This is a genomic window from Afifella sp. YEN Y35 (assembly GCF_047553465.1).
GTDB classification, from domain to species: domain Bacteria; phylum Pseudomonadota; class Alphaproteobacteria; order Rhizobiales; family Afifellaceae; genus Afifella; species Afifella aestuarii.
In genome coordinates this window covers 3,218,550-3,332,411 of record NZ_CP180203.1, presented here as the reverse complement: position 1 = coordinate 3,332,411, position 113,862 = coordinate 3,218,550, and the positions used below count along the sequence as shown (strand labels likewise).

Below are 113,862 nucleotides of genomic sequence, written 5' to 3'. Positions count from 1 at the left end.
CCTGGCGGAATACAAGGACTGGCTGGCGATCGTGGCAGGCGTCGTGATCATCGGCTTCGGCCTGCATTTTCTGGGGCTTCTCCGCTTCGGTTTCCTCTATCGCGAGGCGCGTTTCCAGGTGCGGGAGAAGCCACCGGGGCTCTTCGGCGCCTATCTGATCGGCCTCGCCTTCGCCTTTGGCTGGACGCCCTGCGTCGGCCCGGCTCTCGGCACCATCCTCGCCCTTGCCGGACGCGAGGGCTCCGCCCCCGAAGGGGCGCTCCTTCTCTTCATCTATGGCATGGGTATGGGCTTGCCGTTCCTGATTGCGGCGCTCTTCGCCGGCCCCTTCTTGCGCTGGGCCTCCGGCTTCCGCCGCCACATGGCGACGGTGGAAAAGGCGATGGGCGGTCTCCTCGTCCTGACCGGCATTCTCTTCCTGACCGGAGATATGGCGAGCCTGTCTTATTGGCTCCTGGAGACCTTCCCTTCCTTGCAGACGATCGGCTGAGGTCGCCTCCAGCCCCCTGACGGCGTCAGCCGTCAGGCCTCCTCTCGCGGAATGAGCGCCCCGCGCACCATGATGACGCGACGCGCCAGGGCCTGTCCCCGTACAACGGCAACTTGGGGTTCGGTCCCCTGCAGGCGGGCGGCGAGATAGGCCGCATTGAAGCTGTCGCCCGCCGCCGTCGTATCGACGGGAACGACCTTGTCGCCGATCGGAACCTCGACCTCACCACCGTCATGGCGCACGAGCACGCCCGCGTCGCCACGCTTCAGGACGATTTCCTCTGCCCCGAAATCCTGTAGGGCGGCCATGACGTCATCATCGGTATCGAGCTCCCACAACAGCCTTTCATCGTCGCACGACGGCAGAAGCAGCGTGGCAAGCGGCAGGAAGCGGCGGAAGACGGACCGAGCCCGCTCGATATCGCCTGCCCACAAGGCCGGACGATAATTGCTGTCGAAAGCGATTTTCGTCCCCGCCTGCCGCGCGCGTTTGAGCGCCGCTTCAAAACGTTCGAGCCCCGCGTCGGAATAGATGCCGAGCGTGATCCCGGAGAAATAGATCCATTCCGCCGCCTCCATTGCCGCTTCGATCCGCGAACTCTCCCCGAGCTCGAAGAGCTGACGGGCCGGCGCGTTCTGCCGCCAATAGAAGAACCGCCGCTCACCGGCCGAATCAGTTTCGATCGCGTAAAGGCCCGGAAGCCGCTCCGGCACACGCAGGACGGCATCTACGGAAAGACCTTCCACCTGAGCGAGAGAGACGATCGCCCCGCTGAACGGGTCATCCCCGCCAAGGGCCGTCGCATAGCCCGTTTTGACCCCCTCGCGTGCGAGATAAACGGCCGTATTGAAGGTATCGCCACCATATTGGATGGCGTAGGAACCCAAGCTAGTTTTGAATAGCTCGATCATGCACTCGCCGATCGACAGCACCCGCACACCCATTTCGATCCTCTCCTCCCCTCCGGCTCCTCATTTGGCGCCGTTCCCAGAGCTTCCTAAAATCGTTGTGGAATACCAAAGGATTGTCTGACAAGCCCGCCCCCGACTCCCTCGGCCCCTCTCCGGCGCAACCAGCGTCTCCCCGATACCGCCGCGCTCTCGCCTCCAGCCTTGGGCCGTTCAAGCGCGAGCGCTTCCCCTATCGCAAATTCATCACCGCGCTCGCTCTCGGTGGCGCGGGGGGCTCGCTGTTTTACTATTTCAGCCTGCCTCTCGCCTGGATGCTCGGGCCGATGACCTTCTGCACCATCGGTGCGCTTTTGAAGGCGCCGATCGCAGCACCCTCCATCGTGCGCCCTCCGATGATCATCATCATCGGCGTTCTGCTGGGATCTGGTTTCCGGCCGGATTTGATGGGACATCTGGCCGACTGGATCCCGACACTTCTCGGACTCGTCCTGTTCGTCGCCGTCTCTGCGGTCTTGTGCATCACCTATTTTCGTGTGGTGGCAGGCTTCGACTGGGTGACGGCCTATTTCTCCGGCATGCCGGGAGGTCTCGTCGTCATGACGGTGCTCGGAGAAGAGCGCGGCGGTGACGGCGGCATGATCGCGCTCGTCCATGCCGCGCGCATCCTTCTCGTCGTCATGACGCTGCCGTTCCTGGTCGAATGGCTTTCCGGCGAGACGATCACGAGCGGGACGGGCAGCGCCGGAGCCGGGACACCCTTCATCGAGGGAGCCTTCTGGTTCCTCGTCTCGGCCGTCTTGGGCGTCATCATCGGGCGCCTGTTTCGCTTTCCCTCGCCCGAGATGATCGGACCGATGACGGTCAGCGCCGCCATTCATCTCTCCGGCGTCACGCATTTCGTCCCGCCCTATGGGCTGGTGATCGCCGCACAGCTCGTTCTCGGCACGGTCATCGGCTGCCGCTTCCGCTCGACGCCGGCGGCAACAGTGCTGAAGGTGATGCTTCTGTCACTGGGCTCGACCGTCATCCTGCTCACCGTGACCTACGGCTTTGCCTACACGATCGGGCACTTTACGCGTTTCGACGCGCTCGCCTTGATGCTCGCTTATTCGCCCGGCGGCTTGACGGAGATGAGCCTCGTCGCGCTTTCGCTGCAGGTGGAAGTCGCCTTTGTGGCGACGCATCACATCGCCCGGATCCTGATCGTGCTCATCACGTCAAACGCCGCCTTCGGCCTCATCTCGCGGCTCCGCAAGCGCAAGACCTGAGCGTTGGCTCAGCGCGACGAGGCTTCGCGGATCGCCGGGCGCCGCGCCCAGGAACGCCCGGCTACGGCCGCCTCCGCGCCCTGACCGGGCTGGTAGAAGAGATCGACGCCAGGCAGCGCCCCGCGCTCTAGGGCGGCAATCGTTGGCTTGTTGCGCACCAGAAAACTGTCGAATCCACAGCGCAGCATCAGCGGGATCTGATCGATGAGGACGTCGCCGACGGCGCGGATCTCCCCGGAGAATCCATGACGGGAGCGCAAGATCTCGGCCTTCGAAAACGAGCGTCCATCGGTGAAGGCCGGGAAATCGAGCGCCACGAGCTCGAGGCCTGCCAGATGGGGCACGAGGAGATCGACCGGTTCACCGGCGCTCAGAAGCGCGCCCATCGGAGTGAGGCGCGCCTCCGCCACCACCTCGCCCAGGCGGGCGGCCGGCAGGATGACTTTGTCGTCTGCCGCGATAGCCTCGTCGTCCTGGAGGAGGCGCCATTCGTCGACGGCAAAACCGTCCTTGCGCCAGAGACGCGTCTCATCACTCATGGTTCATTCCCTGAGGGCCAATTCTTGAGATTGTCCGGCGAACCACCGGTCAGGCTTAAGGAGCGAGATGGATGCCGCATTCGGTCTTGTCGCGCCCGCGCCAGCGCCCTGCCCGTTCATCCTCGCCCGGCTTGATGCGCGACGTGCACGGCATGCAGCCGATCGACGGATAGCCTTCCGCCACCAGCGGATGGCGCGGCAGGTCGAAACGCTCGAAATAGGCGCGGATATCTTGAGGGCCCCAGCCGGCAAGCGGATTGACCTTGAGCCTGGGCCCGTCGACCTCGAAGGCAGGCATGCGCGCCCGGGTGGCGCTCTGGTGGCGCTTGCGGCCGTTCATCCAGGCCGAGAAGGGCTGAAGCGCACCGGCGAGCGGCAAGGTCTTGCGCAGATGGCAGCAGCGATCGGCATCCTGCGAAAACAGCATCCCCACCGGATCTTCCCGTTTGAGATCCTCCGGGTCCGGCTTGATCAGCCGCACATCCTTGAGACCGAGCGTCTCCGTCAGCGTCTCGCGGTAGCGGTGCGTGGCCGGGAAATGCTTGCCGGTGTCGATGAAAAGCACCGGCGTCGATGGCTCGATCTCCGACAGCATGTGCAGCCAGACGGCTGATTCGGCGCCGAAGCTCGTCACCGCCGCGATATCGTCGAGATCGAACTCGTCGAGTGCGATGCGCAGGATCTCCTGTGGTGTCGCATCGCCGTAGCGCGCCTCAAGGTCGGCGGCACGCGCGGCGACATCGCCATCGCACGCACGGCGCGGCCCCGCTGATCCTGTTGCAGGCTCAAACGGTCGCATAGAGCGCCTCCTTGAAGGGTTCCTGCCCCAGCCGCCGGTAAGCGGAGAGAAAACTCTCTGTCTCATCCAGCCGAAGATCGAGATACCGATCGACCAGGGTTTCAACTGCATCAACTACCTCCTCGGACGAGAAGCCCCGGCCAACGATCTCGCCGATGGTGGTGGTCTCATCGCCCGACCCCCCGAGCGTGATCTGGTAGAATTCCTGGCCCTTCTTCTCCACCCCCAAAATGCCGATATGGCCGACATGGTGGTGGCCGCAGGCGTTGATGCAGCCCGAAATCTTGATCTTCAATTCCCCGATTTGCCGCTGTCTATTTGGATCTCCGAAACGTTTGGAGAGGTTCTGCGCGACCGGAATGGAGCGTGCATTGGCGAGCGCGCAGTAATCGAGCCCCGGGCAGGCGATGATGTCGGTGATCAGCCCGGCATTGCCCTCCGCGAGGCCGATCGCGACAAGTTGATCGTAGACCGCTTTGAGATCGTCGAGCGCGACATACGGCAGGACGAGATTCTGCTCGTGGCTGACACGGATTTCGCTGTGGCCGTAACGTTCGGCGAGATCCGCGATCGCATCCATCTGATCGGCGGAAGCATCGCCCGGCACCGCTCCGATCGATTTCAGCGAGATCGTCACGATGGCATGGCCCGGCAGCTTGTGGGCTTCGACATTGCGGTCGACCCAAGCTGCAAAAGCGCGATCTCCCGCGCGCGCCCGCTCAAATGCCTCAGAACGCGCCGGACGTGGCTCGAGCGCGGGAGGCGCAAAATAGGCGTCGATCTTGCGAATATCCTCGGCCGGAAGCGTCAGGTCGCTGCCCTGAAGCTCGGCGAATTCGCGCTCGATCTCACCCTTCAGTTCCTCCGTTCCCGTCTCGTGAACGAGGATCTTGATGCGCGCCTTGTATTTGTTGTCGCGTCGCCCGTGCAGATTGTAGACGCGCAGGATCGCCGTCACATACGCGAGAAGGTCGGCCTCAGGCAGGAAGTCGCGCACCTTCTTGGCGATCATCGGCGTGCGCCCCTGGCCGCCGCCGACATAGACGGCGAAGCCGAGGGCGCCCGATTGGTCCCGCTTCAGCTGGAGGCCGATATCGTGCGTCTGGATGGCGGCGCGGTCGCGCTCCGACCCGATGAGGGCGATCTTGAACTTCCGTGGCAGGAAGGAAAACTCCGGGTGGATCGACGACCACTGCCGGAGGATTTCGGCATAGGGCCTTGGATCGGCGACCTCGTCGCCGGCCGCACCGGCAAAATGATCGGCCGTCACGTTGCGGATGCAATTGCCCGAGCTTTGGATGGCATGCATCTCCACGCTCGCGAGATCGTCGAGGATCGCAGGGATATCGACGAGCCGCGGCCAGTTGAACTGGAGGTTCTGGCGCGTGGTGAAATGCCCGTAGCCGCGATCATACGTGCGCGCGATATGGGCCAGCATGTGCATCTGCCGCGCCGAAAGGGTGCCGTAGGGAATGGAGATGCGCAGCATATAGGCGTGGAGCTGCAGATAGACGCCGTTCATCAGCCTGAGCGGCTTGAACTCGTCTTCCGAAAGCTCTCCGGACAGCCGCCGCTCCACCTGCCCGCGGAATTGCCGGATCCGCTCCTGCACGAAGCGGTGATCGAATTCATCGTAGCGATACATGAGACTTCCGTTCGCTGAAAAAGAGGAGAGAGCTGTTTAGGCCGCGTCTTCGAAAAGCTTTGTCGGGCGGTCGACCTCAGGCCGGCTTGTATCGAGGCGGCCGACGTCGGGCCGGATGCTCGGGCCCTGCGCCCGGATGCGCTCGCGCAACCTCACCGGCACGATCTCGCCCTCCGCCTGCGTGACCGCGATGGCGTCCGGACCGACGATCTCCTGGCGTGAGACAGCCGCATCCGCGTCCGCAAGGCCTTCCGCAACCTTCTCCGGCGCAAAGACTTTGGCCGCGTTGATATCTTCAAACCAATGGCCTCCGGCACCGAGCCAGACGACGGCCCCGTCTTCGAGCCGGTTGGCGGTGACGACCTGAAGGTCCTGACGCTTGCCGCTCATGCTGCGAGCCTTTCTGAAACGTGGAGGGGTTCGGCCCGATCGAGCCGGGCGGCCGCGACAGCCTCGCCGACGACCACGAGACTTGGGCCGGAGAGATCCTCGCGGTCCGCAAGGGCCGGCAGATCATTGAGCGTGCCGACCAGCATGCGCTTGTCGGGCCGGCTCGCATTCTCAACGACCGCAACCGGCGTATCCTCGCTGAGGCCGGCATCGGCGAGCCGCGCTGCGATATCGGCGGCGACGCTTCTGCCCATATAGATCGCGAGCGTCATCCCGCCGGCCGCAAGTCGCGCCCAATCCGGTAATGCCTCGCCATACATGTCGTGACCTGTGGTGAAGACGAGAGACGACGCGGTGCCCCGGAGCGTCAGCGGCAGCTCGAGATCCGCCGCTGCCGCAAGCCCCGCCGTCACCCCGGGGACCACGTCGTGGGCGATACCCGCAGCGCGGAGCGCCGCGAGTTCTTCGCCCGCGCGACCGAAGACCATCGGATCGCCAGCCTTGAGCCGCACCACACGACGCCCCTCGCGCGCGGCAGCGATCAGCAGGCGATTGATCTCTTCCTGCGATTTCGCGTGGCAGCCCTTCCGCTTTCCGACATTCACGCGCTCCGCATCACGGCGGCCCTGAGCAATCACAGCCTCCGGCACCAGCGCATCGTGAAAAATGATATCCGCTTCCTGCAACACACGTTGCGCCCGCAGCGTGAGAAGATCTTCCGCACCTGGCCCGGCACCGACGAGCGAGACGAAGCCACGGGCGGGCACAGCCGCATGATCGATCAAGCGCTCAGCTTCGCGGACCGCGCCGTCCCGGTCGCCCGCCGAAAACAGAGAGAGCGCCGCGCTGTCGAAGAAACCAGCCCAGAAGCGTCGGCGCGCCACCCCGTCGGACAGCCGCGAACGCACCCGTCCCCGCAGGGAATCGGCAAAGGCGATGAAGCGACCGTAATCGCGCGGCAGCATCGCCTCGAGACGCGCCCGCAGCCGCCGCGCCGCCACCGGGGCTGCGCCCGTGGTGGTGATGGCAACGGCGAGAGGCGCCCGGTTGACGAGAGCTGGCGTATAGAAATCGCAGAGTTCGGGCCGGTCGACGGCGTTCGCAGGAATGCCCCGCGCCCGAGCCGCCGCGACGACCCGGCGATCCTCCGCCTCTTCGCCCGAGGCGGCAAAGACGAGAACGGCGCCCTCGACATCGGACGCCTCAAAGTCGCGGGGAAGATGGCGGGCGCCCGTCGAGACGATGGCCTCCTTCAGTGCCGGCGACAGCTCGGCCGCAACGACGGAAATCTCCGCGAGGCTCTCCCCGAGAAGCCGGACCTTGGCGGCCGCCTCGTCGCCGCCGCCAACGACCAGGACACATCTCCCTGCCACCTTGTGGAAGGCCGGGAAGACATGCAGCTTTTCGGACCGGGAGACGACCATGGGATGCCCTTAGAACGAAACGTCGTTCTATAGGACCACGCAAATTGCATCTCTCAAAGCAACGTCTGAGCGAGAAATCAGGAAAACAAAGAAACTGGTTCTAACGCGAGGCAATGCAGAGGAAGCCTGTGCGGGTTTCCTCAATATTCGTGTTCGAGCGCGATACCGAGAGCGGAATCGCCCTCCGCCCCGAGCTCACCACGCACCTTCACGCCTTTGGTGACATCGAGATTGATCGTCACCTTGGTCGAATCGGCCCCGGTGCCGCTCTGCACGCCGAGATAGATGTTGTCGCTGATGTAGCGCCCGGCCTGGACGGCAGTGTTGCCCTCGCTGTCGGTGACGATGTCGAGATCGTCGAGCCCCGTCGCCTCACGCAGCCGACCGAACAGGCCCGGGCCTTCGGTCAGACCGCCGAGCTCTGCCGCCGCCGCCGCCAGGCGGGCAATCTGGAAAGGCGACAGATCGGCAAGCGAATGGCCAAAGAGAAGCTGAGCCAGGACTTCATCCTGGGGCAGCTGCGGCACGGACGAGAAGGTTACCGCCGGATCGGAGGCGCGCCCGGAAATCAAGATCGTCACCGTGATATCGCCGCTGTCGGTCGTGGCGGAGAAATCAAGATAGGGATCGAGATCGCCAATGAAATTGACCTCGCCGCTGTCGATGGTGATGCGCTTCGTCAGGATGTCGAGACGTCCGCGGATGAGTTCAAAGCCGCCGGTGGCGACGATATTGGACGTCGAGCCGCGCAACGTCACACGACCGCCGAGCTCGGCATCGAGGCCGCGGCCACGCACGAAGATGCGGTTTGGAGCGTTGATGAGGAGGTCGAGATTGACGCCACCGCCGGTGTCGGCCCCATCGGCCGGACGCGAACGCGGCATCGCCTGATGCACCGTCCGCAGGATCGCCGCCGTCGCATGGAGATGCTCCACATCGAGGGCGAGCGCCCCGCCCGGCAGGCTTTCGGGAACCGTGATATCGACGCGCTGAAGCCGCACTTCGCCACCGATCGTCGGCCCTGAGAGCGCCGCCCCACGGATCGAAAGATCGGCATCGAAGCGCGCCGTCGCGAGATCGCCATCGGAATAGCGCCCACTGCGCACAGCCAAGGTCAGATCAAGCGGGTAGCCGCCGGAAAGGCCGACGGAGCCCGAGCCCGAAAGCGTGCCGGAGGGCGCGTACTGGGCGTTGAGGCTTTCGACGACGACGCGGTCGCCGGTGAAATTCGCGCGCAGTTGGATGTTGCGCAGAACCGTCCCGGTTTCCGGATCGGCGAAAGTGGCTCCGCTTGTCGTCGCGCTGCCCGAGATCTGCGGCGAGGTGAGCGCGCCGCGCACGCCGACATCGATTTGCGCGCGTCCGCTGAGCGCCGCATCGCGGCTTGCCAGGAATGTATTGGCGAGTTCAAGCGGCGCGGTTCCGTTGACCCGGAGATCGAGGCTCTGGTTGCCTGTCACCGCGACGCTGCCGTTGATCGCGAGTTCGACGCCGCTGCCGGTGATGCGGCTGTTCTGCAAGCGGACAGCGCCGTTGTCGTAGGCGCCCGTGGCGGAAAGCGTCAAAGCGCCGAGACCGATGGAGCGCGTCTGCTGGAGCGAGGCGTTCTGCCAGGTGAGATCGAAGCGCGCCGCAGGTGCTTGAAGCGTACCCCGGGCGCTGGCCGTGCCCGTGATATTCCCTTCGGCGCCGAGATCGGGGCGGATGGCATTGATCGCCGCAGCCGGCAGACTGACGATACGGGCATTCACGTCCATACGGCCCGCACCGGAGACGGGCACGGTGCCTTTGACCTCCAGGCGCTCGCCACGCCGGCCATTGATCGCAGCATCGATATCGACGGAGCCGTCGACGTAATTTCCCTTCGCCGAAATATCGAACGGTCCGGCATTGGCCTGCCGAACCGGGGCGGCCGTCGCGCCGCGCCAGGTGACGTCGAAGGCGGGTTCCGGGCGAGTCGACGTTCCCTTGACCTTCGCCTGACCGGAGATGGTGCCGGCGAGATCGAGATCGGGCGCAAAAGCGTTGACGACCGCCGCATTGACCGCATCGAGCACGACCTGGAGATCGAGCTCGTTGCCGGCCGAGCCATTGACGGTCAATTGGCCGCCGCCCGCAGCAAGCGCCAGATCGTCGATGCCGACCGTACCGTTTTCGAGGACGATGCGCGACGGACGTTGCAGTTCGGCGGCCACGCCCTGATGCGAGAAGGAGAGAGTCTCGAGATTGACGGCGAAACCCTTTTCGATTGGCTGAAGTTGGCCGGCCAGCCGCCCTCCGCCATCCGCAGTGTCGGCAGTCACCCGGAAATCCGTGTTGCCTTCCGTCTGCTCAGCGGTTCCTTCCAGGGTGCGCACGTCGAAACCGCCGGCGCGGATACCGCGAAAATCGAACATGCCCTGGAGAGCGGGCGCCTGAAGCAGGTTTTCGCCCGACAGGTCGATGCGCCCCGAGGTGACCGAGGCCTGCTCCAGTTTCAGATTGTCGATGGTCCCGGAAACCCGCGCATCCTGCTGACCCTCGTCGGAGGAAAGCGCAATATCGAGATCGACGGCGCCTTCCGCTTCCATAAGGAAGAGTGGCGCGATCGCGGCGATGTTGGGCGCATCGAGGCTGAGATCACCGGAGACGAGGCCATCGGCACGCATCGCAGCATCGCCGGCGAGCTTTGCCGCCCCTGCGGTGACCAGAAGATCCTGCAGCTGCCGGACCCCGCCCTCGAGCGAGGCGATGCGCCCCGACCCGTCGATCGGCACGCCCCCGAGATTGCCGGCAAGCGAGAACTCACCGTCGACCTTGCTGCCTGCAACCGTGCCGTTGAAGCTCGCCTTGGCGCCGGTGAGTCGCTTGTCCATCATGACGAGGTTGTCGCCCGTCGCCGTCGCGGAAATCTGGGGCGCCGCCTGCGTGCCGGAAACATCGACGACGAGGCGTGCCGCCCCCTTCGCGCGATCTGTGGCGCGAGCGAGATCGTCGATCTCGGCGCGCAGCGCGAGATCGACGGTGTCCGCAGCGTAGCTGCCGTCCGCAGTCAGGGCGAGGGCGTCGGAATTCAGGTGAAGATCGCGGAAGGCGAAGCCGCCGGTCTCGTTGCGCGCCACACCACCTTCGAGGCGCACCGGGCCGATGAGAAGGGCATCGAGAGGGGCGATACCCACGCCGAGCCCGCGGCCGTTCGCGCCGACGGTCAGATCGAAGCCCATCGATTTGATGTCGACGCTGCCATTGGCGTCGACATCGACGGCACCGGCGAGATCCTGCCCGGCGAGGCCGGAGAAGCGAGAAAGATCCGCGGTCGATAAAGCGGCGCGGCCGAGGATCGAGCGCAGCGACGCCGCGCCGGTAAAGCTCGCTTCGGTGTTTCCGGCGACAACACGGCTTTCTTCCACGCGCACCGGCGAGCCCGCCTGCCAGCTGCCTTTGGCGTTCAGGCTGATCGCCTGCCCGACGGCCTGCGCAAGAGCGATGTCGCGGGGCTCGATCCCCTCCGCCTGCCCTTGGACATCGAAGGTCGCCTGGCGCCCCTGCGGATCGCCGAGCGACTGCGCCTGGCCGGAGCCGCGGAGGTTGAGGCTCGCGAGATTGCCTTGCGGATGCGTCACGTTCCTGGCAGCAATTTCGGCCTGCCAGCTCTTCTCGTCATCCCCGCTCAGCGAAGCCGTGAGGGTGAGCCCGCCGATCGACGCTTCGCCATTGTAACCCGGCAGCGCGAGGGGAGCCGACTGTCCCTCATTGACGCTGAGGTTGACCTCGCCCTGGCTCGGAAACCCATCGGCCGCAAGTTCAGCGGTGGCGGAAAGGTTGACCCTTTTGCTTTGAAGATCGACGCGGCGGATGCTGATCCGGCCATCGTCGCTGCGCAACACGTCGACCGCAAGCTGGCTCTCTCCCGAAAGAAGCTGGGCGCTGTCGCCGGTTGCAATCCCTGAAAGCGAGCCGGAGAGGTTGGCCGTGATGTGGTAGGCCGCGTCCTGACGTTGAACGGCAGCCTGACCTTTGATTTTCTCCTCGCCCTTGGCACTCAGCGCGATCTGGGCGGTGAAATCGTTGAGAGGGCCTTCGCCGTCGATCGCGAACGCAAGCGGCGGCGCGCCGGGGATCCCGGCTGCCGTGCTGACGAGACCGCCGGCCGGCTCATCGAAGCTCGCCTCGATGTCGAGAACGTTCTGGCCAGGGACAAGGCTGAAACGGGCATTGAAGCTGCCGCCCGGATCGTCTTGGCGCTCGACCTGGAGCGAGGCCGAGGTTTCGTCTGAGGTAACGGCCGCAGCCCCCTTCAGGCTGAGGTCGGCTTCCTGTCCGATGACGGGCGCCCCGAGATGAATCTGCGGGATGGCGATCTCATCGATTTTGACGTCGATCGGCAGAGAAAAACCCCCACCGCCGGAATCGGAGGAAGGCGCCGTTTCCGGCCCGGGATTGGGCTTACGGGCAACATTGAGGGAGGCGGCATTGAGGCTGTCGATGTCGAGGCGACCGCGCAGGAGTGCGCTCCGGTTCCAGGAGACGGAGACATCCTGCAGCGTCAGCCAGGGACCGGCATCGTCGGAGACGGTGAGCGAGGCGATCGACGGGTTCGAGGAGAGAGTTCCACTGATGGCGCCGATGGAGATCTGCCGCCCAGGAGCGGAGAGCTTGCTCTCCAGAAAATTCTGCAGCCAGGATTTGTCGTTCTCTTGCGCCAGAGCGAGGGGGACGCCGAGGCTCACGGCGCCGATCGTGCCCGCAAGGGCCAGAGAAGCAAGAAGGGTGGTCCGTTTCTTCATCAGAAGGCCTGCCCGATGCCGACATAGATGGCGTAATCGGAATCGTCCTTTCCGGCATCGAGCGGCATCGCCACGTCGACCCGGATCGGCCCGAGACCGGTGTAGTAGCGAAGGCCGAGGCCGACGCCGATCTTCAGATCTTCGGAGAAATCGGGAATGGCGTCCTCACTGACGGTTCCGATGTCGACGAAAGGCACGAGGCCGATCGAATCGGTGACGCGCGCACGAAATTCGAGCGAGCCTTCCAGGAGCGACTTGCCGCCCGTGGTCTCGCCGTTCGGCAGATCGACGCCGATCGTCTCGTAGCTGTAGCCGCGCACCGATCCGCCGCCACCAGCAAGGAACCGCCGGCTCGCCGGCAAATCGTCGATCGATGGGCCGACGACGTTGCCCGCTTTGGCACGGGCCGCCACCACGTAATAGCCGCGGCGGTCGAAGCTGTAATAGGCCGCGAGTTCCGCTTCAGACCGCAGCGCCGGATATTCCTCGTAGAACTCGTAAAACGGCTCGCCCGACAGCGTCGCGTGAATGCCTTCGGCCGGATCGAGCTTGTTGTCGCGGCTGTCGTATTCGAGCTTCGTCGGCAGGGAGGCGATCAGATAATGATTGATGCCGAGCGCATCCTCGATGCGCGAGCGCTCCAGCTTCACTGCCGTATCGAGGCTGAGATCTTCGGTAAAGCGGTGCGTGAGGCCGACCTGACCGGAGATGCTCTGCTCTTCGTAGGTGTCGTTGTCTTCCCGCTTGGCGGTGACATTGGTGACGAGATCGGTGTCCGGAGTGATGATGCCCGGCCGGGTGAAGGTCGTGGCGAGCATGTAATCGAAATTCTCGTAATCGGCGCCGTCGATCCCCGAGACGCTGCCTTCGATGCGAAGCCGCTCGGCGTGACCGAAGAGATTCCGGTGGACCCAATAGGCGCCGAGCGTCGCACCATCGATGGTGGAGTATTTCGCCTCTCCGCCGATCAGCCGGCGCTTGCGTTCCGCCACCTGGACGGAGAGAGGCAGGAAACCGTCGGACCCGACGGCCTCGGCCTCCTGAATGGTGATCGAGCGGAATACCTCGAGCCGACGCAAGCGCTCGCGCGCCCGGTTGATCCGGTCAGGGTTGTACTCTTCTCCGCCCTTGATGCCGGTCATGTAGCCGACGAAGCCGGGATCCATGCGCTCCGTGCCGCTGACGCTCACGTGACCGAGGCGGGCGTAGGGTCCGGTATCGACAGCCAGGCGGACATCGACGGTGCGCGTCGCGTGATCGGCAACGATCTCACGCTCGACCTTCACCTTGGGATATCCGAACTGCTTCCAGGCGTTGGTCAGGCTCGTTTCCGACTTCAGAATGGCGCCGGATTCCGCCGCCGCGCCCTGGGTCAGGCCGAGCTCCTGAGGCGTATCGATCCGGTGCGTCTTGCGCGTATTGAAATCTGGCGGATTGACGATGTCGATCGCGGCGAAGTGATAGACCGGGCCTGGATCGACGATCACTGTCACCGGGACATCGGCCGGCAGCGTCACGTCCGGCGTGATCTGCTCGACGGGCCGTCCGCCGATCGTGATGGTGATGACGCCGCCATAACGGCCACGCGCATAGAGAGCTGTCAGAATGCGGGCATAATCGCCGCGCGCACGCGACACGAGACCGGCGGTGCCAGCTGCCGGCTCCTCGCGCTTCCCATAGAGCTGCGAGGCGTTCTCGATCCGATCGCCGATGTCATCGTCGTCCGGGCTGACGTTGAGCGTGAGTGTATAGGTTTGCGGCTCGAGAACCGTCTCGTCCGGCTCCTTGTCACCCCAAAGATGATAGCCGAACAGCTCGAAGGCCTGTGCCGCAGGAGCCTGAAAGACAAGAAACGCGCATCCCGCCATGAGGCCGACACGCGCGGCTCGCTTCAGAACGAAGCGGGACGGAAGGCCCAGCCGCAGGCACGACCTCAAATATGTATTCCCGACATGCACTTTGCGCTCGACCCCGAACTCGCCCCGCGCTCGCCACGCCGAAGAAAACTAGACGATCCAAGATGATGGCGACAGCTATCCTCGGAAGGCTTTCAAGAAGTGTGACCCATTCGCCGCACCCGCTGTGGGTGCAAGCCACCCCAATAGACCAACAAGATGATTAACTTTCTCACAATCACCAAGGTGAAAGGCTTAGCCGATGATACCAACACCAGCCTCAGCCCATCCCGGCATGCTTCTTGTGAGAGGCCTGACGCGTTCCCATATTCCGATTGCGTCCGGCACGCCGTTTCGGGTCCGGCCGCGAGGTCGCTTCAAAGAAGGACACGGCCGCACAGGCGGCCGTAAAGGAGTACGAGATGACGGATTGCGAACAGCACAAGGCAGACACTGCCGCATTCGCGCAGTTCGGAGGCGGCGAAATCGCCTATGTCCGGCCGGTGAAGTCGGATGATGTGGCGAGCCTCTTCCCCTCCGCCCCTGAGCTTGCGCCAGGGCTCGAGCTTTGGGCCCTTTTGACGGCCGATGGAACGCCAATCCTGTTGACGGATTCGCGCGCCGCGGCCCTCGCCAATGCCCGCAGCAACGATCTGGAGCCGCTCAGCGTCCACTGACGCTTTGCCCGACGCTTCGAGGCCTAATGCCCGAACAAGCCGCCCTCAGGCGGCGCTTTGGGACGACGTGCTGCGGTCGACCAGAAGCGAATAGATCGCGTCTGGGTCGGTGGTGGCACGGAGTTTCGCTGCCACCTGACCGTCCCGCAGCACGCGGGCGATACGAGCCAACGCCTTCAAATGGTCGGCCCCGGCACCTTCCGGGGCCAACAACAGGAACACGAGATCGACCGGCTGATCATCGAGCGATTCGAAATCGACCGGCTTCGACAGTCGCGCGAACACGCCTGTGATCTTGTCGATCTGCCGGGGCTTGCCATGCGGAATGGCAACCCCCTGCCCGACACCCGTCGAACCGAGCCGCTCGCGCTGCAGGATCGTGTCGAACAATTCGCGTTCCGACAGACCCGTCAGCCGCGCGGCCTTGGCGCAGAGATCCTGAATGACCTGCTTCTTGCTGACGGCCTTGAGGTTCGGCACCACTGCTTCAGGCTTCAGGAGGTCGCTTAGGTCCATGAGGATTCACCAAGATTGATCGCCGGGGTGCACCACGCCCCGATCAGCTTCCGCCGCTGTTCGGCTCGGAAGGCTCGTTCAAGACGGGATCGATCCAGCCGAAATGGCCATCGGGCCGACGATAAACGACGTTGAGACCGCCGTGGGAATGGTTGCGGAAGACGACGACCGGGGCGTCCGTCATATCGAGCTGCAACACCGCGGAGCTGACGGTCATGCGGCGGATCTCCGTCGTGGTCTCAGCAACGATCGCGGGCGCGTATTCCTCGCCGATCTCTTCCTCTTCATCCGGGGGTTCGATGATGAAGGCATTCGCAGCCGCGCCGGCAAGCTTGTGGCTCGGCTTGCCTTTGTGGTCCTTGATGCGCCGCTTGTAGCGCCGCAGACGCTTCTCCAGCCGCTCCGCCGCCGCATCGAAACCGTCATTGGCGTCAGCACTGGTGCTGCTCGCCTCGAAGACGGCACCGGAATCGAGATGCACGGAACAATCTGTGTGGAAGTTGCGGCCGTTCTTGGCCACCACGACGTGGCCGGCATAGCCGCCGTCGAAATACTTCTTCACCGCTGCCTCGACGGTCTCTTCGATCCGAGATCGCAGAGCCTCGCCGATATCGACGTTTTTGCCGGATATCTTCAATGCCATCGCTAAGAAAGGTCCAGTTGAAAGGGCTCAATGGCCCGGATGCATACAAGCGTCGGCAGAGGCGGTCACGCGGAGCGTTACGCGCCTCCCCCGAGCGTGTCAATCTTGTTGCGTGTGGCGGCGCAGCATCGCCGCGTAACCGCGCCTAGGCCGGGATGATCCAGCGGCGCACATCATGCAGATCGGAGACGCGCTTATGCGCCACCGGATACTTGCTCATGTCGCCGGCAGCCGCCTCCAGCTCCGCCTCGGCCTCACGGATATGCTCGTCGATGATATCGGCATTGAGCTCCGTCTCCGGCACCGCGAAATCGGCGAGGATGGTGAGGCTGTCGGGCGTCGCGTCAGCGAAGCCCCCGCGCACATAGATGCGCTGCGTCTCACCGCCGGTCTTCAGGACTTCCAGGAAGCCGGGCTTCAGCGTCGTCATCAACGGCGCATGCTGCCGCAGCATCGTGAAGAAGCCTTCCTGCCCCGGCACCACCACCTGCTGCACCTCCTCGGAAACGAGGAGGGCAGAGGGTGTCACGAGATCGAATTGAAATGGTTCGGCCATTTAAGGCTCCCCGGTTGAAAGCCGCTTTAGGCCGCCTCGGCCAGACGCTGGGCTTTCTCCTGCGCCTCTTCGATCGTACCGACCATGTAGAAGGCGCTTTCCGGCAGATCGTCGTAATCACCGGCGACCAGGCCCTTGAAGCCCTTGATGGTGTCGGCGAGGTCGACGAGCTTGCCCGGTGTGTTCGTGAACACTTCGGCCACGAAGAACGGCTGCGACAGGAAGCGCTCGATCTTGCGCGCCCGCGCCACGGTCAGCTTGTCCTCTTCGGAAAGCTCATCCATGCCGAGAATGGCGATAATGTCCTGCAGCGACTTGTAGCGCTGCAGCGTCTCCTGCACCGAACGGGCGACCTCGTAATGCTCCTCTCCGACGATGCGCGGATCGAGCATGCGCGAGGTGGAATCGAGCGGATCGACCGCCGGGTAGATGCCCTTTTCCGAAATGGCGCGGTTCAACACCGTCGTCGCATCGAGGTGGGCGAACGAAGTGGCCGGCGCCGGGTCGGTCAGATCGTCGGCCGGCACGTAAATGGCCTGCACCGAGGTGATCGAGCCCTTGGTCGTCGTGGTGATGCGCTCCTGCAAGGCACCCATATCGGTCGAGAGCGTCGGCTGATAACCCACGGCCGAAGGAATACGACCAAGAAGCGCCGACACTTCCGAGCCCGCCTGCGTGAAGCGGAAGATGTTGTCGACGAAGAACAGAACGTCCTGTCCCTGGTCGCGGAAATATTCGGCGACCGTCAGACCGGCAAGGCCGACACGCGCACGCGCTCCGGGAGGCTCGTTCATCTGGCCATAGACAAGGGCGCATTTGGATCCTTCGGTCGAACCGTTGTTCTCCTTCGGATCCTTGTTCACGCCAGATTCGATCATCTCGTGATAAAGATCGTTGCCTTCGCGGGTGCGCTCACCCACGCCGGCGAAGACCGAATAACCGCCATGCGCCTTGGCGACGTTGTTGATCAGCTCCTGAATGAGCACCGTCTTGCCGACGCCGGCGCCACCGAACAGGCCGATCTTACCGCCACGAGCGTAAGGTGCGAGCAGATCGATGACCTTGATGCCGGTGACGAGAATCTCCGATTCCGTCGACTGCTCCATATAGGACGGCGCTTCCTGGTGGATGCCGCGCGTCTCGGCCGTCTTGATCGGTCCGGCCTGGTCGATCGCCTCGCCGATGACGTTCATGATCCGGCCCAGGGTCTCGTCGCCGACCGGCACCGCGATGGCACGCCCGGTGTTCTTGACCTCCTGGCCGCGCGCCAGGCCTTCGGTCAGATCCATGGCGATGGTGCGCACCGTGTTTTCGCCGAGGTGCTGCGCCACTTCCAAAACCAGACGGTTGCCATGGTTGTCCACTTCGAGGGCGTTCAGGATCGCCGGCAGCTCGCCGTCGAATTCGACGTCCACCACGGCGCCCATCACCTGCGCGACGCGTCCCATGTTTGTCTCAGCCATGCCTTTATCCTTGTCCTCTCCCGGGGCGCCGCTCGCACGAACCCAGGACTGATCTCTTATATTCGCCGTTCATCGGCGCGTTAAAGCGATTCTGCACCGGAGATGATTTCGATCAACTCTGTCGTGATCTGGGCCTGCCGCTGACGATTGTACGACAGGGACAGCTTGTCGATCATTTCGCCGGCATTGCGCGTCGCGTTGTCCATCGCCGTCATCCGCGCGCCCTGTTCGGAGGCGGCATTCTCCAGAAGAGCCCGGAAGATCTGCACGGCGAGATTGCGCGGCAGAAGATCGGCGAGAATCGTCTCCTCGTCGGGCTCGTACTCGTAATGCAGCGAGGTGTCGGCCTCTTCCACATCACCGAGATCGACGGGGATGACCCGCTGGGCGACCGGCACCTGCGTGATCACCGATTCAAACCGCGAATAATAGATCGTCGCGACGTCGAACGCGCCCGCGTCGAACATAGCGAGAAGCTTGTCCGCAACGCCGAGCGCATCGCTGAAAGCGAACTGCCGCACGCCGCGGAAGTCTGTTCGATCCACGATTTCCTTGTCGAACTCGCGGCGCATCATGTCATTGCCCTTCTTGCCGACAAGAAAGAGCTTGACCGTCTTGCCCTCGCCCACGAGCCGGCGCGCATCCACACGCGCCTTGCGGACGATCGAGGCATTGAAAGCGCCGGCGAGGCCGCGCTCGGCGGTAAAGACGACGAGCAGATGCACGTCGTCCTTGCCCGTTCCGGCGATGAGCGCCGGCGCGCTCTCGCTGCCGGCGACCGAGGCCCCAATATTGGCGAGCACCTTTTCCATGCGCTCCGCATAGGGTCGGGCCGCGACAGCCGCCTCTTGGGCTTTACGCAGCTTCGCCGCGGCCACCATCTGCATGGCCTTGGTGATCTTCTGCGTCGCCTTAACCGAGGCGATACGGTTGCGTAGGTCCTTCAGGCTCGCCATGAGCCGCTTCTCCTCAGAGCTTTACGCCGCGAAATTCTTGGCGAATTTGTCGAGGATCGCCGTCAGCTTCTCACGGAGCTCGTCCGAAAGCTGCTGCTCGGTGCGGATCTGGTCGAGCACATCCTGGTGCTCGTTGCGCATCAGAACCAGAAGCCCGTCCTCGAAAGGACGCACGTCCGCAACCCTGATCTTGTCCAGATAGCCGTTGACGCCCGCATAGATGACGACGACCTGCTCCTCGGTTTTGAGCGGCGAGAACTGCGGCTGCTTCAAGAGCTCCGTCAGACGCGCACCGCGATCGAGAAGACGCTGCGTGGCACGGTCGAGGTCGGAGCCGAACTGCGCGAACGCCGCCATTTCGCGGTACTGCGCAAGCTCGCCCTTAATAGAACCGGCAACCTGCTTCATCGCCTTGATCTGAGCCGACGAACCGACACGCGACACCGACAGGCCGACATTCACCGCCGGACGGATACCCTGGTAGAAGAGATCCGTCTCCAGGAAGATCTGACCATCGGTAATGGAGATGACGTTGGTCGGAATATAGGCCGACACGTCATTCGCCTGCGTTTCGATGACCGGCAGAGCCGTCAAGGAACCCGCGCCGTAATCGTCGTTCATCTTCGCCGCGCGCTCCAGGAGCCGCGAATGCAGATAGAAGACGTCGCCCGGATAGGCCTCGCGTCCTGGCGGACGACGAAGGAGCAGCGACATCTGACGATACGACACGGCCTGCTTGGAGAGATCGTCATACGCGATCAGGCTATGCATGCCGTTGTCGCGGAAGAACTCGCCCATCGCGCAGCCGGTGAACGGCGCCAGATACTGCATCGGAGCAGGATCGGAGGCAGTCGCCGCGATGATAATGGAATATTCCAGCGCGCCGCGCTCTTCGAGCGTCTTGGCGAACTGCGCGACCGTCGAACGCTTCTGACCGACGGCGACGTAGATGCAATAAAGGATCCGGTCCTCGTCCTTGCGGTCCCAGGCGGGCTTCTGGTTGAGGATCGTATCGAGAATGATGGCCGACTTGCCGGTCTGACGGTCGCCGATGATGAGCTCGCGCTGGCCACGGCCGATCGGGATGAGCGCGTCGATGGCCTTCAGGCCGGTCGACATCGGCTCGTGCACCGATTTGCGCGGGATGATGCCCGGCGCCTTCACGTCGACGCGGCGCTTCTCTGTCGAATCGATCGGGCCCTTGCCGTCGATCGGATTGCCGAGACCATCGACGACGCGTCCAAGCAGGCCCTTGCCGACCGGAACTTCCACGATGGCGCCCGTCCGCTTGACGGTGGAGCCTTCCTTGATCTCCCGGTCGGAGCCGAAGATGACGACGCCGACATTGTCTTCTTCGAGGTTCAACGCCATGCCGCGGATGCCGCCGTCGAACTCGACCATCTCACCGGCCTGAACCTTGTCGAGGCCGTAGACGCGGGCGATGCCGTCACCGACGGACAGGACCTGGCCAACCTCGGTGACCTCGGCTTCCTTGCCGAAATTCTTGATCTGCTCCTTCAGGATCGAGGAGATCTCTGCGGCCCGAATATCCATCAGCTGGCCTCTTTAAGACGTGATTTCATCATGTTGAGCTTGGTCCTGAGCGAGGTGTCAATCATCTGCGAACCGAGCTTGACGACGAGGCCGCCAAGAATCGCAGGATCGACCTTGAGATCGAGATTGGCATCCTTGCCGAGGCGCTCTTTCAGCGCCGCTTTCAGGGTGCTTTTTTGCTCCTCGCTCAAGGCCTGCGCCGCGGTGACGTGTGCCGTCACCTCGCCGCGATGCTCCGCGGCACGCCGCTTGAACGACCGGATGACGCCGGGCAGCGTAAAAAGCCGCCGGTTCTGCGCCAGAACGCCGACGAAGTTCGCCGCAAGGCCAGTAATGCCTGCGCGTTCGTTCAGCACTTTCATCGCCCCGAGCTGATCCTCGGAGGAGAAAGCCGGACTTTCGACGAGCCTGCGGAAATCGGCACTCTCGTCGAGCATCTGCGAATAGCGATCGAGATCGGCTTCGACCTGTTCGAGAGCCGATTCCTCCAGCGCCAGCTCAAACAAAGCCGCCGCATACCGATCAGCCACGCCAGATACAGGGGAGGAGGAGTCCGCCACGCGTTTCCTATCTCTTGCTAGAGCTCCGGATCGTTGCTCCGGAAGCAGGTGGGTTTAGACAACCGTGGAGGGGCCGGGGCCCCCCTCATGCCAAGCCGGGGGCCCCTTAGCACAGCGTTTTGGGGGGTGCAACACGGCGAGCGGCCCGCAGGCCGACAAACGCCGCCACCCCCTACGAAAGGTTTGCCTCCGCGGAAGCCGCTGAAAGCGCTGCTCGCTTGCCGCCCCGGGGGCCGAGATACAGGGCGATTTTGGCGATTCCCGGCAGAGAGAAACGATTAACCATTTCTTTTAACCTTTCGCTGCATTGCTTGTCACCGCAACACGCAGTCTGGGGGCGGCAAATGCGTTTTGGAAGAACAACGACAACCTCGGTCGCTTGCGCTTTGGGATTGGGCCTTGCGGCCTTTCACGGGACGGCACTCGCCGCAGATTTCGGCGTTTCCGGAAAGCCCGGCGCGCTCGACCGTTCCTACAGCGCCACGCTCGGGACGAGATACTGGTACGCGACCGGCAAGACCGAAAAAAACGCTCTACGATTCGACCGGCGACATCAGGCTCTCCCGCCTCACCTATGACGATCTCGATACCCATGCCGGAGAAGTCTTCGGTGACATCACCAATGACGGGATTTTCGCCAAGGGCAATGCCGGCCTCGGCTGGAGCCTGCGCGGCTCGCTGCAGGACGAGGATTTTCCGCCGGCGCTTCCGGACTATTCGAGCACGAAAAGCGATCAGGACGACGGTCACGTCTATTACGTCACGATCGACGGCGGCAAATACCTCGTCGAACGGCCGAACATGCGTCTTGGTGTGTTTGCCGGCTACAATTGGCTGCGCCAGCAGGTGCACGCCTACGGATGCCAGCAGGAAGCCGCTTTTGAGATCTGCCTGCCGGGCGATGTCCCCGACGGCGCAAAAGTCATCTCGCAGGAAAACGACTGGCACTCGGCACGCATCGGCCTGAAAGCCGATGCGCTCATCGGCGACCGCATCCTGGTGAGCGCTGAGGGCGCAATCCTCCCCTATGTCTATCTCGACGGGGCTGACACGCATCACCTGCGCCCCGACCTCGCCGGTTCAGTCCCCGAAACCGGCACCGGCTGGGGCTACCAGCTTGAGGGAATGGTCAATTACCGGCTGACCGACAGCTTCACGATCGGCCTCGGCGGCCGCTACTGGCATATGGAGACCGACGGCAATTCGCATTTTGAGAACGTCGCTGCGGGCGGCACGGCTCAGGACGAAGACTGGTCGGTCGACATGTTCGGCGTGACTGCACAGGCCGCCATCACCTTCTGACGAACCGACACCCCTGAGGACCCACCGCCCGTCCTCACATCATCGTTATCGCCCCGAATGTTGCTCGGAAAACGGGGCGCGACCTCTCCTCGCGTGGATCACAAGAAGCTCTGCGGGTCGACATCGACGGCGACCCTGAGGTTGCCGCGGGCCTTCGGAGCCGCGGCGAGCCAGGCCCGCAGCCAGCGGTGCAACTGGTTGGACGAGCCCGCGCGTGCCAGAAGCCGAAAACGGTAGCGGCCTCGGATGAGCGCCAGCGGCGCTTCGGCCGGCCCCAGGAGCTCTACCCCCTCTCCGCGCGGCGCAGCCCGCGCCATCGCCCGCGCATGCTCCTGGGCCGCCGCGCGCTCCGGGCCGCTGACGATGATCCCGGCAAGGCGCGAAAACGGCGGCAGGGCGCCCCGGCGCCGGCTCTCCACTTCGGCCTCGAAGAATGCCTCCGGCTGGCCGCCCGCCAGCGCCGTCATGACCGGATGGCCGGGCTGCCAGGTCTGCAGGAACGCTCGGCTTGACTGGCCGGCCCGTCCGGCCCGGCCCGCGACCTGAGTCAAAAGCTGGAAGGTGCGCTCCGCCGCGCGCGGATCGCCCTGCGCCAGACCGAGATCGGCATCGACGACGCCGACAAGCGTAAGATTCGGGAAATTGTGGCCTTTGGCGACGAGTTGCGTGCCGATGATGATGTCGGCTTCGCCCTTTTCGACAGCGGCGAGCTCCAGCCGCAGCCGCTGCACGCCGCCGGCAAGGTCGCTCGACAAGACGAGGCTCCTCGCCTCCGGAAAGAGATCGAGCGCCTCTTCCTGCAGCCGCTCCACCCCGGGTCCGCAGGCGACGAGGCTGTCCTCGGCGCCGCAGGCGGGACAGGCTTCGGGGCGCCTTTCTTCATGGCCGCAATGATGGCAGGCGAGCACGCCGCGAAACCGATGTTCGACGAGCCAGGTCGAACAATTCGGGCAGGTGAAGCGGTGACCGCAATGGCGGCAGAGCGTCAGGGGCGCGTAACCGCGGCGGTTGAGGAAGAGAAGTGCCTGGTGGCCCTGCGCGAGAGTTTGGCGAACAGCTTCGACGAGCTTCGGCGACAAGGAGCGGCCGCGCTCCGGCGGCGCTTCGCGCAGATCGACGACGTCGACGTCGGGCAGGCCCGCGCCGCTGTAGCGCTGGTCGAGATGGATATGCCGGTAGCGCCCGCGCTGCGCGTTGACGCGGCTTTCGACGGACGGGGTCGCCGACGAAAGCACCACGGGGAAATGAGCGAGATGGCCATAAGCGACGGCCATGTCGCGGGCATGGTAGATGACGCCCTCTTCCTGTTTGTAGGCGCCGTCATGCTCTTCATCGACGACGATGAGGCCGAGTTCGCAAAACGGCAGGAAGAGGGCCGAGCGCGCGCCGACGACGGCGCGAACCGTCCCGTCGGCAACCCCGCGCCAGACGCGTTCGCGCAATTTCGGCGACATCTCCGAATGCCATTCGGCCGGTGGCGTGCCGAATCGGCCGGCAAAGCGCTCAAGCGCCTGCGAGGTCAGCGCAATTTCTGGCATCAGGATCAGAACCTGACGGCCTTTTTCGAACGCTTCCGCCGCGGCCTCGAAAAACACCTCCGTCTTTCCGGCGCCCGTTACGCCGTCGATGAGAGCGACCGAAAACGCCTCATCGCGCACCAGCGCACGCAATTGCGCGCCGGCCTCGGCCTGCGCACCGGAGAGCTCCGGCGGCGCGAAATCGGGAATCGGCGGGCGCGCGACCGGGCGCGGCGGCAGGAGCACCATCTCCAGCGCGCCCTGTTTGACGAGCCCGTCGACGACTGAGGCAGAAACGCCCGCCGCCGTGGCAAGGCCGCTTTTCGACCAGGCGAGACCATCGCCCGCCAGATCGAGAACGCGCTGACGGGCGGCGGTCGACCGGTCTGGCGCCATCCCCGTCACGCGCACGGCCGGAACCGGCTTTTCCGGGCTGAGTGCCGCCGTCACCCGCAGCGCCATGCGCAGCACCATACCTGGCGGCGACAAGGTGTAATCGGCGACGAAATTGATCAGGCGCATGAGTGGACGCGGCAGCGGCAAGGCCGGAAGAACCGCTGCGATCGGCTTCAGTCTCGCGGCGTTGAGCGTTTGCGGCGCCTCGTCGTCCCAGACGACACCCAAGACCTCGCGCGGGCCGAGCGGCACGACGACGATCGTTCCGGGCTCGAGCGGGCGGTCGGTGAGATAGGTGTAGCTGCGCTCCAGGGCATAAGGGAGAAGCACCTGGAGCGGAAACGTATCAGGCAAGCGAGCCTCGGCTTTCGTTAAATCCGCTTAACGAGCCTAAACGCTCGCCGAAGCGCCTTCCAAGCGCGCCCCGCCGCGATTCGCAAGCATGAAGCAAAATCGCAAGGTTCCGAACCGCAGCGCCGATGAGGAGCGTCCGGGAAAGTTGGAACCGCGCATGGCCTCTTCAGTTGGCTAGGCAAACCAAGCGGATCTTTCTTGCCGGAACTCTCTCTGACTTTCGCTGTCGGGCTCTTCACCGTAGCCGCGGCCACCATCGCCTATATCGGCACGAAGCTCACCTCGGTCGCCGACGTTCTGGCCGACCGAACGGGTCTCGGTGAGGCGATCGCGGGCGCGGTGCTTCTGGGCGCGACGACATCCGCTGCAGGCACGGTGACCTCCGTCACGGCCGCCGCGACCGGCAACATCGACCTCGCTTATGCCAATTCGCTCGGCGGCATCGCCGCGCAGACCGCCTTTCTCGCCCTTGCCGACATCGCCTATCGGAAGGCCAATCTGGAACATGCGGCCGCCGACCCGACCAACCTCTCGCAATCGGCTCTGCTCATCCTCCTTCTGAGCATTCCGATGATCGCGGGCGTGCTCCCGCCGGTCACCTTCTTCGGCGTGCACCCGGCGAGCATCATCCTGATCGCAATCTACATTTTTGGCCTGAGGCTCGGCCGTCAGGACCGGGATCAGCCGATGTGGAAACCCTTCGACACGGAGGATACCCGCCACGATATGCCGGAAGAAGACGAGAAAGGACGCTCGACGCCCTCTCTCGTACTATCCTTTGCGGGGATGGTGATCGTGGTGGCTGTCGCCGGCTATGTGGTAGCGGAAACCGGAACGACGATCGCCGAAAAGACCGGCATCAGTGGCAGTGTCATCGGCGCGTTGATGACGGCAACCGTCACCTCGCTGCCAGAGCTCGTGACCACGCTCGCTGCCGTACGGCGGGGGGCTTTGCAGCTCGCCCTCGGCGGCATCATCGGCGGCAACACGTTCGACGTTCTCTTCCTGTCGGCGGCCGACGTCGCCTATCGTGACGGGTCGATTTACAACGCCATCGATCCCTCGACGCAGTTCTGGGCACTGATCGGCATCGCCATGACCGCCGTTTTGCTCCTCGGCCTCATCCGCCGCGAGCGCTACGGCTTCGCCAATGTCGGTTTCGAAACAGTGGGTATTCTCGTGCTTTATGTGGGGGCCGTGCTCGCCTCCGCCTTGGCGCTCTAAGGGCGCTGCGACGGCCGCCTGCCGCGAAATTCGCGAAGGTCGCACGGCACCTTTGCACGACGTCCATGCACGTCGTGCCTTCAAAGGGGTGGACGAAAGCTCTAGAGAGGGCAGACGATTATCACGCGCGACGACAAGCGCAGCGATGAGGCAAACGCTATGAAATTCTTCGTGGACACCGCCGACACCGCCGAGATCCGCGAGCTTGCAGAAGCCGGGCTCCTCGACGGCGTCACCACCAACCCCTCGCTGATCATGAAAGCGGGGCGCCCGATCACCGACGTCATCGCAGAGATCTGCGATCTCGTATCGGGACCGGTTTCGGCCGAAGTGGCGGCAACCGATTACGACACGATGCTGAAGGAGGGGCACAAGCTCGCCGAGATCGCCGACAATGTGGCGATCAAGGTGCCCCTGACATTGGACGGTCTCAAGGCCTGCCGGACGTTCGCGGACGAAGGCCGCATGGTGAATGTCACTTTGTGCTTTTCGGCCAATCAGGCCCTGCTCGCGGCCAAGGCCGGCGCGGCGTTCATCTCCCCCTTCATCGGTCGCCTCGACGACATCAATCTCGACGGCATGGAGCTGATCGAAGAGATCCGCATCATCTACGACAATTATCCGAACTTCGAGACGGAGATCCTGGCGGCCTCCGTGCGCACGCCCAACCATGTGAAGCAGGCGGCGATGATCGGCGCCGACGTGGTGACGGTGCCGCCGCAGGTGCTGCGCTCCCTCATCAAGCATCCGCTCACCGACAAGGGTCTCGAGGCCTTCCTTGCGGATTGGAAGAAGGCGGGTCAGTCAATTCTCTGACTCATATGGAAAAGGGCGTCGATACAACGCCTTACGTCCCTACGCATTTGTTTAACCATGGCGCGTGATACTCGCGCCATGGCCTCCAAAGACGCATTCCTTGTCGCGCTCGCACCCGATCTCGCCGCCCTCCTGCAGCGCTGGCTGAGCTATCTCCGCGACGAGAGGCGATTGTCGCCAAAGACGCTCGAAGCCTATGAGCGCGATCTTTCACAGCTGGCGCAGTTTCTGACGAAGCATCTCGGCGCACCGCCCACAACGGCCGACATCGCTGCTTTGACGCCGGCCGATATCCGCGCCTTCCTCGCCGCTCGGCGCGCATCCGGCGCAGGCTCGCGCAGCCTCGCCCGCCAGCTCGCCGCCTGCCGCTCGCTAGCCCGCTTCTGTGCCCGGCACGACGTCCCGACCACCTCGGCTTTCGAGGCCGTGCGCAGTCCAAAGCAGAAGAAAAGCCTTCCGAAGGCGCTCTCCGTCACCGATACCCTGACGCTGACGGACGCCGCCGACACATTGACCGAAGAGCCTTGGGTGGCCGCCCGCGACCGCGCCGTCCTTCTCCTTCTTTACGGCAGCGGCCTGCGCATCTCCGAAGCGCTCGGCATTTCGCGGGCCGATGCCCCTATCGGAGGCCGCGATACGCTTCGTGTCACCGGCAAGGGAAGCAAGACGCGGATCGTGCCGGTTCTGCCGAAGGTGAGCGAGGCGATCGAAGCCTATATCCGCCTCTGCCCCTACCTTCTGGCGCCGAGCGAGCCCCTGTTTCGCGGCGCCAAGGGTGGTTCCCTGTCGCCCCGCATCGTCCAAAAACTGGTGGAACGGCTTCGATCTGCCCTGGGTCTCGAGCCGAGCGTCACGCCGCATGCGCTGCGCCACTCCTTCGCCACGCATCTCCTTGGCGACGGCGGCGATCTCCGGACGATCCAGGAGCTTCTGGGTCATGCGAGCCTGTCGACGACACAGATTTATACCAATGTCGATGCCGCCCGGCTCCTCGATATCTATGCAAAGGCGCATCCCCGTGCCGCGCATCAACGGCATTCGTGACACGTCTTCTTGCGTCATCACGTTTTCGAGATGACGAATATTGAGGCAGAATCGATCTTAGCGCGGCCTTCTTTCCGCCCTAACTTTCTTCGTCGGACGTGAGCGAAAGCTTTGTCCGCGGAGAGACAAGAGGGAACAAGGAGAGAGATTCATGCGCAAGGTTTTGACATGCGTCAGCGCGACCGCCGCCTTCCTCCTGCTGGCATCTGCTGCCAGCGCCGATTGCAGCTTTCACCGGCAGCAGGTGATGGCCTCCAAAGCGCCGGTTGCTGAGGAAAAGGTGGCGATGGCAACCACCCCCACAACACTTTCGCAAGTCGCGACCCGCAGCGAACGCAACGCCGCTCCAAAAAAAGAGTGTGCGGCGGGCGACACGGCCTGCATGGGCGGAACCAAATAGGCGCCCACGCGTTTTTCACGTACTCCAGTCCAGGTTGCCAATAGCAACCGGATAACGTCTGCGCCGGCCGAAGAGCCGGCGCTTTTTTTTGCCTTGCCGCTTTTCGCCATCCCTGGTGGCCCGGGCCCAACGCCCTCGGCCGAGGTTCTCAGGGGCCAGGCCGACAGGGGCCAGGCTGAGGGCAGTCCTGCCCTCAGATATGAACGGGTTTGAACCAGGCGGCCATGGCCGCTTCACGAACGGCCTCAGACATCGTCGGATGCGCATGGCAGGTGCGTGCAAGATCTTCCGCGGCGCCTGAGAATTCCATGAGGACAGCCGCCTCGTGGATCATTTCGCCGGCGCCGCGCCCGACGATATGCACACCGAGCACCCGATCCGTCTTCTCGTCGGCCAGAACTTTCACAAAACCGTCCGTAGCGTTCATCGCCCGGGCGCGCCCGTTGGCGCTGAACGGGAATTTGCCGCTGCGATAGGCGATGCCGGCGTCTTTCAGTTCCTCTTCGGAGCGCCCGACGACGGCGATTTCCGGCTCCGTATAGACGACGCTCGGGATCACCTCGTAGTTCACGTGACCCTTCTGGCCGGCGAGGATTTCGGCAACGGCCGTGCCTTCGTCCTCCGCCTTATGGGCGAGCATCGGTCCGGCGATCGCGTCGCCGATCGCATAGATGCCCTCGACATTCGTCTTGTAATCCTTGGCGGTGGCAACGCGGCCGCGCTCGTCGAGCGCGACCCCCGCCTCTTCGAGCCCGAGCCCCGCCGTATAGGGACGCCGGCCGATCGCCACGAGCACGATATCGGCATCGAGCGTCTCCGCATCCCCGCCCTTGACCGGCTCGACGGAGACACGCAGGCCCTTCTTTTCGCTTTCGACGCCCGTCACCTTGGTGCCGAGACGGAAGTCGATCCCCTGCTTCTTGAAGAGGCGCTGGGCCTGTTTGGCCACCTCCCCGTCCATGCCGGGCAGGATGCGATCGAGGAACTCCACGACCGTGACCTTGGCGCCGAGCCGCCGCCACACGGAACCGAGTTCGAGCCCGATGATGCCGGCACCGACGACGACGAGCTTCTCCGGCACCTTGCCGAGCTTCAACGCGCCGGTCGAGGACACGATCTTCTTCTCGTCCACTTCGACGCCCGGCAAGGGTGCCGATTCGGAGCCGGTCGCGATGACGATCGCTTTGGTGGAAAGGCGCGTCGCCTCTCCCTTCTCGGGCGTCACTTCGACCTCGCCGGCCTGAACGATGCGGCCGACGCCCTCGAACGTGTCGATTTTGTTCTTCTTGAAGAGGTAGGCGACGCCGTCGACATTCGACTTCACCGTCTTGTCCTTGTGCGCCAGCATCGCTTCAAGATCGAGCTCCGGCTTCACCTTGATGCCAAAATCAGCGAAACCATGCGCCGCCTGCTCGAACATCTCGGAGGTGTGGAGAAGCGCCTTGGAAGGAATGCAGCCGACATTGAGACAGGTGCCGCCGAAGGTCGGGCGCTTTTCCACGACTGCCGTCTTGAGCCCGAGCTGTGCGGCGCGGATGGCGCAGACGTATCCGCCCGGTCCGCTGCCGATGACGATGAGATCGTAGGTGTCAGGCATGTCGGCTGATTACTCCAGAATTCTCGAAGGATAGGTCACTAAGGTAGGTGGCAGCCCGGCCGCATCAACGACTGGCGAAAGCGAGACGCAGGCCGAAACCGGCGAACGCGATGGCCACCGTTCGCTGCAGCCAGCGCATAAGCCGTGCGTTTTGCAAGACCTTTGCACGCATGGCAGCCGCAAACACGCCATAGAGGACGAAAACGACGAACGTCATCGCCATGAACAGAAGAGACAGGACGAGGAGTTCACCCGTCGGCGAGACTTCCCCCGGCGTGATGAACTGCGGCAGGAAGGCGACGAAGAAGATCGACAGCTTCGGATTGAGAACATTGATGAGAATACCGTTGCGCACGATCGATAGCGCACGCTTCGGCGTCTCCTCTCGGCCCGAGAGCGCCAGCGGTCCCGCGGATTTGAGCGTCTGCCAGGCGAGATAGAGAAGATAGGCGACGCCCAGATATTTTATGAAGGCGAAGAGCGTGGCGCTCGCATGCAGGAGTGCGGCCAGGCCGAGGATCGAGGCTGTCAGATGCGGCACGATGCCGAGCGTGCAACCGAAGGCCGCGATGATCGCGCGCCGTTGTCCCCCGGACAAACCGGCCGCCAGCGTATAGACGACGCCGGTGCCGGGAATGAGGATGATCAAAAGCGAAGTGACGAAGAATTCGACACTCATGGGCCCCCCTTGTCTCGCGGCCCTGACCCTACAGCGCCGGTCCTAGAAGGAGAGCGCCCATAGCATCAACAAAATGCCGCCGACGGAAATCATCCATACGATGCTGCGGATATAAGGAATACCGAAAAGATAGAGTGGCAGATAGACGATACGCGCCCAGAACCAGACATGCGCGCCGATCGCCCCGAGGCCGCCCGTCTTGTCGGTCACGGCAAGCGCCAGCGCCATCGCCACAAAGGCTGGATAGGTTTCGAGAAAATTCTTGAGCGCCCGCGACGAACGTCCGGCCATGACGCCCCAGGCCTTGTTGCCCTCGTCGCGCGGGCTCGCATTGTAATCGAGCCCCGTCTCCCGCGTCGCCGCGCCGGACTGAACGATGATGTGGACGATGAGAAGGATGACGCTCCAGCCAAGGAGCGTCATCTCAACGGGTAGACCGGCCGCTGCCGCTTCCATTCAGGCCCCCTCCGCGATGCCTCAAAGATCGAGCACGAGACGCTGCGGATCTTCGATGGCTTCCTTGATGCGGACGAGGAACGTCACGGCTTCCTGGCCATCGACGACGCGGTGATCGTAGGAGAGCGCCAGATACATCATCGGGCGGACCACGACCTGACCGTTCCTGACGACCGGCCGCTCCTCGATGCGGTGCATGCCGAGAATGCCCGATTGCGGCGCATTGAGGATCGGCGTCGACATCAAAGAGCCGTAGACCCCGCCATTGGAAATGGTGAAGGTACCGCCCTGCATATCCTGAAGGGTGAGCGAACCGTCGCGCGCCTTCTTGCCGAGGGAGCCGATCTCCTTCTCGATTTCGGCAACCGACATGTCCTGCGCATCACGCACGACCGGCACGACGAGGCCCTTGTCGGTCCCGACGGCCACGCCGATGTGATAATAGTTCTTGTAGACGAGGTCGGTGCCATCGATCTCGGCATTGACGGCCGGGATCTCCTTGAGGGCAGCCACCGCCGCCTTCACGAAGAAGCCCATGAAGCCGAGCCGGACGCCATGCTTCTTCTCGAAGAGGTCGCGGTAGGTCTTCCGGAGATCCATGACGGCGCCCATATCCACGTCGTTGAACGTGGTGAGCATCGCCGCGGTGTTCTGTGCCTCTTTCAGCCGCCGTGCGATGGTCTGGCGGAGGCGGGTCATCTTCACCCGTTCTTCACGCACCTCGTCGGCTTCCGGCGACGGGGCGCGAGGTGCCGAGGGCTTCGCCTGCGGCTGCTCGGAACCCTGTTCGAGCGCCTTCAGCACATCGCCTTTGAGAACCTGGCCCTTCTTGCCGGATCCATCCATATCGGCGGCGGCGAGGCCCTTTTCTGCCATCATTTTGGCGGCGGAAGGTGCCGGCTTGCGCTCACCGGCAGCGGGTGTCGCTTCCGTCTTCTCCGCCTTGGGCGCCGGAGCTTCCGCCTTCTTCGCCCCCTTGGCGCCGACACGGATGCGGCCGAGAACCTGACCGACGGTCACCGTCTCACCCTGCTTTTTGATGATCTCAGCCAGGACACCGGCGGCCTGCGCCGGGATCTCCTGCGCCGCCTTGTCCGTCTCGAGCTCGACGACGGCCTCGTCGAGAGCGACCTCGTCGCCCTCCTGCTTCAGCCATTCGCCGACATCGGCCTCCGTCACGCTTTCACCGGCGGAGGGAACGACGATGTCAATCAGCTCGCCTTCCCCGCCCTCATCCTCTGCGGCCGGCTCGGCACTCGGCGCCGCGGCGGATTTCTCCGCCTTGCCGCTGCCATTGGACGCTGCGGCAGCCGGCTTCTCGGCCGGTTTGGCCTTGCCGTCGCCCGCGGCGATGGAGCCGAGAAGCGTGCCGACTTCGACGGTCTCGCCAGCCTTGACGACGATCGATTCCAGCGTGCCTTCGGAAGGCGCCGGCACTTCCACCGTGACCTTGTCGGTTTCAAGTTCGACGAGGGGCTCGTCGCGAGACACCGTCTCGCCTTCCTTTTTGAACCACTGGCCGACGGTGGCTTCCGTGACCGATTCGCCAAGCGTCGGAACCTTGATGTCCGTTGTCATTGATCGTCCCGTTTCGTCGCGCCGTTGCGGCGCCTGTCATAAGCTACAATGGAGCGCCCGGCCTATTCGCCGAGCGCCTCGTCGAGAAATTTCGCCCGCTGCTGCAGATGCCGCGACATGACGCCGGTCGCGGTCGCCGCCGAGGCCGGCCGGCCGGCGTAGCGCGGCTTCTCCTGCGGCAACTCCAGCGTGTTCAGGATATTGACCAGGCGCGGCTTCACGAAAGCCCATCCGCCCATATTTTTCGGCTCTTCCTGGCACCAGACGAGCTCTGCGTTCGGAAAGCGTGCCATCTGCTTGGTGAGCGCCGTCATCGGGAACGGATAAAACTGTTCCAGCCGCAAGAGATAGACATCGTCGATGCCGCGTTCTTCGCGCTCCTCGAAGAGGTCGTAATAGACCTTGCCGGAGGAGACGACGACACGGCGGATGTCCGCATCCGGCTTCAAGCGGATGCCCTCGCCCTCGTTGCGATCGGCATCGTCGAAGAGAATCCGATGGAAGGACGTGTCCTTCACGAATTCATCGAGTTTGGAGACCGCCCGCTTGTGGCGCAGCAAGCTCTTCGGCGTCATCAAAATGAGTGGCTTGCGGAAATTCCGGTGCAGCTGACGGCGCAGAATGTGGAAGTAGTTGGCAGGCGTCGTGCAATTGGCGACCTGCATATTGTCTTCCGCGCACATTTGCAGGAAGCGCTCCAGCCGGGCGGAGGAATGCTCCGGCCCCTGCCCCTCATAACCATGCGGCAGGAGGCAGACGAGACCCGACATTCTGAGCCATTTGCGCTCGGCCGACGAGATGAACTGATCGAAGATCACCTGCGCGCCGTTGGCGAAATCGCCGAACTGCGCTTCCCAGAGGGTCAAGCCGCGCGGCTCGGAAACCGAATAGCCGTATTCGAACCCAAGCACGGCCTCTTCCGACAGCATCGAATTGACGACCTCGAAGGTCTCCTGCTTGCGGCCGAGATTGTTGAGCGACACGTAGCGCTCTTCCGTCTCCTGATCGTAGAGGACCGTGTGGCGCTGCGAGAAGGTGCCACGCTCCACGTCCTGGCCTGAGAGCCGCACCTTGTGGCCCTCGGCAAGCAGGCTGCCAAAGGCGAGCGCCTCGCCCATCGCCCAGTCGATGCCCTCGCCCGTTTCCAGCATCTTGCGCCGGTTGTCGAGGAAGCGCCGGATGGTCTTGTGGATCTTGAAATCCTTCGGCGCTTCGGTCAGCGCCATGCCGATCTGGTTGAGGCGTTCGAGCTCGACGCCCGTGCGCCCGACCCGGCGCTCGTCGGAGGCTTTCGGCGTCGTCAGCCCCATCCACATGCCGTCGAGCCAGTCGGCCTTGTTCGGCTTGTAGTTCTGGCCGAGCTCGAACTCCTCGTCGAGATGCGCGCGCCATTCGGCCTTGCGCTCTTCGATCTGTTCTTCGCTCGTCAGCCCCTCTTCGATCAGCTTCTTGCCGTAAATGGACAATGTCGAGGGATGCTTGCGGATCTCCCGATACATCAGCGGCTGCGTGAAGCTCGGCTCGTCGGATTCGTTGTGCCCGAAGCGCCGGTAGCAGAACATGTCGATGACGACCGGCTTCTTGAAGCGCTGGCGGAACTCCGTCGCCACCTTCGCGGCAAACACCACCGCCTCCGGATGGTCTCCGTTCACGTGGAAGATCGGCGCTTCGATCATCTTCGCGACATCGGAGGGATAAGGCGAAGAGCGCGACAGGCGCGGATTGGTGGTGAAGCCGATCTGGTTGTTGATGATGAAATGGATCGAGCCGCCGGTGCGATGGCCTCTCAGGCCGGAAAGCCCGAAACATTCCGCGACAACGCCCTGGCCGGCAAAGGCCGCATCACCGTGAATGAGGAGCGGCAGAACGCTCGAGCGCTCGCGAATTCCCTCCTCGTTCGGGTCTTCCCAGCGATCCTGCTTGGCGCGGGATTTTCCGAGCACCACCGGATCGACGATCTCCAGGTGCGACGGGTTGGCGGTGAGGCCGAGATGCACCTTGTTGCCGTCGAATTCCCGGTCGGAGGAAGCGCCGAGATGGTACTTCACGTCGCCCGAGCCTTCGACATCGTCGGGCTGCGCCGAGCCGCCCTTGAATTCGTGGAAGATGGCGTGCAGCGGCTTGCCCATGACGAGGCCGAGCACGTTGAGCCGGCCGCGATGTGCCATACCGAAGGCGATTTCCCGCAAGCCGAGATGACCGCCGCGCTTGATGATCTGCTCAAGGGCCGGGATCAGCGCTTCCGAACCGTCGAGGCCGAAGCGCTTGGTGCCGGTATACTTGATATCGAGAAACTTCTCGAAGCCTTCCGCCTCGATCAGCTTGTTGAGGATGGCCCGCTTGCCTTCATCGGTGAAGGTGATCTCCTTGTCCGGGCCCTCGATGCGCTCTTGAATCCACCCCTTCTCGTCCGGGGCCGAGATATGCATGAATTCGACGCCGAGCGTCGAACAATAGGTGCGCCGAAGGATCGCCAGCATTTGCGGAATGGTGGCGAATTCGAGCCCGAGAACCCAATCGAGGAAGATCGGCCGCTCGTAATCGGCTTCGGTGAAACCGTAGGAGGAGGGATGCAGCTCCTCGTGGTCGCGCATGGCGGCGATGCCGAGCGGATCGAGGTTCGCGTGAAAGTGGCCGCGCATGCGATAGGCGCGGATCATCATCAGCGCGCGGACGGAATCTCGGGTCGCCTGCAAAACTTCCGGCTCGGAGAGATCGACGCCGGCCTTCTGGGCCTTGGCACGGATCTTCGTATCGATATGCCGCTCGACGCCCTGCCAATTGCCATCGAGAGCGGAGACGAGTTCGCCGTTTGCGACGATCGGCCAGTCGGGTCGCTGCCAGGGCGCGCCCCGCGCCTCACGGATGACGTCGTTCTTCTCGTCCTTCAGCTCTTGAAAAAAATCCCGCCATCCGTCGCCGACGGAGGCAGGATCATCCTGGTAACGCGCATAAAGCTGCTCCAGGTATTCGGCGTTGCCGCCATAAAGAAACGAAGATTGTCGGAGGGCTTCGTTCGAGATTTGCCGTGCCATAGCCTTCCGCAGGAACTGATCCTACGCCTTTCCCGGTTTGCGCCGACGCCCACCCCTGCGACGACCTGGCGCAATCTATACGCCTTTTGCAAACGCGGAGTTAGTGTAATCGGCCGCTTTCGCCAACTGCGAAACGATCCAAAAAGCGGAAAATTCCGCTCCACGTCTTCGCCTCGAGAGGCAGGGGCGCCGCCCGCGCACGGCTCGCGGCGCGGCGCAAAAGGCTTCAGCCCTTGAGAACCTCCACGAGCGTATCGCCGAGTTTGGCAGGCGAGGGAGAAACCACGATACCTGCCGCTTCCATCGCGGCAATCTTGTCTTCGGCACCACCCTTGCCGCCCGAGATGACGGCACCGGCATGGCCCATGGTGCGTCCCGGAGGCGCCGTGCGTCCGGCGATGAAGCCGACGGTCGGCTTCCACCGCCCCTTCTTCTTCTCGTCGGCGAGAAACTGGGCGGCGTCTTCTTCCGCCGAACCGCCGATCTCACCGATCATGATGATCGATTCCGTCGCGTCGTCGGCGAGGAACATTTCCAGAATGTCGATGAATTCCGTGCCCTTCACCGGATCGCCGCCGATGCCGACGGCCGTCGTCTGGCCGAGCCCGGCATTCGTCGTCTGGAACACCGCTTCGTAGGTGAGCGTGCCGGAGCGCGACACGACACCGACCGAGCCCTTCTTGAAGATGGAGCCGGGCATGATGCCGATCTTGCACTCCTCCGGCGTCAAGACGCCCGGGCAGTTGGGGCCGAGAAGCCGGGACTTCGACTTGTCGAGCTTCGCCTTCACCCTGACCATGTCCATCACCGGAATGCCTTCGGTGATGCAGACGATGAAGGGAACTTCCGCGTCGATCGCCTCTTCGATCGCAGCGCCCGCCCCGACGGGCGGCACATAGATGACGGAGGCCGTGGCGCCGGTCTTTTCCCTGGCTTCCGCTACGGAGGCGAAAATCGGCAGTTCGGCGGCGCCTTCGACGCCGTTCTCCCAGGTCTGGCCACCCTTCTTCGGATGCACGCCAGCAACCATCTTGGTGCCGTAATAGGCGAGCGCCTGCTCGGTATGGAACGTTCCGGTCTTGCCCGTCAGCCCCTGGACGATGACCTTGGTATTCTTGTCGACGAGAATGGACATCAGTTCTTGTCCTTCAGAATCTGTTTGATCTCCCGAAGCTCGGCGATCACATCACGGTTGACGGCAACGATCTCGTCGTTGATCGCCTTCACCTCTGCCACATGCTTCGCATAGCTGCGCATCTGTTTTCTCGACACGATCACCATCAAGCCGCCGAAAACGAGAAAGATGCAGATCAGAGGAAGCCAGACGGCAATGAACTCAGCCATCGGTCAGCCTTTGACGGCTTTGACGATCTTCTTGGCCGCATCATCGAGATCGTCGGCGGCGATGACGTTGAGGCCGCTTTCCTCGATGATCTTCTTGCCGAGCGCCACATTGGTGCCCTCGAGGCGAACCACCAGCGGAACCTTGAGGCCCACTTCCTTGACGGCGGCGATGACGCCTTCCGCGATCACATCGCAGCGCATGATCCCGCCGAAGATGTTGATCAGGATGCCTTTCACATTCGGATCGGCGGTGATGATCTTGAAGGCGGCCGTCACCTTCTCTTTCGACGCGCCGCCGCCGACATCGAGGAAGTTCGCCGGCTCTGCACCGTAGAGCTTGATGATGTCCATGGTGGCCATGGCGAGGCCAGCGCCGTTCACCATGCAACCGATATCGCCGGTGAGCGCCACATAGGCGAGATCGTGCTCGGAAGCCTCGATCTCCTTGGCGTCCTCTTCGGTCTTGTCGCGAAGCTCGACGATCTCTGGATGCCGGAAGAGCGCGTTGCCGTCGAAGGAGACCTTGGCGTCGAGCACGCGAAGATGCCCGTCCTTCATGACGATGAGCGGATTGATTTCCAGAAGGCTCATATCCTCGTCGGAGAAGGCCTTGTAGAGAATTCGGGCAAGCTGCCCGAATTCGTCTTTCGCCGGAGCCTCGAGCTCGAGCGCCTCGGCGAGCTTCGCCGCATCGGCATCACTGACGCCGGAAAGCGGATCGATCGGCAGCGTCAGGATCTTGTCCGGCGTCTCTTCGGCGACGGTTTCGATGTCCATGCCGCCCTCGGTCGAGGCCACGAAGGCGACACGGCCGGTGCCGCGGTCGACAAGGAGCGAGAGATAGAGTTCTCGCGCAATGTCGGCACCATCTTCGATGTAGAGCCGGTTGACCACCTTGCCCGCCGGCCCCGTCTGTTTGGTGACAAGGGTGTGGCCGAGCATTTCCTTGGCGTTGGCGACGACGTCCTCAACGCTCTTGGCGAGCCTCACGCCGCCTTTGGCATCCTCGCCGAGCTCCTTGAAACGGCCCTTTCCGCGGCCGCCTGCATGGATCTGGCTTTTGACGACATAAAGCGGACCCGGCAGCTTTTTGGCTGCCGCTTCCGCCTCGTCGGCTGACGTGATCATGACGCCGGCAGCGACCGGTGCCCCGTATTCCTTGAGGACGGCCTTCGCCTGGTATTCGTGGATATTCATCCCGGCCCCCCGCCGTTTAGCTGTTGAGCGCCGGCTGGATCTTGCGGCAGGCCTCGATGAGCCCCTGCACGGAGGAAACCGACTTCTCGAACTCCGCGCGCTCGCTGCGGTCGAGCGAAATATCGACGACACGCTCCACACCGCCGGCACCGATCACCGTCGGCACGCCGACATACATCTGGTCGAGACCGTATTCGCCGGAAAGCTGCGCAGCGCAGGGGAGAACGCGCTTCTTGTCCTTCAGATAGCTCTCGGCCATGGCAATGGCGGAAGCCGCCGGCGCATAGAAGGCCGAGCCGGTCTTCAACAGCGACACGATCTCAGCACCACCGTCACGGGTGCGCTGCACGATCTTGTCGAGACGCTCCTGCGTGGTCCAGCCCATCTTGACGAGGTCCGGCAGAGGAATGCCGGCAACCGTCGAATAGCGTACCAGCGGCACCATGGAATCGCCGTGGCCGCCGAGCACGAAAGCCGTCACGTCTTCGACGGAGACATTGAACTCTTCCGCCAGGAAATAGCGGAAACGGGCGGAATCGAGCACACCCGCCATGCCGACGATCTTGTTGCCGGGCAGGCCGGAGAATTTCTGCAGCGCCCACACCATGGCGTCGAGCGGATTGGTGATGCAGATCACAAAGGCATCGGGAGCGTATTTCTTGAGCCCCGCGCCGACCTGCTCCATCACCTTCAGGTTGATCTCGAGAAGATCATCGCGGCTCATGCCGGGTTTACGCGGCACACCGGCCGTCACGATGACGACGTCGGCGCCTTCGATTGCCTCGTAAGACTGGGTGCCGACGAGACGGGCATCAAAACCGTCGACGGGAGAGGATTCGGCAATATCGAGCGCCTTGCCGTCCGGAATACCTTCCTGGATATCGAAGAGGACGATGTCGCCGAGCTCCTTCAGTCCGGCGAGATGGGCGAGCGTGCCGCCGATCTGTCCAGCACCGATGAGCGCAATCTTGCTGCGAGCCATGAAGAACCTTCCCTAGACGTAGATAACGAGAGCGAAGAACTCTCAAAAGAGAGTGCGCGGAGTAGCGCGAATGTCGCACGGTGGCAAGCGCTCGCCAGCTCTGCAGCGGGCGCGGAAATGCGCACCGAACCGGGCCTGTGAGAGCCCGGCCTCGCTCATTGGCGCTCGGATGCCTCGCCCGGCCAGGCGTCCGAACGCATCTCTGTGAGGCGCGAGGCCGTGCGCTGGAACTCGAAGGCTTCCGCCCCGCTCGTGCCCTGCCACAAGGCATCCGGCTCCGCCTCTGCCGACGCGATGAAGCGGATCTTCTGATCGTAGAGCGTGTCGATGAGATTGATGAAGCGCTTCGCCTCGTTGCGGCTCTGCGGGCTCATGACCGGGATGCCGGACACGATGATCGTGTGGAAGGTCTTGGCGAGCTTTAGATAATCGGCACTGCCGAGAGGCTTTTCACAAAGCTCGTGAAAGCTGAAGCGGGCGACGCCGCCGGCCGCTTCCGGCACGTCGAGATGACGGCCGCGCAGGCTGAGCTGCTGAGGTGTCCCGCGAGCTTCGCCCGAGAGGCGCTCGAAATGCGCGTCGAGGATCTCCTCGGCCGCCTCTCCGAGCGGTGTCACATAGAGGGGCTCCTCGCCGTGCTTGTCGAGGCGGTAATCGTGCGGCGCATCGAGATGGAAGACGGCATTAGACTTATTGATGAGGTCGATGAACGGCACGAAAAGCGGCCGGTTGAGGCCGTTCTCATAGAGACGGTCGGGCGGCACGTTGGAAGTGGCGACGAGCGTCACCCCTTCCGCGAAGAGCTTCTCGAAAAGTCGGCCGAGGATCATGGCATCGGCGATGTCGTTGACGGCGAATTCGTCGAAGCAAAGGAGCCGGGTCTCGGCCGCGATATCGCGCGCCACCGGCTTGATCGGATCGTCGCCGTCCACCTCGCCGGCCTTGAGGCGCTGGCGGAAGCGGGCGATCCGTTCGTGCACGTCTTCCATGAAATCATGGAAATGCGCCCGGCGCTTGCGGGTGTTGGGGGCGGCCTGGAAGAAGATGTCCATGAGCATCGTCTTACCGCGCCCGACCGGGCCCCAAATGTAGAGGCCGGGAACAGGCTCGGGTCGGCGCCCCTTGGAAAACAGCCATCCGAGTGGGCTCTTTTTCGATTTGGTGCGCTCGTCTGCAAGCGCACCAAGAAGCGCATCGAGCCGGGAAGCGAGCTCCTTCTGGACGGGATCGGGGGTGATGCCACCTTCCGCCGCCAGGCGATCATAGGTGCGGGAAACCGGATTTTTCATCGCCCGCGATGTGCTATGGTCGGCGCCCGGGTGCAAGTGTGAATTCGTCGGGCAGAGGTTTGCCGACACGATCGCCGTGTCGGGAGGGCGTTCGAGACGGGTGGCTTAGGCGCGCGGATCGAGCTGGCCGACTTCCATCGGGACTTCTTCCCAATTCTGGCCGGCCGCCACGATGCAGGTGTCGCCGGAGGTGCGGGTCACCACGATCGTCCACGTCCCCTGCTTGGAGACGAAGACCTGCATGACGCGCTGGCCGCCCACGAGACCGAGGGCCTTTGGGGTCTCTTTGTATTCTTTCGCGAGGATCCGCACCATGTCGTCATGCTCGGCGCATTTCGGCACGGACAGCATCGGGCTTGTCGCCATGGCGCTGGTTGAGAGCGCGGCGGCCGCTGCGGCCAGAACGGCGGGGCGAACGATGCGCGCCCCGACTGCAAATGGCTTTCTCATCATCCACTCCTTGCGTTCGACCGAGCTTCACGTGACGAGCTTGCCGGAAGCTTGACCCCGGCAAGACCGACGCGAAGAACTCGGCGTCATCGAAGTGTGACAAAGCCAAGAAAGGGCGACAATCTATTGAAATCGCTACCAAACCAATTGATGAGTGCTGCCGCATTTGTGCAACAGCACATGCACAATAAGCAGGCTAACGGGCGACTGAAATTGCGGCACCTGCCTCTGTTTGACCATTGAACTGGGTCTTGGAGGTCGAATAGAGGCGAGCGACCGTGCTGCTGCCCTGGTCAAGCAGCGTGACCTGATTGCCCGAAAGGTTCCAGGCGGAGACGTTCTGAAGCGCCGGCGAGGTGCACCCACGCGTCGAGGCGCGATAGCCGCCCGACCAGCTCGTCAAGGACATGAAGAGCTGGCAGCTGTCACCGCCGGAGGACACCGTCCAGCCGCCGAGAAGATCGGTGCGGCCGATAGCGGCGCCGCCCGAAGACGGAGGCGTGGCCGTCGCCGTCTGCACGCTGCCGTCGGAGCCCGGCCGCAGATCCGGCGGTTCACCCATCATCGGATCGTTGGAGGCGCTTGCCCCGCCCGGGGGTGGAAGCTCGCTCTGGGAAACGGTTCCGACCGGCGCTGCCGTCAACGGCCGCGGCGGAGGAGGCGGAGAATAGCGATTGCTGCTTTGGCCGCCGAAATAGGCGGACTGACAGGCGGCGAGGGAGGCTGCAAGCGCGGCGGTTGCGGCGATCGCGCGCCAGGAATGCGACATGACGAGACTCTCGTGTGATGGTGCAACACCTGGCGAGCCTTTTGGCAGGAGAGCCTGAGACTCGACTTGACCCGACTTCTGGCACGTCCTAGGCGGTTTGTCACGAAGGGCGGCGCAGATGGCGATGGCTGAACTAGGCTGGATGCAGAGGGCGCGCCAGCGGGCGCTGAGAACGGCGGTCCGTCAAAGGCGTGGCCATATCGTCGATCAGCTCATCGCCGAACGCGGCATTGGACTGGTCGCCAATCCTCTCTGGCCACTTTACCGGCCGCTCCTTTATAAGATCCTCCATTATAGCGAAGCGGTCGAGATGGCCGATACGCTGGGGCCGCTGCCCGGCACGGCGGGGATGCGCTACATCAGCGAGCTTCTGTCCCTCAACCTGGAGATCTCCGGGATCTCGCGCATTCCGCGTGAGGGCGGCTTTATTATTGCGGCAAACCACCCGACAGGCATCGCCGACGGGGTCGCTGTCTATGATGCCGTGCGCCAGGTGCGCGGCGACATCTCCATCTTCACCAACCGTGACGCCGTGCGCGTGAACGAACGTCTGGTGGAACATCTCATTCCGGTCGAATGGCGCGAAGAGCATCGCAGCCTGACGAAAACGCGCGAGACGCTGCGGCTCTCCTCCAAGGCTTTCGCCGAAGAGCGTGCCATCGTGGTCTTTCCTGCGGGCCGCATCGCCTATTGGCAGGGCGGCCGTCTGAACGAACGGCCGTGGCAGGTCTCGGCCGTGTCGCTGGCCCAGAAGCACAAGGTCCCGGTCCTCCCCTGCCGCGTCACCGCGCGCAATTCCTGGCTCTTCTATCTCTTCGGCAACCAGGGACTCACGGAGCTCAGGGACATGACCGTGTTCCACGAGCTGCTCAACAAGCGCGGCAAGACCTTCAAGATCAACTTCGGGCCGCTCATCCCGCATACGGCACTGCAGGGGAGCGCAGCCAAGCTGACCGAACAGCTGCAGACCTATTGCGTCGAGAGCCTGGCCAAGGACCCCGACCTCCCCTTCACTGCGAAGGAAGACAACACATGAGCAAGACCGAAGATATCAACGGCGTCCCCTTCGAGATCATGACGCCGCAGGAAGTGCGCAAGGCGCTCGATGCGCACGAGATCGTTCTGATCGATGTGCGCACACCGGCGGAATTTGCCTTCGAGCGCATTCCTGGCGCATTGCTGGCGCCGATGTCGGAGCTGGACGTCACGAGCCTGCCGACACAGGCCGGCAAGAACGTCGTTTTCCATTGCGGTTCGGGCAAGCGTTCCGAATTTGCCAGCCGCAAGGCGATCGAGGCGGGCTTCAAAAAGGCGGCTCATCTTGAAGGCGGCCTCGCCGCCTGGAAGCAGGCAGGCCTTCCGCTCATCACCACCGATTTTGCCACCGGGCAGCCAAAGCGCGTCGGAAGCTGACCCCGGCATCACCGCTCCTCACGAGCCGGTGATGCCCCTTTCCCTCCTCCTTTAGGGCACCCATTTTAGATCGGGTCCATTCAAGGAGGAGCCCCATGCTCTCACGACGCAGTCTGTTTGCCGGAAGCGCGGCGGTGGCCGCGCTGACAGGGCTCGGAGTTTTCTCGCCGCGCCGGGCGGATGCTGAAGCCGCCGGCGACTTTCCGGTGACGCTGAGCCGTGACGAATGGAAGAAGAAGCTGACCGACAGGCAGTTTTCGGTGCTCCGCGACGAAGGGACCGAGCGCGCCTACACATCGCCCCTCAATGACGAACATCGCCAGGGTGTCTTCCACTGCGCCGGCTGCGACAACGCCGTCTACAGCTCGAAAGCCAAGTTCGATTCCGGCACCGGCTGGCCGAGCTTCTATGAGGCGATAGCGCCCGCCGCCGTCGCGACCTCACGCGACTTCAAGCTCATCTATCCGCGCACGGAAGTGCATTGCGCCAATTGCGGCGGGCATCTCGGTCACATCTTCAACGATGGACCCAAGCCGACCGGCAAGCGTCACTGCATCAACGGTGTCGCGCTTGTCTTCAAGCCGGCCGGTGGCGGCGATCCGGTTCTGGGCTGAGGATCGGACGCGAGACCGAAGCCACCTGCGAGACGGCCGCCCATCGGCACGCCGTTCTTCCGCTTATGCGGGCCGGTGACAGACGGCTTCGATATTGTTGCCGTCAGGATCGAGGACAAAGGCGCCGTAGTAATTCGGATGGTAGTGTGGCCGCAGGCCGGGTGCACCATTGTCCCGTCCGCCAGCTGTGAGAGCGGCCTCGTAAAAAGCGTCCACCGCCGCTCTATCGGACGCGGCAAAGGCCACATGAACGCCCGAGACCTGCCCGTCCGGCACGGATTGGACCCAGAAACAGGGCTTCCCGCGGGCGCCGAAGCCTGCGCCTTCATAGCCGCCCGTTTCTTCCTTGCCGACCGTCATGATCACCTCCATGCCCAGCGGCGCCAAAGCTCTTTCATAGAAAAGGCGAGAGGCTGCGAAATCCCTCGCTGTGATGCCGAGATGGTCGATCATGGCCGGCGCTTTCCTTCGTAAGCTATGTCTGCGCGAGGAAGGCCTCCGCAGAGATGGCGTCGGCTGCGAACGGACCTCGCAATCGCCTCTCTGGGGGCACGCCTCCGGAGCGAGCTCATCCTCCTTTTGGTGCGGAAAGCGAATCAATTCGCGCGGTTTTGCAGGCTTTCGCGCTGAAAAGTTGGCGTTGCCACGTCCTGAGGAGGTGCAGACCTGGCGAAATTGGCAGCGTCGATAGCAGGTATGGCGCAACGGCTTTTCGCCTGATCCGTGCTCAAGCGACCCGCCACAACTTGTTCGCGGCAGAACCGACTCCTCTGTTGGCGGACCTATGATGACTCTGTCTCAGGCGGTTCAGTTTGGTTAATACTTCGATCATTACTAGCGTTAATTATTCATTAAGAAATATTCGCTGACATGATCCAGAGTCAGTAGAGTACGAAACCTGTCTGGAGGATTCTTGACAGGTTAGACTCGCCGGTGTCAGTGGATTGAAAAGCCACATTCCAGGCGTGCTTTCGAAGGGGAAACTTGAATGCCAGCACCGTTTGTCCTTGTGCATGGACCGCTGAGCGCCGGGTACGGCTGCGCAGCGGCACAAGCGCGCGGACAGGACGGAGCGAAAGCGCGCTCATCGGCGGTTCCGGCGACGTGCAGCTTCCATGGCGCCGACTCGATTCGCCTCCGCGACGGTTTCGATCAGAGCCCCTCCTGGAGAAAAGGCGTGAATCGTTGTAGAATCCCTCTTGCAATCGACGAACTTGGCCGAATTCGGCCGAATTTCGTTCGGCTGCACTCCTGTTGCGTTTCTTCGACATGATGACGATCGCGATAAGGCAGGGCCTCTCGATGGAGGACATGGTCGCCAAACGGCTGCAGGAGCCGATGCGGGAGATCGCAGATCTCTTCCGTCGGAACCTGACGAGCCGTCTCAATCGGGAGGACGGGCGGGCCGCCCGCCCTGACGGCGGCGCTGTCGCATCTCATCCGGCGGTCCCGCATCCGGCAACCCCTCATCCGGTAGGGTCGGCGCGCACGACACGCGACATCCAAACCCCCGACATCTCGCGCGGCGATCGCCGCGGCGACGAACAGCAGGCAAGCTGGCTTCGGCCGCGCATGGCGCGCCCCGCTTCCGCTGCGTCTTCACATGACAAGCAAGTTTCGGCCGCGCGCCCGGCCCGTCAATCGCAGGCGCCCACCCCAAGGTCGGCCTACGGGGGCAATCCCCCCTTCAGCCCGTCCGCGAACCGCTCAGCCTCTCAGCCCATCAACACGAGGAACATGATGCCCGCCACCCAACCGGTGAATGGCGCGCGCGGCCAGCCGGCCCGAGCGCCAAACAACGGTGGCAGTTGGCTCTTCCCACAGGCGCGGAGCGCGCCTGCCCAGAGTCCCGCCGCCGCGGCGAAAGCCGCACCACCGGCTCGAGAACAGACCTCTCCGAGCTGGCTTTACCGCAAGTCCGCCGCGCCGCAGACCAACGGCACGGTGACCCCCGCTCCGCAGGCTGCGCCCGCCGAGACCCCGTCGAGCTGGCTTTTCCGTAGGCCTGCCGCACAGGCGAATGGCAAGGCGAACGGCCATGCAAACGGCAAGGCGGCGCTCAAGGACACCGCAGTGTCGGCGCCTCAGGGCTGGTTCTATCGCAAGCCTGCGCCGCAGGAGAGCGAAGAGCCCGAACAGTCGACCCCGGCCGAAGTGATGAGCTGGGTTTATCGTCTCGCCGCCGAAGCCAAGGAAAAGGGCAAGGCCGAAGCATCGTCGCTCGGGTCGCCCTTCGAAACCATCAGCAGCTGGTTCACTGGCGGCTCCAAGGCGAAGGAAGATGCAAAGCCCGAGCCGCAGAAGCCCCAGGCGCCGGTGAGCTGGCTTTACCGCAATTCTGCGCCTCAACCGCAGGCATCGAGCCAGAAAGCCGAACCCGCACGCCAGACTGGCGCTCCGCAGGCGAGCTGGCTCTACCGCAACGCCGCGCCCCAGAATGGTGCAGCGCGCACGAACGGCAAAGCCGAGGCTGCAAAACCCGCCCCGCAGGTGGTTCAGCGCAGCTGGCTCTTCCCGAACGGGCGCGGCCAGGCTGTCGAAGCCGAGCCGCAAGCGCAAGCCGCCAATGGCACGCCGCAGAGAAGCTGGCTTTATCGCAATGCTGCGGTTCAGAACGGCTCACAGAAACAGAACGGCGCACAAAAGGCCGCCAAACAGCAGGCCCAGCCGGCTGTGACCGGCGGAAGCTGGTTGTTCCCTGGCACGCATCAGCGCGCCCAGGCTCAGACCAACGGCAAGCCTGCCCAATCGCAACCCGAAAAAGCGGCGGAAACCGCCCGTGCAGGCCAGACGAGCTGGCTCTTCCGCACGGCCGCGCAACCAAGTCGCGAGAGGGCACCAGCCCGCGCGGCCCAGACCGGCGGCAGCTGGCTCTTCCCGGGGACACATCAGCGTGCACAGGCTGAGACGGCGCAAAGGCCGGCCCAGCAGCAGTCCAATGGTCGCCAGACCGCACCGGCTCGCGCCACGAACGGTGTCGCGACCGCGGGGTATCTCTACCGCTCGAACGCCGGCGCACCGATCCGTGCGACCCGCCAGGCACAGCCGCAGCAGGCAGCAAGCCGCGCGACGGCAACGGCCCGGACCAACGGCGTCGCACAGACGCGCGTGAATGGTTCGTCCTGGCTCTTCCCGAGCGTCCGTCCGGTAGAGCAGAAGCCCGCGGCGCACACGGCCCAGGCAACCGCGCAGAACGGTGCCCGCGTCTATCGCACGGTGCCGAGCGTGCCGCGCCAGGCCGGCCGACCGATCCAGGTGCGGCAGCAGCGGCCGATGCAGGCACCGACCCAGGCTCCGGTTGCAGCACGCACGCCCGCGCGCAGCGAGGAAAGCTTCTACTACGCGATGGTGAAGTGGTTCCGCGCCCGCCTGCCGGAGCGCCAGTGGGCCGACGGCGGCACCTGGCTCTTCCCGCAGGGATCGCCGATCATCTAGATCGCCGCAAGACAACACGAAAAAGCCCCGCAGCTTCACGCTGCGGGGCTTTTTTTTTGCCTCAGGCACCGCCGCCTGAACAACCGCGATGCCTGTCTTTGGCGGGAGGCCGGCGTCGCCTAGACGCGCCGCTCGACCATCATCTTCTTGATTTCGCCGATCGCCTTTGCCGGGTTCAGCCCCTTCGGGCAGACCTGCACGCAATTCAGGATCGTGTGGCAGCGGTAAAGCCGGAACGGATCTTCCAGCTGATCGAGCCGCTCACCAGTGCGCTCGTCACGCGAATCGACGATCCAGCGATAGGCCTGCAGCAGTGCCGCCGGGCCGAGATAGCGATCGCCGTTCCACCAATAGCTCGGGCATGAGGTCGTGCAGCAGGCGCAGAGAATGCACTCGTAGAGCCCGTCGAGCTTTTCACGGTCTTCGTGGCTCTGCAGGTGCTCCTTTTCCGGCGTCGGCGACACCGTCTGGAGCCACGGCTCGATCAGCGCATGCTGCGCGTAGAAATGCGTCAGATCCGGCACCAGATCCTTCACCACCGGCATATGCGGCAGCGGGTAGATCTTCACGACGCCGCTGATATCGCCCCAACCCGTCGTGCAGGCGAGCGTATTCGATCCGTCGATGTTCATGGCACAAGAGCCGCAAATGCCTTCCCGGCAGGAGCGGCGCAGCGTCAAAGTCGCGTCGACCTTGTTCTTGATCCACAACAGGGCATCGAGAACCATTGGTCCGCAATCGTCGGTATCGACATAATAGGTATCGAGACGCGGGTTGCGGCCGTCTTCGGGATCCCAGCGATAGATCTGGAATTCCTTGTGTTTGCTGCCCGCGGGCTTCGGCCAGACCTTGCCGCGGTGAACTGTCGAGTTTTTCGGAAGAGTCAGCTGAACCATAGATTTTCGCCGTGCGTAGAACCGCCATTCACATGGGCGGAAGGTGGACCCGGATCATCCGCTTACCGCATACTGAGGGCTGCAGAAAGCTTCGGCCGGCTTGCGCCAACCTCTTCTTGCGCGCATGAGGGCATCGATTGCAAGTGCGAGACAGACGAGGGGTGAATGGAAAAGCGAGTGACTGAGACCGGATCGAAATCCCGCACTGGCGGCGAGATCCTGATCGATCAGCTGGTTGCGCAGGGCGTCAGCTGTCTCACCTGCGTGCCGGGGGAGAGTTATCTCGCAGCCCTTGATGCGATGCATGACCGCGCCATCGATGTGCTCGTGTGCCGCAATGAGGGCGGCGCAGCGATGATGGCCGAAGCTTACGGCAAATTGACCGGCCGCCCCGGCGTCTGTTTCGTCACTCGCGGGCCGGGCGCCACCAATGCGAGCCATGGCATTCACATTGCCGAACATGATTCCACGCCGATGATCCTGTTCATCGGGCAGGTGGAGCGTGGCATGCGGGAGCGCGGTGCCTTCCAGGAGGTGGATTACAAGACGTTTTACGGCGGCCTCGCCAAATGGGTCGTCGAGGTGAACGAGGCGGAGCGCCTGCCGGAGCTCGTCGCCCGCGCCTTTCGCACGGCCATGCAAGGCCGTCCCGGCCCGGTCGTCGTGGTTCTGCCCGAGGACATGCTCGTCGACGAGGCGGTCGTCGAGGATGCGCCGCGCGTCGAAGCGGCCGAGATCTGGCCAGGGGCCGAGGATCTCGAAGAACTCGCCCATCTTCTCCGCAGCGCCCGGCGCCCGATGGCCATTCTCGGCGGCTCGCGCTGGAGCGAGACGGCCGTTGCGGATTTCGCGGCTTTTGCGGAGCGCACCGGCCTTCCCGTCGCCACCTCTTTCCGCCGCGCCCATCTCTTTCCCTCAGATCACCCCAACTACGCGGGCGATCTCGGCATCGGGCCCAATCCCAAGCTGGCGGAACGCGTGCGCCAGGCCGACCTCATTCTCCTCGTCGGTGGGCGTTTCTCCGAAATGCCGTCGTCATCCTACACGCTTGTGGACGTGCCCGTGCCGGCCCAGAAATTCGTGCACGTGCATCCGGGGGCCGAGGAGCTAGGTCGGGTCTACCAGCCGACCCTTGCCATCCAGGCGACGCCGCAGGCCTTCGCAAAGGCACTCGTGCGGGCCGAACTCGATGTCGGCGCCCCCGCGCAGGAGGCTGGCGCCGCCCATCAAGACTTCCTCGACTGGTCGGGCAAGCCACTCCCTGTGCCGGGCCGCTTCCAGTATGCCGAGGCGATGACCTGGCTGCGCGACCGCGTGCCCCCCGAGACGATCATCTGCAACGGCGCCGGCAATTACGCGGGCTGGATCCACCGCTATTACCGTTTCCGCCGCTTTGCGACGCAGCTTGCGCCGGTTTCTGGCTCCATGGGCTATGGCGTGCCGGCCGCGGTTCTTGCCAAACGCCTTTATCCGGAGCGCATCGTCGTCGCGTTCGCGGGCGACGGATGCTTCCTGATGAACGGCCAGGAATTTTCGACCGCCGTGCAGCACGACATCCCGATCATCGTGATCGTCGTCGACAACAGCATGTATGGGACGATCCGGATGCATCAGGAATCGCGCTATCCCGACCGCATCTCTGCGACACGGCTCTCCAATCCCGATTTTGCCGCCTATGCCCGCGCCTTCGGTGGCCATGGCGAGACGGTGGCGACGACGGAGGAATTCGCGCGGGCGTTTGAGCGGGCGCTCGCCTCCGGCAAGCCGGCGATCCTGCATTGCTTCATCGATCCGGAAGCCATCACCCCCGCGCGCACTTTGAGCGAACTGCGCGGCAGCAAGGCCGGCTGAAGACGCGAAACAAGAAGGAGCCGGGTGGCGATGAGCGAGCGTCCATTCGACCTCACGCTGGAGGGCGCTCCCGGCGAATGCGTCCGCCTGTCGGCGCGTGTGCGCCGGGTGCTCGCGCCCAACCCGAGCGCCTTCACCTTTCGCGGCACCTGCACCTACATCATCGGCGCCGGTGAGGTTGCGGTGATCGACCCGGGTCCCGCCGATTCCGGCCATATCGAGGCGCTGCTGGCAGCCGTTTCGGGCGAAAGGCTGCGTCATATCCTGCTGACGCACACGCACCGCGACCACTACCCGGCGATCGCCCCCCTCGCCGAAGCGACGGGGGCCATGGTTGCCGGCTGCCGCGGCACGCATGACAGCGTTTTCGCCTATAAGCCGGACCGCGTGCTGGAGGACGGTGAAAGGATCGAAGGGCCCGATTATACGCTGACGGCTCTCGCGACCCCCGGCCACGCCGCCAACCACCTCTGCTATGAGCTCGAGGAAGAGAAGGCCCTCTTCTCTGGGGACCATGTCATGGGCTGGTCGACCTCGGTGGTGATCCCGCCGGATGGCAATATGGGTGACTACATGGCCTCCCTGAGACGCCTGCTCGATCGCGACCACGACATCTACTGGCCCGGTCATGGCGGCCCCGTCACGGAACCGAAACGGCTTGTCCGTGCGCTCCTCCAACATCGCCGCCAGCGCGAGAAGACCATCCTTGCAGCCCTCGGCGAGGAGCCTCTGACCATCGATTCGATCGTCGAGCGGGTCTATCAAGGCATCGCCGAAAACCTGCGTGAGGCCGCAGCGCAGTCAACGCTCGCGCATCTTTGCGATCTCGTCACGCGCGGCGAGGCGGCAAGCCTCGGTCCGGCAAGCCGCACGGCGCGCTATCTTCGCGCCAGCCCGGAAGGCGGGGCCGACTAAGCGGCGCTCGCCCCCCGCCTTCGCCCTGGCAGGGCTCCAATCTGCGACCCCACACTGTACGCCGCGCAACGTTTTCGACCACAGGGTGAGGTTTGCGTCGCTTCGGTGAGAAAACCTGCCGTTTCGTCACCTTTCTGCCGCAGACCAATCTTAGCCGGCAAGAAACGACACCCGCCTGGACGACACATGATGAAGATTTCACGCCGCGCTGCGCTCGCCGGAGGGGGAGCGCTCGCCCTCAGCCCATTTGCGAGCCGGAGCTTCGCAGCGCCCAATGTCGAGACCGACGGTATCCTTTACGGGCCGACGCAGCCCTTTTCGTTCGATCTTCTGAAGGAGACGGCGAAGACGCTCTCTGAAGCGCCCTGGGAGCCGCCCGCCTCCGCCATGGCGGAAATCCTCGATAAGATCGATTACGACGCCTATTTCCAGATCAGCTATCGCAAGGACCGGACCTTGCATCTCGGCGGGGACAGCGGGGCACCGATCCAGCTTTTTCATCTCGGTCGCTACCAGAAGGACCCCGTCACCGTCGCCGTGGTCAAAGACGGCAAGGCGCATGAGGTTCTTTACCGCCAAAGCTATTTCGATATGCCGGCGGGCCACATCGCCCGCAGCCTGCCGCAAAGTATCGGCTTTGCCGGTTTCCGGGTGATGGCGGAAGACCTCAAATGGGACTGGCTGTCCTTCCTCGGCGCCTCCTATTTTCGTTCGCCGGGAAGTGGCAAGCAGTACGGGCTGTCGGCCCGTGGCATTGCCATCGATACCGGGCTCGCGACCGGCGAGGAATTTCCGCGATTCAGCCGGTTCTTCCTTGAGGGGGTGCCGGGCGATCCCGACCGGCTCACCGTCTACGCGCTGCTTGAGGGTCCGAGCCTCACCGGCGCCTACCGCTTCGATTGCGCCCGCGAGGCCCGCGTCGTCATGGAGACGGAGGCGGTCCTCTTCCCGCGTCAGGCGATCACGCGCCTGGGCATCGCCCCGTTGACCTCGATGTTCTGGTACTCGCAGAAAGACCGACAGCACGCGAAAGACTGGCGGCCCGAGATCCACGATTCCGACGGGCTCGCCATGTGGACCGGCAGCGGCGAACGCATCTGGCGCCCGCTCAACAATCCGCCCGCCGTGATGACCAACAGCTTCAGCGATGACAACCCGAAGGGATTCGGGCTGCTTCAGCGCGATCGCCATTTCGACCATTACCAGGACGACGGTGTCTTCTATCACCGCCGCCCCTCCCTCTGGGTCGAACCGCTCGAAGGATGGGGCAAGGGCGCGGTGCAACTCGTGGAGATCCCGACGGACGACGAGATCTACGACAACATCGTCGCCTATTGGACACCGGAGGAGAAGGTCGAGGCCGGCAAGACGCTCGATCTCAGGTACCGCCTGCATTGGGGATTCGACGAGCCTTACGCGACGAAGGCCGGGCGGGTCGTCGACACCTTTATCGGGGCCGGCGGCGTTCCGGGGCAGCCGCGTCCGAAGGACGTCTATCAATTCGTCGTCGACTTCACCGGCGGCGATCTCCACCGCTTCACCCGCGAAGACGGCGTGACCGCCATGGTTAATGTTTCACGTGGCACATTGGGGCGTTGCAGCGCCTATCCGGTCGTCGACAGCAACGGCCTTTTTCGGGCGGCCTTCGAAGTTCACGTCACCGGAAAAGAGCCGGTGGACCTGCGGCTTTTCCTCAAAAAGGACGGCGAGGCGCTGACGGAGACCTGGATCTCGCAATTCTTCCCGGCCAGCATGGATCTCGCCGACAGCCGCTGAGGTCTCACCCCCGAGGTGGGCTGACGGAAGTCCTTATTGCTCAATCACGGCCTCAGGACTGCCACCACCATTTTCGGCACTCGGATTTTCGTTCCGGGTCCGAAATTGCCATGTCGGTGAGTTGCCACTCCTCCAGCTCCGACAGCCGCCGGCGCTGGCGCGAACGCGCCACGCAAAGGCTCAGCCAATGCCAGCACCGAGCTGCCGCATCGTTCTCGAAGTGCGTTTTTAGAACTCGCCTATCGTCCATATGACGATAGAAGTCGCTTGTTGCCTCGGTGAAAAACGATATTCTCGTACAGGCGATGTTCGATAAACTCACATGACGCGACGCCTTCCCTCACTCAACGCGCTGCGCGCCTTCGAGGCCGCCGGTCGGCACGGCCGGATGTCTTTGGCCGCCGAAGAGCTGAACGTCACCCACAGCGCGGTCTCGCGTCAGGTGCAGCAGCTTGAAGACGTTCTCGGGGTTCCCCTCTTTGAAGGGCCGAAGAACGCCATCCGCCTGACGGAGGAAGGGCGGGCGCTCCTCCCCGGCCTGACGGCCGGCTTCGATCAACTGCAGGCGGCTGTGGCACGCGTCGCGACCAGACGGTCCTCACTCATCGATCTCGCCTGCAGCGGGACGCTCGCCATGCGCTGGCTCATCCCCCGTCTCCACGTCTTCAAAGAGCGGCACCCGGAGATCGAGGTGCGTCTGACGGCCTGCGATCACGATCAAGAATTCGCGCGCATCGATTTCGACCTCGCGCTTAGGGTCGGCACCGGTCCCTGGCCCGCCGGCCTTCTGACCCGGCCCCTCTTTGCCGAAAAGATCGGGCCCGTTCTCTCCCCTTCCATTGCGCGGCTCCTTCCGCAGGACATCGCCGGCCTGCCCATTCTGCACACGCGCACGCGGCCGGGCGCCTGGGTGCAATGGGCAGGCGCGAGCGGCGAGAGAAATCCCGCCAGTGAACTCGAAGCCGCCCCGGCGGCGACCGTCTATCAGCGTTTCTACTATCTCCTGGAAGCGGCGACCGCTGGCCTTGGCGTGGCGATCGGACCCTGGCCGCTCGTGGCGGACGATATCGCGGCGGGTCGGCTCGTTGCACCTTTCGGCTTTTGCCCGAGTGGCAACGACTACATCGCGCTATGGCGACCGCGCCCGACGGCCGCCCTCACGCTTCTCCTCGATTGGCTTTTCGAAGAGGCCGAACGTTTCGAGCCGACGGCGCCAGACCCGCTTTCCTGAGGGCGGCTCGACCTCTTTCAGCGCTCTTCGGACACAAAGAGGGCGGCCGAAGCCGCCCCCAGACCCGCGACCGAAACGGCTCAGGCCTCGGACTTGCGGTAGCTCGACTGCCGTTCCAGCATCCACCCCGGATATTCCGGGGCAAGCCGGCTCACCTGATCGAGCGTCGTGAGCTCGTCGTCGGAGAGACGCACATCGACGGCAGCGAGATTGTCATCGAGCTGCTCCATACGCTTGGCACCGATGATGACGCTCGTCAGCACCTTCTGGTGCAGAAGCCAGGCGAGCGCGATCTGTGCGACACTCACGGAATGCGCCTCGGCGATCTTGCGCATCTCGTCGATGATGGCATAGCCACGGTCCTTGTCGACCGGCGGAAAATCGAAGGTCGCGCGTCGTCCGTCGCCCGATTTTTCATCGTCACGGCTGTACTTGCCCGACAGGAAACCGCCGGCGAGCGGGCTCCACACCATCAGCCCCACCTTCTCGGAGGTGAGCATCGGCACGACCTCGCGCTCGAGATCGCGCCCGGCAATGGTGTAATAGGCCTGCAGCGAGCGGAACGGTGCGAGGTTCTTGCGTTCTGAGATCCCGAGGGCTTTGGCGATCTGCCAGGCCGCCCAGTTCGACACCCCGACGTAGCGGACAAGACCTTGGCGCACGAGCGTATCGAGGGCTTCGAGCGTTTCCTCGATCGGTGTCAGCGGGTCGAATCCGTGGATCTGATAGAGATCGATGTGGTCGAGCTGCAGACGTGTGAGGCTCTTCTTGGCCTGAGCGAGGATGTGATAGCGCGAGGCGCCGGCGCCGTTCGGTCCTTCACCGACGCGCCCCAGAAACTTCGTCGCCACCACGACCTCGTCGCGCGCCACGCCGAGATTCTTGAGCGCCTGCCCGGTGATCGTCTCCGAGCGGCCTTCGGCATAGACATTGGCCGTGTCAATGAAATTGACGCCGGCATCGAGGGCGCGGCTGAGAAGTGCATCGGCATCCTGCTGTCCAAGATTGCCGATCTGGCCCCAGAGCCCCCCGTTGCCGCCGAAAGTCATGGTGCCGAAGCACAGTTCCGAGACAAGAAGGCCGGTCTGGCCGAGCGGATTGTAACGCATGCATTCATCCTTTCGCGTGGGTCGGCCTCGCCCGGTTCGCCCGTGACGAGGCCGCAAATGGTGGATCCGCCGGGCCGGGAAATCCGACCGGTCGCCGCCGCGACTGCGATGCGTCGCTCTCTGCAATCCCGCCCGGATTCACCCGGACGCGTCGGAGCGACGGCTTTGCGGATCGGGACCGAAATGGCGTGCCGGCCGCCCGGTCGCCACGCGGATGCTGTCACCTTTTTGCCTGATCCTCTCAGCCGCGAGCTTTCCTTGTGGCAACCTGACCCGCAAGCATCTATCTCTGCCCTGCACTCTCGCGGACAATGCTCATGCCGGAATCCCTTGCGGGCCTCGATGCTCTCAGCACGCTGATCCGCCGCCATTGTGATGGCCACCGCTGCCAGACCCAGGTGCCGGGCCTCACCCTCGTGCGGTCGGATGGGATGACGCACCCGACGGCCTCGATTTACGAGCCGCTTCTGTGCGTGATCGCTGGCGGTGCCAAGCGCGCCATGCTCGGCGAAAAGCTCTTCGAATATGGCAAGGGCAACTACCTCGTCGTCTCGGTGGATCTCCCCGTTGTGGGGGAGATCTTCAAAGCGAGCCGGGAAGAGCCCTATCTCGCCCTGGCGGTGCGTCTCGATCCGAAGCTCCTCGCCGCTATGCTTCTGGAAATGGGCGATGGAGAGGCCGAAACAACGCTCGCTCCGGGCCTCTCAGTCAGCTTTCTGACTCCTGAGCTCTTGGATCCGATTGTGAGGTTTGTCAGCCTCTTAGACCGACCTCGAGATATCCGGATCCTCGCGCCGCTGATTGAGCGGGAGATCGTCTACAGACTGATGCGAGGACCGCAGGGCGGCACACTCCGGCAGATTGCTCTGTCCGACAGCCGGCTCAGTCAGATCAGCCGCGCCATTGCGTGGATCAAACAGCGCTTCGACAGCCCCCTGAGGATCGAGGACGCAGCCGATATCGCCGGCATGAGCGCCTCGTCCTTTCATCGCCATTTCAAGGCGGTGACGGCCATGAGCCCGCTGCAATACCAGAAGCAGCTTCGGCTGCAGCGCGCCCGCCACATGCTCCTCACGCAAAATGCCGATGCCGGCAGCGTCAGCTTCGCGGTGGGCTATGTGAGCCCGTCCCAGTTCAGTCGCGAATATGCGCGTTTCTTCGGTGCCCCTCCCGCCCGCGATGCGGCGCGGCTCCGCGCCTCGGCGCTCGATGACGCGCAATTGACCGATCCTCTCTGAGGCGGGTGGCGTTTCGCCGGCTCACGGAAACAGATCCCGGCACGACGGCCAGAAGCAACGCCTTTCCCGTTCATGTGTTCTTGCAACAGACCCATCGCGGGAATTGCCCGCAATGGACGGGCCGCGCCCCATCGACCGGGCTTGGCTGGTACGTCCATTTCCTCGTCCCGGTCCTGTCCGCCGCGCAGCGAGACAGGGCGCCGTCTGCAAGAAAGGACGATCTGTGATCACACTCACCGTCAACGAGACCGATTATGAGCTGGACCTCGATCCGCGCACCTCGCTTCTCGATGCGCTGCGCGACCACCTCGCGCTCACCGGCACCAAGAAAGGCTGCGACCACGGCCAGTGCGGCGCCTGCACTGTCCTCGTCAATGGCCGCCGTATCAATTCCTGCCTGACGCTTGCCGTCATGCATGACGGCGATGCCGTCACCACCATCGAAGGCCTTGGCACACCCGAAGCCCTGCACCCGATGCAGGCGAGCTTTCTCGACCATGACGGCTTTCAATGCGGGTACTGCACGCCAGGCCAGATCGTCTCCGCGCTTGGCATGCTCGACGAGTTTCGCGCCGGCTGGCCGAGCCACGTGAGCGCAAGCCTGGACGGCCAGACGGACCTCTCCGACGAAGAAATCTCCGAGCGCATGAGCGGCAATATCTGCCGGTGTTCCGCCTATCCCAACATCGTCGACGCGATCCGCGCCGCCCGCGACGAACGTGCCGGCAAGGCCGAACACGTCACCAAGGCCGAAAGCAAGGAGCCGGCATGAGGGAATTTGCCTATTCGCGCGCCGGCGATCTTGAGGAAGCCGGCCGCCTCGCCGAAGAGCAGACCGGGCGCTTCATCGCCGGTGGCACCAATCTTCTCGATCTCATGAAACTCGAAGTCGAGACGCCGAAGGCGCTCGTCGACGTCTCGCGGCTGCCTTTGACGGAGATCTCGGCGACAGAGGATGGCGGCCTCAGGATCGGAGCCATGGTGACCAATGCCGATCTCGCCGCCGATGAGGCCGTGCGGCGCGATTATCCGGTCCTGTCGCGGGCGCTTTTGGCCGGCGCCTCGGCACAGCTGCGCAACAAGGCAACGACCGGCGGCAATCTCCTCCAGCGCACGCGTTGCTACTATTTCTACGAGACGTCCGCGCCCTGCAACAAACGCAATCCGGGCTCGGGCTGCGCCGCGCTCGACGGCTTCAACCGCATTCACGCGATCCTGGGCGCAAGCGATCAATGCATCGCCACTCATCCCTCGGACATGGCAGTCGCCATGCTGGCGCTCGACGCGAGCGTCGAGACCCGGCTCCCGGACGGCGGAAGCCGGACGATCGCGCTGAAGAATTTTCACCGTCTTCCCGGTCAGACGCCGGAGGTGGAAAGCAATCTGCAGCCGGGCGAGCTCATCACCTCCGTCGTGCTGCCGCCGCCACCGAAGGGCCGGCACATCTATCGCAAGGTGCGCGACCGCGCCTCCTATGCGTTTGCGCTCGTCTCAGTCGCCGCCATCGTCGCCGTGGACAACGGCAACATCGCCTCGGCCCGTCTGGCCTTCGGCGGCCTCGCCCACAAGCCGTGGCGCGACAGGGCGGTCGAGGAAGCTCTGATCGGCCAGGAGCCATCACAAGCGCTGTTCGAAGAGGCCGCGGATCTGCTTCTCAAGGAGGCGACAGGCCACGGCCATAACGATTTCAAGATCCCCCTCGCCCGGCGGACGCTGATCGCCGTTCTCTCCGAGGCGACCAAGGAGGCCGCACAATGACCGACGCAAACACCTATGCGATGGACGAGGCGGTCGGCGAAACGCGCCTTGATCGCGGCGCGCAGGGCGTTCTCGGCAAGCCCCTCAACCGCTACGAGGGTGCCCTCAAAGTCTCAGGCCGCGCGCCATACGCTTACGAGCATCTCGCCGGTGAGGACGTCGCCTACGGCTTCATGGTGACGGCAGGCATCGGGCGGGCGAAAATCCGGTCCGTCGACACATCCAAAGCGGAGGCGGCACCAGGCGTTCTGACCGTCGTCTCGGGAGATGATGTTCTGCGCGCCTCCGCCCTGCCGATGGCACCGGCCGCGCAGACGATCGATGGCGAGGTCTTCCATTACGGCCAGCCGCTGGCGCTCGTCGTTGCCGAAACCTTCGAGGCGGCCCGGCATGCGGCCACGCTCGTCGAAACCCTCTACGAACCCGGCCAGGGCCGCTACAGCCTGCGCGACCAGCTCGACGAGGCGGTCAATCCGGGGCCAGGCGCCATGCAGCCCGACAATCTGCGTGGAGAGTTCGAAGCCGTCTTTGCGGAAGCCGAGGTTCAGTTCGACGAAACCTATACGACGCCGAGCCACAGCGCCGCCCCGATGGAGCCGCATGCAAGCGTCGCCAAATGGGACGGCGACAAACTGACCGTCTGGTCGTCGTGCCAGCTTCTGGAGACGAACGTCATTCAGATCGCCAACGGCGTCGGCGTGCCGGTCGAGAACGTCCGCCTTCTGAGCCCTTATGTCGGCGGTGGCTTCGGTTCCAAACTCGGCATTGGGCCCGACGCCGTCCTGGCGGCACTCGGCGCGAAAGCGGCGGGCAAGCCGGTGAAGGTCGCGCTCAGCCGCCAGCACGTCTTTCAGACGACCTCCCGGCGTTCCGAAACCATCCAGCGCGTGCGCATCGGCACGACGAAGGACGGCCGCATCACCGCGCTCGCGCACGAAAACTTCGTCGTCAACTCGACCGGCAATTCGTTCTTCGAGCCGGTCGCGATTTCGACGGTGTTTCTCTATGCGGGCGAGAATCGGAAAATCACGCATCGGCTTGCAGAGACCGATGTCTTGATGACGGCCTCGGTGCGCGCACCCGGCGAAGCCGTCGGCATGCTGTCGCTCGAGAGCGCCATGGACGAGCTCGCCATCCGATTGAACCTCGACCCGATCGAGTTTCGCAAGCTGAACGAACCGGAGGTCGCGCCGCAGGACGACCTTCCCTTTTCCTCGCGAAAACTCCTGGAATGCTACGAGGAAGGGGCCCGTCGCTTCGGCTGGCAGAACCGTCCCGACAAGCCGTTAAGCCGGCGCGAGGGCGAATGGTGGATCGGTTATGGCATGGCCGCGGCTTCACGCAGCCATCAGCTGATGAAATCCTCTGCCGAGGTGGAGCTCACTCCCGACGGGCGCGCCACGGTCAAAACGGCGATGACCGATATCGGCACGGGCTCCTACACAATCCTGCAGCAGATCACCGCCGAAATGCTGGGACTTCCGCCCGAACACGTGACCGTGCTTTTGGGCGATACGGAGCTGCCAGCCTCCTCGGGGTCCGGCGGCTCCTGGGGGGCGAACAGCGCCGGGTCGTCGGTCTATCTGGCCTGCGAAGACCTCGTGACGGAGCTTGCAAAACGCCTCGAGGTCGACGCCTCGGACCTCACGCTGAAGGACGGCCGGGCGATCGCGGGCAACCGGCAAATCCCGTTCGACGAGATTCTGGAAGGCGAGACGCTCACCGGCCGCGGCACGATCGAGCCGGGGAAGACAGCGGACACCACCAATCAGGCAAGCTATGGCGCGCATTTCTGCGAGGTGGCCGTCAACGCCGTGACGGGCGAGACGCGGGTGCGCCGGCTTCTGACCGTCGCTGCCGCCGGGCGTATCCTCAACGAGAAGACGGCCACGTCGCAATGCTATGGCGGTCAGATCTGGGGGATCGGCTCGGCGCTCGAAGAGGAGCTGGTGATCGATCCCCGCACCGGCCTTCTGGTCAATCACGACCTCGCCGAATACCACGTTCCGGTGAACGCCGACGTACCGCAGCTCGAGGTCGTCTTCCTTGAGGAGCGCGACACGGCGGCGAGTCTACTCGCCGGCAAGGGGCTCGGAGAGCTCGCTCTTGCGGGCGTCGGGGCGGCCATCACCAACGCCATCTATAACGCCTGCGGCGTGCGGGTACGCGATTATCCGGCGACTCTCGACAAGGTTCTCGCAGGTCTCCCAGACGCCTGACTCATGGATATTTTTGATCACTACAACCGAAATTATGCGTTGGAGTGATTGAAGCCCTGAATGCGAGAAGATCGGTCTCCCGGACGGAGACCGATCTTGACCGCATTGAGCGACGAACCCGAAATCACCGCAGACACCTTTGTCGACGCAGACCGAGACGAATCCCTCGCCGCGTCGGCGACCGAGACACCCAGCTCGTTTTTCGGCAGCATCCTCCCCGGCGTGGGTCTCGCCGCGGCGATCGCAGCGGCAGCCTTCGGGCTTCGTCAGCTGCCGGGGCTCGGCGCCTTCAGCCCGATGATCATCGCGATCCTCATCGGTATTCTGTTTCACAATCTCATCGGCACGCCAGCCGTCGCCAAGCCAGGTGTCGGCTTTTCCATGCGCCGCATCCTCCGCTTCGCCATCATTCTGCTCGGCCTGCAGCTGACGGCTGCGCAGGTGATCGAGGTCGGCGGAACCGGGGTCGCCATCATCATCGCCACGCTTCTTTCGACCTTCACCTTCACGGTCTGGTGCGGGAGAAAGCTCGGTGTGGAACGCAAGCTCGCCGAACTGATCGCCGCCGGTACGTCGATCTGCGGGGCCTCCGCCGTCATCGCCACCAACACCGTGACCAACGCCCATGACGAGGACGTCGCCTATGCGGTCGCCTGCGTCACCATCTTCGGCTCGATCGCCATGTTCGCCTATCCGTTCCTCGCTCCGCTCTTGGGTCTCGGACCGCATGCATTCGGTCTGTGGACCGGAGCCTCGGTGCACGAGATCGCCCAGGTGGTCGCGGCCGCCTATCAGAACGGTGCGGAGGCCGGCGAATTCGGCACCATCGCCAAGCTGTCGCGGGTAATGATGCTGGCCCCCGTCGTGCTCGGCCTCGGCATTCTCGCCCGCGAGCGTCTCGCCGCCTCCGGCAATTCCGCCGCCCGCGCGCCCATCCCGTGGTTCGTGCTCGGCTTCATCGCGCTCGTCGGCGTCAACAGCCTCATGGAAATCCCGGAGACGGCCAAAAGCGAGATCGCCCTCGCCACGACCTTTCTTCTGTCGATGGCGCTCGCCGCGATGGGGCTTGAGACAGATGTGCGCAAGCTCAAGGCGGAGGGCCTGCGCCCCGCGCTTCTCGGCCTCCTCGCCTTCCTCTTCATCGCGACGTTCAGCCTCACTCTGGTGAAGCTTTTCTTCTGAGACTGCGAGCGCCTCAGAACCAGAAGATCAGGACGAGGACCTGCGGCGCCAGGATGCGCAGCACCATGACGAGCGGATAGACCGTCGCATAGGCAAGCGACGGTGCCTCGGAGGGACGGATGGCATTGGCGAAGGCGAGCGCCGGCGGATCGGTCATGCTGCCGGCAAGAAGCCCGCACAATGTCAGGTAATTGAGCCGCACGACGAGGCGGCCGATGAAGCCGATGATGAGAAGCGGGATGATGGTGATGAGGGCGCCATAAAGGAGCCAGACGAGCCCGTCGCCCTCCACGAGGATGGAGACAAAACTCTCACCCGCCTTGAGCCCGACGATGCCGAGAAAGAGCACGATGCCGATCTCACGTAAGGCATGATTGGCGCTCGACGGCATGAACCAGACGAGCGGGCCGATATGGCCGAGGCGCGACAGGATGATGGCGACGACGAGCGGTCCGCCCGCAAGCCCGAGCTTCACCGGCGCCGGCATGCCCGGAAAAGCGACCGGGATGGAGCCGAAGAGAACACCGAGCGCAATGCCGAGGAAGATCGGCAGGATCTGCACCTGCTCCAGAGCCTGACTGCGATTGCCGAGGACCTGGGCGGCCTTGTCGAGGTTTTCCGGATGGCCGATGACCGTGCAGATGTCGCCGAATTGCAGGCGCAGCCCGTCATGCGGGGCGAGCTCGATGCCGGAGCGCGTGACCCGGCTGATGACGACATCGTGGCGGTGCAGCAGATCGAGGCTGCCGAGAGAGGCGCCAAAAACGTTGGAATTGGTGACGACGAAGCGCTTCCACTTCACGTCGGACGGGATCGCCTTCAGATCGGTTTTCGCCTGCTGGCCGAGGATGCGGACCATGCCGGGCAGTTTCTCCGCCGGGCCGACGAGAAGCAGGACATCGTTGAGCCGGACCTCCTTCTCCGGATGCGCGACCTCCACGACACCGTCGCGCATGATGCGGGAAACGACGAGGCTCATCTCCTCGAGCCCCGGCAGGGTGCCGATCGTCAGCCCCTGCATGTTGCGGTTGGTGACCTTGACGTTGACGGTCTGCAGCCCCTGCTGTTTGGCGGCCCGCTCCGCTTCGAAGGCCGCCTGCTCGGCTTCGGGCCGGATGCGCAGCACGGCCCGCACGATCCCCATGGTCAGGAGAATTCCGAGAATGCCGAAAGGATAGGCGACGGCATAGCCGAGCGCGGGTGCGGCGAGCGCCTCTGGCCCCGCCCCGACGCTCGTCAGCATCTGAGTGGCGGCACCGAGCGACGGCGTGTTGGTCGTCGCCCCGGACATCAGGCCGAGCATCACCGGCAGAGGCACGCCGACGATAAGGTGCAATGCGGCCGCGACGAGGATGGAGAGAAAGACGAGACCGGCAGCGAGCCCGTTGAGCGCGAGGCCGGAGCGCTTGAGCGCCGAAAAGAAGCCCGGCCCGACCTGGATGCCGATCGAGTAGACGAAAAGGATGAGGCCGAATTCACGCAGGAAATGCGCAACCTCCGGGTCGACGGTAAAGCCGAGATGACCCCAGACGATGCCGGCGAACAGCACGCCGCCAATGCCGAGGGAGACGGAGCCGATCCGCACATTGCCGAGAGCAAGGCCGGTAACGGCGACGAGACAAAGCACCACGAGGCCGCTTGCGACGGGATCGAGGCCGGAAAGGAGGGCGGAGAAATCCATCACGAAGATCCGCTGGCGGGCAGAGGGGAGGAGGAGCCCGCGACTGCGCAGACATCTGCCTTGAAACCCGACAGGGACCTTCCGCCTGGGTGCTGGACAGGACCTTGCGGCGGCGATCCGCGGCGGGGTCTCGAAGCGAACACCGCGCGCGCCGCCTCTAGCACGGAGACTGGGCTCCCGTCATCGGCGGCCCGACGCGACATCTCCGCCATCGCAGCTTCAGGCACGAAAAACGCGGCGGCTTCATGCAGTTCGGGTGGGGCGATCACGTCTCACTCGGCAGCCTGTGGCGGGAAGTTGCGCGAGCATCGGCGATTTGGAGTGGGCATTCAAGACCGAGGGTCGACGGTCCCCGGCGCCTTGCCTCCCGCCACCAGAGCAATCGCCGGCAAGGCCAGAACCGCGAGACCGGCGGCCCCCGCGAAGAAGAGCGAATAGCCGAAACGTTCGGCGAGAAACCCGGCCGCGACCCCGCCGCTCAATGACAGAAGCGCATCGACGCATTGGAAGAGCGTGAAATCGATCCCGGCCTGGCGCGGATCTGACCAGCGCATGAACTGCGAATAAAGCGCCACGAAACCGAAGGCCATCAGCCCCGACGTCGCCGCCAATGCCACGCCGATGACGAGCCAGAGTGGGATCCACGGCGCCGTCGCCGAGAAGGAGAGAAACGCAAGAACGGACGCCTGCAGAGCCAGAGCCGCCACCAGAACCGGCCGTGGCCCCCAGAGGCGCACGCAGGCGCCCCCCAAAAGTGATCCGGAAACGCCGAGAAAAATCGAGCCGAGCCCATTGAGGATACCGATCGTGGCGAGGCTGACCTCACGGTCGACAAGATAGGGCGACAGCATGTTGAAGGCCGTCTTCTGGGCAACGACGTAGACCGCCGCCACGACGAGACCTCGGCGGATTTCAGGACGAGCGAGCGCCGCCCGAAGCGAGGGAAGATGCGTCCGCTCGGCCTCGAAATTGGCGGCCCGCGATTGGACGAGAAAGGGCAGCGCGAGGAGCATCACCATAACGGCCATCGTCCATACGCCCGCGGTCCAGCCGCTATGGCCGACGATCACCAGAAACAGCCCACCACCGAGCGCCGAGCCGAGATAGGCACCGCCCACCTGGGCGGTGTTGCCCCAGCCCTGCTGTCGCGTAGAGAGATTTTCCACCGCATAGCCGTCGCACGCGATATCGACGGTCGCCGTGGCGAAGGCAGCGAGCGTGAGAAGCCCAAAGATCGGCCAAAGCGCGTGAAGAGGCAGCGCCCCGATGAGCCAGAAAGTGGCGACGACCAGGGACGTGCCCGCAAGCACGATCGCACCCGAACGATTGCGCCCGCGCCGCGGCAGCCGGTAGCGCTCCACCAAAGGCGCCCAGAGAAATTTGAGCGCCCAGGGAAGCGCGATCAGCGAGACGAGGCCGATATCGCCGAGATCGGCGCCCTCATTGCGCAGCACGGCCGGCAGGCCAACCCAGGTCAGCCCGCCGATAACGCTTTGCGCCACATAGAGGCCGCCGATCGCCGCGAGCGTGGCGATCGGTGAGATCAGCCAGCTCTGACGTGCTGTCTCCGCCCCCTCGTCTGCCGCCATCAGAAGCGATAGCGCAGGCTGCCGATGATCGTCCGCCCCTCGTCGCGGTAGCAATAGCCGGAGGTGCACACCGGCTCCCGCTCATCCAGCAGGTTCTTGGCGTTGATCTGCAATTTGGCCCCGGCGAGCCGCGGATCGCGGGCGCCGAAATCGTAGGAGAGCGAGGCGTCGATGAAGTAGCGATCGTCGTTCTTCAACGTGTTGGCGTCGTCACCATAGCTTTCGCCGACATAGCGCACGCCTGCCCCGATCCCGAGACCGGCAAGCGGCGAGCCCGGCTGGAACTGATAAAGGCCCCACAGCGAGAAGATGTTGTTGGGCACGCCGGACAATTCGTTGCCGGCAGTGCCGGTCGCGCCCTTGTCGATGGTCATCTTGAGATGCGTATAGGAGGCGATCAGATTGAGGCCGTTGTCGAGCGAGGCCTGAGCCTCGAATTCGATCCCCTCCGAGGTGAGATCGAGCTGGCGCTGCCGGTTGATTCCCGTCGTCGTGTCGAAGACCACCCCGTCCGTCTGCTCGATGTTGAAATAGGCGGCGCTCACGATCGCATTGGTGTCGGGGATCTCGTATTTCACGCCCACTTCGAGCTGCTCGGCGATGGTGGGCTGCGCCGCTCGGCTCTCGTCGCTCGTCACATCGTCGTAGACGCGGCCGATGTTCGGCGAGAAGGAAGTCGAATAATTGGCGTAGGGGATGACGCCCCACCGGCTGCGATAGGAGAGCCCGACGCGGCCGGAGAAGTCTTCATCGTCATAGTCGGTTTCGACGCGGTCGGTGTCGATGGAGGTGGTCTCGACCCAGTCGTAGCGGCCGCTCAGGAACAAGGTGAAGCCGTTCCATTCCATCTGGTCGTGCAGATAGGCGCCGATGCCGTTCATCTCCTGGCCGCCGTCATAGGCGAGCGGGGCGCTGGCGATGTCGTCGATCGAGGCATAGGAGAGCGCGCTCGAAGCGTCGTATTCAGCCCATGTGTAGTCGATCCCGGCAAGCGCCGTATGCGAGATCGCCGCCGTATCGAAGGTGAACTGCGCCATGTTGTCGACGACGAAGGAGGCCGCGTCTTCCTCGTAATGGCCCCAGTAGCGGGCAAGATCGGCGCCGCTCGCATAATGGCCCGAATACTGGAGGTCGGCATCGACCTTGCTGTAGCGCAGATTCTGACGAACCGTCAGAAGATCGCTGAAGCGGTGCTCCAGCTCGTAACCGATCCGCCCCTGGTTCTGAACGAAGTCGTTGTAGTCGGGATCGCCCTCGTAGAGATCGGACACGACGCCATAGGCCGGATTGTAATAGGAGGCCGTGCCGCCCGTAATCGTGCGCGACAACTCGCTCAAGACGGTGAGCGTCGTATCTTCATTGGGCTTCAGCGTGAAAGCCGGCGCCAGATAGTACTTGTTGTCGGGATAGGAGGGCAGTTCCGCGTTGGCATCGCGTGCGAGCCCGGTCAGCCGATAAAGCAGGGTCCCGGAATCGTTCGCCGGTCCCGAAAAGTCGATGCCGATCTGATAGCGATCGTAGCTGCCGCCAACGAGCTCCACCTCGCGAAAGGTCTCTTCCTTCGGCCGCTTGGTGACGATGTTGACGATGCCGCCCGGGCCGCTGACGCCATAAAGCGAGGAAGCGGGGCCTTTCAGAATGGTGATGCCTTCGATGCCGTAAGGCTCCGTCTTGAAGAGTGCCGTCGGGGAATTGTACTGGCGCAGCCCGTCACGGAAGATGCCGTTGTAATAGGCGTTGAACCCACGCAGCGTGAACGCGTCGAAGCGCGAATCGAAACCGAAATTGTTGGGATTGGCGCTGGCCGTATAGCCCAGCGTCTCGTTGAGCGTCCGGGGCTCCTGGTCCTCGATCTGATCCTGCGTGACCACCGTGATCGCCTGCGGAATGTCCGCGATCGGCGTATCGACCTTGGTGCCGGCCCGATCCTGTTTGGCGACATAGCCATCCTGCTTCAGGATCTGATCGCTCTCCGCCTCGACGACGATCGGCTGCAGTGCGATCGGCTCGTCCAGATCCTGCGCGTGAACGTTTCCGGGCACGCCAATCAGGACGAATGAGCCGAGAGCGGCGACGTTGAAGCCCAGACGGGTGCGGTGGAGGATCATGTGCTCTCTCTTCTTCAGAATGCCGGCAGCCGCCGTGCAAAACCTGACGAGTGGAGTCAACATTTGCAGACGGCACAACGCCGCCCGCAGGATAAAACCTAACTTAATGTGTCATATTTATCTCACCCGAAAAAAGCCAGGTGAGCTGCGGGTGAGAGAAAGGCGATTTCCGGATTGTCACATCCCGGGCCCCGCTGGCCTTCCGTCCGCATCGACCAACGCCGGGCGTTTGCGCCCGGTGACCTTCGAAGCGGACCGTTCCGGGGCGGCGGAAACGGCGCCTTAAAATGCGCCGTTGCGTTCAGAGCCAGACGGGCACGACGGAGCATGCCAGAAGCAGGCCGAGCGCCCTGTTGAGGATGCGCCACTGTCCGTCGCTGCGGACCGCACGGGCGAGCATCAAGCCCGCCACGCACCAAAAGGACAGAGAGGCGAGAGCGAAGGTACCGAACACGGTGCCAAGCAGCACACCGAGTTGGCCCGGACTGGACGCCATCGCGACAAAGGCGGCCGCCGCGCCCGTCGTCATCGCCCATCCCTTCGGATTGTGCCAGAGCATCCAGAGACCCGCGAAGAACCCGTTCGGCTTGGCGTTGCCGTCCAATCGTGGCGCGCTACGGCAAGCGGTCTGCCAGGCGAGCCACAGAAGATAGACCGAGCCCGCCACCTTCATGCCGAGGGCGAGCGAGGGCAGCGTCAGCAGGAGACCGGCCAACCCAAAGCCTGCCAAGGCGGCCATCGAGGCCAGGCCGACCGAGATGCCGACGATCAACGGAAGCGACTGACGGAAGCCGAAATTGGCGCCGGAGATCGTGGCCAACGTCGTGGCGCCGCCAGGGCTGGCGGTTGCGATGAGAGCAAACAGCAAGAGGGAAGCGAGGGCGTCCATGGCGAGCGATCCAGTTGCAGGGCCCCCGTTGGTTACCGTCCCGAGTGGATGCAACGAAGCTAATCTTGCTAAAGCTCGATATTAGCGTCTTTAATGAGACATGGCGCGCAATCTCGACATCGCCCTTCTCCGGACCTTCGCGACCGTTGCGGACCAGGGCAGCATGACGCGAGCAAGCGATATTCTGCATTTGACCCAGGGCGCGATCAGTCAGCAGATCGCACGGCTCGAGGCCCTGGTCGGTACCGCGCTTCTATTGCGCCACCCGCGCGGCCTGCGGCTTACGCCCGCCGGTGAAAGGTTCCTTGGACGAATCCGCCCCCTGATCGTCACAAACGACGAGATCTGGTCCGAAATCGAGCGGGGCGACGTCTCTGGCCCGGTCCGGCTCGGCCTGCCCTTCGATCTGGTCGACTCCTGCTTCGCAGCCAGCTTGAAGAGCTACTGCGAGGCTTTTCCGAAGGTCGAGCTGACACTCGTCTGCGCCGCGTCGCCGGATCTTCTCGACATGGTCGGGCGCGGACGCCTGGACCTTGCAGTGATCGAAAGGGCGGTCGATTCGGAGGGTGGCGAAGTGTTGGCGATCGATCGTCTCGTATGGGTCGGAGCCCGCGCCGGTCAGGCACACAAGCGATCCCCCTTGCCGATCTCGCTTGTTGGTGAGACCTGCGTGTTCCGGCCAGCCGTATCGGAGGCGCTTGCGGAAGAGAAGCTTGCCAGCCGCATGGTGTTTGAGACCGGTGGGCTCGACGCGACGCGCACCATCGTCAAAATGGACCTCGCCATCTCCGCCTGGCTGGCCACCACCGTCCCTGCCGATTTCGACATCATCTCAGAAGATGCAGGCCTCCCGCCCTTGCCATCCTTTGCGATCACGCTTCACAGAGCGGATGGCGCTCGCGGCGCGATCTTCGACGAACTCGCACGGCAGCTTCGGAATGCCATGGCACGGCCGCGGCTGGCTGCGTGACCGGAACGACCAAAGCCGATGGGCGTGATCGTCCGCGCGATCATGAGTGAACTGATCGCGCATTGCCACGCCATCGCCGCACAGCGTTCCACGACGGCCTTACCGAGACCGCGGCCTGCGTGCGTCACCAAAGGTCTTTCTGTCAAATTCGCATTATCCGGCCTGTTGCGCTCTCTGCCTGCACAAGCAGGAGAGAGCCGCAGGCGTCGTTATCACCGATCCTTCACAGGCGCATGCCACCGGAGACTTCGATGCGCTGCGCATTAATCCAGTGATTTCCATCGGAAAGGAGTGACGTGATCATCTTGCCAATGTCTTCCGGCAGCCCGGGGCGACCGAGCGCCGTCATCTCGGAGACGATCTTGTAGACGTCTGGGTTGTCCCGAACGATGCCGCCGCTGAAATCGGTCTGAATAGCACCCGGAGCGACCGTATTGACGTTGATGTTCCGCTTGCCCAGGTCATGCGCCAGATATCGCGTGAAGACTTCTACGGCGCCCTTGAACACCGCATACGCGACGCTGTCCGGATTGACGAAACGGGTGACGCCCGACGAGATGTTGATGATGCTCCCGCCGTCATTGATGAGCGGCAGAAGTTTCTGAGTAAGGAAGAACACACCCTTGAAATTGACGTTGTATAGCTTGTCCAATTCGTCAGGCGTCACATCGGAGAACGCCGTGTGGTTCGAAATACCGGCATTGTTGATAAGATAATCAATCTTGTTCGTTCCGAGCTGCTTCAGCGCGTCTTTCGCCTGCGCGACGAAAACGTCGAAGCTGCCCGTGTTACCGGTATCGAGTTTGAGGGCGATGGCCTGGGCGCCCGCCCTCCCCGCCGACACAACGACATCCTTCGCTTCGGATTCCGCTGAATGATAAGTGAAAATTGAATCCACGCCGCTCTTGGCGAGATTGATAACGGCGCTCCTCCCGAGACCACGGCTTCCGCCGGTCACCAAAGCAATCTTTGTCATCGGATCATCTCCTCATACGCGATCCTCGATAGGTGGCGCGTTGATCCTACACAAACAATACGGCACAATCCGAACAGGCTGTATGGTGTAGTGAACAATGAAGATTGAGCCTAATGAGCTCAGGATTTTCGTCGATGTGGCGAAGGCAGGCGGCTTTCGCGACGCCGCGCGACTGAATGGGAAGAGTCCGTCCTGGCTGAGCCAGACGGTGCGAAGTCTTGAGGATGAACTCGGCGTTCGCCTCTTCAATAGGACGACACGCAGCGTGGCCCTGACCGATGCGGGCAGCCGGCTTCTGGAACGACTGGCGCCAGCATTTTCCGAAATGGATGCGGCGCTCGAAGTCATAAACGGCTATCGGGATCGTCCCGCCGGCACCGTTCGCCTCAACGTGCCGACGGTTGCGACGCGCTTGATCCTGCCTTCGATCCTTCCACCCTTCCTGGCCGTATATCCGGATATCCGTGTGGAGGTGGTGGTCGACGAGAGCTATGCCGATCTCATGGCGTCTCGATGCGATGCAGGCATCCGATACGAAGAACGCCTCGAGGCCGACATGATTGCCGTTCCGATCGGACCGCGATCGCAGCGTTTTGCGACTGCGGCCAGCCCTGGCTATTTGAAACGCCGCGGCACACCGGAGCATCCTCGCGATTTGTTATCTCACGCCTGTCTTTGCGCTCGTTTTCCGAGCGGCGTCATGGCGACATGGGAATTCGAACGCGACGGTGAAGTTCTGCGAATCGATCCGTCCGGTCCCTTGATGGTGCAGGCCGGCGGCTCCAGCGATCTCATCGTTGAAACGGCCATTGCCGACATCGGCATCATCCATCTCTTCGAAGGCTGGCTGGCCCCATATTTGAAAAAAGGGCTTCTGGAGCCAGTACTGAAACCCTGGTGGCAGAGCTTCAGCGGTCCTTTTCTCTATTATCCAAGCCGTCGCCTGCTTCCTGCACCCGTGAGGGCTTTCGTCGATTTCGTCAAAACCGCGTCATGAAGCCTGCAACGTCTCTGCGGGCCGGCTGGCACATCAGCAACTCAGATCGGTTCGGGCTTGAGGCAGGCACAGACGCGATCGAGGGAGCGCGCAGCTCTTTCTCCACTCGTCTTTTCCGCACCTCTGCAGATGCAGACCATCGAAGCTGCGAACACAGGGGTGCCGGTTTCGAAGGCAACGACCGACGTCGCCCCGACCAACACATCCCGCTGACAGAAAACCGACGGTGGAATCTTTGAAAAAATCAAGGGTGACGCCCTGAGGCGTCGCCATTCAATCTCTTTGATTTTCTTGAGAAACTGGAGCGGGCGATGGGATTCGAACCCACGACCCCAACCTTGGCAAGGTTGTGCTCTACCCCTGAGCTACACCCGCATCCATCGCTGCACCGCCGTGCGGCGGGAGCGGTCGCCTATATGGCGCAAGCGATTGGCCATTGCAACACCTGAAATGCGTTGATCGCGAGAACAATTTTCTCGGACGAAGATCGGCCGCTCTTCCGCCCTCCTCTCTCCTGCGCACGGCCCGCAGGCGCCTGTCGCCGCCGCCTTGGCTTGTGCCCGTGTCCGGCCTTGGTTATGGCGACGCCTTTACGAAGCTTGTGGGGCAAGAGACATGGCGAAAGGTCGCGCCGAACTGATGGCGTTCCTCGAAGAGATCGGCATTTCGACGGAAACGATGGAACACCCGCCGCTCTTCACCGTGGAGGAATCGAAACGCCTGCGCGGCACGATCGAAGGCGCCCACACCAAGAACCTCTTCTTGAAGGACAAGAAGGACCAGGTCTTTCTGCTCGTGGCCAAGGAAGACGCCGAGATCGATATGAAGACGCTTCATAAGCGGCTCGGCTCGGCGCGCCTCTCCTTCGGCAAGCCGGAGCTTTTGGAAGAGCTCTTGGGCGTGCGTCCCGGCTCCGTCACGCCGTTCTCCGTGATCAACGACGAGGCGGGACGCGTCACCGTTCTCCTGGACGAACCTCTCCTCTCCTACGACGTCTTGAACTTCCACCCGCTGGAAAACACCGCGACGACGAAGATCGGCCGCGACGATCTCTTCACGTTTCTGAAGGCGACCGGCCACGAGCCGCAAATCCTTGCCGCGTCCGGCGATGCGGCCTGATCCGATCATCCTGCGTCGCGCTGAAGAGCACGACCGCGCCGCCCTCAACGCCCTGACGCAGGCCTCCACCGCCTATCGCGGGCGCTACCGGGCGATGCTGGACGGCTATGCAATCAGCGAAGCCCAGATCGCCGAGGACATCTTCGTCCTGGCGGAACAGGCTGGCAAAATCCTGGGCTATTACAGCCTGACGACGACGCCGGCGCCTGAACTCGATCTCCTCTTCGTCGCCGACGAGGCGCAGGGAACCGGGCTGGGTGCCGCCCTCATCGCCGATTTGAAGCGTGAAGCGGCCGCGCGCGGCATCCGTGCCATCAAGATCATCTCGCATCCGCCGGCGCAGGCCTTCTACGAAAAGATGGGCGCGCGGGTCGTTGGTCGGGAGCCCGCCTCCGGGCCCGTCTCATGGACACGCCCCATCCTTGAACTCGCCATCTGCGATGACAGTTCGAGCGACAGGCGGGTGCGCGGCGACATCGCCCGTCAAGGCGACGCCTGACCCAATTGCTTTCCCGGCTACGATCGCCACATATCGCCACGACACATGGAAGGAAGCCGCAAATGAGCGCAGAAGGATTCATCCTCGGCGGCCAGACGAGCGCCCCGCAGTCCCAAAACGACGCCTCCGGGCTCATCAAGGAGACCACCACGCAGGCCTTTCGCGTCGACGTTATGGAGGCCTCGCGCGAGGTTCCGGTTCTGGTCGATTTCTGGGCACCCTGGTGCGGCCCGTGCAAGCAGCTGACGCCGATTCTCGAAGCCGCGGTGAAGAAGGCCCGTGGCAAGGTGAAGCTCGTCAAGATGAACATCGACGATCACCCGGAGATCGCCGGCCAGCTCGGGATTCGCTCCATCCCGGCCGTGATCGCTTTCAAGGACGGCCAGCCTCTCGACGGCTTCATGGGCGCGCTTCCCGAAAGCCAGGTGATGGATTTCCTGCAGCGGATCGCGGGCCCCGTCGGGCCGAGTTCCGCCGAGGCGGCCCTCGCCGCGGCAGATGCCGAACTCGAAGGCGGCAATCCGGCAGGGGCTGCCAATCTCTATGCGCAGACGCTGCAGGAAGAGCCGGAGAACGCGGCAGCCCTGGCCGGCCTCGTGCGCTGCGAGATCAGCCTCCACAATCTCGACGCGGCCCGGGGGCTGCTCGACGGGATCGAACCGGCGCTCGCCAGTAACGAAGCTCTCGTGCAGGCACGTGCGGCACTCGAACTCGCGGAGCAATCTGAAAGCCTCGGCGACCCCAACGCTCTCAAAGCGCGGCTCGAGCAGGATCCCGCAGACCATCAGGCACGCTTCGACCTTGCGCTCATCCTCAATGCACGTGGTGATCGTACGGGCGCGGCGGAATGTCTCCTGGAGATCGTGCGCCGCGACCGCGAATGGAACGATCAGGCGGCGCGCAAGCAGCTTGTGCAGTTCTTCGAAGCCTGGGGAACCAAGGATCCGGCGACGGCTAAGTCCCGTCAGCGCTTGTCGTCTCTGCTTTTCGCCTAGTTCTAGACTGGAAAGCATTCGACGAGGTGTTGCGAATGGCCATTCAGGCCGGAAATCGCTGTTACAGAGATCCATCCGACCTTCCCGACCGGATCCCGGTGTTTCCGCTCTCCGGCGCTTTGCTGCTGCCGAGTGGACAATTGCCGCTGAACATCTTCGAGCCGCGCTACGTCGCCATGATCGACGACGCGCTGCGCGGAGAGCGGCTCATCGGGATGATCCAGCCGGTGATCGGGTGCAGCGAGGATTGTCACACGGCCCCTCTCTGCCAGGTGGGCTGCGCCGGGCGGCTGACCCAGATCGCCGAAACGGGCGACGGCCGCTATCTCGTGACCCTCACCGGCGTATCACGCTTCGTGATCCGGCAGGAGCTGGAAACGGAAGCGGACTACCGCGCCTGTCAGGTGTGTTTTGAGAAGTTTACGTCTGACTTCCAGCCGCGCCAGGGTGAGGAGGATATCGATCGGGCGGCTCTTCTCTCGGCTTTCCGCAGCTATCTCACCGCCCACGACCTCGAAGCCGATTGGGAGAGCGTGGAACGCGCCTCGAATGTCGGCCTGCTCACGGCTTTGTGCATGATGAGCCCGTGGGGCCCGGCCGAAAAGCAGGCGCTTCTGGAGGCGCCGAGCCTGAAAGAGCGGGCGGAGACATTGATCGCCATCGCCGAATTGTCGCTGGCAGGCTCGCACGATCAGGCGCCCGTGCAATAGTGGGCCGAGACGAGGACATGCAGGAGGACAGGATGATGCGCGAAGAGGCCGCCGGACCGCCGGATGAAACGTCAAGCCAGCGTCAGGTCGATCCGAAGCTCTTGGAAATTCTCGTCTGCCCGGTCACCCGCACGACGCTCGAATACGATCGCGAGCGACAGGAGCTCGTCAGCCGCGCTGCCAGGCTTGCCTATCCAATCCGCGACGGCATTCCAATTCTGCTTGAAGAAGAAGCCCGTCGCCTGGAAGATTAGGCGGAAGCAGGGGGGCGCAGGTGGCAAAAAAGCGCGGCGCGGAAAGCCGCGAGCGGCTCGTCAACGCCGCTGCCGATCTTTTCTGGCAAAAGGGTTTTGCGGCGACCTCACTCGCCGAGATCGGAGCGGCAGCGGGCATTCCGCTCGGCAACATCTATTATTATTTTCGCTCCAAGTCAGCTCTCGCCGAGGCGGTCGCCGCGATCATGGCCGAGCAGATGCAGGCGGCACTCGAGGAGATCGCCGCAGCGGCGGACGCCCCTGATGCGCGCCTTGCGGCGCTCGTCGATCTTCTGTCGCATTCCGTCGCGACACGCACCGAGCGCGGCTGTCCGATCCGCAGAGCCTCGGCGGAGTTTCGCGATCCGGCTCCCGAGGCATCGGCACGGGCCGCCGCAATCCTCGCCCATCTCGAAGCCTGGCTCACAAACGAACTGGCACGCATCGGCGCGCGCCCGGCCGACGCTCAGGCATCTGCGGCCAAAGCCTTGATTCTGTGGCAGGGCGGCATTGCCCTCGCCGAAGCGCGCCGCGACGAGGCACCGCTCAGACAGGCGCTTCAGGACATGCGCGCACTTTTCCGCGAGGCGGCACGACAGAGCCGCGGCGGCGAGAGAGCGGGAGCCCCGCTCTCAGCCGATCCGGGACGAACGACAGGCTTCTAGCGCATTCGCCCGGGCTAAAGCGCCTCGCCGCGCATCAGCCGGGGCAGTTCGCCGCCAAGACCAGCCGCCTCTTTGATGAAATTCTGCTTCAGGAAGGGCAGACGGTCGACGATCCCGAGGCCGACGGAGCGGGCCGTCCGCAGCATCTTGTTTTCCTTGGAGAAGAGCCGGTTGAGGACATCGGTCGTCACGCCCATCTGCCAGCTGTCGAACCGCCGCCATTGTTCATAGCGCTTCAAGGTCTCGATATGCCCGATATCGAGGCCGAGGCGATTGGCGTCGACGACGATCTCCGCAAGGGCTGCCGCATCCCGGAATCCGAGATTGAGCCCCTGGCCGGCAACCGGATGAATGCCGTGCGCCGCATCGCCGAGAAGCGCGAAATGGGGCCGCACGAAATCGCGCGCCAGCGTGAGCCCGAGCGGATAGCCCTGCCGTGGACCGTCGAGCGAAAGCTCGCCGAGATGATGGCCGAAGCGCCGCTCCAGCTCGATCTGAAACACGAACTCGTCTTCGGCGAGAAGCTTCTTGGCGTCGGCCTCGCGTTCGGTCCAGACGAGAGAGGAACGGTTGCCCTTGAGTGGCAGAATGGCAAAGGGGCCCGAGGGCAGAAAATGCTCGCGGGCAACACCGTGATGGGGCCGCTCATGCGCGACCGTGACCACGATCGCCATCTGCTTGTAGCGCCAGGAGACGGTGGCGATCCCGGCCTTGCCGCGCAGCCCCGAGCGCACGCCGTCGGCAGCGACGAGAAGGCGCGCATCGACCTGTTTGCCGGAGCCGAGCGAGAGCGCGACTGAGTTTCCCTCGACGGTGAAGTCGCGCACCGTCTCCGGGGCGACGATCTCGATGCCCGCCGCAACGCTCGCGTCCTGCAAGGCCCCGGTCAAAACGCCATTCGGCACCATATGGGCGAAGGGTTCGCCATCGGAGAGCGGCTCCTGGAAGGTGAGGAAAATCGGGCGCACGGCATCGCTGGTAGCGCTGTCGGTGATCTCCATGGCGTTGATCGGCTGCGCCTCGTCGGCCACGTGCCCCCAGACACCGAGCGTATCGAGCATGCGCTTGGCGGCCGCCGCGATCGCGGAAGCCCTTTGATCGGCGCCGGCAGGTTTTCTCCCGGCGGCATCGATGAGCATGACATCGAGGTCCGGCGCGCCGCGCTTGATGGCAAGCGCCGCCGTAAGCCCGGCCGACCCACCACCCGCAATCACCACATCCGCACGCTTGCTGTCCGCCATTCTCGCCCTCTTCTTCCATTTATCGGCGACGACGAAGCCGCCATCTCTGTTCAGGCTTCCGCCCTTCTTGACTTCCAGGCGCCGCGCGACAACGGTTGCGCCCGCTTCGGCTCTGCCGATCCCGCCTTAGGATTATGCTCCGGGTTCATCAACATGACGGACGGAATTCAAACCTTGCTCGACATTCTCGACCTGGAGACGCTGGAGCACAACCTCTTTAGGGGCCGCAGCCCGCAGGTGGGCTGGCAGCGCGTCTTCGGGGGCCAGGTGATCGGACAGGCCCTGGTTGCTGCCACGCGCACGGCACCTCTCGACCGGCATGCCCATTCGCTGCACGGCTATTTCCTGCGCCCCGGCGATCCCACGGTGCCGATCATCTACGAGGTCGACCGCATCCGGGACGGCTCGAGCTTTTTGACCCGCAACGTCATCGCCGTCCAGCATGGCGAAGCGATCTTCACCATGTCGGCGTCCTTCCAGAAGGAAGAAAGCGGCTTTGAGCATCAAAGGCCCATGCCGGACGTGCCGGCCCCTGAGGATTTGATGTCGGAGGCCGAGTTCAAAGAGCTTGTGATGAAGAGCCAGGCGCCGGACGCGGTCAAAGTCTATTGGAGCCGCGAGCGCCCGATCGAGTTCCGTCCCGTCGATCTCGATCATTACGTGGCACGGCGCGCCCTGCCGCCGCGCCAGGACGTGTGGTTCCGCGCCAACGGGCCGATCCCGGCCATCAGTGCCCTGCACAAATGCGCCCTCGCTTACGCCTCGGATATGACGCTCCTCGATACGGCGCTCTTTCCGCATGGACGTTCGGTTTTCTCCGTCGACATGCAGGTGGCAAGCCTCGACCACGCGATGTGGTTCCATCGCCCCTTCGACGCCACCAACTGGCTTCTCTACACCCAGACGAGCCCGTCGGCCTCCTCCGCCCGCGGCCTGTCGCTCGGCGCGATCTACACGCGTGATGGCACGCTTGTGGCCTCCGTTGCCCAGGAAGGTCTCATCCGGCCGCGCCCCCGAAAAGAGTGATGCTTTTTTAGGCAATTGACGCGCCTGAGGGCGCGGATCGGGTCTCTCGCCTCTCCAGAACCCAAGGAAGCCCTGCCTTTCGGCGCGGCGAATGCTCAAGCATTATGCCGCAGCCCGCATCCTTGCGGGAGCGTCGATAGTGGCAGACGCAACCACGGCGGCACAAAGAACGGGCAGCGCTGAGCTCGCCCGCGCCGCCGCAGCTGGGGAGATCGAAGCGATGAAACTGATCATGGCGATCATCAAGCCCTTCCGGCTCGATGCAGTGCGCGATGCGCTTACCGAAATCGGCGTCCAGGGCCTCACCGTCTCTGAGGTGAAGGGCTATGGGCGCCAGAAGGGACACACGGAAGTTTACCGCGGCACGGAATATGCAGTCAGCTTTCTGCCGAAGCTGAAGATCGAAGTCGTCGTCGAGGCTGCGAGCGCGGGCCGCGCGGTCGCAGCCATCACGGCCGCCGCCGAAAGCGGTCAAATTGGCGACGGCAAGATTTTCGTCGTCAACGTCGAACAGGCGGTCCGCATCCGCACGGGAGAGACCGACAACGAGGCGCTCTGACGGCAACAGGCTTTTGGGAGAGAGGACAGTCAATGAACAAGCGGGGAATTTTATGGGGGGCGGGCCTGATCGGCGCCTTCGCCTTGCTCGGTGTTGAGCCGAGTTGGGCCCAGGACGCGACAGAGCCGGCCCTCGACAGCGGCGACACCGCCTGGATGCTGACATCGACCGCACTCGTGCTGATGATGACGATACCCGGGCTCGCCCTGTTTTACGGTGGCATGGTGCGCAGGAAGAACGTTCTGGCGACCGCCATGCAAAGCTTCGCCATCTGCTGCCTGGCGACGGTTCTGTGGATGGTATGCGGCTATTCGCTGGCCTTCACCGACGGGGGCGCCTTCAACGCCTATGTCGGCGGCCTGTCGAAAATGCTTCTGGCGGGCGTCGGCAGCGACGCTTTGAGCGGCACCATCCCCGAGACGGTCTTCATGACCTTCCAGATGACCTTCGCGATCATCACGCCGGCCCTCATCACCGGCGCTTTCGCCGACCGCATGAAGTTCTCGGCCATGCTGTGGTTCATCGGCTTGTGGAGCCTCATCGTTTATGCCCCCGTCACCCACTGGGTTTGGGGCGGCGGCTTCCTTGCCAATGCGGGCGTGCTCGACTTCGCGGGCGGCACGGTCGTCCACATCAATGCCGGTGTCGCCGGCCTCGTGGCAGCCCTCGTTCTCGGCAAGCGCCGCGGCTTCGGCTCGGAGAACATGGCGCCGCACAACCTCGTCCTGTCGATCATCGGCGCCTCGCTTCTGTGGGTCGGCTGGTTCGGCTTCAACGCGGGCTCCGCGCTTGCCGCCAACGGCACCGCCGGCATGGCGATGGCCGTGACCCAGATCGCGACGGCGACTGCTGCTCTTGCCTGGATGTTCGGCGAATGGGCGGTGCGCGGCAAGCCGAGCGTCCTCGGCATCATTTCCGGCGCCGTGGCAGGCCTCGTCGCCATCACCCCGGCCTCGGGCTTCGTCGATCCGACCGGGGCGCTCATCATCGGCGCGGCCGCCGGCCTCGTCTGCCTGTGGGCGGTGGTCTGGCTGAAACCGATGCTCGGCTATGACGATTCGCTCGACGCCTTCGGCGTGCACGCTGTCGGCGGCATCGTCGGAGCGCTTCTGACCGGCGTCTTCGCCCGCGAAGCGATCGGGGGCACGCCGGGCCTCATCGAAGGCAATGCGGGCCAGGTGATGACGCAGGTCTACGGCATCGCGGCGACGATCGCCTGGACGGCCATCTGCTCGTTCGTGATCCTGAAAGTCATCGATATCACGGTCGGCACCCGCGTCTCGCCGGAAGTCGAAACCGAGGGTCTCGACGTCAATCTCCACGGCGAAGTGGTTCAGTAAACACCCACGAGCACGTTATCGAACGACCCGGCCGCGCTGCGGCCGGGTTTTATTTTTGCCCTTGGCGAAGAGACGCGCCCCACTACTCTCTTCTGCCGTCTTTGCGCCGCCCTGCCGCCGCATTCACTGGCGCGACTTTGGGCAAAACTGCAATTTTGCACATCTCGTAGGCAATTTTCACGACGCGACCTGCAAACCGCTCCAGTTTGTGGGGATTCCGTAAGTGACTCACGGCACTTAGCAAATCGTTCCCCATTCTGGCACGCGGCTTGTAAAGAAAGTCGCGTAAGGCGGCGGTCCAGACGCGTCGTCCGGATGGTCGGCCGCACGCCGGCCCAGCCAAAGGGAGATTGTGACCGAGATGAAATTGATCATTGCGATCATCAAACCTTTCAAGCTCGACGAGGTGCGTGAAGCCCTCACGGAGCTTGGGGTGCAGGGCCTCACCGTGACGGAAGTGAAGGGTTACGGCCGGCAAAAGGGGCACACGGAAATCTACCGCGGCGCAGAATACGCGGTGAGCTTCCTGCCCAAACTGAAGATCGAGGTCGTCGTCGATTCCGCCAATGCGGATCGGGTGGTGGAGGCGATCGCCGCCGCCGCCAAGAGCGGCCAGATCGGCGACGGCAAAATCTTCGTCGTCAACGTCGAACAGGCGGTGCGCATCCGCACCGGGGAAACCGACGCGGAGGCTCTCTGACAATGACGTCGGAGAACGGGAGAGAGGGACACTTCATGAAGAACAAACACTGGCTTAAGGCGGTGCCGGCGATTGCGGCCATTGCCGCCATCGCCGCCGTGCAGCCGGCCCTGGCACAGGACGCTGCAGCGCCTGCGGCCGAGGCTGCTCCGGCCGCCGATGCGGCGGCTATCGCTTTCACCTTCAACACGTTTTCCTTCCTCGTCACGGGCTTCCTCGTGATGTGGATGGCAGCAGGCTTCGCCATGCTGGAGGCGGGGCTCGTACGCTCCAAGAACGTCTCCATGCAGTGCCTCAAGAACATCGGCCTCTACTCGGTCGCAGGCCTGATGTTCTGGGTGATCGGCTACAACCTCATGTACATGAACGTGGACGGCGGCTATTTCGGCGTCCCGATCCCGAAGGCGATCCCGGATCCGGCCAGTGAGACGAGCGGCGATTATGCGGCCGCGTCCGACTGGTTCTTCCAGATGGTGTTCTGTGCCACCGCGGCCTCCATCGTCTCCGGCACGCTCGCCGAGCGCATCAAGCTGTGGCCGTTCATGATCTTCACCGTGATCCTGACCGGCATCATCTATCCGATCACCGGCTCCTGGCAGTGGGGCGGTGGCTGGCTGTCCGAGATGGGCTTCTCCGACTTCGCGGGTTCCACGCTCGTCCACTCCGTCGGTGGCTGGTGTGCCCTGACCGGCGCGGTCATTCTGGGCGCCCGCCGCGGCAAGTTCGGGCCGAACGGCGCCGTGCACCCCTTCCCCGGCTCCTCGATCCCGCTTGCCACGCTCGGCACGTTCATTCTCTGGCTCGGCTGGTTCGGCTTCAACGGCGGCTCCCAGCTCGCCCTTGACGGGTTCGAGAACGCCTCTGCGATCTCGCGCATCTTCGTCAACACCAACCTCGCCGCCGCGTCCGGCGTCGTGGTGGCGATGATCCTCACCCAGGTCGTCTACAAGAAGGTCGACGTGACGATGGCCCTCAACGGCGCCCTCGCCGGTCTCGTCTCGATCACGGCCGAACCGCTCGCCCCCACCGTGCCGACCGCTCTCTTCGTCGGCGCCGTCGGTGGCCTCATCGTGGTCCTGGTGGTGCCGCTCCTCGACAAGCTGAAGATCGACGACGTCGTCGGTGCCATCCCGGTCCACCTCGTCGCCGGCATCTGGGGCACGATCATCGTGCCGCTGTCCAACGCCGACACGAACTACGTCACCCAGGCGATCGGCATCGCCTCGATCGGCGTCTTCTGCGTCGTCGTCAGCACCATCATCTGGCTCGTCCTCAAATTCACCGTCGGCCTCAGGGTCAGCGAGGAAGAAGAGGCTCTGGGTCTGGACGCGGTGGAAATCGGCGTCGAAGCCTACCCGGAATTCGGCGTCGGCTCGCAGCGCGTCTAAATTCCACTCAATGCTTTCTTCGATGCGGCCCGGGCACCACGCCCGGGCCGTTTTATTTTGCAAGGGCGCTCAGGGCCGCTCTGGTTAACAAGCGTTTAACCCAGCCCGCCTATTGTCGCGGAAGTCCACCAACGCAGGGACGAACGATCTCCCATGGCCTTCGGCGCAAGCAGCGAGTTTTTCCATTCCACCTATGCCCTCCGTCGCATGGCGGTTCGGCGCATCGTGCAGCTGGCGGGCTTCGTGCTCTTCCTTTTGCTGGCGATGATGGTGCTGTCTCTGGCCACCTGGAAGGTCGCAGACCCGAGCCTCTCGAACATCACCGATGCGCCTGTCGGCAATCTCCTCGGGGCATGGGGGGCGAACTTCGCTGACCTCGCCATGCAGTTCTTCGGGCTCGGCATCATCGCGCTCCTTCTGCCGCCCGCGCTTCTGGCGCTGGCACTCCTGCGCATGCGCGTTCCCACCCAGCCCTTCCAGCAGCTCGGCTTCTGGCTTGCCGGAACGGCCGTTACCGCGCTGGCACTCGCCTGTCTGCCGGTGCCGCAATCATGGCCTCTCCCGATCGGCATCGGCGGCGCCGTCGGCGACATCATGCTGCGCCTGCCGACCTGGATCTTTGGCGATCCTCTCATCATCGGCATGCGCGCGGCGATCGGCGTCCTGGCGACCGGCATCGGCCTTGGCCTTCTCTTTGCCGCTGCGAGGTCCCGTCCGATCGGTGACGCGGCCCACGCGCCGATGAACACCCCCGCAGCCCTTGATGAAGCCGAGGACGAGGACGACATCGACCTCTCCGATGAGGACGCACCGCGCGGCGGCCTTTCCGTGGTCGCGGGCTTCGTCATGCATCACGGCTTTTCGGCGCTTTCTGCGGTGAGCCGTGGTCTGCGTCGCGGCTCGCATCGCGCCGTGCGCGCAGCGCTGGAACGTTCCGAGCGCCCGGCCACCATCGCGGGCACCCGCCACGAACCTTCGCTGGCCGCAAGCGAGGCGCCGTTCGACGCCTATGAAGAAGAAGACTACGACGACGAAGAGACCTACGAGGAGCCGCAGGCCTCCTCGCTCGTCACTGCGCCGGCGCCGAAGCTGAAGCCGAGCCGTCGCGCCAAGCGCGAATCGCAGCCGTCGCTTCTGCCCTCCGACAGCTACGAACACCCGCCCCTGCACATGCTCGCCGATCCGGACCCCAAGGGCAGCCTCAATCACGACCCTGCAGCCCTGGAGAAGAACGCCCGCGCTCTGGAAGGCGTCCTGGAAGACTTCGGCGTGCGCGGCGAGATCATCAATGTGCGCCCCGGACCGGTCGTCACGCTTTACGAGCTTGAGCCCGCGCCCGGCATCAAATCCTCGCGTGTCATCGGCCTCGCCGACGACATCGCCCGCTCCATGAGCGCGATCGCGGCCCGCGTCGCCGTCATCCCCGGGCGCAATGTCATCGGCATCGAATTGCCGAACGCCCGCCGTGAAACCGTCTTCCTGAAGGAGATCCTGGGCTCGGTCGATTTCGAGAAGAGCCGGGCACGCCTGGCGCTCGCGCTCGGCAAGACGATCGGCGGCGAACCCGTCATCACCGATCTCGCCAAGATGCCTCACCTGCTCGTCGCCGGCACCACGGGCTCCGGCAAATCGGTGTCGATCAACACGATGATTCTGTCGATCCTCTACCGGCTGACGCCGGAGCAGTGCCGCCTCATCCTGATCGACCCGAAGATGCTGGAACTCTCCGTCTATGACGGCGTCCCGCACCTCCTCACTCCCGTCGTCACCGACCCGAAGAAGGCGGTGGTCGCGCTCAAATGGACCGTCCGTGAGATGGAAGAGCGCTACAAGCAGATGTCGAAGGTGGGCGTCCGCAACATCGACGGCTTCAACCAGCGCATCGCCACGGCAAAGAAGAAGGGCGAAGTGATTCGCCGCACCGTGCAGACCGGCTTCGACCACGATTCGGGCGAGGCGATCTTCGAGACCGAGGAGCTCGAGCTCGAGCCGATGCCCTATATCGTCGTCATCATCGACGAGATGGCCGATCTGATGATCGTGGCGGGCAAGGAGATCGAAGGCGCCGTGCAGCGTCTCGCCCAGATGGCCCGCGCCGCCGGCATTCACGTCATCATGGCGACGCAGCGCCCCTCGGTCGACGTCATCACCGGCACGATCAAGGCGAACTTCCCGACCCGCGTCTCCTTCCAGGTCACCTCGAAGATCGATTCGCGCACCATCCTTGGCGAGCAGGGCGCCGAACAGCTCCTCGGCCAGGGCGATATGCTCTTCATGGCGGGCGGCGGTCGCATTCAGCGCGTGCACGGCCCGTTCGTCAGCGACGAGGAGGTCGAAGAGGTCGTGGCGCATCTGAAGGGCCAGGGCGTGCCGGATTACCGCGACGCCATCACCGACGAGGAAGCGGAAGGCGAAACGGGTTGGGACGCACTCGCCGGGTCCGACGATTCCAACGATATCTACGACAAGGCGGTCGCCATCGTCTTGCGCGACCGCAAGGCCTCGACCTCTTATGTCCAGAGGCGGCTCTCGATCGGCTACAACCGCGCCGCCTCCATTATCGAACGCATGGAAAACGAAGGGCTGATCAGCGCGGCCAACCACGCAGGAAAGCGTGAGATCCTGGTCGGCGAAGAGGCAGCCTGAGCGAATTTCCGCCACGTTTGGCTGGTCTTACCGTTTTCATGCCCGACATTTCCGGTCCACGACCTTTCCGATCCTTGGAGGATCTGATGCGCATTCTATCGAAGACACTCGCCGCCATGGCCGTCGGCGTCGTGGCGCTCGGCCTCGCCGCCGGCTCCGCCTTTGCCTTCACCGCCGACCAGCAGCAGGCGCTGGCGTCGATCTCGGCCAAGCTCGCCAATCTCAAGACGATGCATGGCGAGTTCATCCAATTCGGTCCGACCGGCGAGAAGAGCCAGGGCAAGTTCTATATCGAGCGTCCCGGCCGGATCCTTTTCGACTACGACCCGCCCTCCAAGCTGAAGGTGAAGTCGGACGGCAAATCGGTTCTCGTGCGCGATGCGAGCATGAAGACCGACGATTTGTGGCCTTTGTCCAAAACGCCCCTCAAATTCCTCCTCGACGATCAGCTCAATCTCGCCAAGTCGAGCCGGGTGCGCGGCGTTCAGGTCGAATCCGATCTGATCCAGGTGGTCGTCGTCGACGATGCGCAGTTCGGCGGCGGGACGCTCACGTTGTTTTTCGATCCGTCCACTTACGAGCTTCGTCAATGGACGGTGCGCGATGCACAGGGCCTCGACACCACAGTCGCGCTCTACAATGTGGAGACCGGCCGACCGCTTTCGCCGGAGCTTTTCAAGATCAACTACAGCGGCGTCACGAACCGCGCCCGCGAGCGGTCTCTCGGTGATTAAATCTTTCTGAGAGATATTTTTTTCGCCTTTCTTTCAGGCTACAAATCTTTGTGTCGGAAGCTGGGGTTGTCTCAGCGACAAGAAGCCCCATCTCTCCGCCGCGGAGATCGACCCGGCCGATACAACGCCCCCCGTCTCGCTCGGGTCTGATCAGCCGGATTTTATCCGGTTCGTTCCCGCGAAGGCGCCCAGGCTCCACGCTTGGGCGCCTTTCTATTTCAGAAAAGTTCTGGGCTTTCCTGTTGACCTCGCGCGCAGCGACTGGATTTCCGTGTCACGGCAGGCCATTCGGAAGAGATGTCACTCTCAATCGCCACCTGGAACATCAATTCGGTGCGTCTGCGCATCGGTCTCATTCTTCAGTTTCTTGCCGAGCATGAGCCGGATGTGCTCTGCCTGCAGGAAACCAAATGCCCGGACGCTCTCTTCCCGGAGAAGGCCTTCCGCGAGGCGGGCTACCCCCACCTCGCCCTCTCCGGGCAGAAGGGCTACAACGGCGTCGCCATCGTCTCGCGACGTCCCCTCTTCGGCGTCGATCGCAATCATTTCTGCGACCGCATCGATTGCCGTCACATCGAGGCAAAGGTCGAGTCCGGCCAGCAGCATGTGACGTTGCACAATTTCTACGTCCCGGCGGGTGGCGACGAGCCGGACCCCGACAAGAACGTGAAATTCGCCCACAAGCTCGCCTTCATCGAGGAATTGACGCAGGCCGCAGAGAGGCTGGCACAGCCCGGCTCCATCCTGGTGGGGGATCTCAACATCGCCCCGCTCGAGACCGATGTCTGGTCGCACCGCCAGCTCCTGAAAGTCGTGAGCCACACCCCCGTCGAGACGGAGGGGCTCCTGCGCTTCCAGGCGGCCGGCCCGTGGGTCGACGTCATGCGCCGGTTCGTCCCGCCGGAGGACAAGCTCTTCACCTGGTGGAGCTATCGCTCGCCCAATTGGGAAGCCTCAGACCGTGGGAGACGTCTCGATCATATCTGGGCAGCAACCGATGTGGCCGCCCGTGCGCAAGGCATCAAGGTCATCAAGGAAGCGCGCGGATGGGAACGGCCCTCCGACCACGTACCCGTGATCGCGACCTTCGCCGAAGCCTGAAACGTCCAGACAACGAAGGGCTTATGATCCCGCAGTGCCGAGGCGTAGCCCGGCCCGTTTGATCTCCTCGACCGTGTCGGCAAGCCCTTCCGTCAGCTTGTCGCGCAAGGCTTCGGCGATATCCGGATATTCGTCCAGAAGCCGCTTGAACATCGACCGGCGGATCTGCAGCACGCTGGAATTTTCCGCTGCGACGATGGTCTCGTGCGCCTTCATCTCGGTGATGAGTGCGAGATCGCCGATGAGGGCGCCTCGCTCGAAGCGCCGCGCCGGTCGTCCCTCTTCCTCGCCGCCCCGGCGGTCGCTGCGCGCAAGGAGGAGGCCCTCACTGACGAGATAGGCCGAGTGCTGCGGCCGCCCCGCTTCCACCACGACCTCGTCTTTGCGCACATGCCGGCTTTCCGCCGAGAAGGCGATCAAGCGCAGATGATCGTCCTCGAAGCCCCTGAAGAAGGCGGATTCGTGCAGGAGCTGGACGTCGGATCCGAGGCTCACGCGGCTCTCCTAGGTGCGTGCAAGCTTGTAGCCGCCGGCCTCGGTGACGAGGATCTCGGCGTTCGAAGGATCCTTCTCGATCTTCTGCCTGAGGCGGTAGATATGGGTCTCGAGCGTATGGGTGGTGACCCCGGAATTGTAGCCCCACACTTCCGAAAGAAGCGTGTCACGGGACACCGTCGCCTCGCTGGCGCGGTAGAGATATTTCAAGATCGCCGTCTCTTTTTCCGTCAGGCGGACCTTTCCGCCAGACGCGTCGAGGAGGACTTTTGCGGCGGGACGAAACGTGTAGGGACCGATGGCGAAGGTCGCATCCTCGCTTTGTTCGTGCTGGCGCAGATGCGCCCGGATACGAGCAAGGAGGACCGCGAAACGAAACGGCTTCACGACGTAATCGTTGGCCCCGGCCTCGAGGCCGAGCACGGTGTCGGAATCGGTATCGTGCCCGGTCAGCATCACGATCGGGACATTGACGCCGCTCTTGCGCAGCAATTTGACGGCTTCTCGTCCGTCCATGTCCGGCAATTCGACGTCCATGATGATGAGATCGACATGGGTTTCCTTGGCGCTCTTGATGCCGGCCGCAGCGGTCGTTGCCGAAGCGAGCTCGAACTCCTCGTAAAGCGCGAGCTGCTCCGTCAATGCTCCGCAGAGTTCCTTGTCATCATCGACAATGAGAATTCGTCTGGCCGTCATTCGCGCCTTATCTCCGCCCGGAATCGTCAATTTTGCAATTTAGGCTAAGTTCCCTGCCCTCGCCAGCCTTGCACCTCAGCCCATCAAGCACGCATTCTTGAACAATGTTGCCTCCCGACCCCCGCTTTCGCCCACAATCGCGCCGCAAACAGCCGAAACGGGCTGCCGCGTCGTCACGCCGCACGGCGCCTCAATCCGCCGACCCTGAACGCATCTATGTGCGGCCGTTGCCGAGCCCTCCGCACGCCGCCTTGCTGACGTTTCGCGGCCTCACCCTGCGCTGCGCCATCGGCCGCACTGGCGTGACGCACGCGAAGCAGAAGCGCGAAGGCGACGGGAAGAGCCCCATCGGGCGCTATGTCCTCGAATGGTGCGCCCTGCGGCCCGACAGAAGGCCGCCAATGCCGCGCTCGCAGCTTCCGACGATCGTGTTGCGGCGAAGCGACGGCTGGTGCGACGAGCCCACCTCGCCCGCCTACAATCGCGCCGTGCGCCTGCCCGTCAGCATCTCGGCAGAAGCGATGTGGCGACCGGACGGGCTCTATGATGCGGTGATCGGCCTCTCCCACAACACCGCGCCACGGCAGCGACGGATGGGGAGTGCCATCTTCTTCCACCTCGCGCGGCCCGGTCTTCAAGCGACGGAAGGCTGTGTCGCCATACCACGCTCGGCCATGCGCCGGATCCTGCCGTTTCTGTCGGAGAGGACGCAGATGGTCATCCTGGCGCCGGCAGATGCCGGTCGCCCGAAGCGCGTGTGAGGACCGACAGCGAGCGACCGCTCAGGGACGCGGCCTTGAGCCGAAGATCGCGCTGCCGACGCGCACATGGGTGGCGCCGAGCGCGATCGCCGTCTCGAAGTCGGCGCTCATGCCCATCGAGAGCTTCTTGAGACCGAGCTCGCCGGCAAGCTTTGCCAGGAGCGCGAAATGCGGCCCGGGCGCCTCCTCGAACGGCGGAATGCACATGAGACCTGAGATCTCAAGTCCGTGTTCATCGCGACAGCGGCGGACGAAATCTGTCGTCTCCCGCGGCGTAATGCCCGCCTTCTGCGGCTCCTCGCCGGTGTTGACCTGAACGAAGAGCTCCGGCGATCGCCCCTGGGCCGCGATCTCCTTGGCAATCGCACCGGCAATCTTGTCGCGGTCGACGGAATGGATGGCGTCGAAAAGCTCCACGGCCTGGGAAGCTTTGTTTGACTGCAATGGCCCGATCAGATGCAGCGTCACGTCCGGCGTCGCCTCACGCAAAGCCGGCCATTTCCCGGCCGCCTCCTGCACGCGGTTCTCGCCGAAGACGCGCTGGCCGGCGGCGATGACGGGCTCGATCTCGTCCGCATCGAAGGTTTTGCTGACGGCGACCAGCGTCACGCTTTCAGGATCACGCCCCGCCTCACGCGCCGCAGCGTCGACCCGGCGTTTGATCTCAGCCAACGCCTCGTGCTCTTTGTTTGCCTTGTCCATGTCCTACCCGCACTGTGCGCACAACCGATCGCCGCGCGGCGAGGTTGACCGGCTCTGGCAATCGTGTTGAAGCTCTTCGGCCGCTGCAAAGGCGGCGCGCCCGTTCCCAACAACCATGCCGTTCATGACTGCGTCAACAGAGCGTTATAATCCCCGAAACGTCGAGGCTTACTGGCAATCCATCTGGGAGGAGCGCGGCCTTTTCCGCTGCTCCAACGAGGATCCACGGCCCAAATATTATGTCCTGGAGATGTTCCCGTATCCGTCGGGACGCATCCATATCGGTCACACCCGCAACTACACGATGGGCGATGTGGTCGCCCGCTATCGGCGTGCCCGCGGCTACAACGTGCTGCACCCGATGGGCTGGGACGCCTTCGGCATGCCGGCGGAGAACGCTGCCATGCAGAACAAGGTCCATCCCAAGGAATGGACCTACGCGAACATCGCCACGATGCGCGACCAGCTGAAGCTGATGGGCTTTTCGATCGACTGGTCCAGGGAGTTCGCCACCTGCGACGTGGATTATTACGCCCAGCAGCAGCGGCTTTTCCTGGATTTCCTGGAAGCCGGCCTCGTCAAGCGCAAGAGCGCCAAAGTGAACTGGGATCCCGTCGACCAGACCGTGCTCGCCAACGAGCAGGTGATCGACGGCCGCGGCTGGCGCTCGGGAGCCGTCGTCGAGCAGCGCGAGCTGACGCAGTGGTTCTTCGCCATCTCCGATTACGCCGATGATCTTCTCGAAGAGCTGAAGGGCCTTTCCCGCTGGCCGGAAAAAGTCCGCGTCATGCAGGAGAAATGGATCGGCCGCTCCGAAGGGCTGAAGGTCCGCTTCGAGTTCGCCGACGACACCGTTGCCGACGAAGCGTATCTGGAAGTCTTCACCACCCGTCCGGACACCCTCTTCGGCGCCGCCTTCATGGCGCTCTCCCCCGACCATCCACTTGCGGCAAAGCTCGCGGCGACGAACGAGAAGGCCGCCGCCTTCATCGCCGAATGTCATCGCCGCGGCACGTCCGCGGAGGCGATCGAAACGGCGGAGAAGAGCGGCTACGACACGGGTCTCAGGGTCCGCCATCCCTTCATCGAGGGAGCGGTCCTTCCCGTCTACATCGCCAATTTCGTTTTGATGGGTTACGGCACCGGCGCGATCTTCGGATGCCCCGCGCACGATCAGCGCGACCTTGATTTCGCCAACCGCTACGGCCTGCCGGTCAAGCCGGTGGTGAAGCCGGAAGACGCCGATCCCGAGACTTTTGCCGTTACGGACGAAGCCTATACCGGACCTGGCCGCCTGTTCCATTCCGACTTTCTCGACGGCATGACGATCGAGGAAGGCAAGGACGCGGTTGCCCGTCGCCTGGAAGCCCGCACGGTCGGGGACGGCCCTCAGGCAGCCCGTGAAGTCAACTTCAGGTTGCGCGATTGGGGCATTTCCAGGCAGCGTTATTGGGGTTGCCCGATCCCGATGATCCATTGCGGGAGCTGCGGATCGGTGCCGGTGCCGATTGCGGATCTGCCGGTCCAACTCCCGGACGACATCGATTTCGACAAGCCCGGCAATCCTCTCGATCGTCATCCGACCTGGAAGAATGTCGACTGCCCGAAATGCGGCAAGCCGGCCCGGCGCGAGACCGACACGATGGACACTTTCGTGGATTCCTCGTGGTATTTCGCCCGCTTTACGGCGCCGAAGGCCGACACGCCGACCATCCCGGATGTTGCCGACGCCTGGCTGCCGGTCGACCAGTATATCGGCGGTATCGAGCACGCGATCCTGCATCTTCTCTATTCCCGCTTCTTCGTGCGGGCCATGCAGAAGACCGGCCATCTTGATCTGAAAGAGCCGTTTGCCGGCCTCTTCACGCAGGGCATGGTGGTGCACGAAACCTATCGCGAACCGAACGGACCGTTCCTGCCGCCTGAGGATGTGGTTGTGGAAGAGACGGACGGGGCGCGGCGCGCGCGACATGCGAAGACGGGTGCGGCCGTCGAGATCGGTCCCATCGAGAAGATGTCGAAATCGAAGCGCAACACGGTCGGTCCTGAAGAAATCAGCCGCAACTATGGCGCCGACACCGCTCGCTGGTTCATGCTGTCGGACTCGCCGCCCGAACGCGACGTGCAATGGTCGGCAGCGGGCGTCGAAGGCGCCCATCGCTTCGTGCAGCGTGTCTGGCGGCTCGTGACCTCGGCACACGACGCTCTGCCGCCGGCCGGGTCGGCTCTGCCATCGAGCTTCAGCGAAGCTGACGAGGCCCTGAGGCGAGCGACACATGCCGCAATCCGCGATGTGACCGACGCGATCGAGAACCTGCGCTTCAACCGCGCCATCGCGTTCGTGCACGATCTGGCGAACCAGATCGGCAGTCACGATAGCGGCGATCGCGACTCGGGTCGGTGGGCCCACAGGGAGGCCCTGGAGGCCCTCGTACTCTTGAGCGCACCCTTCATGCCGCATTTGGCGGAAGCCTGCTGGCAGACGCTCGGGCACGACAAGCTTGTCGCCGAAACGGCCTGGCCGGAGGCCGATGCAGCTCTTCTCCGCGAGGACGAGGTCACCCTCCCCTTGCAGGTGAACGGCAAGAAGCGCGACGATCTCGTCGTAGCCAGGGACGCATCGAAAGAAACGATTGAGGCGGCTGCACTTGCCTCTGAGACGGTCCAGCGGTTTCTGGAAGGTCGTCCCCCACGCAAGGTGATCGTCGTTCCCGGGAGGATCGTGAATGTGGTCGGCTAGGCGCGGATTTCTCATCCTTCTTGCAGCCGGCCTCGTCGCCGGCTGCACCGTCCGACCGCTTTATGCGCCCGATGCGAGCGGTCGGTCAGTTCAAGAAGAACTCCGCGCCATCGAGGTCGAAATGCCGACCACGCGGCCGGAACAGGTGTTCCGAAACTCACTGCTGTTCGGCCTCCAGGACGGCGAAACCGTCCCTCCGCAATATCGGCTCGAATATACGCTCGCGCTCAACTCGAGCTCCGTCGGCATCGAGGCCGTGACTGGTGTTCCGACCGCCTATCAGCTCTCCGGGCGCCTGCAATATCGTCTCTTCGACATCTCGACGGGTCACCAGGTGCTGGGTGCCGTCCTGAACACGGTCGCGTCCTATGACCGCTCCAGCCAGGCATTCGCAAAGCTGCGGGCGGAGCGCGACGCGGAGGACCGGGTCGCCGAGACCCTTGCGGGCATCCTGAAGACGCGGCTTGCAAGCTATCTCGCACGGAACTGACGATGGTGGCCGTTAAGGCCGCCCAGGCCACAGCCTTCACCACAGAGCCGCCGGCAAACCTGCGACTCTTCTTGCTTTACGGCACGGATCAGGGTGCGGTTTCCGAACGGGCTGCGACACTCGTGTCGATCTTGTCGGCGCGCGACCCGCAGGGCGCCACGGTTCTCCGGATCGGCTCCGACGAGCTCTCAGGCAATCCTGGCCGCATCGCCGACGAGGCCCATGCGGACATGCTGTTTGGCGGCGCGCCGCTCATCCGCCTGAAGATCCTCGACGGCCGCCACAATGTCGTTCCGTCGCTGCGCCCCCTCGTCGAAGACCCACCTGAAGCCGCCATCATTGTCGTGGAAGCCGACGAGCTTCGGGCCGGCGCTCCGCTCCGCCGCCTGTTCGAGGATTCACCCAATGCGGCCGCGATCCCCTTCTATGAGAGCAGCGTCGGCGACATCGCCGATCTCGCCCGCAGCCTGCTCCGAGAGGCAGGCGTAACGATCGAGCCCGACGCGCTCGACTATCTCATCGTGCATCTTGGGACCGACCGCGGCGTCGCCCGGCGTGAGATCGAAAAGCTGATTCTCTACGCAGGCGATGGGGCCGAGGTCACTCTTCGTGAGGTGACGACCGTCGTCGGCGAGAGCACGGAGCTCCGCAACGATCGCCTCATTGACCGGACGTTGACCGGCGACATCCAGGAGGTTGCCGCCGACCTCTCGCGTCTCGAGGCCGAGGGCGCCTCCCCTTCGGCGCTCCTCGCCCAGATGCTCAACCATCTTTTGATGCTGGCTGGGCTTCAGGCTGAGGTGCGCAAAAGCGGGCTCGCTGCCGCAGTCGATCGAGCCCGTCCGCCCCTGCATTTCCGTAGAAAGGACAGCGTCAAGCGCGCGCTGCAGATCTGGTCGCCCGAAGCCTTACGACGCGCCCGCGCCTCGATCGACGAAGCGATCTTGGAGACACGGAAACTCCCGGCCCTCGATTACGCGATCACCTCTCTCGCGCTCATGCGTCTGGCACAAGTCGCGCGCCGTGTGGGGCGCCGCTAAGCCTCTTAGACCTTCAGCCTCTGACACAGCATATCGAGCTGCTCCAGATCCCGGTACTTGATGCGCACCTCGCCCTTCCCGTCGGCCTTGTGACGGATGTCGATGAGGAGGCCCAGCCGGTCTCCCAGCTCCCGCTCCAACGCAACCGTATCGGGGTCCTTCTCTCGGCTCCGAGACCCCGATTTGACATCCGGCTCGTCGGATTTCTGTGCGAGCTTTTCGGTGTCTCGCACCGATAGCCCCTTGGCGATGGCGATCTCTGCGAGCTTTTCCGGATCCACCGTGTTGATGAGAGCTCGCGCATGGCCAGCCGTCAGCTTGCCGGTCCGAAGGTGGTCACGGACCTTCTCCGGCAGCTTCAGGAGCCGCAGCGTATTCGTGACGTGGACGCGGCTCTTGCCAATGACATCGGCGAGATCGCCCTGGCTGTAGCCGAATTCCTCGATCAAAGCCTGATAGCCGAGCGACTCTTCCAGAGGATTGAGATCGCTCCGCTGCACGTTCTCGACGATCGCGAGTTCCAGCGCCTCACGATCCGACACCTCTAGCAGCGTGATCGGAACCTCGTGGACGCCGGCCCGCTGTGCCGCCCGCCAGCGCCGCTCGCCGGCGATAATCTCGAATTCGCCGGGCGTGCCGGGCTTCGGCCGCACCACGATCGGCTGAACCAGGCCATGCGCCCGGATCGAGGCCGCAAGATCTTCGAGCTCCTCCCCGGAGAACTCACGCCGGGGGTTTCGCGGATTGGGATGAACGGTGGCGATGAGCGCGGTCTGAGGCTTCTGCGGGACTGCCGGCGCCTCTTGCATGTCCGGCACGGCATAGTCCTGAAGCAACGCGTCGAGGCCGCGTCCGAGGCGCCGTGGTGGTTCAGCAGCCATCACTCAACACTCCCTTGATCGCGCGCTACGCCGCCCGAAGCAGCCGTTCGCGCTGAATAACCTCGCTGGCGAGCCGCAGATAGGCCTGGCTGCCGGCGCAGTTGATGTCATAGAGGATCGCCGGCTTTCCATGCGACGGTGCCTCGGAAATCCGCACGTTGCGGGGGATCACGGTGTTGTACACCTTGTCGCCCATATGCGAGCGCACGTCGTCCACCACCTGGCCGGACAGGTTGTTGCGCCCATCGAACATCGTCAGCACGATGCCATGGACCGACAGCTCCGGATTGAGCCCGCGGCGCACACGCTCGACCGTCGACAGGATCTGGCTCAGACCCTCGAGCGCGAAAAACTCGCACTGCAGCGGCACGAGCACGGCATGGGCTGCAGCCATCGCATTGATGGTCAGGAGGTTGAGCGACGGCGGGCAATCGATCAGCACGTAAGTGTACGGCGATTGCCCCTGCCCTCCGAGCCCGGTCAGCGCATGCCGCAGGCGGTAGGCACGATCCTGGAAAGCGGCAATTTCGAGCTCGACGCCCAACAGGTCGAGGGTCGAGGGCGCGATGGAGAGACGCGGCACGACGGTCTCGAGCGCGACGTCGTGCACAGGCATCCCGTCCATGAGAATATCATAGGTGGAGCGCGTCCGGCTCTCGCGGCCGATCCCAAGCCCGGTCGATGCGTTGCCTTGCGGATCGAGGTCCACGATAAGGACGTCTTCGCCGATCGCTGCCAGCGCGGTGCCGAGATTGATCGCCGTCGTCGTCTTGCCGACCCCACCTTTCTGGTTGGCCACGACAAGGATTCGGGGAACGCTCGGGAGCCGCTCCAAGGCTTGCGGCATGGTCTAGGCCTTCCTGCGTTTCAGATGGGAGATGGCGGCGATGGTGCCGTCGCCCTCGGCGACGCTCGGATACAATATCCGATCGAACTGCCAGATGTCAGACGCTGCCACTTCTTCATGCACATATTCCTTGCCCTTCATCGCAAGGACAAGACCGTTTTCGGTGAGAAATGGTGCCGCAAGGCCAAGAAGGCTCGGCAGAGGGGCGAGCGCCCGCGCGCTGACGACATCGAAGCGCCCCGCAAAGTCGTTATGCAGCGCCTCAATTCGCCGTGCATGGATGGTGACATTATCAAGGCTGCAGACCCGCGCAGCCTGGCGGAGGAACGCCGCCTTTTTGTGATTGGCTTCGACAAGCCCGACGCTCTCCAACCTGTCTCGTAGGACGATTGCAACGATCAGGCCTGGAAAACCCGCCCCGCTCCCGATATCGAGCCAGGAGGAAGGCTTATGCGCGAGCGCGATCGGGACAAGCTGCAGGCTGTCGCCAACATGCCTGTCCCACACCTCATCAAGGGTTCGTGGTGAGACGAGATTGTGCGTGCGCTGCCACGTCTCCAGAAGCTCGACGAACGCGACAAGCCGGGCCTCCGTCTCTGGCGTCACAAAATCGCGGCAACGCGTCAGCACTGTTTCACGTGAAGCATCCACCCTCTCAGGCCGCACGGCGATCCCTCGCAGCACGCTTGAGATGGGCGAGGATGAGCGTCAGCGCCGCCGGCGTCACACCCTCGACACGCCCCGCCTGCGCCAGGCTCGCCGGCCGCACGAGCTCAAGCCGCTCTCGCACCTCGTTGGAGAGGCCGGAGAGATCGGCGTAGGAAAAATCACTCGGGATCCCGATCGCCTCATCGCGCCGCAGAGCCGCGACGTCCTCCTCCTGCCGTTCCAGATAGACAGCGTATCGTGCGTCGGTCGTGAGGTGCTTCTGGGTCGCGGAATCCGCCTCGCCGAGCTCGGGCCATATCGCGGCGACCGCCGACCATTCGATCTCCGGATACGCCAGGAGCTCAAACGCGGATCGACGGATCCCATCCTGATTGATCGGGAGGCCCCGCCGCCGCGCCTCACTCGGCGTGACACTGCACTCCCTCAGGAGCGCACGAAAGCGCCTGAGGCTCTCCGATTTCTTCCGGAACCGATTCGACCGCTCTGGCCCGACCAGGTCAAGTTCCTCACCGAGCCCCGTGAGACGCTCATCAGCATTGTCGACGCGCAGCGCCAGACGATACTCGGCACGCGACGTGAACATGCGGTAGGGCTCGCTGACCCCCTTCGTCACGAGATCATCGATCATCACACCGAGATACGCGTCCGAACGGCTGACGGTGATCCCCTCACCGCCCCCGGCCCGCCGCGCTGCGTTCACGCCGGCCACGAGACCCTGCGCCCCGGCCTCTTCATATCCCGTCGTACCGTTGATCTGCCCGGCGAGAAAGAGCCCTGGCAGTCGCTTTAGCTCCAGCGTCGCGTCGAGCTCGCGGGGGTCGACATGGTCGTATTCGATCGCATAGCCCGGTCGCAGGATCTCCACCTTCTCCAAGCCGGGTATGGTCAGAACGAACGCCGATTGAACCTCGGCTGGAAGTGATGTGGAGATGCCGTTCGGGTAGACCATATCGTCTCCGAGTCCTTCGGGCTCCAGAAAGATCTGATGGCTCTCTCGGTCTGCGAACCGCACGACCTTGTCCTCGATCGACGGACAGTATCGCGGACCTCGGCCGGAGATATTTCCGACATGGATCGCCGACCTCGCAAGATTGCGCCCGATGATCTCATGCGTCGCCTCGATCGTCCGCGTGATCCCGCATTTTATCTGCGGGGTCGTGATCCGATCCGTCATCGCCGAAAACGGCTCGGGTGGATCATCCCCCGGCTGCATGTCGAGTGACGCCCAATCGATCGTTCGCCCGTCGAGACGCGGTGGTGTCCCGGTCTTCAAACGAGCCAGGCGCAACCCGAGGCGATCGAGCGTCTCGGCGAGAGCAACCGACGGCTTCTCATCGACACGACCCGCCGGCCAGGAACGCTCGCCAATATGGACCATCCCGCGAAGAAAGGTGCCCGTGGTGATGACGACCGAGGCGCAATGGATTTCACGCCCATCCGACAAGACCAGACCTTCGACCCGTCCCGCACCAATAAGGATGTCGGCGGCCTCACCTTCGACAAGTACGAGCCCCGCCTGCCCGCCAAGCAAGCTTTGCATGGCGGCTCGGTAAAGCGCGCGGTCGGACTGAGCGCGTGGCCCCTGCACCGCGGGACCCTTTCGCCGGTTGAGCATGCGAAACTGGATCCCGGCCGCGTCCGCGGCCCGGCCCATCAGGCCATCGAGGGCATCGATCTCCCGCACGAGATGTCCCTTGCCCAACCCGCCGATCGCCGGATTGCAGGACATGGTTCCGATCGTGTCAGCTCGGTGGGTCACAAGGATCGTGCGCGCGCCGGCACGCGCAGAGGCGGCCGCGGCCTCGCACCCGGCGTGCCCACCACCGATGACAATGACGTCGCAATTGGAAATCATGCTGACGATCTAGTGCCTTCTGCCTCGAATGGGAAGTTATGTTTCACGTGGAACGAAAGCAGGCGGTTCAATCCGCGTTTCACGTGAAACACATTTCGCCTCTCCGATTCTATTTTCCGATACAAAACCGCCCAAAGATGGCACCAAGCACGCTCTCTGGGTCGACTTCACCGGTGACCCGGCCGATCGCTCTGAGACACGCGCGCAGCTCCTCTCCCAGGAGCTCGTCGACCCCACGAGGCTGCCCTCGTTTCAGAACCGATTCGAGGCGCTCAGCCAAGCGCAGCAACCCCTCTCTCTGACGTGCGTTCGCAGCGACCGCACCCACCGTTCCGGCCGAACCGCCGACCCCCTGCCGCGCCAGCCATTCGCCGAGCGCCAATTCAAGTTCCCGCAGACCCACTCCCGTCACCGCCGAAACCCTGTGCCGCCCAGCACCCTGGAGATCACCGCCCTCGACCAGATCCACTTTGGTCTCGATCACCCAACGATCGGGTCCACCGGATGTCGCAGGCGCATCTGCAGCTAGCGCGCTCTGACCAGCGGGCACGAGTTCCAGAACCAGATCCGCCTCCTCGGCCGCAACACGCGCCCGCCGAACCCCTTCAGCCTCGACCGTACTCACCGTCTCCCGCAATCCCGCCGTATCGATGAGCGTCACTGCGTAACTGGAAAGCTCAAGCGGTACGGACACGAGGTCCCGGGTCGTCCCAGGCTCTGCGCTGACAATCGCCACGTCACGCCGCGCGAACGCGTTGAGCAGGGTCGATTTCCCCGCATTGGGTGCGCCGACCAGGACGACGACGAACCCATCCCGCACCCGCTCCGCCAGGCGCGCCCCGGAGAGAAGCTCACGCACCTCAAGAAGGACGCCCCGCAACCGGCTCGCAACCTCGAGCTCAGACCCGACATCCCCCTCGTCGGAAAAGTCGAGCTGGGCCTCGACCTCAGCCACGCATCCGAGCAACGTCTCCCGCCAGGCCAGCAGCCTTTCTGCCATAGCTCCCCTCGCCTGCCTCAGCGCCTGTCGCCTTTGAGCCTCGGTCTCCGCCGCCACGAGGTCCGCAAGACCCTCAGCCTCCGTCAGGTCGAGCCGACCATTCAGGAACGCTCGACGGGCGAACTCTCCGGGCTCCGCCATCCGCAGTCCCGGCCATTGCGCAAGCGATTCGATCAGCCGCGCAATCACCGCACGGCTCCCGTGGCACTGCAGCTCCACCGTATCCTCACCGGTGAAAGTGCCCGGCCCAGGCATCCACAAGACGAGACCCACATCGATCACATCCCGGCTCTCTGGGTCCACCAACGCTCTCACCACAGCTCGCCGAGCTTCCGGCAAACCCCCGGCAAGTGCGCGCAGGGCCATCCCGGCGTCCGGTCCGGAAATTCGAACAATCCCGACGCCGGCGGGCAGCGCCCCGCTCGACAATGCGTAAATCGTGTCCATGTCTTCTGTAGTCGCCCTATGCCACGTCACCGGAGACATTATGGCCCGCAACCGCCTCGCCGAGACCGCCAGTCCCTATCTCAAGCAGCATGCAGACAATCCCGTCCACTGGCAGCCTTGGGACGACGCGGCGCTCGCAGAAGCACGCGCCCGCCGGGTCCCCATTCACTTGTCGATCGGCTACGCCGCCTGCCATTGGTGCCATGTCATGGCGAACGAGAGTTTTTCCGATCCTGGAACAGCAGATTATCTCAATCAGAATTTCGTAAACATAAAGGTCGACCGCGAAGAGCGCCCCGATATCGATCAGGTCTATATGGCCGCCCTCCACTCCCTCGGAGAGCTGGGCGGCTGGCCGCTCACCATGTTCCTCACACCGGAGGCAAGACCCTTCTGGGGCGGCACCTATTTCCCCCCGACGCCGCGTTGGGGTCGTCCAAGCTTCCGCCAGGTCCTCCAGGCCGTGACCGACACATGGCATCACAAGCCGGAAACGGTCACCACGAATACAGAGGCCATCACGACCCACCTCACACGCGGACAACACTCCGCGCCTCCGCCCGAGGACCTTCCCGACCCAGAGCTTCTCGACGCCTCCGCGGCCCAGATCCTCGCCCATTTTGATCTCGACCGTGGCGGTCTTTCCGGCGCCCCAAAGTTTCCTCAGGCACCGCTACTTGAAATGCTCTGGCGTGCGCATTTGCGAACCGGCAACACCGCCTATTCCGACGCTGTGCTGATCACGCTCCGCAATATCTGCCAGGGTGGCATCTACGACCATTTGGGCGGCGGCTTCGCACGCTACGGGGTCGACGACACATGGCTCGTGCCGCATTTCGAGAAGATGCTCTCCGACAATGGACAGCTCCTCTATCTTCTCTGCCTTGCCTACGAAAGGACTCAAGAACCTCTCTTCCGCGCACGCATGGAGGAAACAGCCAATTGGCTTCTCACAGAGATGCGCCTCCCGTGCGGCGCCTTCGCCACCAGCCTCGACGCAGACACCGACCATGAGGAAGGTGCTACCTATGTTTGGAGCGCTCACGAGATTGAAAACGTCCTCGGACCCGAGGCCGCCCGCCACTTTTCCGAGATCTACGATGTGACTCCGGGCGGTAATTGGGAGAGCCACAACATCCTCAATCGCCTCCGTCCCACGGCCTTTGGCTGGCGTGGAGCAGAAGAGGAGGCCACCCTCACCCGCTATCGCGAGAGCCTCTTAAAGGTTCGCAACCGCCGTCCCCAGCCCTCACGCGACGACAAAGTTCTGACCGATTGGAACGCCGTTCTGATCGCGGCTCTCGCACGCACCTCCGCCATGCTGTCCCGTCCCGATCTCCTGAGAGCCGCTTCTGAGGCTTTCGCCTTTCTCACAAAACTTCAGGCCGAGACCGGATCCCTGCCTCATGCCTGGTGCGATGGCCGCATCACTGCCGACGCCCTTGCGACCGACCATGCGCAGATGATGCGGGCCGCCCTGGAACTGCACGTCGCGACAGGAGAAAGGGGCTATATCGACTCAACAAAGTTCCACTTTAGCAAGCTTGAAGCATCCTACTACAACGACGACTCAGGTTCCTATTATCTCGAAAATGCAGAGAACCAAGCGCTCTTTGCGCGTCTTCATTCGGACTCTGATGAAGCCACGCCGGCGGCTACAGGCGTAATCGCGGAAGCGTCTACGCGACTCTTTCTGCTCACCGGGGAGAGACGCTATCTCGAGCGAGCAGAGACGATTCTCCGCCACCAGACGCGGTCGGTCGCACGCAATCTCATCGCGACGGCCAGTCTCCAGAATGCCTGGGACACGCTCCTCCGCGCTCGCCACCTGATCGTCTTTGCATCCAGATCTCAGACGGAGACGGCGGCCCTCCACGACGTCATCGCCGCCGAAGCCGATCCCGCTCTGATCGCGGAATATCGAACGCCAACCACCGCCACAGAGACGGGGCTCAGGCTCTGCGATATGGAAAGATGCTATCCGGACGTCACACGCTCCGAGGAGATCGGCGACCTCCTCTCGCGCACCCGCAGCGGCCACACATCCGGCAAAGCACAGGCCAGATAGAGCAAAGGCGCCTGAATTCTCAGACGCCTCGGCCGCTCTAGGTGTTCATCGAATCGAAGAACTCGGAATTCGATTTGGTATGTCGGAGTTTGTCGAGCAGGAACTCGATCGCGTCCACTACACCCATCGAAGTGAGGATTCGACGCAGGACGAAGATCTTCTGTAGGTCCGCGCGCGGCACCAGCAGCTCTTCTTTTCGGGTTCCGGACTTGAGGATGTCCATCGACGGGAAGACACGTTTGTCGGCAACCTTGCGATCGAGCACGATTTCCGAATTGCCCGTGCCCTTAAACTCCTCGAAGATCACCTCGTCCATGCGGCTGCCTGTATCGATGAGAGCCGTCGCGATGATCGTCAGCGACCCGCCCTCTTCGATGTTGCGTGCCGCACCGAAGAAACGTTTCGGCCGCTGCAGGGCGTTGGCGTCGACACCACCCGTCAGCACCTTGCCCGAAGACGGCACGACCGTGTTGTAGGCACGGCCGAGACGCGTGATCGAATCGAGCAGGATGACGACGTCACGGCCATGTTCGACCAGCCGTTTCGCCTTCTCGATGACCATCTCGGCGACTTGCACGTGCCGCACAGCCGGTTCGTCAAACGTCGAGGAGATCACTTCGCCGCGCACCGTACGCTGCATATCCGTGACTTCTTCCGGCCGCTCGTCGATCAGAAGCACGATGACGTAGCATTCCGGGTGATTCGACGTGATCGAGCCCGCGATATTCTGCAACAGAACCGTCTTGCCGGTTCGCGGCGGCGCCACGATCAGTCCACGCTGTCCCTTGCCGAGCGGCGCCACCAGATCGATGACCCGGGCCGACATGTCCTTCACCGTCGGATCGTCGAGCTCCATCTTGAAGCGCTCGTCCGGATAAAGCGGCGTCAGATTGTCGAAATGGACCTTGTGCTTGGCCTTGTCCGGTTCCTCGAAATTGATCGTATTGACCTTGAGGAGCGCAAAATAGCGCTCACCCTCTTTCGGGCTCCGGATCTCGCCCTCGATCGTATCGCCGGTTCGCAATGAAAAACGTCGGATCTGCGACGGCGAAACATAGATATCGTCGGGCCCGGGCAGATAATTCGCGTCAGGAGACCGCAGAAAGCCGAAGCCGTCCTGCAGAACCTCAATAACGCCCTGCCCAATGATGGTAATGTCATGTTCCGCGACCTTCTTCAGGATCGCGAACATAAGTTCTTGTTTGCGCAAAGTACTGGCGTTTTCAACGTCGTACTCTTCCGCAACAGCAAGAAGATCGGTAGGCGACTTCGCCTTCAGGTCTTGGAGTCTGATTTCTGCCATGTGATTGAGTCCCGTGCAAAACACGGTAGAGGAGGCATGGGTAAAAGGGAGGCACCGCCCCGGTGCGGGAAACTAACGGCCGGCCCCCAGCTTGCGCCGCAGCTAGCCATTCACGCCAGTTCTTTCCGCTTAACCCGGTCCGACCGGAATCACAAGCGCTAATTCATCCGCGTCAGAACGGCCGCACGATGACCAGGATCACAATACCGATCATCAGGAGCGTCGGCACCTCATTGATCGCCCGATAGAACTTCTCGGGTCGCGCGTTGCGATCCTCGGCGAACTCCCGCACCCACCGTGCCATGAACAGATGGGAGATGGTCAGCAGGACGACAAGAGCCAGTTTGAAATGGAACCACCCCTGGTCCCAGGCATAGGTGATCGTCGCCGCCCAAAGGCCGAAGATCCAGCTCGCGACCATCGCAGGCGTCATGATCGCCTTGAGGAGCCGCCGCTCCATCACCTTGAAGAGTTCAGACTGCTCCGAACCCGCGGCGACTTTCGTGTGATAGACCATCAGGCGCGGCAGATAGAGGAGCCCCGCCATCCAGGCGATGATCGAGATCACATGCCATGCCTTGATCCATAACGGATTGACATACCAGAAGAATTCCGAGACTGCCGCGACAAGGCCATCCATCGTCTATTGGCCTCGTACGAGCTTTACGAATGCCTCGACATGCTCCACCGGCGTGTCCGGCGTAATCCCATGTCCGAGATTGAAGATATGGGGATAACCGCGCATCGCCTCGAGGATGCCGCGCACGCCGTCCTCCAGAGCTTTGCCGCCGACGATGAGGCGCATCGGGTCGAGATTTCCCTGCAAGGGCCTGCCGCCCGCACTCTTCCGCGCATTGTCAAGCGGCGTCGACCAGTCGAGCCCGATCGCATCGGCGCCGGTTCCTTCCGCATAACGCGTCAGCCGCGCACCGCCGCCCTTCGGAAAGGCGATCACCTTCGCGCCCGGCACTTCGGCCCGAACCTTCTCGATGATGGCGCGCACCGGCTCGATTGCCCAGCGCTCGAAACCCTCTTCGTCGAGAACACCCGCCCAGGTGTCGAAGATCTGAACCGCGTCAGCACCCGCCCTCAACTGCGCCACGAGATACCGCGCGGAAGCGTCGACGAGGATATCCATGAGCGCCTGAAAGCGCTCCGGCTCGCCAAGCGACAGGCGCCGAGCCGGCCCCTGGTCGCCCGTGCCCGTGCCGGCGACCATGTAGGTCGCCACGGTCCAGGGAGCGCCACAGAAGCCAAGGAGCGTCGTCTCCTGGGGAAGTTCCGTCCGCACCCGCTCGACCGTCTCCAGGACCGGTGCAAGGAACGCCGTGACGTCTTTCCCAGCGAGCTCTCCGATGCGCGCCGGGTCGATCGGTTCCAGGCGCGGACCGTGCCCTTCCTCGAAAGCCACTTTCTGACCGAGCGCATCGGGAATGACGAGGATGTCGGAAAACAGAATGGCTGCGTCGAAACCGAAACGGCGGATCGGTTGAAGCGTCACCTCGGTTGCGAGTTTCGGCGTGTAGCACAGGTCCAGGAACCCGTTCGCCTGACTGCGCGTTTCCCGATATTCCGGCAGGTAGCGTCCTGCCTGGCGCATCATCCAAAGCGGAGGTGTCTCTAGGCTTTCGCCGTCGAGGACTCGAAGAAGCGATCTTGCCGAAGCCACAGGTGCTCTTAACCCCAAATTAAAGGTTTTAAGGATTCTTCTGTTTCTATTGGGCGGTGGATTAGCCGGATTCAATTCCCCCCACAACACATCAATCCGCGGCAAAGGCGCCCCGTCTTCGTGGTCCCCCAGGGGAAAACACCGGGGATAGCGGCGCAAGTGACTCTCCGGAAGCCGCGCAGAAAAAGCCTTTACGGCCGCACGCCGCGCTTTTCCATCTCATCGCACGTGCTGTGAATCGCATCGCGTTGTCGACTCCTTCCCACAGCCTGTTGCCAATCGTGTCCGCGCCATCCAAATTGTGGATCGTCGTCGGGACAGTGGGGGCGCAATCGGCGCGTTCGCTCCCGACGTGAAAAAACGGCCCCTTTATCCACGGTCATCCCCTTGGCGCCGACGCGGTTCTTTCATCTCCACCTTATTTCCGATGCGACGGGCGAAACCCTGATCAACGTCGGACGTGCCGCTGCGGCCCAGTATGCCGGCATTCATGCGGTCGAACACATCCACTCCCTGGTGCGCACGGCCAAGCAGATCGAGCGCATTGTGCTTGAGTTGGAAAACTCGCCCGGGATCGTCCTCTACACGCTCGTCGACGAGAAGCTGGCGGAGCTCCTGGAAGCCCGTTGCAACGAATTGTCGATCCCGGCCGTGTCGGTTTTGGATCCGGTCTTGCAGGCCTTTCAGGCCTATCTCGGAACGCGATCCACAGGCCGAATCGGGGCTCAGCACGCGCTCGATGCGAGCTATTTCGAACGCATCGAAGCGCTCAATTTCACGATGATGCACGACGACGGCCAGCTGCCGCGCGATATCGACGAAGCCGATGTGATGCTTCTCGGCGTCAGCCGCACGTCGAAGACGCCGACGTCGATCTACCTCGCCAATCGCGGCATCAAGACGGCAAACCTGCCGATCGTGAAAGGCATTCCCGTCCCTGCTTTGGTGACGCGTGCCAAGAGCTGCTTGGTGGTCGGGCTCGTCGCGAGCCCGGATCGCATCGTCCAGATCCGTCAGAACCGGGTCTTGAGCCTTTCACCGGAGGACGACAACCCGGCCTATCTCGATCGCACGGCCGTGTCCCAGGAGGTTCTGGAGACACGACGCCTGTGCGCGAAATACGGCTGGCCTTTGATCGACGTGAGCCGGCGATCGATCGAGGAAACGGCAGCCGCCGTGTTGGCGCTTCTCGGAGAACGGCGCGGAAAGCAAATGGCATGACAGAGCTTGTTCTCGCTTCGGGCAGCAAGGCCCGCAAAGCCCTCCTTGCGGGCACGGGGCTCACCTTCCGCCAGGTCTCGCCCGATCTCGACGAGATGGCGGCGTCCGAACCTCTGCTCCGGGCCGGGGCCGGAGCAGGCGATATCGCCTCCACGCTCGCCCTTGCAAAAGCCACGCTGGCGAGCGAGGCAGACCCGAAGGCTCTCGTCATCGCTGCCGACCAGACCTTGGAGCTCGACGGGCGCCTGTTCCGCAAGGCCGAGGACATGGACGCTGCCCGCCAGCAGCTGCTCGAGCTGTCCGGCAAGACGCACTATCTTCATTCAGCCGTTGCCTGCATGCGCGCCGGCAAGACGCTCTTTGAAGCCCGTGACAGCGCGGCCATCACTTTGCGTGCGATCCGGGCCGATGAAGTCGGTCGCTACCTCGCGGCCGCAGGTCCGCAGATTCTCTCCAGCGTCGGTCTCTATCAGCTTGAGGGGCCCGGCATTCGCCTGATTGAAAGTGTCGAGGGCGACTATTTCACCGTCCTCGGCCTGCCGCTGCTGCCGCTCCTCGGCTTCCTGCGCGAAAACGGCCTCGGGACCTTCTGAAATGCGCCGCGCCTGCGTGACGGGATGGCCCGTATCACATTCGCGTTCGCCCCTGATCCACGGCTTTTGGATCAAGCGCTATAACGTTGAAGGCGACTATAGTGCGCGTCCGGTCTCACCGCAGGAGGCGGTGTCGTTCTACGGCGTTTTTTCCTCTTCCGGCTATCTCGGCGCGAACGTCACCGTGCCGCACAAAGAGGTCGCCTGTGCTGCAGCATCGACATGCTGCGGTGCAGCAGAACGCCTGGGCGTTGCCAATACGCTGTGGCTCGAAGACGGTCGGCTGGTGGCCGACAACACCGATGGGATCGGCTTCCTCGCCTCGCTCGATCAGGCGGCCCCGAACTGGTCGGAAAAGACCGAATGCGCACTCATTGTCGGTGCGGGCGGTGCGAGCCGAGCCGTCATCGATGCGCTCGTGCAACGCGGCGTGGGGAGGGTCGAACTCCTCAACCGCACGGAAGCTCGGGCCCAAGAGGTTGCGGAACGCTTTCCCGGCAAGGTCCGGGCCTTTGGCCTCGACGCTCTCTCAACGCGACTCTCGTCGGCTGATTTAGTGATCAACGCAACTTCGGCTGGGCTCGCCGGGGCGGAGCTACCGGTCCCCTGGGAACGCGCCAAGGACTCAGCCATCGTCACCGATCTCACCTATGTGCCGCTTCAAACGCCGTTTCTTCGCGGCGCCGCCTCGGTCGGTTTGACCACGGTCGACGGCCTCGGCATGCTGCTCCATCAGGCAGTGCCGGGGTTTGAGCGCTGGTTCGGCGTCCGCCCCGTCGTGGACGCGGAGCTGCGGGATGTCGTTGTCGCCGATCTACGCGAAAGGGACTCATGTTCGTAATTGGACTCACCGGCTCCATGGCCATGGGGAAGTCGACGACGGCAGCGATGTTTCGGCGCCGTGGGGTCGCTGTGCACGATTCCGATCGTGCCGTGCATGACCTCTATCGGGGCGCCGCGGTGGAACCGATCGAACATGCCTTTCCAGGGGTCACGACAGACGGCGAAGTCGACCGGAAAAAGCTCGGCGCGGCCCTTGCTGGCGACATCGACCAGCTCGCGCGCCTGGAGCAGATCGTCCACCCTCTCGTGCGGGCGAAAACGGTCGAATTCGGCGAACAGGCCGCGCGCGAGGGCGCGCCGATCATCGTTCTCGACATTCCCCTCCTGTTCGAAACCGGCGCCGAGCAGTGGATGGATTGTGTGGTGGTCGTGACGACAGCGCCCGAAACGCAGCGCCAAAGGGTCCTCGCCCGCCGCGGCATGACAGAGGAGCTTTTTGAAAAGCTTCTGGCGAGACAGGTGCCGGACGCCGACAAACGCCGCCATGCGCATTTCGTCATCGATACGGGATTTGGTTTCGAGGCGGCTGAACGCGATGTCGATACGATCCTGCGTGCCACCTCCACGATGATCTGAGCGCGCGTCAGGCGTCGAGAGCGGGCCGCCGAGAATCACCCAGGAAAAAGCTGCCTTTCGCGTTCCGATCGGTTGTGTCCGAGCGCTCCAAAATCCATGATCGGGTCATGCGGGAAATCGTCTTCGATACGGAAACCACCGGCCTCGACGCGCTCAAGGGCGACAGGCTGATCGAGATTGGCTGCGTGGAGATCATTAATCGGATCGCCACCGGTCGCTTTTATCACGCCTATATCAATCCAGGATGCGCGATCAGTCCGGACGCGGTTGCCGTCCACGGCCTGACGGAGGAATTTCTGCGCGACAAGCCGGCGTTCCTGGAATGCGTGGGCGACTTTCTGGAATTCGTCGGCGATGCGCCGCTCGTCGCGCACAACGCATCCTTCGACCGCGGCTTCATCAATATGGAGCTCGCAAAGGCCGGCTATTCCGTCATTCCGGATGATCGCTTCGTCGATACGCTCATGCTGGCACGGCGCCGACATCCGGGAGGCATGAACTCTCTCGATGCGCTCTGCGCCCGCTACGGCATCGACAATTCCAAACGCACGAAGCACGGCGCTCTCCTCGATGCGGAGATCCTCGCCGAGGTCTATGTCGAATTGCAGGGCGGCCGCCAGGCGCTGCTCGCGCTGGGCAGTTTCTCAGAAGGTGCGACGAATACCGGCACGCTCCGGCAGGTGGGGCCGCGGCCGCACGCTTTGCCCTCGCGGTTGAACGAGGAGATGCGCGCCGCACACCGGGCCTTCGTGGAAGCTGAAATGGGTGAGGACGCGCTCTGGCTGAACGTCTGGAAGGACGAAGACGAGCGCGTCTCTCAGAAGCCTCAGGCCGTGGTCGGCGCGTCCGCCTGAGCCTGCGCGGCCCGCTGGCGATAAAGCGCGGCGAAATCCACCGGATCGATCATCAACGGCGGGAAACCGCCCTGACGGGTCGCGTCGGCGAGAATCTGGCGCGCGAAGGGGAAGAGCAGACGCGGGCATTCGATCAGGATGATCGGATGGAGATGCTCCTGCGGAACGTTGCGGATCTGGAAAAGGCCCGCATAGACGACTTCGGTGACGAAAAGTGTCTCGTCGCCGCGGCTCGCCTTCGCATCAAGCTTCAGCTCGACTTCGAACTGACCATCGGCGATCGGACGCGCGTTGACGTTCACGTTGACGTCGAGCGACGGATTGGCGCTCGCCGGCCGCAACGAGTTCGGCGCGCTGGGATTTTCGAAAGAAAGGTCCTTGATGTACTGGCCAAGCACATGAATTCCCGGCCCTTGCGCCGATGCCTCGCTCTTCGCATCCGTGCCGGCGGCCTGCTCGCCGCCATTGCTGGCATTATTGACCATATCGTCTTTCCAAAGCTGTCATTGGGAACGGTTGCCCGCGCCTAGCATGCGGGACGGTGAGCCACAACCGCGCACCGCCCGTGATTGCCCCTCGTTTGCCCCCGTCAGGCGACTTTCCGGCGCCACTGCGGCATTTCCGGTCGGCAGTCGGGCGGCGCCAATCGCGCCCCAGTCTTCAGCGCCGGCGGTTCTGATCCGGATCGATCTCGCGGACCTCGAACTCGCCCTCATCCAGGTCGACCACGGTCTCCCCGTTGGGGCCACGCCGTGTCGACTGATAATTGGCGGACTGATAACTCTGCGTGCCGACCACGCGAAGATCGACCCGCGACAGGACGAACTGCCAGATCCGAGCGCGCACCGCCGGAACGAACAGCAGAAATCCGAGCGTGTCGGTGACGAAGCCCGGCGTCAAAAGCATGACCCCGGCCACGGCGATCAGCGCACCATCAGCGAGATTGCGCGCCGGCATGCGCCCGGATTCGAGATCACTGCGGATGCGCAAAATGGTCCTCAGCCCCTGATGACGCAGAAGCGCTGTGCCAAGGATCGCCGTCAGCAGCGTCAGAAGCAGCGTCGGGGCGAGGCCGATATACTGACCGACGACGACGAACGTGCCGACCTCGATCAGCGGGATGAGGAGGAGGAGAAGGAAAATTGGCATGGGTTCAATCCTGATCCTGCGATATGGTGTCTCGGCCGGTTTTTTAAAGACTTTCCTGTGACCTGCTGGACTCGGCCAGGATCGTGCTTACATTGCCGGGAAAGAAAGCGAACGCCCGTAGGGAGCGTGCACGATATCGGCATGAGCGGCTTTTTCGACATTTATTCTCTGATCTTCCTGGTGATCGCGGTCGTCATTTTTATGCGTCTCGGCAGCGTCCTGGGCCGTCGCACCGGCAGCGAACCTTCGCCCTATGAGAACGGCCGCAAACCGCCTGTCGCGGCCCGTCATACGGCCGAGAACGTCGTGACCCTGCCGCGTCCCGGTCAGGTGCCCGAGCGGGAAATGCCGAGCGCCCCCGATTGGAGCGCTCTGAAGCGCCATGCCAAGCCCGATACGCCGCTTTATGATGGGCTTGTGGCGATTAGCCGCGCGGATCCCGCCTTCGAGCCCGATTCTTTCCTGGAAGGCGCAAAATCCGCCTACGAGATGGTCGTGCAGGCCTTCGCTGCGGGCGACCGCACGACCTTGCGGTCCCTCCTCTCCGCCGACGTCTACGAGAGCTTCGCGACCGCCATGAGCGAGCGGGAGCAGCGTGGCGAGAGGCTCGAGACGAGCTTTGTCGGCTTCGAGAGCGCCAAGCTCACCGAGGCGGAGCTCGAAGACAAGGTTGCGCGTGTCTCCGTCCGCTTCAAATCCGAGATCGTCTCCGTCACCTACGACAATGAGGGTCGGGTGATCGAGGGCGATCCCAATGCGGTCCAGAAGCCCGACGAAGTCTGGACCTTCGCCCGTGCCACGACGAGCCGCGATCCCAACTGGGAGCTGGTCGCCACCGGCTCCAGCTGAGCGCCGACGGTGGCTGGAGATGCCCCGACCTCGCCCATCGCAACGCTGACCTCGTCCGCCTCCGACGCGCACGAGCGTCGTCAGCTGTCTCTCAAATTCCTCTCAGGCTGGGCTGAGGACGATCATCGCGCCGCCTTTCGGGCCTTCCGCAAATCGGCGGAACGGCTCGGCGCTGAGGACACGTCGTCGCTGGAGATCCTTCCGGGTCTGAAGGCAGCCGCGGGCGCTGCGCTGCGTCTGCAGGCCGACTTGTCATCCGCCGAAGCTTGCAGTTTCTTCGAAACCTTTTTCGCGCTGGCGCCCTCCGCCGCCGAGGGCCTCCTTACCGGCTATTACGAACCCGTGATCGAAGCCCGACTTAGGCCTTCCGAGGCGTTCGGCGTGCCGATCTATCGGCCCCCCGACGAGGCCGTCCAAACCGAGATCACGGACCGGCCTCCGCTTTGCCCCGATCGTGCGGCGATCGAAGCCGGCGCCTTGGCGGGCCGCGGTCTGGAACTGGCCTATGTGGCGGATCCCGTGGATCTCTTTTTCATCCATGTTCAGGGCTCCGCACGCCTCTCTCTCGGTGATGGCCGGCATATGCGCATCGGCTTTGCCGGAAAATCGGGGCACGCCTACACGTCGATCGGCCGCCTCGCCGTCGAACGCGGCTATCTTGCCAAAGACGCTGCCGGGAAAGCCGGTCTCGAACATTGGCTCAAGGCGCATCGCGAGGCTGGACGCCGCCTCATGGCCGAGAACCGGTCGTTTATTTTTTTCAAAGAGATCGTCGATCTCGCCTCCGACGACGGCCCTCTGGGTGCGGCAGGTGTCCCGCTCAGCGCCGGGCGCAGCCTCGCCGTCGATCCGCGCTTTGCCGCCTTCCATCTGCCGGTGTTCGTCTCCGCGTCCCCGCTTCCAGGCTTCGGGCCAGGCCCGTTCTGCCGCCTGATGGTCGCGCAGGATGTGGGCTCGGCGATCAAGGGCGCGGGGCGGGCCGATATCTTTGCAGGTTCAGGCGAGGACGCGGGGAAGGCCGCCGGCGACATCCGACATCGCGGCGTCCTCCGTGTTCTCCTCCCGAAAGCGAACGCCTGAGATGGCCCGCAAACAGCTTTCACCCGAGGACAAGGCGCTTTGGGACAAGGTTCGCCGGACCGTGCGGCCCCTGAAGAGCCGGTCTCTCAGCGACGAGCTCGCTGCCGAGGGCACAACCCCGGACGGTGACGTGGTCCCGCAGACGAGTGCTGCCGCCCTCGCGTCCGGAAAGCGGAGCCCGGCGCTACCTCCCGTCGACGCCATAACCTCTTCAGAGCCGAAATCTCGCTCCGCACCGCGTGCTGCGGCAGCGCTGGAACCCCGGCTGAAGCGCCGCCTCTTGCGCGGCCGTACTGAGCCGGATGCGCGCATCGACCTGCACGGCATGACCCAGCAACGCGCCCATGATCGCCTCCTGGCTTTTCTGGGGGGCGCGCAGGCGCGCGGCCATGTCCTGGTCCTCGTCATCACTGGCAAAGGCCGTTCGGAGGGCGAGGGGGTGTTGAAAACGATGGTGCCACGATGGCTCGCAGAGCCCGCGTTCCGCGAGCTCGTCGTCGCTTATGAGCACGCCTCCCGCCATCACGGAGGCGAGGGGGCGCTTTACGTCAGGTTGCGCCGCAGCGGCACGAACCGCCGCCGTCCGGACGGCGGAGCAGGCGCCGCGAACCGGCTCGCATCATTGCCAAAATGGTCCACATAGCGCGGGTTGAGCGCGCTGACCGGCAGGATGATCAGGATATCCGTCGTGCCGAACTGATAGTCGACGACGGCACCTTCACCGATATAGCCGCCGAGGCGGAGATATCCCTTGATCAACGGCGGAAGTTGCCGAAGCGCCGCCTTGGCGTCGATCTCATCCGCCGCCATGCGGTTCATCTCGACGTAACGCTCCTCGACCGCCCGCACCCGCCATTCTTCCGGCGCCAGCGCGTTGTGATGCAGGAAGCTCAAAGGCAGAGCGAGCTTGTCGGGATCGGTGCCCGGAATGCTGGCACAACCGATCATCACGTCCATGCCGTGCATTAGCACGTAGCTCCAGATGCCGTGCCAGAGGAGCTCAACCGTCCGCTTGTCGCGGTAGGGTTTCAGCACGCAGGAGCGACCGAGCTCCAGAAATCGCAGATGCGGATAACGCGCGACGAGTGATCCGACATCGTATTCGCCGGCCGAATAGAAGCCGCCGTTGATCTCGGCGATCTCCTGCCGCAGCAGCCGGTAGGTCCCGACGATCTCGGGCTTCGAGCGCAGGAACGGTCGCCGTGGCACGGCGTGATCGAGCACCAGAAGATGGTCACAGATGAGATCGTAAGCGTCGGCGTCGCGCCGGCGCTGATAGGTTTCCTCGTCGGCAACGGCCGCCATCTCCTCGTAGAAGACGTGATAGCGCAGCCCTTGCGAGCGGCGGATCTCCGAGGGAGAGCGGGCAAGCCGCGCCTCGAGATCTCCGAGCCGTCCGAGGGTTCCGATATGGCGGGCCGCCCGCCAAGGGGCGCGACCCGGTTTTGCGAATGGGCGGACGAAACCGCTGCCCCGAGCTCTCCCGAGACCGGGCGCAAAACGCCGCACCAGTCGTCGTGGAGAGAGATGATGCCGTCCCTGCATGGCCTCCCTGCCCCTGGGGAATCTCGATCTCATGCGCTCTCCTTAAACGATCGCGCCAACATCGACCAGAGTTGCCATATTCCATAAGAAAAACATGACATTGAAGTGACGTGGCCGGCCTTGAGAGCATCTGAGGGACGATCACGGTCGATTGGTCGCGGCCAGCTTTCGCGCAATCCAAGGAAGGAAGAAAAGCACAGAATCGACAAGATCGCGGCCAGCCCTCCCGCAAAGGACTCCCAATATGCCGCCGTGACCGGCTAGACTTTCCCGCAACCAGCGCTGCGGACGATCGTTGAGATCGCAACGCAAGGCAGGAAAGAGCCGGGAAATACCGGCCGGATGGGAGGGGAACATGCGGTTTGGCCGCGCGGCGATGGCCGTTGCTGCGACATTGGCTCTTGGCGCCGGCGAGGTTTCTGCAGCCGAGCTTTCGATCGTCTCCGGCTCCGTCGGTGCCGATATTCAGGAATTGCGTACGCAGCTTGCGGAATTCGAGGCGGAGACCGGCCACCAGGTCGACATCGTCGAGATGCCGGCTTCGACGAGCGACCAGTTCGGGCAATATCGCTTGTGGCTGGCGGCTGGCACCGACGATATCGACATCTACCGTGTCGACGTCATCTGGGCGCCGCAGCTTGCCAATCAATTCGTCGACCTGCGCGACGCCATGGCCGACGTTATCGGCGACCATTTCCCCTCCGTGATCGAATCACAGACCGTCGAGGGGCGGCTCGTCGCATTCCCGATGTATACGGATGCGCCGGCGCTCTTTTACCGCAAGGACCTCCTGGAAAAATACGGCAGGAAACCACCCACGACGTGGGAGGAGCTGACCGAAACCGCCAAAGAGATCCAGGATCAGGAACGCGCCGCCGGCAACCGTCAGATCTACGGCTTTGTCTTTCAGGGCGCCCCCTATGAGGGGCTCACCTGCAACGGCCTCGAATGGGCCGCCTCGAGCGGTGGCGGGCAGATCGTATCGCCTGAGGGCGAGATCACCATCAACAACGAGGCGGCCGCCCGGGCGCTGGAGCGGGCGCATGGCTGGGTGAGGGAGATCGCCCCTGCAGGTGTGCTCGCCTACAAGGAGGAGGAGGCCCGCGGCGTCTGGCAGACCGGCAATGCCGTCTTCATGCGCAACTGGCCTTACGCCTATGCGCTGTCGAACGGCGAGGATTCTCCGGTCAAAGGCAAGTTCGAGGTGACGACGCTGCCGGCCGAGCCTGGCAGCCGATCGGCTCCCTGTCTTGGCGGTTGGAACCTCGCCGTGTCGAAATACTCCAGGCACAAGAAAGAAGCGATCGAGCTCGTGCGCTTCCTGTCCTCCCGCAGGGCGCAGAAGGAGCGGGCGCTCACTTATGCGCGGCTGCCGACGATCCCAGCGCTCTATGACGATCCGGACATCGCCGAAAGCCAGCCGATCATCGCCGAATGGGCGGATGTGGTCGAAAAGGCGGTGCCGCGACCCTCCGCCCCCACGAAGCGGCAGTACAACGAAGTGTCGAAGGAGTTCTGGACGGCCGTCAACGAGACGCTTGCAGGCGCGGCATCGGCGGAAACCAACCTCCAGACGCTGGAACATCGGCTGCGCCGGCTGAAGCGGGACGGCTGGCGATGACGAACGCGACCCTGGGCGCCCCGCCGACCGACGAGGCGATGCGGACTGAAGAACAGCCCGCGGCGCGCTCCGCGCTTTCCAGGCAGCGGCTCGCCTCCGCCTGGCTCTTTCTCACGCCGATGCTCGCCGTCCTCGCTTTCGTCGCAGGCTGGCCGCTTCTGCAGACGATCTGGTTCTCCTTCACCGATGCGAGTTTGGCCGATCTCGACGCCGCCCGGTTCGTCGGCCTGCGCAACTATTTCGAATATGTCGATTATGGCGACGGGACCGGGGAATGGTTCGGCCTCTTCTTTGACGCTCAATGGTGGAACGCGGTGTGGAACACCGTCTATTACACCCTTGTCTCCGTCTCGATCGAAACCGTCCTCGGTCTCATCGTGGCGCTCGTCCTCAACGTGCCGTTTCGTGGCCGCGGCTTTGTGCGCGCCGCCGTCCTCATCCCCTGGGCGATCCCCACGATCGTCTCGGCCAAGATGTGGGCCTGGATGATGAACGACCAGTTCGGCATCCTGAACGACATGCTGATGTCGGTCGGCATCCTCTCCCATCCGATCGCCTGGACC

Annotated in this window: 104 protein-coding genes and 1 tRNA gene (2 of these 105 running past the window's edge); 52 read left to right on the top strand and 53 right to left on the bottom strand. The window is 63.6% G+C overall.

Annotated elements, in window-relative coordinates; all coding sequences use genetic code 11:
* Positions 1-490 carry the 3' portion of a cytochrome c biogenesis CcdA family protein gene (locus tag ACK8CP_RS15810; RefSeq protein WP_234630112.1) on the top strand. The gene continues 248 nt to the left of window position 1, outside the view, so the window shows 490 of its 738 coding nt (coding positions 249-738); the start codon falls outside the window, past its left edge; its stop codon occupies positions 488-490.
* Between the two features lie 32 nt (positions 491-522).
* Here ACK8CP_RS15810 and ACK8CP_RS15805 read toward each other — a convergent pair whose 3' ends face one another.
* Complete coding sequence (locus ACK8CP_RS15805) at positions 523-1,434, bottom strand: sugar kinase (protein ID WP_414832454.1); 912 nt, start codon at positions 1,432-1,434, stop codon at positions 523-525.
* A gap of 80 nt (positions 1,435-1,514) precedes the next feature.
* Here ACK8CP_RS15805 and ACK8CP_RS15800 point away from each other — a divergent pair, with 80 nt between their 5' ends.
* Positions 1,515-2,669 carry an AbrB family transcriptional regulator gene (locus tag ACK8CP_RS15800; RefSeq protein ID WP_234630110.1) on the top strand — a complete coding sequence of 385 codons (1,155 nt, stop codon included), beginning with the start codon at positions 1,515-1,517 and terminating at the stop codon, positions 2,667-2,669.
* Positions 2,670-2,677: 8 nt separating this feature from the next.
* Here ACK8CP_RS15800 and ACK8CP_RS15795 read toward each other — a convergent pair whose 3' ends face one another.
* The 7 genes from ACK8CP_RS15795 to ACK8CP_RS15765 all read right to left on the bottom strand — a co-directional run bounded on the left by ACK8CP_RS15795 (position 2,678) and on the right by ACK8CP_RS15765 (position 14,100).
* A complete protein-coding gene (locus ACK8CP_RS15795) occupies positions 2,678-3,208 on the bottom strand; it encodes a DUF934 domain-containing protein (RefSeq protein ID WP_414832453.1) in 531 nt (176 codons plus the stop codon).
* A gap of 55 nt (positions 3,209-3,263) precedes the next feature.
* On the bottom strand, positions 3,264-4,007 hold the full coding sequence (locus tag ACK8CP_RS15790) for a phosphoadenylyl-sulfate reductase (protein WP_234630108.1): 744 nt from the start codon (positions 4,005-4,007) through the stop codon (positions 3,264-3,266).
* On the bottom strand, positions 3,994-5,652 hold the full coding sequence (locus tag ACK8CP_RS15785) for a nitrite/sulfite reductase (RefSeq protein ID WP_414832452.1): 1,659 nt from the start codon (positions 5,650-5,652) through the stop codon (positions 3,994-3,996). The genes ACK8CP_RS15790 and ACK8CP_RS15785 overlap by 14 nt, the downstream gene beginning before the upstream one ends.
* A 36-nt stretch (positions 5,653-5,688) precedes the next feature.
* Positions 5,689-6,042 (bottom strand): DUF2849 domain-containing protein, encoded by a 354-nt coding sequence (locus tag ACK8CP_RS15780; RefSeq protein WP_414832451.1) that lies wholly within the window; start codon positions 6,040-6,042, stop codon positions 5,689-5,691.
* On the bottom strand, positions 6,039-7,466 hold the full coding sequence (cysG, locus tag ACK8CP_RS15775; RefSeq protein ID WP_414832450.1) for a siroheme synthase CysG: 1,428 nt from the start codon (positions 7,464-7,466) through the stop codon (positions 6,039-6,041). The genes ACK8CP_RS15780 and cysG overlap by 4 nt, the downstream gene beginning before the upstream one ends.
* Positions 7,467-7,606: 140 nt before the next feature.
* Complete coding sequence (locus ACK8CP_RS15770; RefSeq protein WP_414832449.1) at positions 7,607-12,232, bottom strand: translocation/assembly module TamB domain-containing protein; 4,626 nt, start codon at positions 12,230-12,232, stop codon at positions 7,607-7,609.
* Positions 12,232-14,100, bottom strand: a complete 1,869-nt coding sequence (locus ACK8CP_RS15765; RefSeq protein ID WP_414832448.1) for an autotransporter assembly complex protein TamA — start codon at positions 14,098-14,100, stop codon at positions 12,232-12,234. Before ACK8CP_RS15765 ends, ACK8CP_RS15770 begins: the two co-directional genes overlap by 1 nt.
* Before the next feature lie 449 nt (positions 14,101-14,549).
* On the opposite strand from ACK8CP_RS15765, the gene ACK8CP_RS15760 reads away from it, so the two are divergent.
* On the top strand, positions 14,550-14,804 hold the full coding sequence (locus ACK8CP_RS15760; protein ID WP_092812941.1) for a DUF1150 family protein: 255 nt from the start codon (positions 14,550-14,552) through the stop codon (positions 14,802-14,804).
* 45 nt (positions 14,805-14,849) lie between these two features.
* Here ACK8CP_RS15760 and ptsN read toward each other — a convergent pair whose 3' ends face one another.
* From ptsN to ACK8CP_RS15725, 7 genes are all read right to left on the bottom strand, one after another.
* Positions 14,850-15,320 (bottom strand): PTS IIA-like nitrogen regulatory protein PtsN, encoded by a 471-nt coding sequence (gene ptsN / locus ACK8CP_RS15755; RefSeq protein ID WP_092812938.1) that lies wholly within the window; start codon positions 15,318-15,320, stop codon positions 14,850-14,852.
* Positions 15,321-15,363: 43 nt separating this feature from the next.
* A complete protein-coding gene (hpf, locus tag ACK8CP_RS15750; protein ID WP_234630102.1) occupies positions 15,364-15,963 on the bottom strand; it encodes a ribosome hibernation-promoting factor, HPF/YfiA family in 600 nt (199 codons plus the stop codon).
* Between the two features lie 145 nt (positions 15,964-16,108).
* On the bottom strand, positions 16,109-16,519 hold the full coding sequence (locus ACK8CP_RS15745; protein WP_234630101.1) for a F0F1 ATP synthase subunit epsilon: 411 nt from the start codon (positions 16,517-16,519) through the stop codon (positions 16,109-16,111).
* 26 nt (positions 16,520-16,545) lie between these two features.
* The gene (atpD, locus tag ACK8CP_RS15740) at positions 16,546-17,982 is read right to left on the bottom strand and encodes a F0F1 ATP synthase subunit beta (RefSeq protein WP_234630100.1); all 1,437 of its coding nucleotides are present in this window, start codon (positions 17,980-17,982) and stop codon (positions 16,546-16,548) included.
* Between the two features lie 80 nt (positions 17,983-18,062).
* Complete coding sequence (locus tag ACK8CP_RS15735; protein WP_234630099.1) at positions 18,063-18,938, bottom strand: F0F1 ATP synthase subunit gamma; 876 nt, start codon at positions 18,936-18,938, stop codon at positions 18,063-18,065.
* Between the two features lie 21 nt (positions 18,939-18,959).
* Positions 18,960-20,492 carry a F0F1 ATP synthase subunit alpha gene (gene atpA, locus ACK8CP_RS15730; protein WP_234630098.1) on the bottom strand — a complete coding sequence of 511 codons (1,533 nt, stop codon included), beginning with the start codon at positions 20,490-20,492 and terminating at the stop codon, positions 18,960-18,962.
* Positions 20,492-21,052, bottom strand: coding sequence for a F0F1 ATP synthase subunit delta (locus tag ACK8CP_RS15725; RefSeq protein WP_414832447.1), 561 nt, complete (start codon positions 21,050-21,052; stop codon positions 20,492-20,494). The genes atpA and ACK8CP_RS15725 overlap by 1 nt, the downstream gene beginning before the upstream one ends.
* A gap of 399 nt (positions 21,053-21,451) precedes the next feature.
* Here ACK8CP_RS15725 and ACK8CP_RS15720 point away from each other — a divergent pair, with 399 nt between their 5' ends.
* Entirely contained in the window at positions 21,452-22,354 is a 903-nt protein-coding gene (locus ACK8CP_RS15720; RefSeq protein ID WP_414832446.1) for an omptin family outer membrane protease, read from the top strand.
* A gap of 98 nt (positions 22,355-22,452) precedes the next feature.
* On the opposite strand, the gene ACK8CP_RS15715 is transcribed toward ACK8CP_RS15720, so the two are convergent.
* The gene (locus ACK8CP_RS15715) at positions 22,453-24,621 is read right to left on the bottom strand and encodes a primosomal protein N' (RefSeq protein ID WP_414832445.1); all 2,169 of its coding nucleotides are present in this window, start codon (positions 24,619-24,621) and stop codon (positions 22,453-22,455) included.
* 198 nt (positions 24,622-24,819) lie between these two features.
* Between ACK8CP_RS15715 and ACK8CP_RS15710 the strand changes: the two genes are divergently transcribed.
* The 4 genes from ACK8CP_RS15710 (at position 24,820) to ACK8CP_RS15695 (ending at position 28,105) form a co-directional block, all read left to right on the top strand.
* A complete protein-coding gene (locus ACK8CP_RS15710) occupies positions 24,820-25,845 on the top strand; it encodes a sodium:calcium antiporter (RefSeq protein ID WP_414832444.1) in 1,026 nt (341 codons plus the stop codon).
* Between the two features lie 159 nt (positions 25,846-26,004).
* Positions 26,005-26,661, top strand: a complete 657-nt coding sequence (gene fsa / locus ACK8CP_RS15705; protein ID WP_234630094.1) for a fructose-6-phosphate aldolase — start codon at positions 26,005-26,007, stop codon at positions 26,659-26,661.
* 57 nt (positions 26,662-26,718) lie between these two features.
* Entirely contained in the window at positions 26,719-27,705 is a 987-nt protein-coding gene (locus ACK8CP_RS15700; RefSeq protein WP_414832443.1) for a tyrosine recombinase XerC, read from the top strand.
* A 151-nt stretch (positions 27,706-27,856) separates the two neighbouring features.
* On the top strand, positions 27,857-28,105 hold the full coding sequence (locus ACK8CP_RS15695) for a hypothetical protein (RefSeq protein ID WP_234630092.1): 249 nt from the start codon (positions 27,857-27,859) through the stop codon (positions 28,103-28,105).
* Positions 28,106-28,298: 193 nt separating this feature from the next.
* On the opposite strand, the gene lpdA is transcribed toward ACK8CP_RS15695, so the two are convergent.
* From lpdA to ACK8CP_RS15635, 12 genes are all read right to left on the bottom strand, one after another.
* Positions 28,299-29,702: a dihydrolipoyl dehydrogenase gene (gene lpdA, locus ACK8CP_RS15690; protein WP_414832442.1), complete on the bottom strand. Its 1,404-nt coding sequence runs from the start codon at positions 29,700-29,702 to the stop codon at positions 28,299-28,301.
* Positions 29,703-29,766: 64 nt separating this feature from the next.
* Positions 29,767-30,381, bottom strand: a complete 615-nt coding sequence (locus ACK8CP_RS15685) for a LysE family translocator (protein WP_128290514.1) — start codon at positions 30,379-30,381, stop codon at positions 29,767-29,769.
* Positions 30,382-30,423: 42 nt separating this feature from the next.
* The gene (locus tag ACK8CP_RS15680; protein WP_414832441.1) at positions 30,424-30,837 is read right to left on the bottom strand and encodes an MAPEG family protein; all 414 of its coding nucleotides are present in this window, start codon (positions 30,835-30,837) and stop codon (positions 30,424-30,426) included.
* 21 nt (positions 30,838-30,858) lie between these two features.
* Positions 30,859-32,415: a 2-oxoglutarate dehydrogenase complex dihydrolipoyllysine-residue succinyltransferase gene (odhB, locus tag ACK8CP_RS15675; protein WP_414832440.1), complete on the bottom strand. Its 1,557-nt coding sequence runs from the start codon at positions 32,413-32,415 to the stop codon at positions 30,859-30,861.
* A 62-nt stretch (positions 32,416-32,477) separates the two neighbouring features.
* A complete protein-coding gene (locus ACK8CP_RS15670) occupies positions 32,478-35,450 on the bottom strand; it encodes a 2-oxoglutarate dehydrogenase E1 component (protein WP_414832439.1) in 2,973 nt (990 codons plus the stop codon).
* A gap of 226 nt (positions 35,451-35,676) precedes the next feature.
* Complete coding sequence (sucD, locus tag ACK8CP_RS15665) at positions 35,677-36,585, bottom strand: succinate--CoA ligase subunit alpha (protein WP_234630086.1); 909 nt, start codon at positions 36,583-36,585, stop codon at positions 35,677-35,679.
* Complete coding sequence (locus ACK8CP_RS15660) at positions 36,585-36,794, bottom strand: hypothetical protein (protein WP_234630085.1); 210 nt, start codon at positions 36,792-36,794, stop codon at positions 36,585-36,587. The genes sucD and ACK8CP_RS15660 overlap by 1 nt, the downstream gene beginning before the upstream one ends.
* Before the next feature lie 3 nt (positions 36,795-36,797).
* Positions 36,798-37,991, bottom strand: a complete 1,194-nt coding sequence (sucC, locus tag ACK8CP_RS15655) for an ADP-forming succinate--CoA ligase subunit beta (protein ID WP_414832438.1) — start codon at positions 37,989-37,991, stop codon at positions 36,798-36,800.
* 16 nt (positions 37,992-38,007) lie between these two features.
* Positions 38,008-38,973: a malate dehydrogenase gene (mdh, locus tag ACK8CP_RS15650; protein ID WP_234630083.1), complete on the bottom strand. Its 966-nt coding sequence runs from the start codon at positions 38,971-38,973 to the stop codon at positions 38,008-38,010.
* Positions 38,974-39,128: 155 nt separating this feature from the next.
* Positions 39,129-40,262 carry a cell division protein ZapE gene (zapE, locus tag ACK8CP_RS15645; protein WP_414832437.1) on the bottom strand — a complete coding sequence of 378 codons (1,134 nt, stop codon included), beginning with the start codon at positions 40,260-40,262 and terminating at the stop codon, positions 39,129-39,131.
* A gap of 105 nt (positions 40,263-40,367) precedes the next feature.
* Positions 40,368-40,715, bottom strand: a complete 348-nt coding sequence (locus tag ACK8CP_RS15640; RefSeq protein WP_234630081.1) for a hypothetical protein — start codon at positions 40,713-40,715, stop codon at positions 40,368-40,370.
* A 193-nt stretch (positions 40,716-40,908) separates the two neighbouring features.
* Positions 40,909-41,481: an AprI/Inh family metalloprotease inhibitor gene (locus tag ACK8CP_RS15635; protein ID WP_234630080.1), complete on the bottom strand. Its 573-nt coding sequence runs from the start codon at positions 41,479-41,481 to the stop codon at positions 40,909-40,911.
* 97 nt (positions 41,482-41,578) lie between these two features.
* On the opposite strand from ACK8CP_RS15635, the gene ACK8CP_RS15630 reads away from it, so the two are divergent.
* The 3 genes from ACK8CP_RS15630 (at position 41,579) to msrB (ending at position 43,508) form a co-directional block, all read left to right on the top strand.
* A complete protein-coding gene (locus ACK8CP_RS15630; RefSeq protein ID WP_370642428.1) occupies positions 41,579-42,517 on the top strand; it encodes a 1-acyl-sn-glycerol-3-phosphate acyltransferase in 939 nt (312 codons plus the stop codon).
* On the top strand, positions 42,514-42,894 hold the full coding sequence (locus tag ACK8CP_RS15625) for a rhodanese-like domain-containing protein (protein WP_234630078.1): 381 nt from the start codon (positions 42,514-42,516) through the stop codon (positions 42,892-42,894). Before ACK8CP_RS15630 ends, ACK8CP_RS15625 begins: the two co-directional genes overlap by 4 nt.
* Positions 42,895-42,989: 95 nt before the next feature.
* Positions 42,990-43,508 carry a peptide-methionine (R)-S-oxide reductase MsrB gene (msrB, locus tag ACK8CP_RS15620; protein WP_414832436.1) on the top strand — a complete coding sequence of 173 codons (519 nt, stop codon included), beginning with the start codon at positions 42,990-42,992 and terminating at the stop codon, positions 43,506-43,508.
* 63 nt (positions 43,509-43,571) lie between these two features.
* Here the strand turns inward: msrB and ACK8CP_RS15615 are convergent, their stop codons facing one another.
* The gene (locus ACK8CP_RS15615) at positions 43,572-43,961 is read right to left on the bottom strand and encodes a VOC family protein (protein WP_414832435.1); all 390 of its coding nucleotides are present in this window, start codon (positions 43,959-43,961) and stop codon (positions 43,572-43,574) included.
* Positions 43,962-45,452: 1,491 nt separating this feature from the next.
* On the opposite strand from ACK8CP_RS15615, the gene ACK8CP_RS15610 reads away from it, so the two are divergent.
* Complete coding sequence (locus ACK8CP_RS15610) at positions 45,453-46,943, top strand: hypothetical protein (RefSeq protein WP_414832434.1); 1,491 nt, start codon at positions 45,453-45,455, stop codon at positions 46,941-46,943.
* Positions 46,944-47,062: 119 nt separating this feature from the next.
* Here ACK8CP_RS15610 and ACK8CP_RS15605 read toward each other — a convergent pair whose 3' ends face one another.
* Positions 47,063-47,839: a succinate dehydrogenase iron-sulfur subunit gene (locus tag ACK8CP_RS15605; protein ID WP_234630074.1), complete on the bottom strand. Its 777-nt coding sequence runs from the start codon at positions 47,837-47,839 to the stop codon at positions 47,063-47,065.
* Positions 47,840-48,016: 177 nt separating this feature from the next.
* On the opposite strand from ACK8CP_RS15605, the gene ACK8CP_RS15600 reads away from it, so the two are divergent.
* From ACK8CP_RS15600 to ACK8CP_RS15585, 4 genes are all read left to right on the top strand, one after another.
* Positions 48,017-49,690, top strand: coding sequence for a thiamine pyrophosphate-binding protein (locus ACK8CP_RS15600; RefSeq protein WP_414832433.1), 1,674 nt, complete (start codon positions 48,017-48,019; stop codon positions 49,688-49,690).
* Positions 49,691-49,720: 30 nt separating this feature from the next.
* Positions 49,721-50,605 (top strand): MBL fold metallo-hydrolase, encoded by an 885-nt coding sequence (locus ACK8CP_RS15595; RefSeq protein ID WP_414832432.1) that lies wholly within the window; start codon positions 49,721-49,723, stop codon positions 50,603-50,605.
* 186 nt (positions 50,606-50,791) lie between these two features.
* Positions 50,792-52,381: a glucan biosynthesis protein gene (locus ACK8CP_RS15590; protein WP_414832431.1), complete on the top strand. Its 1,590-nt coding sequence runs from the start codon at positions 50,792-50,794 to the stop codon at positions 52,379-52,381.
* A gap of 322 nt (positions 52,382-52,703) precedes the next feature.
* Positions 52,704-53,612 (top strand): LysR substrate-binding domain-containing protein, encoded by a 909-nt coding sequence (locus ACK8CP_RS15585; RefSeq protein WP_414832430.1) that lies wholly within the window; start codon positions 52,704-52,706, stop codon positions 53,610-53,612.
* Positions 53,613-53,692: 80 nt separating this feature from the next.
* On the opposite strand, the gene ACK8CP_RS15580 is transcribed toward ACK8CP_RS15585, so the two are convergent.
* On the bottom strand, positions 53,693-54,721 hold the full coding sequence (locus tag ACK8CP_RS15580; protein WP_414832429.1) for an aldo/keto reductase: 1,029 nt from the start codon (positions 54,719-54,721) through the stop codon (positions 53,693-53,695).
* A gap of 317 nt (positions 54,722-55,038) precedes the next feature.
* On the opposite strand from ACK8CP_RS15580, the gene ACK8CP_RS15575 reads away from it, so the two are divergent.
* From ACK8CP_RS15575 to ACK8CP_RS15555, 5 genes are all read left to right on the top strand, one after another.
* Positions 55,039-55,959 carry an AraC family transcriptional regulator gene (locus ACK8CP_RS15575; RefSeq protein ID WP_234630068.1) on the top strand — a complete coding sequence of 307 codons (921 nt, stop codon included), beginning with the start codon at positions 55,039-55,041 and terminating at the stop codon, positions 55,957-55,959.
* 223 nt (positions 55,960-56,182) lie between these two features.
* On the top strand, positions 56,183-56,731 hold the full coding sequence (locus tag ACK8CP_RS15570; RefSeq protein WP_414832428.1) for a 2Fe-2S iron-sulfur cluster-binding protein: 549 nt from the start codon (positions 56,183-56,185) through the stop codon (positions 56,729-56,731).
* Positions 56,728-57,717: an FAD binding domain-containing protein gene (locus ACK8CP_RS15565; RefSeq protein WP_414832427.1), complete on the top strand. Its 990-nt coding sequence runs from the start codon at positions 56,728-56,730 to the stop codon at positions 57,715-57,717. Before ACK8CP_RS15570 ends, ACK8CP_RS15565 begins: the two co-directional genes overlap by 4 nt.
* A complete protein-coding gene (locus tag ACK8CP_RS15560) occupies positions 57,714-59,936 on the top strand; it encodes a xanthine dehydrogenase family protein molybdopterin-binding subunit (protein ID WP_414832426.1) in 2,223 nt (740 codons plus the stop codon). Before ACK8CP_RS15565 ends, ACK8CP_RS15560 begins: the two co-directional genes overlap by 4 nt.
* Positions 59,937-60,146: 210 nt before the next feature.
* Entirely contained in the window at positions 60,147-61,118 is a 972-nt protein-coding gene (locus tag ACK8CP_RS15555) for a YeiH family protein (RefSeq protein WP_414834282.1), read from the top strand.
* A 13-nt stretch (positions 61,119-61,131) separates the two neighbouring features.
* Here ACK8CP_RS15555 and ACK8CP_RS15550 read toward each other — a convergent pair whose 3' ends face one another.
* From ACK8CP_RS15550 to ACK8CP_RS15535, 4 genes are all read right to left on the bottom strand, one after another.
* A complete protein-coding gene (locus tag ACK8CP_RS15550; RefSeq protein ID WP_414832425.1) occupies positions 61,132-62,799 on the bottom strand; it encodes a putative transporter in 1,668 nt (555 codons plus the stop codon).
* Positions 62,800-63,128: 329 nt separating this feature from the next.
* On the bottom strand, positions 63,129-64,388 hold the full coding sequence (locus ACK8CP_RS15545) for an MFS transporter (RefSeq protein ID WP_414832424.1): 1,260 nt from the start codon (positions 64,386-64,388) through the stop codon (positions 63,129-63,131).
* Complete coding sequence (locus ACK8CP_RS15540; RefSeq protein WP_414832423.1) at positions 64,388-66,496, bottom strand: TonB-dependent siderophore receptor; 2,109 nt, start codon at positions 66,494-66,496, stop codon at positions 64,388-64,390. Before ACK8CP_RS15540 ends, ACK8CP_RS15545 begins: the two co-directional genes overlap by 1 nt.
* Before the next feature lie 301 nt (positions 66,497-66,797).
* Positions 66,798-67,385 carry a LysE family translocator gene (locus ACK8CP_RS15535; RefSeq protein WP_414832422.1) on the bottom strand — a complete coding sequence of 196 codons (588 nt, stop codon included), beginning with the start codon at positions 67,383-67,385 and terminating at the stop codon, positions 66,798-66,800.
* Between the two features lie 100 nt (positions 67,386-67,485).
* On the opposite strand from ACK8CP_RS15535, the gene ACK8CP_RS15530 reads away from it, so the two are divergent.
* Positions 67,486-68,355 (top strand): LysR family transcriptional regulator, encoded by an 870-nt coding sequence (locus ACK8CP_RS15530; RefSeq protein ID WP_414832421.1) that lies wholly within the window; start codon positions 67,486-67,488, stop codon positions 68,353-68,355.
* Between the two features lie 223 nt (positions 68,356-68,578).
* Here ACK8CP_RS15530 and ACK8CP_RS15525 read toward each other — a convergent pair whose 3' ends face one another.
* The gene (locus ACK8CP_RS15525) at positions 68,579-69,331 is read right to left on the bottom strand and encodes an SDR family NAD(P)-dependent oxidoreductase (protein ID WP_414832420.1); all 753 of its coding nucleotides are present in this window, start codon (positions 69,329-69,331) and stop codon (positions 68,579-68,581) included.
* Positions 69,332-69,428: 97 nt separating this feature from the next.
* On the opposite strand from ACK8CP_RS15525, the gene ACK8CP_RS15520 reads away from it, so the two are divergent.
* A complete protein-coding gene (locus ACK8CP_RS15520; RefSeq protein WP_414832419.1) occupies positions 69,429-70,328 on the top strand; it encodes a LysR substrate-binding domain-containing protein in 900 nt (299 codons plus the stop codon).
* 300 nt (positions 70,329-70,628) lie between these two features.
* On the opposite strand, the gene ACK8CP_RS15515 is transcribed toward ACK8CP_RS15520, so the two are convergent.
* Positions 70,629-70,703, bottom strand: a tRNA-Gly gene (locus tag ACK8CP_RS15515).
* 240 nt (positions 70,704-70,943) lie between these two features.
* Here ACK8CP_RS15515 and ACK8CP_RS15510 point away from each other — a divergent pair.
* From ACK8CP_RS15510 to ACK8CP_RS15485, 6 genes are all read left to right on the top strand, one after another.
* The gene (locus ACK8CP_RS15510; RefSeq protein WP_414832418.1) at positions 70,944-71,447 is read left to right on the top strand and encodes a prolyl-tRNA synthetase associated domain-containing protein; all 504 of its coding nucleotides are present in this window, start codon (positions 70,944-70,946) and stop codon (positions 71,445-71,447) included.
* On the top strand, positions 71,437-71,946 hold the full coding sequence (locus tag ACK8CP_RS15505; protein WP_414832417.1) for a GNAT family N-acetyltransferase: 510 nt from the start codon (positions 71,437-71,439) through the stop codon (positions 71,944-71,946). The genes ACK8CP_RS15510 and ACK8CP_RS15505 overlap by 11 nt, the downstream gene beginning before the upstream one ends.
* A 62-nt stretch (positions 71,947-72,008) precedes the next feature.
* A complete protein-coding gene (gene trxA / locus ACK8CP_RS15500; RefSeq protein ID WP_414832416.1) occupies positions 72,009-72,941 on the top strand; it encodes a thioredoxin in 933 nt (310 codons plus the stop codon).
* Between the two features lie 35 nt (positions 72,942-72,976).
* The gene (locus ACK8CP_RS15495) at positions 72,977-73,651 is read left to right on the top strand and encodes an LON peptidase substrate-binding domain-containing protein (protein WP_414832415.1); all 675 of its coding nucleotides are present in this window, start codon (positions 72,977-72,979) and stop codon (positions 73,649-73,651) included.
* A 32-nt stretch (positions 73,652-73,683) separates the two neighbouring features.
* Positions 73,684-73,905 (top strand): Trm112 family protein, encoded by a 222-nt coding sequence (locus tag ACK8CP_RS15490; protein WP_414832414.1) that lies wholly within the window; start codon positions 73,684-73,686, stop codon positions 73,903-73,905.
* A 20-nt stretch (positions 73,906-73,925) separates the two neighbouring features.
* Entirely contained in the window at positions 73,926-74,570 is a 645-nt protein-coding gene (locus ACK8CP_RS15485) for a TetR/AcrR family transcriptional regulator (RefSeq protein WP_414832413.1), read from the top strand.
* Positions 74,571-74,584: 14 nt separating this feature from the next.
* On the opposite strand, the gene ACK8CP_RS15480 is transcribed toward ACK8CP_RS15485, so the two are convergent.
* Positions 74,585-75,811 carry a ubiquinone biosynthesis hydroxylase gene (locus tag ACK8CP_RS15480; RefSeq protein WP_414832412.1) on the bottom strand — a complete coding sequence of 409 codons (1,227 nt, stop codon included), beginning with the start codon at positions 75,809-75,811 and terminating at the stop codon, positions 74,585-74,587.
* A 153-nt stretch (positions 75,812-75,964) separates the two neighbouring features.
* On the opposite strand from ACK8CP_RS15480, the gene tesB reads away from it, so the two are divergent.
* From tesB to ACK8CP_RS15440, 8 genes are all read left to right on the top strand, one after another.
* Entirely contained in the window at positions 75,965-76,837 is an 873-nt protein-coding gene (gene tesB, locus ACK8CP_RS15475) for an acyl-CoA thioesterase II (RefSeq protein ID WP_414832411.1), read from the top strand.
* A 220-nt stretch (positions 76,838-77,057) separates the two neighbouring features.
* Positions 77,058-77,396 (top strand): P-II family nitrogen regulator, encoded by a 339-nt coding sequence (locus tag ACK8CP_RS15470; RefSeq protein ID WP_414834281.1) that lies wholly within the window; start codon positions 77,058-77,060, stop codon positions 77,394-77,396.
* Positions 77,397-77,428: 32 nt separating this feature from the next.
* Positions 77,429-78,736, top strand: a complete 1,308-nt coding sequence (locus tag ACK8CP_RS15465) for an ammonium transporter (protein WP_414832410.1) — start codon at positions 77,429-77,431, stop codon at positions 78,734-78,736.
* Between the two features lie 361 nt (positions 78,737-79,097).
* Positions 79,098-79,436, top strand: a complete 339-nt coding sequence (locus tag ACK8CP_RS15460; protein ID WP_092812142.1) for a P-II family nitrogen regulator — start codon at positions 79,098-79,100, stop codon at positions 79,434-79,436.
* Positions 79,437-79,471: 35 nt separating this feature from the next.
* On the top strand, positions 79,472-80,824 hold the full coding sequence (locus ACK8CP_RS15455) for an ammonium transporter (RefSeq protein ID WP_234630049.1): 1,353 nt from the start codon (positions 79,472-79,474) through the stop codon (positions 80,822-80,824).
* Between the two features lie 207 nt (positions 80,825-81,031).
* Positions 81,032-83,470: a DNA translocase FtsK 4TM domain-containing protein gene (locus tag ACK8CP_RS15450; protein ID WP_414834280.1), complete on the top strand. Its 2,439-nt coding sequence runs from the start codon at positions 81,032-81,034 to the stop codon at positions 83,468-83,470.
* An 86-nt stretch (positions 83,471-83,556) separates the two neighbouring features.
* Positions 83,557-84,204, top strand: a complete 648-nt coding sequence (locus ACK8CP_RS15445; protein WP_234630048.1) for a LolA family protein — start codon at positions 83,557-83,559, stop codon at positions 84,202-84,204.
* 297 nt (positions 84,205-84,501) lie between these two features.
* The gene (locus tag ACK8CP_RS15440) at positions 84,502-85,305 is read left to right on the top strand and encodes an exodeoxyribonuclease III (RefSeq protein WP_234630047.1); all 804 of its coding nucleotides are present in this window, start codon (positions 84,502-84,504) and stop codon (positions 85,303-85,305) included.
* 21 nt (positions 85,306-85,326) lie between these two features.
* Here the strand turns inward: ACK8CP_RS15440 and ACK8CP_RS15435 are convergent, their stop codons facing one another.
* Together ACK8CP_RS15435 and ACK8CP_RS15430 are read right to left on the bottom strand one after the other, a co-directional pair.
* Positions 85,327-85,800, bottom strand: a complete 474-nt coding sequence (locus ACK8CP_RS15435) for a cyclic nucleotide-binding domain-containing protein (RefSeq protein ID WP_234630046.1) — start codon at positions 85,798-85,800, stop codon at positions 85,327-85,329.
* Between the two features lie 9 nt (positions 85,801-85,809).
* Positions 85,810-86,496, bottom strand: a complete 687-nt coding sequence (locus ACK8CP_RS15430; protein ID WP_128290476.1) for a response regulator transcription factor — start codon at positions 86,494-86,496, stop codon at positions 85,810-85,812.
* A gap of 251 nt (positions 86,497-86,747) precedes the next feature.
* Here ACK8CP_RS15430 and ACK8CP_RS15425 point away from each other — a divergent pair, with 251 nt between their 5' ends.
* Positions 86,748-87,257, top strand: a complete 510-nt coding sequence (locus ACK8CP_RS15425; RefSeq protein WP_414832409.1) for a L,D-transpeptidase family protein — start codon at positions 86,748-86,750, stop codon at positions 87,255-87,257.
* Between the two features lie 21 nt (positions 87,258-87,278).
* On the opposite strand, the gene ACK8CP_RS15420 is transcribed toward ACK8CP_RS15425, so the two are convergent.
* The gene (locus tag ACK8CP_RS15420; protein ID WP_414832408.1) at positions 87,279-87,959 is read right to left on the bottom strand and encodes a YggS family pyridoxal phosphate-dependent enzyme; all 681 of its coding nucleotides are present in this window, start codon (positions 87,957-87,959) and stop codon (positions 87,279-87,281) included.
* A 124-nt stretch (positions 87,960-88,083) separates the two neighbouring features.
* Between ACK8CP_RS15420 and leuS the strand changes: the two genes are divergently transcribed.
* From leuS to holA, 3 genes are read left to right on the top strand one after another with little or no spacing between them, the layout of a single operon-like run.
* On the top strand, positions 88,084-90,699 hold the full coding sequence (gene leuS / locus ACK8CP_RS15415; RefSeq protein WP_414832407.1) for a leucine--tRNA ligase: 2,616 nt from the start codon (positions 88,084-88,086) through the stop codon (positions 90,697-90,699).
* Positions 90,686-91,189, top strand: a complete 504-nt coding sequence (gene lptE, locus ACK8CP_RS15410) for an LPS assembly lipoprotein LptE (protein WP_414832406.1) — start codon at positions 90,686-90,688, stop codon at positions 91,187-91,189. The genes leuS and lptE overlap by 14 nt, the downstream gene beginning before the upstream one ends.
* 2 nt (positions 91,190-91,191) lie before the next feature.
* Positions 91,192-92,229, top strand: coding sequence for a DNA polymerase III subunit delta (gene holA / locus ACK8CP_RS15405; protein WP_414832405.1), 1,038 nt, complete (start codon positions 91,192-91,194; stop codon positions 92,227-92,229).
* A 5-nt stretch (positions 92,230-92,234) separates the two neighbouring features.
* Here the strand turns inward: holA and ACK8CP_RS15400 are convergent, their stop codons facing one another.
* The 5 genes from ACK8CP_RS15400 to mnmE form a co-directional block, all read right to left on the bottom strand.
* A complete protein-coding gene (locus ACK8CP_RS15400; RefSeq protein ID WP_234630040.1) occupies positions 92,235-93,110 on the bottom strand; it encodes a ParB/RepB/Spo0J family partition protein in 876 nt (291 codons plus the stop codon).
* 25 nt (positions 93,111-93,135) lie between these two features.
* A complete protein-coding gene (locus ACK8CP_RS15395) occupies positions 93,136-93,957 on the bottom strand; it encodes a ParA family protein (protein ID WP_128290469.1) in 822 nt (273 codons plus the stop codon).
* A 3-nt stretch (positions 93,958-93,960) separates the two neighbouring features.
* Positions 93,961-94,563 carry a 16S rRNA (guanine(527)-N(7))-methyltransferase RsmG gene (gene rsmG, locus ACK8CP_RS15390; protein ID WP_414832404.1) on the bottom strand — a complete coding sequence of 201 codons (603 nt, stop codon included), beginning with the start codon at positions 94,561-94,563 and terminating at the stop codon, positions 93,961-93,963.
* A gap of 49 nt (positions 94,564-94,612) precedes the next feature.
* Positions 94,613-96,481 carry a tRNA uridine-5-carboxymethylaminomethyl(34) synthesis enzyme MnmG gene (gene mnmG / locus ACK8CP_RS15385; RefSeq protein WP_414832403.1) on the bottom strand — a complete coding sequence of 623 codons (1,869 nt, stop codon included), beginning with the start codon at positions 96,479-96,481 and terminating at the stop codon, positions 94,613-94,615.
* 109 nt (positions 96,482-96,590) lie between these two features.
* A complete protein-coding gene (gene mnmE, locus ACK8CP_RS15380; RefSeq protein WP_414832402.1) occupies positions 96,591-97,928 on the bottom strand; it encodes a tRNA uridine-5-carboxymethylaminomethyl(34) synthesis GTPase MnmE in 1,338 nt (445 codons plus the stop codon).
* Between the two features lie 40 nt (positions 97,929-97,968).
* On the opposite strand from mnmE, the gene ACK8CP_RS15375 reads away from it, so the two are divergent.
* On the top strand, positions 97,969-99,996 hold the full coding sequence (locus tag ACK8CP_RS15375) for a thioredoxin domain-containing protein (protein ID WP_414832401.1): 2,028 nt from the start codon (positions 97,969-97,971) through the stop codon (positions 99,994-99,996).
* Positions 99,997-100,033: 37 nt separating this feature from the next.
* Here the strand turns inward: ACK8CP_RS15375 and rho are convergent, their stop codons facing one another.
* From rho to hemE, 3 genes are all read right to left on the bottom strand, one after another.
* Complete coding sequence (rho, locus tag ACK8CP_RS15370; RefSeq protein ID WP_414832400.1) at positions 100,034-101,299, bottom strand: transcription termination factor Rho; 1,266 nt, start codon at positions 101,297-101,299, stop codon at positions 100,034-100,036.
* Positions 101,300-101,471: 172 nt separating this feature from the next.
* Positions 101,472-101,939, bottom strand: coding sequence for a protoporphyrinogen oxidase HemJ (gene hemJ / locus ACK8CP_RS15365; protein WP_234630033.1), 468 nt, complete (start codon positions 101,937-101,939; stop codon positions 101,472-101,474).
* A gap of 3 nt (positions 101,940-101,942) precedes the next feature.
* Positions 101,943-102,902 (bottom strand): uroporphyrinogen decarboxylase, encoded by a 960-nt coding sequence (gene hemE, locus ACK8CP_RS15360; RefSeq protein ID WP_414834279.1) that lies wholly within the window; start codon positions 102,900-102,902, stop codon positions 101,943-101,945.
* A 453-nt stretch (positions 102,903-103,355) separates the two neighbouring features.
* Between hemE and ACK8CP_RS15355 the strand changes: the two genes are divergently transcribed.
* The 5 genes from ACK8CP_RS15355 (at position 103,356) to dnaQ (ending at position 107,055) form a co-directional block, all read left to right on the top strand.
* Positions 103,356-104,189: a pyruvate, water dikinase regulatory protein gene (locus ACK8CP_RS15355; RefSeq protein WP_234630031.1), complete on the top strand. Its 834-nt coding sequence runs from the start codon at positions 103,356-103,358 to the stop codon at positions 104,187-104,189.
* Positions 104,186-104,782, top strand: coding sequence for a Maf family protein (locus tag ACK8CP_RS15350; RefSeq protein ID WP_414832399.1), 597 nt, complete (start codon positions 104,186-104,188; stop codon positions 104,780-104,782). The genes ACK8CP_RS15355 and ACK8CP_RS15350 overlap by 4 nt, the downstream gene beginning before the upstream one ends.
* Before the next feature lies 1 nt (position 104,783).
* Entirely contained in the window at positions 104,784-105,623 is an 840-nt protein-coding gene (locus ACK8CP_RS15345) for a shikimate dehydrogenase (protein WP_414832398.1), read from the top strand.
* The gene (coaE, locus tag ACK8CP_RS15340) at positions 105,614-106,201 is read left to right on the top strand and encodes a dephospho-CoA kinase (protein WP_414832397.1); all 588 of its coding nucleotides are present in this window, start codon (positions 105,614-105,616) and stop codon (positions 106,199-106,201) included. Before ACK8CP_RS15345 ends, coaE begins: the two co-directional genes overlap by 10 nt.
* A gap of 107 nt (positions 106,202-106,308) precedes the next feature.
* Positions 106,309-107,055 carry a DNA polymerase III subunit epsilon gene (dnaQ, locus tag ACK8CP_RS15335; protein ID WP_234630027.1) on the top strand — a complete coding sequence of 249 codons (747 nt, stop codon included), beginning with the start codon at positions 106,309-106,311 and terminating at the stop codon, positions 107,053-107,055.
* Here the strand turns inward: dnaQ and secB are convergent.
* Positions 107,028-107,540, bottom strand: coding sequence for a protein-export chaperone SecB (gene secB / locus ACK8CP_RS15330; protein ID WP_414832396.1), 513 nt, complete (start codon positions 107,538-107,540; stop codon positions 107,028-107,030). The two genes, dnaQ and secB, sit on opposite strands and share 28 nt — an antisense overlap.
* Positions 107,541-107,715: 175 nt before the next feature.
* Positions 107,716-108,204 carry an FxsA family protein gene (locus ACK8CP_RS15325; RefSeq protein ID WP_414832395.1) on the bottom strand — a complete coding sequence of 163 codons (489 nt, stop codon included), beginning with the start codon at positions 108,202-108,204 and terminating at the stop codon, positions 107,716-107,718.
* Between the two features lie 141 nt (positions 108,205-108,345).
* On the opposite strand from ACK8CP_RS15325, the gene ACK8CP_RS15320 reads away from it, so the two are divergent.
* Positions 108,346-109,053, top strand: coding sequence for a Tim44/TimA family putative adaptor protein (locus ACK8CP_RS15320; RefSeq protein WP_414832394.1), 708 nt, complete (start codon positions 108,346-108,348; stop codon positions 109,051-109,053).
* Between the two features lie 9 nt (positions 109,054-109,062).
* Positions 109,063-110,133, top strand: a complete 1,071-nt coding sequence (locus tag ACK8CP_RS15315) for a murein transglycosylase A (RefSeq protein ID WP_414832393.1) — start codon at positions 109,063-109,065, stop codon at positions 110,131-110,133.
* 211 nt (positions 110,134-110,344) lie between these two features.
* Here the strand turns inward: ACK8CP_RS15315 and ACK8CP_RS15310 are convergent, their stop codons facing one another.
* On the bottom strand, positions 110,345-110,524 hold the full coding sequence (locus ACK8CP_RS15310; RefSeq protein WP_414834314.1) for a hypothetical protein: 180 nt from the start codon (positions 110,522-110,524) through the stop codon (positions 110,345-110,347).
* Between ACK8CP_RS15310 and ACK8CP_RS15305 the strand changes: the two genes are divergently transcribed.
* Positions 110,459-110,776 carry a Smr/MutS family protein gene (locus ACK8CP_RS15305; protein ID WP_414834278.1) on the top strand — a complete coding sequence of 106 codons (318 nt, stop codon included), beginning with the start codon at positions 110,459-110,461 and terminating at the stop codon, positions 110,774-110,776. The genes ACK8CP_RS15310 and ACK8CP_RS15305 overlap by 66 nt on opposite strands.
* On the opposite strand, the gene ACK8CP_RS15300 is transcribed toward ACK8CP_RS15305, so the two are convergent.
* A complete protein-coding gene (locus ACK8CP_RS15300) occupies positions 110,677-111,678 on the bottom strand; it encodes a GNAT family N-acetyltransferase (RefSeq protein ID WP_414832392.1) in 1,002 nt (333 codons plus the stop codon). The genes ACK8CP_RS15305 and ACK8CP_RS15300 overlap by 100 nt on opposite strands.
* Before the next feature lie 355 nt (positions 111,679-112,033).
* On the opposite strand from ACK8CP_RS15300, the gene ACK8CP_RS15295 reads away from it, so the two are divergent.
* Together ACK8CP_RS15295 and ACK8CP_RS15290 are read left to right on the top strand one after the other, a co-directional pair.
* Positions 112,034-113,299: an ABC transporter substrate-binding protein gene (locus tag ACK8CP_RS15295; RefSeq protein WP_414832391.1), complete on the top strand. Its 1,266-nt coding sequence runs from the start codon at positions 112,034-112,036 to the stop codon at positions 113,297-113,299.
* Positions 113,296-113,862, top strand: the 5' portion of a protein-coding gene (locus ACK8CP_RS15290) for a carbohydrate ABC transporter permease (RefSeq protein ID WP_414832390.1). 429 nt of this gene lie beyond the right edge of the window; only the first 567 of its 996 coding nucleotides appear in the window; the start codon lies at positions 113,296-113,298; its stop codon lies off the right edge, out of view. Before ACK8CP_RS15295 ends, ACK8CP_RS15290 begins: the two co-directional genes overlap by 4 nt.

Bases quoted from the DNA above. Each gene is read 5' to 3' on its own strand.
- ACK8CP_RS15805 (WP_414832454.1), bottom strand. From the start codon at position 1,434: ATGGGTGTGCGGGTGCTGTCGATCGGCGAGTGCATGATCGAGCTATTC.
- ACK8CP_RS15795 (WP_414832453.1), bottom strand. From the start codon at position 3,208: ATGAGTGATGAGACGCGTCTCTGGCGCAAGGACGGTTTTGCCGTCGAC.
- ACK8CP_RS15790 (WP_234630108.1), bottom strand. From the start codon at position 4,007: ATGCGACCGTTTGAGCCTGCAACAGGATCAGCGGGGCCGCGCCGTGCG.
- ACK8CP_RS15785 (WP_414832452.1), bottom strand. From the start codon at position 5,652: ATGTATCGCTACGATGAATTCGATCACCGCTTCGTGCAGGAGCGGATC.
- ACK8CP_RS15780 (WP_414832451.1), bottom strand. From the start codon at position 6,042: ATGAGCGGCAAGCGTCAGGACCTTCAGGTCGTCACCGCCAACCGGCTC.
- cysG (WP_414832450.1), bottom strand. From the start codon at position 7,466: ATGGTCGTCTCCCGGTCCGAAAAGCTGCATGTCTTCCCGGCCTTCCAC.
- ACK8CP_RS15770 (WP_414832449.1), bottom strand. From the start codon at position 12,232: ATGAAGAAACGGACCACCCTTCTTGCTTCTCTGGCCCTTGCGGGCACG.
- ACK8CP_RS15765 (WP_414832448.1), bottom strand. From the start codon at position 14,100: ATGGCGGGATGCGCGTTTCTTGTCTTTCAGGCTCCTGCGGCACAGGCC.
- ACK8CP_RS15760 (WP_092812941.1), top strand. From the start codon at position 14,550: ATGACGGATTGCGAACAGCACAAGGCAGACACTGCCGCATTCGCGCAG.
- ptsN (WP_092812938.1), bottom strand. From the start codon at position 15,320: ATGGACCTAAGCGACCTCCTGAAGCCTGAAGCAGTGGTGCCGAACCTC.
- hpf (WP_234630102.1), bottom strand. From the start codon at position 15,963: ATGGCATTGAAGATATCCGGCAAAAACGTCGATATCGGCGAGGCTCTG.
- ACK8CP_RS15745 (WP_234630101.1), bottom strand. From the start codon at position 16,519: ATGGCCGAACCATTTCAATTCGATCTCGTGACACCCTCTGCCCTCCTC.
- atpD (WP_234630100.1), bottom strand. From the start codon at position 17,982: ATGGCTGAGACAAACATGGGACGCGTCGCGCAGGTGATGGGCGCCGTG.
- ACK8CP_RS15735 (WP_234630099.1), bottom strand. From the start codon at position 18,938: ATGGCGAGCCTGAAGGACCTACGCAACCGTATCGCCTCGGTTAAGGCG.
- atpA (WP_234630098.1), bottom strand. From the start codon at position 20,492: ATGGATATTCGGGCCGCAGAGATCTCCTCGATCCTGAAGGAGCAGATC.
- fsa (WP_234630094.1), top strand. From the start codon at position 26,005: ATGAAATTCTTCGTGGACACCGCCGACACCGCCGAGATCCGCGAGCTT.
- ACK8CP_RS15700 (WP_414832443.1), top strand. From the start codon at position 26,719: ATGGCGCGTGATACTCGCGCCATGGCCTCCAAAGACGCATTCCTTGTC.
- ACK8CP_RS15695 (WP_234630092.1), top strand. From the start codon at position 27,857: ATGCGCAAGGTTTTGACATGCGTCAGCGCGACCGCCGCCTTCCTCCTG.
- lpdA (WP_414832442.1), bottom strand. From the start codon at position 29,702: ATGCCTGACACCTACGATCTCATCGTCATCGGCAGCGGACCGGGCGGA.
- ACK8CP_RS15685 (WP_128290514.1), bottom strand. From the start codon at position 30,381: ATGAGTGTCGAATTCTTCGTCACTTCGCTTTTGATCATCCTCATTCCC.
- ACK8CP_RS15680 (WP_414832441.1), bottom strand. From the start codon at position 30,837: ATGGAAGCGGCAGCGGCCGGTCTACCCGTTGAGATGACGCTCCTTGGC.
- odhB (WP_414832440.1), bottom strand. From the start codon at position 32,415: ATGACAACGGACATCAAGGTTCCGACGCTTGGCGAATCGGTCACGGAA.
- ACK8CP_RS15670 (WP_414832439.1), bottom strand. From the start codon at position 35,450: ATGGCACGGCAAATCTCGAACGAAGCCCTCCGACAATCTTCGTTTCTT.
- sucD (WP_234630086.1), bottom strand. From the start codon at position 36,585: ATGTCCATTCTCGTCGACAAGAATACCAAGGTCATCGTCCAGGGGCTG.
- ACK8CP_RS15660 (WP_234630085.1), bottom strand. From the start codon at position 36,794: ATGGCTGAGTTCATTGCCGTCTGGCTTCCTCTGATCTGCATCTTTCTC.
- sucC (WP_414832438.1), bottom strand. From the start codon at position 37,991: ATGAATATCCACGAATACCAGGCGAAGGCCGTCCTCAAGGAATACGGG.
- mdh (WP_234630083.1), bottom strand. From the start codon at position 38,973: ATGGCTCGCAGCAAGATTGCGCTCATCGGTGCTGGACAGATCGGCGGC.
- zapE (WP_414832437.1), bottom strand. From the start codon at position 40,262: ATGAAAAATCCGGTTTCCCGCACCTATGATCGCCTGGCGGCGGAAGGT.
- ACK8CP_RS15640 (WP_234630081.1), bottom strand. From the start codon at position 40,715: ATGATGAGAAAGCCATTTGCAGTCGGGGCGCGCATCGTTCGCCCCGCC.
- ACK8CP_RS15635 (WP_234630080.1), bottom strand. From the start codon at position 41,481: ATGTCGCATTCCTGGCGCGCGATCGCCGCAACCGCCGCGCTTGCAGCC.
- ACK8CP_RS15625 (WP_234630078.1), top strand. From the start codon at position 42,514: ATGAGCAAGACCGAAGATATCAACGGCGTCCCCTTCGAGATCATGACG.
- msrB (WP_414832436.1), top strand. From the start codon at position 42,990: ATGCTCTCACGACGCAGTCTGTTTGCCGGAAGCGCGGCGGTGGCCGCG.
- ACK8CP_RS15615 (WP_414832435.1), bottom strand. From the start codon at position 43,961: ATGATCGACCATCTCGGCATCACAGCGAGGGATTTCGCAGCCTCTCGC.
- ACK8CP_RS15605 (WP_234630074.1), bottom strand. From the start codon at position 47,839: ATGGTTCAGCTGACTCTTCCGAAAAACTCGACAGTTCACCGCGGCAAG.
- ACK8CP_RS15595 (WP_414832432.1), top strand. From the start codon at position 49,721: ATGAGCGAGCGTCCATTCGACCTCACGCTGGAGGGCGCTCCCGGCGAA.
- ACK8CP_RS15590 (WP_414832431.1), top strand. From the start codon at position 50,792: ATGATGAAGATTTCACGCCGCGCTGCGCTCGCCGGAGGGGGAGCGCTC.
- ACK8CP_RS15585 (WP_414832430.1), top strand. From the start codon at position 52,704: ATGACGCGACGCCTTCCCTCACTCAACGCGCTGCGCGCCTTCGAGGCC.
- ACK8CP_RS15580 (WP_414832429.1), bottom strand. From the start codon at position 54,721: ATGCGTTACAATCCGCTCGGCCAGACCGGCCTTCTTGTCTCGGAACTG.
- ACK8CP_RS15575 (WP_234630068.1), top strand. From the start codon at position 55,039: ATGCCGGAATCCCTTGCGGGCCTCGATGCTCTCAGCACGCTGATCCGC.
- ACK8CP_RS15565 (WP_414832427.1), top strand. From the start codon at position 56,728: ATGAGGGAATTTGCCTATTCGCGCGCCGGCGATCTTGAGGAAGCCGGC.
- ACK8CP_RS15560 (WP_414832426.1), top strand. From the start codon at position 57,714: ATGACCGACGCAAACACCTATGCGATGGACGAGGCGGTCGGCGAAACG.
- ACK8CP_RS15550 (WP_414832425.1), bottom strand. From the start codon at position 62,799: ATGGATTTCTCCGCCCTCCTTTCCGGCCTCGATCCCGTCGCAAGCGGC.
- ACK8CP_RS15545 (WP_414832424.1), bottom strand. From the start codon at position 64,388: ATGGCGGCAGACGAGGGGGCGGAGACAGCACGTCAGAGCTGGCTGATC.
- ACK8CP_RS15540 (WP_414832423.1), bottom strand. From the start codon at position 66,496: ATGATCCTCCACCGCACCCGTCTGGGCTTCAACGTCGCCGCTCTCGGC.
- ACK8CP_RS15535 (WP_414832422.1), bottom strand. From the start codon at position 67,385: ATGGACGCCCTCGCTTCCCTCTTGCTGTTTGCTCTCATCGCAACCGCC.
- ACK8CP_RS15530 (WP_414832421.1), top strand. From the start codon at position 67,486: ATGGCGCGCAATCTCGACATCGCCCTTCTCCGGACCTTCGCGACCGTT.
- ACK8CP_RS15525 (WP_414832420.1), bottom strand. From the start codon at position 69,331: ATGACAAAGATTGCTTTGGTGACCGGCGGAAGCCGTGGTCTCGGGAGG.
- ACK8CP_RS15520 (WP_414832419.1), top strand. From the start codon at position 69,429: ATGAAGATTGAGCCTAATGAGCTCAGGATTTTCGTCGATGTGGCGAAG.
- ACK8CP_RS15510 (WP_414832418.1), top strand. From the start codon at position 70,944: ATGGCGAAAGGTCGCGCCGAACTGATGGCGTTCCTCGAAGAGATCGGC.
- ACK8CP_RS15505 (WP_414832417.1), top strand. From the start codon at position 71,437: ATGCGGCCTGATCCGATCATCCTGCGTCGCGCTGAAGAGCACGACCGC.
- trxA (WP_414832416.1), top strand. From the start codon at position 72,009: ATGAGCGCAGAAGGATTCATCCTCGGCGGCCAGACGAGCGCCCCGCAG.
- ACK8CP_RS15495 (WP_414832415.1), top strand. From the start codon at position 72,977: ATGGCCATTCAGGCCGGAAATCGCTGTTACAGAGATCCATCCGACCTT.
- ACK8CP_RS15490 (WP_414832414.1), top strand. From the start codon at position 73,684: ATGATGCGCGAAGAGGCCGCCGGACCGCCGGATGAAACGTCAAGCCAG.
- ACK8CP_RS15480 (WP_414832412.1), bottom strand. From the start codon at position 75,811: ATGGCGGACAGCAAGCGTGCGGATGTGGTGATTGCGGGTGGTGGGTCG.
- tesB (WP_414832411.1), top strand. From the start codon at position 75,965: ATGACGGACGGAATTCAAACCTTGCTCGACATTCTCGACCTGGAGACG.
- ACK8CP_RS15470 (WP_414834281.1), top strand. From the start codon at position 77,058: ATGAAACTGATCATGGCGATCATCAAGCCCTTCCGGCTCGATGCAGTG.
- ACK8CP_RS15465 (WP_414832410.1), top strand. From the start codon at position 77,429: ATGAACAAGCGGGGAATTTTATGGGGGGCGGGCCTGATCGGCGCCTTC.
- ACK8CP_RS15460 (WP_092812142.1), top strand. From the start codon at position 79,098: ATGAAATTGATCATTGCGATCATCAAACCTTTCAAGCTCGACGAGGTG.
- ACK8CP_RS15455 (WP_234630049.1), top strand. From the start codon at position 79,472: ATGAAGAACAAACACTGGCTTAAGGCGGTGCCGGCGATTGCGGCCATT.
- ACK8CP_RS15450 (WP_414834280.1), top strand. From the start codon at position 81,032: ATGGCGGTTCGGCGCATCGTGCAGCTGGCGGGCTTCGTGCTCTTCCTT.
- ACK8CP_RS15445 (WP_234630048.1), top strand. From the start codon at position 83,557: ATGCGCATTCTATCGAAGACACTCGCCGCCATGGCCGTCGGCGTCGTG.
- ACK8CP_RS15440 (WP_234630047.1), top strand. From the start codon at position 84,502: ATGTCACTCTCAATCGCCACCTGGAACATCAATTCGGTGCGTCTGCGC.
- ACK8CP_RS15430 (WP_128290476.1), bottom strand. From the start codon at position 86,496: ATGACGGCCAGACGAATTCTCATTGTCGATGATGACAAGGAACTCTGC.
- ACK8CP_RS15420 (WP_414832408.1), bottom strand. From the start codon at position 87,959: ATGGACAAGGCAAACAAAGAGCACGAGGCGTTGGCTGAGATCAAACGC.
- leuS (WP_414832407.1), top strand. From the start codon at position 88,084: ATGACTGCGTCAACAGAGCGTTATAATCCCCGAAACGTCGAGGCTTAC.
- lptE (WP_414832406.1), top strand. From the start codon at position 90,686: ATGTGGTCGGCTAGGCGCGGATTTCTCATCCTTCTTGCAGCCGGCCTC.
- holA (WP_414832405.1), top strand. From the start codon at position 91,192: ATGGTGGCCGTTAAGGCCGCCCAGGCCACAGCCTTCACCACAGAGCCG.
- ACK8CP_RS15400 (WP_234630040.1), bottom strand. From the start codon at position 93,110: ATGGCTGCTGAACCACCACGGCGCCTCGGACGCGGCCTCGACGCGTTG.
- ACK8CP_RS15395 (WP_128290469.1), bottom strand. From the start codon at position 93,957: ATGCCGCAAGCCTTGGAGCGGCTCCCGAGCGTTCCCCGAATCCTTGTC.
- mnmG (WP_414832403.1), bottom strand. From the start codon at position 96,481: ATGATTTCCAATTGCGACGTCATTGTCATCGGTGGTGGGCACGCCGGG.
- mnmE (WP_414832402.1), bottom strand. From the start codon at position 97,928: ATGGACACGATTTACGCATTGTCGAGCGGGGCGCTGCCCGCCGGCGTC.
- ACK8CP_RS15375 (WP_414832401.1), top strand. From the start codon at position 97,969: ATGGCCCGCAACCGCCTCGCCGAGACCGCCAGTCCCTATCTCAAGCAG.
- rho (WP_414832400.1), bottom strand. From the start codon at position 101,299: ATGGCAGAAATCAGACTCCAAGACCTGAAGGCGAAGTCGCCTACCGAT.
- hemJ (WP_234630033.1), bottom strand. From the start codon at position 101,939: ATGGATGGCCTTGTCGCGGCAGTCTCGGAATTCTTCTGGTATGTCAAT.
- hemE (WP_414834279.1), bottom strand. From the start codon at position 102,902: ATGATGCGCCAGGCAGGACGCTACCTGCCGGAATATCGGGAAACGCGC.
- ACK8CP_RS15350 (WP_414832399.1), top strand. From the start codon at position 104,186: ATGACAGAGCTTGTTCTCGCTTCGGGCAGCAAGGCCCGCAAAGCCCTC.
- ACK8CP_RS15345 (WP_414832398.1), top strand. From the start codon at position 104,784: ATGCGCCGCGCCTGCGTGACGGGATGGCCCGTATCACATTCGCGTTCG.
- coaE (WP_414832397.1), top strand. From the start codon at position 105,614: ATGTTCGTAATTGGACTCACCGGCTCCATGGCCATGGGGAAGTCGACG.
- dnaQ (WP_234630027.1), top strand. From the start codon at position 106,309: ATGCGGGAAATCGTCTTCGATACGGAAACCACCGGCCTCGACGCGCTC.
- secB (WP_414832396.1), bottom strand. From the start codon at position 107,540: ATGGTCAATAATGCCAGCAATGGCGGCGAGCAGGCCGCCGGCACGGAT.
- ACK8CP_RS15325 (WP_414832395.1), bottom strand. From the start codon at position 108,204: ATGCCAATTTTCCTTCTCCTCCTCCTCATCCCGCTGATCGAGGTCGGC.
- ACK8CP_RS15320 (WP_414832394.1), top strand. From the start codon at position 108,346: ATGAGCGGCTTTTTCGACATTTATTCTCTGATCTTCCTGGTGATCGCG.
- ACK8CP_RS15305 (WP_414834278.1), top strand. From the start codon at position 110,459: ATGACCCAGCAACGCGCCCATGATCGCCTCCTGGCTTTTCTGGGGGGC.
- ACK8CP_RS15310 (WP_414834314.1), bottom strand. From the start codon at position 110,524: ATGGCCGCGCGCCTGCGCGCCCCCCAGAAAAGCCAGGAGGCGATCATG.
- ACK8CP_RS15300 (WP_414832392.1), bottom strand. From the start codon at position 111,678: ATGCAGGGACGGCATCATCTCTCTCCACGACGACTGGTGCGGCGTTTT.
- ACK8CP_RS15295 (WP_414832391.1), top strand. From the start codon at position 112,034: ATGCGGTTTGGCCGCGCGGCGATGGCCGTTGCTGCGACATTGGCTCTT.